The organism is Pantoea sp. RIT-PI-b, from assembly GCF_001187905.1.
Classification (GTDB): Bacteria; Pseudomonadota; Gammaproteobacteria; order Enterobacterales; family Enterobacteriaceae; genus Pantoea; species Pantoea nemavictus.
In genome coordinates this window covers 56,730-140,282 of sequence record NZ_LGIS01000028.1, presented here as the reverse complement: position 1 = coordinate 140,282, position 83,553 = coordinate 56,730, and the positions used below count along the sequence as shown (strand labels likewise).

At 49.6% G+C, this 83,553-nt stretch carries 86 protein-coding genes and 1 pseudogene; 22 read left to right on the top strand and 65 right to left on the bottom strand.

Annotated elements, in window-relative coordinates; translation table 11 throughout:
• Window positions 1–272: 272 nt before the first annotated feature.
• Window positions 273–1,793: a recombinase family protein gene (locus AC790_RS19040; protein WP_049852803.1), complete on the bottom strand. Its 1,521-nt coding sequence runs from the start codon at window positions 1,791–1,793 to the stop codon at window positions 273–275.
• A 749-nt stretch (window positions 1,794–2,542) separates the two neighbouring features.
• Between AC790_RS19040 and AC790_RS19035 the strand changes: the two genes are divergently transcribed.
• On the top strand, window positions 2,543–2,914 hold the full coding sequence (locus AC790_RS19035; protein WP_049852802.1) for a helix-turn-helix domain-containing protein: 372 nt from the start codon (window positions 2,543–2,545) through the stop codon (window positions 2,912–2,914).
• A gap of 271 nt (window positions 2,915–3,185) precedes the next feature.
• On the opposite strand, the gene AC790_RS19030 is transcribed toward AC790_RS19035, so the two are convergent.
• A complete protein-coding gene (locus tag AC790_RS19030) occupies window positions 3,186–5,708 on the bottom strand; it encodes a type I restriction enzyme HsdR N-terminal domain-containing protein (protein ID WP_049852801.1) in 2,523 nt (840 codons plus the stop codon).
• A gap of 713 nt (window positions 5,709–6,421) precedes the next feature.
• On the opposite strand from AC790_RS19030, the gene AC790_RS19025 reads away from it, so the two are divergent.
• Window positions 6,422–7,453, top strand: a complete 1,032-nt coding sequence (locus tag AC790_RS19025) for a tyrosine-type recombinase/integrase (RefSeq protein ID WP_049852800.1) — start codon at window positions 6,422–6,424, stop codon at window positions 7,451–7,453.
• Window positions 7,454–7,482: 29 nt separating this feature from the next.
• Here AC790_RS19025 and AC790_RS19020 read toward each other — a convergent pair whose 3' ends face one another.
• Window positions 7,483–8,175: a DUF2913 family protein gene (locus AC790_RS19020; RefSeq protein WP_235440753.1), complete on the bottom strand. Its 693-nt coding sequence runs from the start codon at window positions 8,173–8,175 to the stop codon at window positions 7,483–7,485.
• 141 nt (window positions 8,176–8,316) lie between these two features.
• Window positions 8,317–8,961: an Abi family protein gene (locus AC790_RS19015; RefSeq protein ID WP_049852799.1), complete on the bottom strand. Its 645-nt coding sequence runs from the start codon at window positions 8,959–8,961 to the stop codon at window positions 8,317–8,319.
• Window positions 8,962–9,390: 429 nt separating this feature from the next.
• On the opposite strand from AC790_RS19015, the gene AC790_RS19010 reads away from it, so the two are divergent.
• A complete protein-coding gene (locus tag AC790_RS19010; RefSeq protein WP_200902276.1) occupies window positions 9,391–9,960 on the top strand; it encodes a hypothetical protein in 570 nt (189 codons plus the stop codon).
• Between the two features lie 424 nt (window positions 9,961–10,384).
• Window positions 10,385–10,792: a hypothetical protein gene (locus AC790_RS24810; protein ID WP_152929147.1), complete on the top strand. Its 408-nt coding sequence runs from the start codon at window positions 10,385–10,387 to the stop codon at window positions 10,790–10,792.
• A gap of 27 nt (window positions 10,793–10,819) precedes the next feature.
• Here the strand turns inward: AC790_RS24810 and AC790_RS19005 are convergent, their stop codons facing one another.
• From AC790_RS19005 to AC790_RS18985, 5 genes are read right to left on the bottom strand one after another with little or no spacing between them, the layout of a single operon-like run.
• Window positions 10,820–12,328 carry a conjugal transfer protein TraG N-terminal domain-containing protein gene (locus tag AC790_RS19005; protein WP_049852798.1) on the bottom strand — a complete coding sequence of 503 codons (1,509 nt, stop codon included), beginning with the start codon at window positions 12,326–12,328 and terminating at the stop codon, window positions 10,820–10,822.
• On the bottom strand, window positions 12,328–12,708 hold the full coding sequence (locus tag AC790_RS19000) for a hypothetical protein (RefSeq protein ID WP_049852797.1): 381 nt from the start codon (window positions 12,706–12,708) through the stop codon (window positions 12,328–12,330). Before AC790_RS19000 ends, AC790_RS19005 begins: the two co-directional genes overlap by 1 nt.
• Window positions 12,708–14,162, bottom strand: a complete 1,455-nt coding sequence (locus tag AC790_RS18995; RefSeq protein ID WP_049852796.1) for an integrating conjugative element protein — start codon at window positions 14,160–14,162, stop codon at window positions 12,708–12,710. The genes AC790_RS19000 and AC790_RS18995 overlap by 1 nt, the downstream gene beginning before the upstream one ends.
• Window positions 14,163–14,170: 8 nt before the next feature.
• Window positions 14,171–15,148: a TIGR03756 family integrating conjugative element protein gene (locus AC790_RS18990; RefSeq protein WP_072093452.1), complete on the bottom strand. Its 978-nt coding sequence runs from the start codon at window positions 15,146–15,148 to the stop codon at window positions 14,171–14,173.
• Window positions 15,145–15,540, bottom strand: a complete 396-nt coding sequence (locus tag AC790_RS18985; protein WP_049852795.1) for a TIGR03757 family integrating conjugative element protein — start codon at window positions 15,538–15,540, stop codon at window positions 15,145–15,147. Before AC790_RS18985 ends, AC790_RS18990 begins: the two co-directional genes overlap by 4 nt.
• A gap of 192 nt (window positions 15,541–15,732) precedes the next feature.
• On the opposite strand from AC790_RS18985, the gene AC790_RS18980 reads away from it, so the two are divergent.
• Complete coding sequence (locus AC790_RS18980) at window positions 15,733–16,767, top strand: hypothetical protein (protein WP_049852794.1); 1,035 nt, start codon at window positions 15,733–15,735, stop codon at window positions 16,765–16,767.
• 52 nt (window positions 16,768–16,819) lie between these two features.
• Here AC790_RS18980 and AC790_RS18975 read toward each other — a convergent pair whose 3' ends face one another.
• The 11 genes from AC790_RS18975 to AC790_RS18925 are packed head-to-tail and all read right to left on the bottom strand — an operon-like array spanning window position 16,820 to window position 25,446.
• Window positions 16,820–17,221, bottom strand: coding sequence for a hypothetical protein (locus AC790_RS18975; protein WP_049852793.1), 402 nt, complete (start codon window positions 17,219–17,221; stop codon window positions 16,820–16,822).
• A gap of 53 nt (window positions 17,222–17,274) precedes the next feature.
• Window positions 17,275–17,670, bottom strand: a complete 396-nt coding sequence (locus tag AC790_RS18970; protein ID WP_049852792.1) for a hypothetical protein — start codon at window positions 17,668–17,670, stop codon at window positions 17,275–17,277.
• Complete coding sequence (locus tag AC790_RS18965) at window positions 17,667–20,531, bottom strand: conjugative transfer ATPase (protein ID WP_049852791.1); 2,865 nt, start codon at window positions 20,529–20,531, stop codon at window positions 17,667–17,669. Before AC790_RS18965 ends, AC790_RS18970 begins: the two co-directional genes overlap by 4 nt.
• Window positions 20,531–20,947 carry a TIGR03751 family conjugal transfer lipoprotein gene (locus tag AC790_RS18960; RefSeq protein ID WP_049852790.1) on the bottom strand — a complete coding sequence of 139 codons (417 nt, stop codon included), beginning with the start codon at window positions 20,945–20,947 and terminating at the stop codon, window positions 20,531–20,533. Before AC790_RS18960 ends, AC790_RS18965 begins: the two co-directional genes overlap by 1 nt.
• A gap of 11 nt (window positions 20,948–20,958) precedes the next feature.
• A complete protein-coding gene (locus tag AC790_RS18955) occupies window positions 20,959–22,494 on the bottom strand; it encodes a TIGR03752 family integrating conjugative element protein (RefSeq protein WP_049852789.1) in 1,536 nt (511 codons plus the stop codon).
• Window positions 22,484–23,404, bottom strand: coding sequence for a TIGR03749 family integrating conjugative element protein (locus AC790_RS18950; RefSeq protein ID WP_049852788.1), 921 nt, complete (start codon window positions 23,402–23,404; stop codon window positions 22,484–22,486). The genes AC790_RS18955 and AC790_RS18950 overlap by 11 nt, the downstream gene beginning before the upstream one ends.
• Entirely contained in the window at window positions 23,404–24,060 is a 657-nt protein-coding gene (locus AC790_RS18945) for a PFL_4703 family integrating conjugative element protein (RefSeq protein WP_049852787.1), read from the bottom strand. The genes AC790_RS18950 and AC790_RS18945 overlap by 1 nt, the downstream gene beginning before the upstream one ends.
• Window positions 24,057–24,422, bottom strand: coding sequence for a TIGR03750 family conjugal transfer protein (locus AC790_RS18940; protein WP_049852786.1), 366 nt, complete (start codon window positions 24,420–24,422; stop codon window positions 24,057–24,059). Before AC790_RS18940 ends, AC790_RS18945 begins: the two co-directional genes overlap by 4 nt.
• Window positions 24,423–24,435: 13 nt before the next feature.
• The gene (locus AC790_RS18935; RefSeq protein ID WP_007885645.1) at window positions 24,436–24,837 is read right to left on the bottom strand and encodes a TIGR03745 family integrating conjugative element membrane protein; all 402 of its coding nucleotides are present in this window, start codon (window positions 24,835–24,837) and stop codon (window positions 24,436–24,438) included.
• Window positions 24,838–24,868: 31 nt separating this feature from the next.
• Window positions 24,869–25,111, bottom strand: coding sequence for a TIGR03758 family integrating conjugative element protein (locus AC790_RS18930; RefSeq protein ID WP_007885647.1), 243 nt, complete (start codon window positions 25,109–25,111; stop codon window positions 24,869–24,871).
• Window positions 25,111–25,446, bottom strand: coding sequence for an RAQPRD family integrative conjugative element protein (locus AC790_RS18925; protein ID WP_007885649.1), 336 nt, complete (start codon window positions 25,444–25,446; stop codon window positions 25,111–25,113). The genes AC790_RS18930 and AC790_RS18925 overlap by 1 nt, the downstream gene beginning before the upstream one ends.
• Before the next feature lie 380 nt (window positions 25,447–25,826).
• Here AC790_RS18925 and AC790_RS18920 point away from each other — a divergent pair, with 380 nt between their 5' ends.
• The gene (locus AC790_RS18920) at window positions 25,827–26,492 is read left to right on the top strand and encodes an SOS response-associated peptidase family protein (RefSeq protein ID WP_049852785.1); all 666 of its coding nucleotides are present in this window, start codon (window positions 25,827–25,829) and stop codon (window positions 26,490–26,492) included.
• Window positions 26,493–26,838: 346 nt separating this feature from the next.
• Here the strand turns inward: AC790_RS18920 and AC790_RS18915 are convergent, their stop codons facing one another.
• Complete coding sequence (locus AC790_RS18915; protein ID WP_049852784.1) at window positions 26,839–27,387, bottom strand: GNAT family N-acetyltransferase; 549 nt, start codon at window positions 27,385–27,387, stop codon at window positions 26,839–26,841.
• A gap of 299 nt (window positions 27,388–27,686) precedes the next feature.
• Between AC790_RS18915 and AC790_RS18910 the strand changes: the two genes are divergently transcribed.
• Both AC790_RS18910 and AC790_RS18905 read left to right on the top strand, forming a co-directional pair.
• On the top strand, window positions 27,687–28,427 hold the full coding sequence (locus AC790_RS18910; RefSeq protein ID WP_049852783.1) for an SDR family oxidoreductase: 741 nt from the start codon (window positions 27,687–27,689) through the stop codon (window positions 28,425–28,427).
• Window positions 28,428–28,754: 327 nt separating this feature from the next.
• Window positions 28,755–29,996, top strand: coding sequence for an IS110 family transposase (locus tag AC790_RS18905; RefSeq protein WP_049852782.1), 1,242 nt, complete (start codon window positions 28,755–28,757; stop codon window positions 29,994–29,996).
• 79 nt (window positions 29,997–30,075) lie between these two features.
• Here the strand turns inward: AC790_RS18905 and AC790_RS18900 are convergent, their stop codons facing one another.
• The 23 genes from AC790_RS18900 to dnaB-PI form a co-directional block, all read right to left on the bottom strand.
• On the bottom strand, window positions 30,076–30,690 hold the full coding sequence (locus tag AC790_RS18900) for a LysE family translocator (protein ID WP_049852781.1): 615 nt from the start codon (window positions 30,688–30,690) through the stop codon (window positions 30,076–30,078).
• Window positions 30,691–30,784: 94 nt separating this feature from the next.
• Complete coding sequence (locus tag AC790_RS18895; protein ID WP_049852780.1) at window positions 30,785–31,594, bottom strand: AraC family transcriptional regulator; 810 nt, start codon at window positions 31,592–31,594, stop codon at window positions 30,785–30,787.
• Between the two features lie 4 nt (window positions 31,595–31,598).
• Complete coding sequence (locus AC790_RS18890) at window positions 31,599–31,895, bottom strand: chorismate mutase (RefSeq protein WP_049852779.1); 297 nt, start codon at window positions 31,893–31,895, stop codon at window positions 31,599–31,601.
• Window positions 31,896–32,160: 265 nt separating this feature from the next.
• Window positions 32,161–32,934 carry a TIGR03747 family integrating conjugative element membrane protein gene (locus AC790_RS18885; protein ID WP_049852778.1) on the bottom strand — a complete coding sequence of 258 codons (774 nt, stop codon included), beginning with the start codon at window positions 32,932–32,934 and terminating at the stop codon, window positions 32,161–32,163.
• Window positions 32,927–35,026, bottom strand: a complete 2,100-nt coding sequence (traD, locus tag AC790_RS18880) for a type IV conjugative transfer system coupling protein TraD (RefSeq protein WP_049852777.1) — start codon at window positions 35,024–35,026, stop codon at window positions 32,927–32,929. Before traD ends, AC790_RS18885 begins: the two co-directional genes overlap by 8 nt.
• Window positions 35,023–35,592, bottom strand: coding sequence for a restriction endonuclease (locus AC790_RS18875; RefSeq protein WP_049852776.1), 570 nt, complete (start codon window positions 35,590–35,592; stop codon window positions 35,023–35,025). The genes traD and AC790_RS18875 overlap by 4 nt, the downstream gene beginning before the upstream one ends.
• Window positions 35,589–36,095 carry an integrating conjugative element protein gene (locus tag AC790_RS18870; protein ID WP_049852775.1) on the bottom strand — a complete coding sequence of 169 codons (507 nt, stop codon included), beginning with the start codon at window positions 36,093–36,095 and terminating at the stop codon, window positions 35,589–35,591. Before AC790_RS18870 ends, AC790_RS18875 begins: the two co-directional genes overlap by 4 nt.
• A gap of 2 nt (window positions 36,096–36,097) precedes the next feature.
• A complete protein-coding gene (locus AC790_RS18865) occupies window positions 36,098–36,727 on the bottom strand; it encodes a lytic transglycosylase domain-containing protein (protein WP_049852774.1) in 630 nt (209 codons plus the stop codon).
• Window positions 36,706–37,431, bottom strand: a complete 726-nt coding sequence (locus AC790_RS18860; RefSeq protein ID WP_049852773.1) for a TIGR03759 family integrating conjugative element protein — start codon at window positions 37,429–37,431, stop codon at window positions 36,706–36,708. The genes AC790_RS18865 and AC790_RS18860 overlap by 22 nt, the downstream gene beginning before the upstream one ends.
• Window positions 37,432–37,441: 10 nt before the next feature.
• The gene (locus tag AC790_RS18855; RefSeq protein ID WP_049852772.1) at window positions 37,442–38,209 is read right to left on the bottom strand and encodes a hypothetical protein; all 768 of its coding nucleotides are present in this window, start codon (window positions 38,207–38,209) and stop codon (window positions 37,442–37,444) included.
• Complete coding sequence (locus AC790_RS18850) at window positions 38,206–38,853, bottom strand: PilL N-terminal domain-containing protein (RefSeq protein WP_049852771.1); 648 nt, start codon at window positions 38,851–38,853, stop codon at window positions 38,206–38,208. Before AC790_RS18850 ends, AC790_RS18855 begins: the two co-directional genes overlap by 4 nt.
• A 129-nt stretch (window positions 38,854–38,982) precedes the next feature.
• Window positions 38,983–39,231, bottom strand: coding sequence for a DUF2442 domain-containing protein (locus AC790_RS18845; protein WP_007885438.1), 249 nt, complete (start codon window positions 39,229–39,231; stop codon window positions 38,983–38,985).
• Window positions 39,215–39,457, bottom strand: coding sequence for a DUF4160 domain-containing protein (locus AC790_RS18840; protein WP_049852770.1), 243 nt, complete (start codon window positions 39,455–39,457; stop codon window positions 39,215–39,217). Before AC790_RS18840 ends, AC790_RS18845 begins: the two co-directional genes overlap by 17 nt.
• A 62-nt stretch (window positions 39,458–39,519) precedes the next feature.
• Window positions 39,520–40,128, bottom strand: a complete 609-nt coding sequence (locus tag AC790_RS18835; RefSeq protein WP_049852769.1) for a single-stranded DNA-binding protein — start codon at window positions 40,126–40,128, stop codon at window positions 39,520–39,522.
• Between the two features lie 57 nt (window positions 40,129–40,185).
• On the bottom strand, window positions 40,186–40,668 hold the full coding sequence (locus tag AC790_RS18830; protein WP_049852768.1) for an STY4534 family ICE replication protein: 483 nt from the start codon (window positions 40,666–40,668) through the stop codon (window positions 40,186–40,188).
• Window positions 40,669–40,997: 329 nt separating this feature from the next.
• On the bottom strand, window positions 40,998–43,064 hold the full coding sequence (locus tag AC790_RS18825) for a DNA topoisomerase III (protein WP_049852767.1): 2,067 nt from the start codon (window positions 43,062–43,064) through the stop codon (window positions 40,998–41,000).
• 14 nt (window positions 43,065–43,078) lie between these two features.
• Window positions 43,079–43,633 (bottom strand): hypothetical protein, encoded by a 555-nt coding sequence (locus AC790_RS18820; protein WP_049852766.1) that lies wholly within the window; start codon window positions 43,631–43,633, stop codon window positions 43,079–43,081.
• A gap of 10 nt (window positions 43,634–43,643) precedes the next feature.
• The gene (locus tag AC790_RS18815; RefSeq protein WP_049852765.1) at window positions 43,644–44,357 is read right to left on the bottom strand and encodes a PFL_4669 family integrating conjugative element protein; all 714 of its coding nucleotides are present in this window, start codon (window positions 44,355–44,357) and stop codon (window positions 43,644–43,646) included.
• A 218-nt stretch (window positions 44,358–44,575) separates the two neighbouring features.
• Entirely contained in the window at window positions 44,576–45,766 is a 1,191-nt protein-coding gene (locus AC790_RS18810; RefSeq protein WP_049852764.1) for an STY4528 family pathogenicity island replication protein, read from the bottom strand.
• 77 nt (window positions 45,767–45,843) lie between these two features.
• Window positions 45,844–46,092 carry a hypothetical protein gene (locus tag AC790_RS18805; RefSeq protein ID WP_049852763.1) on the bottom strand — a complete coding sequence of 83 codons (249 nt, stop codon included), beginning with the start codon at window positions 46,090–46,092 and terminating at the stop codon, window positions 45,844–45,846.
• A 45-nt stretch (window positions 46,093–46,137) separates the two neighbouring features.
• Window positions 46,138–46,722, bottom strand: a complete 585-nt coding sequence (locus AC790_RS18800) for a DUF2857 domain-containing protein (RefSeq protein WP_049852762.1) — start codon at window positions 46,720–46,722, stop codon at window positions 46,138–46,140.
• A 3-nt stretch (window positions 46,723–46,725) separates the two neighbouring features.
• Window positions 46,726–48,282, bottom strand: coding sequence for a ParB family protein (locus AC790_RS18795; protein WP_049852761.1), 1,557 nt, complete (start codon window positions 48,280–48,282; stop codon window positions 46,726–46,728).
• Window positions 48,282–49,667 (bottom strand): SPI-7-type island replicative DNA helicase, encoded by a 1,386-nt coding sequence (dnaB-PI, locus tag AC790_RS18790; protein WP_049852760.1) that lies wholly within the window; start codon window positions 49,665–49,667, stop codon window positions 48,282–48,284. The genes AC790_RS18795 and dnaB-PI overlap by 1 nt, the downstream gene beginning before the upstream one ends.
• A gap of 589 nt (window positions 49,668–50,256) precedes the next feature.
• Here dnaB-PI and AC790_RS18785 point away from each other — a divergent pair.
• From AC790_RS18785 to AC790_RS18775, 3 genes are read left to right on the top strand one after another with little or no spacing between them, the layout of a single operon-like run.
• Complete coding sequence (locus AC790_RS18785) at window positions 50,257–50,832, top strand: hypothetical protein (protein WP_007885455.1); 576 nt, start codon at window positions 50,257–50,259, stop codon at window positions 50,830–50,832.
• The gene (locus tag AC790_RS18780) at window positions 50,814–51,284 is read left to right on the top strand and encodes a hypothetical protein (RefSeq protein WP_049852759.1); all 471 of its coding nucleotides are present in this window, start codon (window positions 50,814–50,816) and stop codon (window positions 51,282–51,284) included. The genes AC790_RS18785 and AC790_RS18780 overlap by 19 nt, the downstream gene beginning before the upstream one ends.
• Entirely contained in the window at window positions 51,284–51,670 is a 387-nt protein-coding gene (locus tag AC790_RS18775; RefSeq protein WP_049852758.1) for a thioesterase family protein, read from the top strand. Before AC790_RS18780 ends, AC790_RS18775 begins: the two co-directional genes overlap by 1 nt.
• A 32-nt stretch (window positions 51,671–51,702) precedes the next feature.
• Here the strand turns inward: AC790_RS18775 and AC790_RS18770 are convergent, their stop codons facing one another.
• The 13 genes from AC790_RS18770 to AC790_RS18715 all read right to left on the bottom strand — a co-directional run bounded on the left by AC790_RS18770 (window position 51,703) and on the right by AC790_RS18715 (window position 62,704).
• Entirely contained in the window at window positions 51,703–53,343 is a 1,641-nt protein-coding gene (locus AC790_RS18770; RefSeq protein ID WP_049852757.1) for a TraI domain-containing protein, read from the bottom strand.
• Window positions 53,333–54,850: a UvrD-helicase domain-containing protein gene (locus tag AC790_RS18765; RefSeq protein WP_049852756.1), complete on the bottom strand. Its 1,518-nt coding sequence runs from the start codon at window positions 54,848–54,850 to the stop codon at window positions 53,333–53,335. The genes AC790_RS18770 and AC790_RS18765 overlap by 11 nt, the downstream gene beginning before the upstream one ends.
• Before the next feature lie 115 nt (window positions 54,851–54,965).
• The gene (locus tag AC790_RS18760; protein WP_049852755.1) at window positions 54,966–55,646 is read right to left on the bottom strand and encodes an N-6 DNA methylase; all 681 of its coding nucleotides are present in this window, start codon (window positions 55,644–55,646) and stop codon (window positions 54,966–54,968) included.
• Between the two features lie 89 nt (window positions 55,647–55,735).
• The gene (locus tag AC790_RS18755) at window positions 55,736–56,047 is read right to left on the bottom strand and encodes a DUF5983 family protein (RefSeq protein WP_049852754.1); all 312 of its coding nucleotides are present in this window, start codon (window positions 56,045–56,047) and stop codon (window positions 55,736–55,738) included.
• Window positions 56,044–56,982 carry a DUF1281 domain-containing protein gene (locus AC790_RS18750; RefSeq protein WP_049852753.1) on the bottom strand — a complete coding sequence of 313 codons (939 nt, stop codon included), beginning with the start codon at window positions 56,980–56,982 and terminating at the stop codon, window positions 56,044–56,046. Before AC790_RS18750 ends, AC790_RS18755 begins: the two co-directional genes overlap by 4 nt.
• 102 nt (window positions 56,983–57,084) lie before the next feature.
• On the bottom strand, window positions 57,085–58,071 hold the full coding sequence (locus AC790_RS18745; protein WP_049852752.1) for an ArdC family protein: 987 nt from the start codon (window positions 58,069–58,071) through the stop codon (window positions 57,085–57,087).
• A gap of 74 nt (window positions 58,072–58,145) precedes the next feature.
• Window positions 58,146–58,742: a hypothetical protein gene (locus AC790_RS18740; protein WP_049852751.1), complete on the bottom strand. Its 597-nt coding sequence runs from the start codon at window positions 58,740–58,742 to the stop codon at window positions 58,146–58,148.
• 71 nt (window positions 58,743–58,813) lie between these two features.
• Window positions 58,814–59,425, bottom strand: a complete 612-nt coding sequence (locus tag AC790_RS18735) for a hypothetical protein (protein WP_049852750.1) — start codon at window positions 59,423–59,425, stop codon at window positions 58,814–58,816.
• Window positions 59,426–59,537: 112 nt separating this feature from the next.
• Window positions 59,538–59,903, bottom strand: coding sequence for a hypothetical protein (locus AC790_RS18730; RefSeq protein ID WP_049852749.1), 366 nt, complete (start codon window positions 59,901–59,903; stop codon window positions 59,538–59,540).
• A gap of 70 nt (window positions 59,904–59,973) precedes the next feature.
• Window positions 59,974–60,582 carry a hypothetical protein gene (locus tag AC790_RS18725; RefSeq protein WP_049852748.1) on the bottom strand — a complete coding sequence of 203 codons (609 nt, stop codon included), beginning with the start codon at window positions 60,580–60,582 and terminating at the stop codon, window positions 59,974–59,976.
• A 130-nt stretch (window positions 60,583–60,712) separates the two neighbouring features.
• Entirely contained in the window at window positions 60,713–61,054 is a 342-nt protein-coding gene (locus AC790_RS18720) for a hypothetical protein (protein ID WP_049852747.1), read from the bottom strand.
• 160 nt (window positions 61,055–61,214) lie between these two features.
• Window positions 61,215–61,502: a hypothetical protein gene (locus AC790_RS24410; protein ID WP_235440752.1), complete on the bottom strand. Its 288-nt coding sequence runs from the start codon at window positions 61,500–61,502 to the stop codon at window positions 61,215–61,217.
• Window positions 61,503–61,807: 305 nt separating this feature from the next.
• Entirely contained in the window at window positions 61,808–62,704 is an 897-nt protein-coding gene (locus AC790_RS18715) for an integrase domain-containing protein (RefSeq protein WP_049852746.1), read from the bottom strand.
• A 944-nt stretch (window positions 62,705–63,648) separates the two neighbouring features.
• Here AC790_RS18715 and AC790_RS18710 point away from each other — a divergent pair.
• Window positions 63,649–64,284: a hypothetical protein gene (locus AC790_RS18710; protein WP_049852745.1), complete on the top strand. Its 636-nt coding sequence runs from the start codon at window positions 63,649–63,651 to the stop codon at window positions 64,282–64,284.
• A 339-nt stretch (window positions 64,285–64,623) separates the two neighbouring features.
• Here AC790_RS18710 and AC790_RS18705 read toward each other — a convergent pair whose 3' ends face one another.
• Complete coding sequence (locus tag AC790_RS18705; protein ID WP_049852744.1) at window positions 64,624–64,839, bottom strand: DUF1471 domain-containing protein; 216 nt, start codon at window positions 64,837–64,839, stop codon at window positions 64,624–64,626.
• A 138-nt stretch (window positions 64,840–64,977) separates the two neighbouring features.
• On the opposite strand from AC790_RS18705, the gene AC790_RS25195 reads away from it, so the two are divergent.
• Together AC790_RS25195 and AC790_RS25190 are read left to right on the top strand one after the other, a co-directional pair.
• On the top strand, window positions 64,978–65,361 hold the full coding sequence (locus AC790_RS25195; RefSeq protein WP_235440751.1) for an ASCH domain-containing protein: 384 nt from the start codon (window positions 64,978–64,980) through the stop codon (window positions 65,359–65,361).
• Window positions 65,362–65,411: 50 nt separating this feature from the next.
• Window positions 65,412–65,768 (top strand): DUF4440 domain-containing protein, encoded by a 357-nt coding sequence (locus AC790_RS25190; protein WP_049852742.1) that lies wholly within the window; start codon window positions 65,412–65,414, stop codon window positions 65,766–65,768.
• 44 nt (window positions 65,769–65,812) lie between these two features.
• Here AC790_RS25190 and AC790_RS18690 read toward each other — a convergent pair whose 3' ends face one another.
• Window positions 65,813–66,079: a hypothetical protein gene (locus tag AC790_RS18690; RefSeq protein ID WP_049852741.1), complete on the bottom strand. Its 267-nt coding sequence runs from the start codon at window positions 66,077–66,079 to the stop codon at window positions 65,813–65,815.
• Between the two features lie 138 nt (window positions 66,080–66,217).
• Entirely contained in the window at window positions 66,218–66,955 is a 738-nt protein-coding gene (locus tag AC790_RS18685; RefSeq protein WP_049852740.1) for a metallophosphoesterase, read from the bottom strand.
• Between the two features lie 284 nt (window positions 66,956–67,239).
• Between AC790_RS18685 and umuD the strand changes: the two genes are divergently transcribed.
• Together umuD and umuC are read left to right on the top strand one after the other, a co-directional pair.
• Window positions 67,240–67,689 carry a translesion error-prone DNA polymerase V autoproteolytic subunit gene (gene umuD, locus AC790_RS18680; RefSeq protein WP_082204293.1) on the top strand — a complete coding sequence of 150 codons (450 nt, stop codon included), beginning with the start codon at window positions 67,240–67,242 and terminating at the stop codon, window positions 67,687–67,689.
• Between the two features lie 8 nt (window positions 67,690–67,697).
• Window positions 67,698–68,969 (top strand): translesion error-prone DNA polymerase V subunit UmuC, encoded by a 1,272-nt coding sequence (umuC, locus tag AC790_RS18675; protein ID WP_049852810.1) that lies wholly within the window; start codon window positions 67,698–67,700, stop codon window positions 68,967–68,969.
• A gap of 510 nt (window positions 68,970–69,479) precedes the next feature.
• Here umuC and AC790_RS24805 read toward each other — a convergent pair.
• Together AC790_RS24805 and AC790_RS18670 are read right to left on the bottom strand one after the other, a co-directional pair.
• Window positions 69,480–69,881 carry a hypothetical protein gene (locus tag AC790_RS24805; protein ID WP_152929146.1) on the bottom strand — a complete coding sequence of 134 codons (402 nt, stop codon included), beginning with the start codon at window positions 69,879–69,881 and terminating at the stop codon, window positions 69,480–69,482.
• A 218-nt stretch (window positions 69,882–70,099) separates the two neighbouring features.
• The gene (locus AC790_RS18670) at window positions 70,100–70,354 is read right to left on the bottom strand and encodes a hypothetical protein (protein ID WP_049852739.1); all 255 of its coding nucleotides are present in this window, start codon (window positions 70,352–70,354) and stop codon (window positions 70,100–70,102) included.
• A 572-nt stretch (window positions 70,355–70,926) separates the two neighbouring features.
• Here AC790_RS18670 and AC790_RS18665 point away from each other — a divergent pair.
• Both AC790_RS18665 and AC790_RS18660 read left to right on the top strand, forming a co-directional pair.
• Window positions 70,927–72,135, top strand: a complete 1,209-nt coding sequence (locus AC790_RS18665; RefSeq protein WP_049852738.1) for an AAA family ATPase — start codon at window positions 70,927–70,929, stop codon at window positions 72,133–72,135.
• Window positions 72,132–73,115 (top strand): ParB family protein, encoded by a 984-nt coding sequence (locus AC790_RS18660; protein ID WP_049852737.1) that lies wholly within the window; start codon window positions 72,132–72,134, stop codon window positions 73,113–73,115. Before AC790_RS18665 ends, AC790_RS18660 begins: the two co-directional genes overlap by 4 nt.
• A gap of 283 nt (window positions 73,116–73,398) precedes the next feature.
• On the opposite strand, the pseudogene AC790_RS25035 reads toward AC790_RS18660, so the two are convergent.
• Window positions 73,399–74,414: pseudogene (locus AC790_RS25035) on the bottom strand (transposase).
• Between the two features lie 2,506 nt (window positions 74,415–76,920).
• On the opposite strand from AC790_RS25035, the gene AC790_RS18650 reads away from it, so the two are divergent.
• The 3 genes from AC790_RS18650 to AC790_RS18640 all read left to right on the top strand — a co-directional run bounded on the left by AC790_RS18650 (window position 76,921) and on the right by AC790_RS18640 (window position 81,113).
• Complete coding sequence (locus AC790_RS18650; protein ID WP_049852735.1) at window positions 76,921–77,994, top strand: RepB family plasmid replication initiator protein; 1,074 nt, start codon at window positions 76,921–76,923, stop codon at window positions 77,992–77,994.
• A gap of 2,031 nt (window positions 77,995–80,025) precedes the next feature.
• On the top strand, window positions 80,026–80,472 hold the full coding sequence (locus AC790_RS18645) for a DUF3290 domain-containing protein (protein WP_049852734.1): 447 nt from the start codon (window positions 80,026–80,028) through the stop codon (window positions 80,470–80,472).
• An 8-nt stretch (window positions 80,473–80,480) separates the two neighbouring features.
• Window positions 80,481–81,113 (top strand): DUF421 domain-containing protein, encoded by a 633-nt coding sequence (locus AC790_RS18640; RefSeq protein WP_049852733.1) that lies wholly within the window; start codon window positions 80,481–80,483, stop codon window positions 81,111–81,113.
• Window positions 81,114–81,293: 180 nt separating this feature from the next.
• On the opposite strand, the gene AC790_RS18635 is transcribed toward AC790_RS18640, so the two are convergent.
• A complete protein-coding gene (locus AC790_RS18635; RefSeq protein ID WP_049852732.1) occupies window positions 81,294–81,491 on the bottom strand; it encodes a DUF2767 family protein in 198 nt (65 codons plus the stop codon).
• 111 nt (window positions 81,492–81,602) lie between these two features.
• Window positions 81,603–81,914 carry a hypothetical protein gene (locus AC790_RS18630; RefSeq protein ID WP_049852731.1) on the bottom strand — a complete coding sequence of 104 codons (312 nt, stop codon included), beginning with the start codon at window positions 81,912–81,914 and terminating at the stop codon, window positions 81,603–81,605.
• Window positions 81,915–82,627: 713 nt separating this feature from the next.
• Here AC790_RS18630 and AC790_RS18625 point away from each other — a divergent pair.
• Window positions 82,628–83,530 carry a GGDEF domain-containing protein gene (locus AC790_RS18625; RefSeq protein ID WP_049852730.1) on the top strand — a complete coding sequence of 301 codons (903 nt, stop codon included), beginning with the start codon at window positions 82,628–82,630 and terminating at the stop codon, window positions 83,528–83,530.
• The last annotated feature ends 23 nt before the right edge of the window (window positions 83,531–83,553 follow it).

Here is an 83,553-nt window from a genome sequence, read left to right as displayed (position 1 = left end):
GGCGGTTAACTTCGTTCATCGTGAAAAACTCCGCACCAGAAGCCGTCATATCAGGATCCTCAGCAGGTAGCCCGAAGCGGCCAGGTAAGCTTAGCTCAGAACGGCCAGGTCAGCTTTGCTTCCATAATCAAAGGGCGTACAATCATAATTATGTTAAATGAAGTATCTAAACGCGCACTCAAATCACTATCAGCTCACCACCTTCACCAATAATCTGTAACCCGCGATAATCCTAGCGACGGACTGTTGAACTAACATTATTTTACCGGATGTCACAGGATAATTTCTTTTTCGTCTGACCAGGCCATGGCATCCACAATACCAGACCACGCTACCGGCCTCGCCAGCGGATAATTAATTATGTTCATACCATTAATGAGGTATACATCACAGGTTTTTGCAGACGCGTCCACTTTAATAATGCGCACCGTTTTCCGGGCAAGCCGCTGCCATTCTCTGCGATCTCCGATATTTATCCAGTTTTCAGGGATTGCTGCTCTGATATTTTTCTCACCGTCTGACAATGTCATCTCTCTTTCAAGCTGCCTGATTTCAGCCGACAGCGCTTTTGCCCGCATGCTCAGCTCGGCCACATCCTGTGCGTGTTCAATGGCCGTAATGATGTTCTGTAGCCTGCCGGACAGCTCATCTCTTCGTGATGCCATAACCGACAGCCGGTCCGCCTCAGACTGTTGGGTAAACATACCGGATGCTCCTTTTAACAGGCCTGATATGAGAAAATGATCGGTTAGATCCCGGCGGAGATAGGCCGACTGACAACGGTTTTCCCGGCGCATGGCGCAGACATAGTGGCCGTAACCTTTCGCCGAGATGCCGGACAGAATAATGGAGTGGCCGCACTGTTTACAGCGCATCAGGCTTCTGAATATGTTTATAAGGTAAGGATTGAAATTACTGTCTTTCCTGCTTTCAGGCTCAAAATTTATCAGCTGGGCGCGCTCAAAATCTTCTTTCTCAATTATTACAGGGTAATAGCCGGGAATTTCGTTAACGCCGGAGACGATGAGGTGCCGGGAAGACTGCAAGACCCCGATCACGGATTTCTTCTTAATCAGGCGCTCGACAGAAGCAGAATGCCACTGGGAGGCTTTGCCTTTGAGGTTCTCAATGCCTCTTTCATTAAGCTCGCGACTGATTCTTCCGTAAGACAGCCCATCCAGGCGTAAGCGAAAAATCTGCCGTATAACCTCTGCCCGGTCTTCCAGTACGTCAAAACCGTCGCGCGCGTCATTAACCCTGAGCCAGTAAGGGCATTTGGTCGTCATCACGCGGCCGCTCTGCGCCGCTTCCCTGCGTTTCTCAGCCCACGCCGCGCGCATACGCTTTGACTTAATCTCGCTTTCTTCATTCGCACGTTGAGCGATCAGGATAGCCCTGATGATGGCGAAGGGATCGTCTAGCGAATCACGAGTATAATGCGTGCTGTCGCTGAGGGTCACGACATCGATCCCAGCCTTGAGAATTGCGTGTAGCCGACCGGTTGCATCGCCGATTTTTTCGCGCGACAACCTGTCCAGACTTTCGATAAGCAGCACGCTGCCGCTTTCTATGAGGTTACGCTGCACTGCCTCCATGAACGCGGAAAAGGCGCCCCGGGCAGCATGCTCACCGCGCCAGGCACTGAGGCCGAGGTCCTCAAACGTCACCGGATCGAGGTAGTAGTCAGTGTGTTGTTTCAGCCATTCATCAATTAGTCTTTTCTGCCTGCGGACGGAGTCGCCCTGAAGCTGTGTCAGTGAGGAAAAACGCAGATAGGCAATCGCCCTTTTCATAACGATCTCCACAGCGAGCATTAATATGTGAGGGCATCTGCATGCAAGATTGCCGTTCTGTTGTGTTGAGATACGCATAAGGTCATCAGAAGCAATATAGCAAAACTTTAGGCCGGAAATGCTTGGTGAGTTCAATTTCTGGATTTTTTCAGTCCTATAGCGGCCTTAGTTACCCATTAGACTTAGGTCATAGCTGAGCTACGAGTAGATTTCAAAACGTCAATCGGCTCCCGGCAGGTAAGAGCATACTTAACAGAAATATCCTGAATTTTGCTTAAGGAGAGTATCAGCCTCATGAAGTTGTTGCTGGTGCCTTATGTTCGGCGGACAGCATTATCAGCGATAAAGTGGCAAAGGAAAACGGAAAATAATTGTACTATTTTCTTATTTGAGACATTTTAATAGTTGATGAGGTATTGTTTCGTCTGTTTACCTGCGTCGAAATACTTAAGTAACTTTTTCCGCATGCCATACTGGCCATCCTAAAGACCGATAATTCACTGTTAGCGGCAGAGGTACATTAGCGGACTTATTGAGATGATGAGCCCGGCCAGCTAGTGCGAAGATGGATTGGAGTGGTTGATATCTTAGACTGCATAGTAATACCACCTTGGATGAGGTTTTTGAGGCATTATAGTCGATAAGGCTGAATAATTCCGTGAAACTGATAACTTATTGCTGAGCCAGCGCGTTTTGTGGATAAATATACATATCTTGAATTCGCCTGATGAATTAATTGGAATTTATACATGAAAATTGAATTTATTACTGATAGTTCCGGTAAACGTAAAGCGGCAATCGTACCCATTGAATTATTCGAAAAACTCATCAGCGACAACTGGCTTCCTGAACTATGGGATTCAGTCCCTCACCCGGCAGGTCTTAATGAGGAATCGAAGGTTCCTGGCATAGTAATGAACATCTCAATTGAAAAAGGCGTCACACTTCGAGCTGCGTGGCGTCTTTACCGCAATCTAACTCAGTTACAGGTTGCTGAGGCGATGGGTATTACACAGGCTACTGTTTCGGCGATCGAAAGAGGGTCAAAACCTCACTTTTCTACTATTGTAAAGCTGGCCGCGTTGTACGGTTGTGTGCCAGCGCAGTTAACAGATGAATGAGGTAATATGGTACCCGCGCCATCTGCAGGCGTTAAAAGCGAGCTGAAATAACGACTTTGCTACAATGGCTAAGTACACATAATATTAATTATGGAATAAGATCAATAGCTTATAAGGAGTGCTAAATTATAATTATGCAAAGCACTTACAACATCTTATTTTATTCTTAACTTTTACTGTTTTCTTTAGAGACCAAGAGGCTATTAATTATTATAATAGATTAAAATTACTTAAAGGTTTAAGCCACACGATATTGTGGCTTAAATGAGGGCTATCTATATGGTTGACGCTTACTTGAGGACTTAAAGTTCTGTCTTTTTGCACTTCTCATCACACGTTGCTTTTCACTATCAAAATTATCAAGTGCCTTATGAGAAAACATTTCGTCTTGAGGCATGCCTAAAGAATAAATATCTCTTTCACGTAATTCCTCTAAGTGAATGTATTGGATGAACTTTTCAACCCTCTCTAAACGAACTTCAACTCTTTTAATTCTGTCCCTGCTAGTGAAATAATGATACTCTTTTCTAGCTGCTTCAGTTAAATAATTACTCGTTTCCTCATCGAATATTCCACAGTCTGTGCATATAAGATCAAGGTATGTAAAGTAATATGCTAGTTCCTTGAGCATATACATACCATAGTTTGTTATTTTTATCCTATCAACAGATTCAGAGAAAGTATCTAACCTATTATTTGACTCTACAAAACCATGACGTAGAAGGACATCCAAGTTTTTAATAAAGTCATCTTGCATACTGAAAGTTTCAGTGAAGTAAGCTACTAACTCAGCCACTGAAAAATAGGATGGAGAAGTAGGATCTTCTCCTTTTGCTAATTTTCTCAGGATGCGCAATCCCGTAAAATGTGAGCTATTTCTTGATGATCTTAATTGAAAAATGTTTGGAATATCGCTTAAAGATTCATCGTAAAAATAACGGTCCGGAGTCATTACAGGTTTTATAACTTGATGAATCATGAAATTCCATGATTTGTTAGCAATCATTTCATCAACATTTGTGTAGCCGGATAATGAAAAACTTCTAAATAAATCGAGTGAGAGTCTAATATCACCATGTGCACATGCAGTTAAAAAGTTATTGAGTGGGGAGCGATCATTTGAGAATTCCCTACTTAATATTTTGAGATACATGGCGCTGTCTTGAATAAATTGATTATCATTATCACTAAAATACGCGTCATCTTCATCTAAGTCCTGAGTGACATGTATATTGCTTTCAAGTAAATGTACAGTATAATCTAACCTTCGTTTGAAAACCTCGGAGGGCTTAGGGGAGCTTATATGAAATCCTGAATTTTGATAAGCATCTAATACCCCATGAATTTTTGAATCATAGAATCTTTCTTCTCGCATGGAGATAAGAACTATGCATTTAAGTTTCTCGGAAATCTCTTGGGCACATGAAAAGCAAAAATCTTGTATCTCTGTTGAGTATTGATCAGTATTATCAATTACGATAATAGTGCCTCTTTCTAACTTTGAAAGATGCTCCACTAATCTTGAAGCGCAATATGTTGAATCATTTTTCCAATCCGAGATAAAAGAATTTAATTTTATATTGTAATTTTCAGACGTTTCGCTAAGCCCAGCAAGATTCTGTTTTTTAGCAGTGATAAATTTATCATGAAATAAACTATTTATTAATATTTCTCTGTCTGAGTTCAGTAAGTCATCTTTATCAAGTTTCTTAATTATTTCATTCCAAATATATGTCCTAATGAGAGACGTGTCTTCTGGTATTTTCAGTAAGTCGATAATGGCTATCGCAGCATGGTCTTTTAGCCATCGAGGAGCATTATGATGAAGCAGCCTTTTGATGAAGGTAGATTTCCCTGCACCCTTCCCTCCAAACAGAACCAGAACCTCACCTTTACGATTTTTTTTAATATTTTTTGTGAGGCGCCCTCCTAAACGACCACCTTTACCCGTATCATCAAGTTGCTGAACACCATAACTTTCAAAATAAGGAGACAGAGAATCTTGGATCAACACCCTCATGCCATCTGAAGTGCCTTGGTATTCACGTTGAGATACATAACATCTTTCCATAAAATCAGTGTCATCATCCTTAATTACACCGAAATATCTATTTATAATTGGTCGTAGTTTAATGGCCAACCTGTTAACATTTATTGTGTGAGAATATGATGATATTTTTTCTTTTGGAAAGAAGATACTTCTATCCTTGGGAAGGGCACTGCTTAAAAAGGATGGAAGTGAGGCGCGCTCAGTAATTGCTACGAATGATAAATTATTGATTGCTTTTGTATATTCCTTCGAAAAGAAATCAAGGTTTCTCACTACAAATGCTTTAAGGGTCTCCCATCTTTTTCCCTTTTCAAAAGTTTTGAAAAATATCCATTCTAATCCATTGGTAATACATGCATATTCACAGCCTGTATCAAAACAATATCTTCTTACCTGATTCATAGCAGAGCGAATGTTCTCATTGCTTAACAATTTCGCTATGCTGATATAACATGATGTCTCTTCATCAGAATGCGCTAGCGGCAATTCAAAAAAAACGCCAGTTTTCTTTGCTTCTATAAATAATAGATCTTCGTCATTTGTTTTCTTCAAAACATAATCAGCAAACCCCGGTGCAATATATTCTTCGACAGAAACTCTATTTCTTGGCCACGAAAGATAATCATGTAATATAAAATCAATGATTTTATGTCGTGTTTCAGCCTCATTTTCATCTCTCATTAGGCTATGTTTTTTTATATCTTTCAGCGATTCAAGGATGTCATCTAATTTAGTATTTTTCAATTCACTACACTCCCAGTTGAGAATTGTCTTTTTAACTCAATGCATTAGCAAGGTTTAAGAATAATCTTATGTTGGTGTATTATCAAGTTTTAGTAGCATTGTTACACTTCGTGTTTTTTAATAAATTTATGAAATATAGATTCATTTCTCATGAAAATGATTAAAATTCAATTGCATAGTCTAGTAAGCCATTTAGTAACCTAAATTTCACCTTGATAATTTAAGAATTTATAAGGTGAAAAAAATCCCTAAGCCAATTCATTTAAGTTGTAACAACCAGCAGTTTATAGCCCTGTATAATTATGTTTATAGCGCATCATCCTGTCATGGTCTAATGCTTCATCCAAAAATATTGATTGTTAATCACAAATCTTCCTAACTTCATATAATGGGAGTTATACGAACCCTCACGGCTCGATACCTGTCCTCCGAATCGAACACTCGCTCATACCTCTAACCTTGTATAATTATCTTTATATAAGTCCAGACAAACTCGGCAATCCCCTGTATCATGCGGATCCGGGCCGGATCGTGAGCTTTGCAGTCATTTATACAATACGGCTAGAACCGAACGCTGCGCTGTTGATTGAGGCCGGTCGTAAGCGGTTAAAACTCCGGCATCGCTACGTAAAATCTGGCGGGCATCTGCCCTGCTTTTTCTTCAGAATTCACGTAGCGCTGCCGTCAGCAAAACGGGTAAATACTGAGCAGACATGAACGACATCTCCGGTTTTACCGGCGTGGCCCTTAGCGGCAGCGCCGGTGACGATCTCACCGCGAAGCTGGCCGCCTTTGTCCGGCACAGGGAGGCCTTCTCGCCTAACACGTGGCGCCAGCTGCTCAGCGTGATGCGGATCTGCTGGCGCTGGTCGCAGGAAAACCGGCGAACGTTTCTGCCGATGTCGCCGGAGGACATGCAGGACTACCTGTTTCACCTGCAGGGCATCGGCCGCTCAACATCTACCATCTCGGTACACGCTGCGCTTATCTCGATGTTACACCGTAACGCCGGGCTGGTACCCCCGACTGTTTCACCTGACGTTATTCGTGCAAAAAAGAAAATCAATCGTACGGCCATCGTCTCCGGCGAGCGCACCGGGCAGGCGGTGCCCTTTTGCCGGCCGGATCTGAATCGTCTCGATGCGGCTTGGAAGCATTCGCCCCGGCTTCAGCACCTGCGGGACCTCGCCTTCATGCACGTGGCATACGGTACGTTGCTGCGTATGAGTGAATTATCCCGCCTGCGGGTGCGGGACATTTCACGGGCGGCCGACGGTCGCATCATCCTCGATGTGGGCTGGACAAAGACCATCCTGCAGTCGGGTGGGATTGTTAAGGCGCTCAGCACGCGCTCTTCTGAACGGCTGATGGAATGGATTAACGCAGCCGGTCTAGCTGGCGAACCCGACGCGGTACTGTTCTGCCCAGTCCACCGGTCAAACAAAGTAACCACCTTCTCAACCGTGCCCATGAGTGCCCCGTGTCTGGAGGATGTCTGGCGCCGTGCAAGACATCAGGCGGGTGCTAGGACTCCACTGAAAACAAACAAGGGACGCTATTCCAGCTGGAGTGGTCACAGCGCTCGCGTCGGTGCTGCGCAGGATATGGCCAGGAATGGGATTTCGATTGCGCAGATCATGCAGGAAGGAACTTGGACGCAGACCCAGACGGTTATGCGATATATCCGTATGGTAGAAGCTCACCGGGGCGCAATGGTCGGACTCATGGAAAGTGATGACGATTAGCTTAATTTCTGCGGTAGGCAGCCTAAGCGTTATCCTTGACACCCTGAATGAAGGCCTTCGACTGGGCAGTTTATAGCCTCCCCCGCAATTGGGTTTTCATTATTCTGATTTGACACCTGGTAATGTAGCAAAGGCGTTGTTTTGTCAGGTTCCCGCTTCCACCCTGCGCGCGTTAAAAGCGTATCTAATGCCATCAGATCAGAGGTAACACGTGCTGATAGCTTCTGTATCTGGCATCCGCTTTCATCGAAACCAGTGTCGAGATTGAGGCGTTTGAGATAGAGTCTAGGCTCTCTGGGGCTTATCCGGACAGCGTGCCGCCCTTCCCATACATTTTCGCTGAGCACGGCATAATTAATGCCGGTCATCTTAATAGCATGCATGACATGCTGCAGACGAAAGAGGTCATTCTGTTCCAGCAGATCGCCCTTACTGGCTCGCCAGAGATACTCCATCTTTCCGGGAAGATCGGCCCGCATTCCTTTTTCACGCCCTTCTTTCTGTAGCCAGCGTATGTCATCGGCCAGTTCACGTTTGAACAGGCGTTTCTTTTCAGCTGTAGCCAGCCATCGGCAAAGAAAGAGATTCTCCTGAGCGGGAGAATTAACCGTTCCCGCTTTTCGTGCCATATTGAGTGCTATGAGACCGCACCATGCAAGATGTTCAGCGTTAGGATTTGAAGTATCCATATGATATTTAGATTTGAGTTTAATCGTGTGCAACCTGTTCAGGGATGGTTGCCCGGGCTATAACCGCTTCGGTTATAAACTGACTGACTATATTTTGTTTCATTTCTGCACATTATCGCTCCCGTATTTAAACAGATACCCTTAGGCGACAATGCAATTTTAATACATGACAACTCAGGTTTTCTGGCTGTTTGCCCAGACCGCGTTCATGCGATCGAGTCCAGCAAGCCATTGTGCCAGCTCGGGAGCAATCCAGCTTATGACCTTAACCCCTGCTGCATGATGTTCCGGTAATGGTGGCCTGAGCCAAAGCAGGGGCTCATGGTGAAAAATGCGGTTACGCAAATCGCGTATCTGATTGAGAGCAGCAGATATGTTGTGGCGCTGTCGCAATGCCTTCGGGCAACGGGTAAACACCAGGCGAAGATCCTTCCATAACACATCCTGAAACTGAGTGTTGAAAAGAGAACTCCAGAACCCGAATGTCAGTTCTGCTATGACTTTATCTGCCGTACGAGCCTCATGGCGACGATCCAGTTTGTTTATTGCGTTAGCAATTTCTTTATTTTGCCAGCGGAATAGCGGGTCTTCTTTCCACTCTGCCCACCAGTCTGTGCGCTTATAGCGCGCGGTCAGGCGGGAATGAACACCATTTCTCAGTGCGATTTCCAGAGTATTAAGAAGAGGCATCATGGCTTCGGCCAGCCGGAGATTAAACGCATAGTCCTGCGCAGCCCTCGCCTCGTCTCCACCGCGCGCAGCCAGGTAACGTCCCAGGCGGGCAGCAGAAAAATGCTTCTCCAGTTCGTTCCACTCCATAGGCGCCCTTTTACATTTTTATTAGGTATTGTTATAATCACTACGCAGCCCTGGGCTCGCGTCCTCTCCCGGCCACCATACCGGTGATGACACCAGGTTCGTTCTGGTCCTGTTCAGCAGGACCACCCCTTTCAGACAAAACCGCCTTTGGCGGTTTTGTCGTTTTAAAGGCGTTGCAACCGGCGGTAAGCCATAGCAATCCGCCCATTTATCTGGCTGTAACCGGATTATTCTACCTTATAATTCATAGCAGTACAGGTTTCAGGATTAACACTTTTTATTACTGCCAGCAGAGTACAGGGCTGCTGCTGGACTCCTTCTGACTTCCTCATTCCGTTTTTAGTTGCCTTCCGATAAAGCTTATCTGTGTGCGTCCGATAAAGGTTATCGCACATGGCTTAAGCCGAATTGACTTTGAACGGAGACCAAATGAGAAGGATCGAGCGTGACTTCATCTGCTTATTTAACTGCCTGTGGTATCAGGACTTTCCTGTAACTGAAAGCGACCCCGCCATTAATCGGGCAAACTGGACAATACATATAGGCCTGGTGGTCAGGCAATGTGCAAAGCTGCTTGGGGGACGCGCCTTTTTTGAGCAAGGAAATCGCACCGATGCGGTTATCCGATACCCTGATGAGCTGCAGCCGGTGTTAACAAATATTGAGTGGGAATGGACGCCTGCGCACAAGCCCCGGGTGAACGAGCTTGAAAAGCTTAAAGAGAAAAGCAGCGAGCCATTTTTTTCCACGTTCGTTTCCTACAGTCGCAAAGAACATCTTGTCGACGTGCTTCATAAAGCGAGCACTATCTGGAATGGGGCTGAAAAGCCGCTGATCTTCTTCATTATCATTTATCGGATGGAAGGCAGAAACCGGGTTTTTGAAGATCTGCAAACTCACTTTTTTGCCCGCAACAGTGCCAAAAAGATTCGCTCACAGCCGGCATTACCGTGGCTGGTAAAGCGTACGAAATATAACAATATGGTTGATACCGAATGACGTCCATTCACATCGGTAACCTGTGGTGGTGCTTTCAGTGCGAGCACCTTTCAGCAGGGAACAAAACAGCTTCCTGTCTGACAGCTGTTTATGCAGCGGCCTTTCAGGCGCACTGAAGTCAGACGGTCGCAGACGAAAAAAAGAACCCGCGGCAACACTCACAGCGAAGAAGAAACAGTAGTTACAGCATCCATCCATCAGCCTCTACTGATCCGGCCCTTCGGGCCGGGCGGCGGCGGCTGGTCAGCGGGGGCAACCGGGGTGCAGGTACTGAGAGAGGCGCGGGGTTTCAGGTTCGGCTCGGTGTAGATGTTAATAGATCTATTTATGTGTGTTGTAACTACAGGCTACTGCTTTAACTCAATGTGCAATTCTGATTAACTTTCGGTATTGTCAGCTTAAGGCAAATTCAATTGAGGTACGTATGAGTTCAGCCGCATATACTCGCGGAACAAAAGCTGCATCTGTCTGGAAGCGCCTATCTCGTGTCTACTATGATTCAGATAACCGCTTTGCTACCTGGGCAGACAGGAAAAATATACCGGCATCGATAGGAAAATCTGCCGTGCCCTTTTCCGTTCTTATACTCCTGACTTTGGCCATAGTTGCGGGATTTGCAATCGGCACCGTAATCATCATTGTTGCTGCTTTCGTTTATATGGTTCGCCACATTCAGTTAAGTGCATTAGATGCTTTGGATACTACGTCATCTAACAGTTCCTGTGCTGCAGGTGGGCAATTCAGAAGCGGGAATGACGGAGATGGTTTTTACAGCGGTCCTGACGATATTACGGTAACTGCTTCGAGGTTAGACAGAGAAGACGACGATTAGCCGATGCTAAACTAACCGTCGGTTTAATTAGATTTTCACTGCTCCTTTTGCCTTCTCTACCGCTTCTCCCCCACTCTTTTGAACCTGAGAGGTTCCACTTTTAAATGCACCGTCTAAAGTGCTGCCTATTCTGATACCCGCCCATGACAGAGCCCCCATCCACACTGCAGGTAGTACAAGAAACATCGTGGCCATAACAAAGTTCATGATCAAGTCATCCGAACTGTTCTGAAAACCTGCCATGTTAAAGCTGCTGTGCGTGTCAGAACTGTATAACGCTGTTAGCAGCCAGCTGTCGAGCCATCGAGCCAGCTCCCACCAGAACGTCAGGAAGTTAAGGGCAAAAAGCACAAACGTAAGCGTAATGACGGTCTTAATTTCATAGGCTGAGAACGCCAGAATAAGCGGCAGAATCACCACCACCGCCATAAGCAATACAGCCTGCACCATTGGCAGCGCCTGGCGCATGGCATCGAATGCCGGGAACGCAGCCAGACTGCCTAACGCGGTGCCGCTGATCGCAGCCACACGGGAAACGGAGTTATCAAGCGTAAAATCGGCGTTGCCTCCGTAGCCGGCATAGACGTGTCCTCCCTGCGATACGGTCAGACTCTCAGGGCTGACCAGGCGGCGGATAATAGCCTCCTTATAGTCTGCCGAGTTTCCCACAATCATCGTCATGGCTGCCGACAGACGGGTCCACAATCCCGGGTCAGCCTGATCGACGACGCGGGCCTGCAGTCCGGTATCGGCTTTATTCCACCACTCGCTGCAGGTTGGGTAGCCACCCCGGCCGGTATCCGGCCTTCCGCTATCGCGGCCTTCGTTCCAGGCAAATTCCGCCCGGGGCGTTTTCGATTGCAGGCTGCCGTAATAATTACTGAGGAAGGTTTTGCTGCCTATCCACTCAATATCACGCAGCGTCGCTTTGTCTTTCGTCTGCCCCTGATCCTGACGTTTCCACATATACAGCGCGAGTGAATAGCAGTCGTTGGTAAAGTCCTGCAGCTCCTCCGCGAGAGATTTGTTGTTAATCCGCGTGTGCTGAACCTCAAAGCGGAGCTGACGCATGTCCGGACGGCACGGGATTGTGGCAATAGACGCCTGCGTAATGCCCTTTGCCAGCTTGTGAATCAGATACCACCATACCGGCGCGGCAGCCGTCTGATCGTTAATGCTCGATATGACCGGTGAATATCCCGTGTCATCAGGCGCTTTTGGCGTCCACGTACCGCAGCTCTGCGCACGCGACGTGTCATATTTTATCGTGCTCATATCGACGTTCATCAGCGGCATACAGCAGGCAATCATCACCAGAAAAGAGCTGTAAATCGCATTTTCCATGCGGGGTATGGACAGTGCACCTTTATTACCCTCATCTTCACCTTCTTCACGTACTTTCAGCCAGATGCCGATAAGCCGGAAAGCGACAGGCGCGGCAAACAGGCCGGTTGTGATGAGAATATTCCAGAGTCCGTTGTTAACCACCCAGCCGAGAAGGGTAAGGAAATATTCCAGGTAGCTGTTAGTCAGCATCAGGACGCTCCCGTGCCGCCGAGCAGCACCAGTTCACAGACCACGGCAAAAATAAGGCTGACAGCCGCAATGCGGATCAGCGGTTGGCGGTGTTGCGGACCGAAGCCCGGCGCACGGAATACTTTCACAAATCCCCACGCCAGCGCACCATAAACCGCCAGGCGCCATACCAGCCAGCCATAGCGGGCATGCACCATCCAGTCATGAAATGCAGCGGCCTGAGCAGGATCTTTGATAGCCTGGTCCGCGACAATGAGCCCGGCCAGCAGGAATGCCAGCAGAGCGCCGGCAGTAGACAGCACGCGAAACAGCGCGGGGTGCCGGCGGAAAAATGAGGCGCGTTGCGCCCCGTTTTCGGTTTTCACAGGATGCGCTCTCATCAGTTGTTTTCCGTCTCAGGAACAGCCAGACGGTTAATGCGGTTGTCGGTGCTGTCATCGCTCTGTGTCTGCGGGTTACTGTTAACGCGCCCGTTTTCCCGAACGATAATGGTGAGTACAGAATTGCGTGACAGCTCGCGCTTGAGCTCCATTTCGTTGCGTAATGCGGTGATCTCGCGATCGATGGCCGCCACGCGACGATCTCCTTCCTCAATGGCCGCATTCTGCGCGGCAGCGTTAGGCTCAGACATGCCGGTAACAATCATGCGGCGCATAATCAGCGCGGTTTCAACCGTATCCGCCATCGCCAGCTCGCCGGCGAGGCGGGCGGTCAGGGCGGCGTTGTCAGGATCCCTCTGCAGTGCTCTGATGACACCTGCAGTGATGGGTAAACTGCCGGTTTTGAGTTTTGCCAGGTTCGTCGCGTTGGGCTGCTCGGTGCCGTTAACAAGTTTTACCAGCTGTTCAGTATTCTCTTTGGTAGTCTCTTCCAGGATCGGCGCAAAGCCGGTGCCGGCCTGAGTAGCCCCCGGCTGCTGTTCGTCATCGCCGCTGGTACACTGAGATGCGTCGCTGCAGGTGCGCAGGGAGCTGTCTCCCACAACCTGCACCACGGCTTTGGCCGCTTCTTCAGCGCTGGCATATTTTCCGCAGGCCCCCCCGTTGCAGCTGTTGCTGCTGACCGTGTCAGAGCTCAGTACCGGCAGGCTGTTCATCATATTGAACCCTGCGGCCGTTAAATCATGCGTTGGCCGGATGGCCTGCTGCCCCTGACCGCCCCGTTTCTGTCCGCCAATCCAGTTCTGGCCTGAGTTGCCCTGCAGCTTGTCCGCTGAGTTATTCACGCGGACAGCATCAGCGTCTCCACTGTTAACAAGTGAGCGGTATTCATCCATGACCGCGCCCTGCGTCCATTTGTTGTTGCCGGCAAAATCCATCATGCGCTTCGACATGTTCTGGCAGTTGAGCTGGGCTTTATCAAAAGAGACGTTTGCCTGCAGCACGCCGTTTGTGAGCATGTCGTACAGGCCGGGATTGGCACGCTGGATAATCATCGCCGGCAGGCTGGCGACGGCACCGGTGGCGTTCTGCACCACGTCGCCCATGAGGTTTTTGAAGCCGTTTGTTACGCCGTTGAGCTGATTACCGACCGTCGTTTTCAGGTCAAAGTTGCCGCACATCAGGTCGCTGCTCCAGCCTGCGCTCATACCGATTTTACGCATGTTGCTGCGCGTTGCCGGCTGTGAAATCACTGAGCCGCCACCGAGCGTATAGTAGAGCTTGTCAGAAACCGCGCCGCTGACGTCCTTGCCGTAGCCTATGGCGCTGTTGTTCACAGAGGGCAGTGAAATACCGAATGCGCCGGACTGATCATCGTCTGCCGCCTGTGCGGATGCCGCTGCGGACGCGATGCACAGCGCAAGCGCGGCCGATTTAAATTGAACTGGTGACATTGTGCCTCTCAGAAGTCAGTTGAATAGAGGAAAGTCTGGCCGCGTCGCTTGCAGCAGCTGTAGGGCTGCCAGAGCGCATATGCTTCGTTACCGTCCTGAGCAATGGGATACGCGCCGTCAGGAAAGATGGCGCAGGAAGCGGAAAGCGTGGGCGACAGGCGCTGCCATTTATGATTCGCCGTGCCCGTGTTTTCTTTCACCTCTCCTGGCGGCCAGTAGCCGGCCTTGTGCGTGCCCTTCAGTACCTGATAAACGTGAGGCTGCCCGGAGCGGGTGATAATGTCGGCGACCCGCTGCGCGACCACGGCGGAGGCTTTGTCATCGTCTGTCTGGCTGACGAAGCCGGAGCGGGGATAAATGTTGCCCCACATGTTGGCGCTGACCTGGCTGCCCAGTTCGCGCTGGCCGGGAACCAGCGCCTCGGGATACAGCGATTCAGGCAGTCCCGATCGCCAGACAAGTGAATCCAGCGTGCTCAGAAAGTAGGGATTGAATGGCGTGGCGGCGGTATCGCACGAGTAACCGGCAATGCTGCCGCCAATGACGGAGGTGGCAGGGTGGCCTATCGCATCGGCGTACTTGAATTTGATGTTCGACTTGCGCTGCCCGGGCGTCTTGATATCGGCAGCGTTACCGCCGCCGGCTGGCGCACCGCTGGTCAGCGCGTTATCGATCGTACCGGACGCGCCGATCATAAACGCCATTTCTGTCCAGGGATTACCGCCCGGGTCGGTGTAGGTGGACACCACCACTTCAGGAATGAAGTGCGTCACCTTGACGGAGGTTTTCACCGAACAGCCAAAGGGCGTACACATCAGCCAGTAACAGATGCCGCTGACGCGCCAGCTGATGCAGTCCTGGGTAATGGCGCTGGCAATGATGCCGGCAGTATTAATAGCGGAAACCGTGGCGGGAGTCGCGGCTGCTACCAGCACGGTGGCAACACCGGCGGCGTTGAAGTGTGTTCCGGGGGAGAAGCGCATCATTTACCCCCCTGACTACGAAGCGTGGCAGCCCTGGAAACGTCGGCCGTGCCATAAACCACATCCCGATCATCGAAAACGACGGCGGGGAACTTATGTATCCCGATCTCCCAGGCATGTACAACCTGTCGGTATGCCTGAGCAATCTGCTCCTGCTGTCCGGGCCATTGCGGCGACTGAATGATTTCGCGGGCCTGCTGAGCGGCCAGCTGCGGATCGGCTGCCAGCTGGCCGAAAATGGAGTCCTGCAGGCGGTCGGGGCCATCAAGCCAGACAACCGAGCTGTCATCAGTCAGATTCTGAGGGGGGTGTTCAGCATCGGTATACACAACGGTGCCCGCCATCAGCTGAAACGGTATAAACAGGAAAAGTGAGTGGAATAGCCTGAGTCGCATAGCGGATCTCCGTTACGGTAACAGGCCGTCAGAGTGGCAGCGCGTGGTCTGGCTTTCAGCAGTAAACTCTTTTTCGAAAGTAAAAAATTTAGCCCTTTCAAGTAAAAAGCTATTAGGAAAAGACTAAAAAGAGTAATTTATTAATATGTAATTACTCAATATACAAATTGTCATCACGTTAAGGGAGGTCGCATGGAAATGGATTTTTTTAATCCGGTAATTGACCCAAAAGAATATCACCCTAACTTTGAGAGGCTTCTGCCAGAGAAGTATATAAATGCAAGGAAATTATTCAATGAATGGGCTTCTGGTTTCAGTGACAGAGATGGTAAATTGGTTAAAGAGTTTCAAAGCACTTTTAACTCAACATTTTGGGAGGTTTATCTTTATTCAGCATTTAAAGAAATGGATTTTAAAGTTGACCTTTCCAACGGCTCTCCTGATTTTTTAATAAATAAAAGTTGTGCTGATATTATTGTTGAGGCGACGATTTGCAATTCAGCGCTCGGAAAAGTTCCAGAGTGGGACCGAATGGATGATTACCAACGTTCAATTCCAAAAAGGTTCTGGGAGCTAAACAAGGAGGCAATGATAAGGATTAATAATTCAATCATATCAAAAGTTAAAAAGTATGAAAAAAGTTACAGCAAATTGTCACATGTTAAAGGAAAACCATTTATAATTGCTCTAGCCCCTTTTGAACAGAGGTTTTTCAACCTTCAAAATGATCGCCCTATCAGGGCCGTGTTATATGATGAATATGTTAACGAAGACATAGCATTAGACCATCCGGAGCTATACCCTGATGGCCCACCAGTTGAAAACCTTGGTTTTGTAGAGAAGGGAAATGGGGCTGAAATACCCCTTGGAATATTCAATGACAATCAATATGAATGTTTAAGTGCTGTAATATTTAATAATGCAGCCACTTTCAGTAAGTTGCAGGCTTTAGCAAACAAAAAAGGGGAAAAAATAATGATCAGTTCGACATGGTCAACCCCACCCGATGGGAAAGTAAAGCATATAGAAAAATGGCCCTCAGATTATGAAGAAAAAATAACTGATGGGCTTATGGTTTTTCACAACCCATTTGCAAAAAATAAAATCGAACCAGAGTTGTTTCGAGCTGAACGAGTTTGCCAAGTGTATCCTGGAGATGAGGATTGGACACTGATATTTGAAAACTATGAAGATAGACTTTTAACGAGAACAGCATACACCTTTTAATTTAGCACTGAGTTGCGGAGGGTAATAAGCGGGAATGCCCCGCTCAGTTAAATTAGGCACTACCAGCGCTACTGTGCTTAAGATACTGCTGGAAAAAAACACCTTTAAGCTCGTCTTCTGTTGGAATTTCGCCTTGAACAGATAGCCGCGCTGGCAAAAGCGACATATTTGATTTTTCGCTGATAGGCTTGAGAACGGGGCTGGTACGGATTAAACCCATGACAGCGTCCTGAAATTCTTTGTCGTGGTGAGTATGGCTCGTTAAAACCGCGATCCCGGCTTTAACATCACGAAGTTCACCTTTTTTCTTCGCCATACAGACCAGGTAAAGATTTGCATCCGGTAAACTCCAGAAAGACTCAGCCATTCCAGGTGGATTCAGCGTTTCAAAACTGGTGATGCTTTCCCCGCCGGCGTTAACTTTAAATGCAGCAAGCGATATAGAAAGTGCCATTTGATCTCCTTTTTAAAACCGGCTTAAAGAGCCGGGAACAGATAGTATTTTGCTTAATCTTTGAATAACTCGTTAATCCACAGAGTCAGAAAAATCATGTCGGCGGCATCTGGCACGTTTACATGCCAGCGCGGTGAATCAAATTCGTGATCCAGCGGGAGTCCGGCGCGACCTTCCTGCGTCAGCAAAATGTCCGCGCGCTTGCCCCTGCTGTCCTCAAGATGAACCGACACGCAGCTGCTCTTACCGATACGATGCGGGTTACAGGTGATCGTTACCGGCGGTTGCAGCCTTGACCTCAGCGCGTTCTCCATGGCGGTCAGTCGCTCTGCCGTTGTTGCCGTCATCGCGGGCTCCCCCTGCGGATGCAGGCTGAACATAGCAGGGGTTGGCGTTTCGTCCGGCGCAGGGCGCTGGGTCAGAGGTTGCGCATACTTGAGCTTAATCATGCGGTCAGCATCTCTCTCTTATCATTGTGTTCGGGCATCCCGGCCGCATCTTCCGTCATCAATCCACGCAGACGATCCAGTTTTTTCGCTACGAGAATAGCAGCATCCAGCTCAGAACAGTTATGTTTACGCATCAGCGCTTTACGTTCGGCTTTCTCTTCTTTCTCCGTCATCCCGAGCGCGAGGTAAAGGCTGGGCGGAACAGCGCGGAACAGCGCTTCAATTTTCTTCGAGAGTACCACGCCTTCGGTATAGCACCGTGAGAGCTTACTGGCGGAAAGCAGCACGGCTTTTTGCTCTTCTGAAAGCGTCCGGAAGCGGGCAATATCCTCCACCTCTTTTTTCGGCATCGTCAGGCAGATCCACCACTCTGCCATATTCAGCATCTTGCCGGCTGCGTTCGGGTAATCCTCAAGGTTCTGTGTGGCAAGCCACAGCCATGCGCCAAGCTTACGCCACATCTTGACCACTTTGGTCATATAGGGGGCGAGAAGTGGGTTAACCGTCACAACGTGCGCCTCATCCACGGTAAAAACAATGTCGCGCTCAAGGTACTGGTCACGTTCGGCAATGTTGTTGATGGTGTTGGTCAGCGACACCATCGTCAGCGCCATCTGCGCCTCGTACCCTTCACGGGCGAGGTGCGCCAGGTCAATCAGCGTAACGTCAGCCTCCGGCCAGAGTGAACCCTCCTGGTTAAAGAGTTCGGCCTCAAAGCTTCCCTGCTGCGTAAACATGCCCAGGGATTCGGCCATTTCAGCCGCTTTTGCCCGGCGGGTTTCGTTACGTACCTGCCCGCTGCCGCTTTCAGTCTCCAGTGAAATGGCGTTAAGCGCATTCTGCAGATCGCCCGGCAGCATCTGGCGGCCTTCCTCCAGGGTTTTACGCGCGGCCATAATCAGCGCTTCTCGGATCATGGCGCGGTCGGCACGCTTCAGCGCGGCGTCTTCTTTCGGGTCGCCGCCGGTGATCATCATTCGGGCAGAAATTTCCATCTCGCCCAGAATGTCGCGCTTACCGTTCTCTTCATCATCATCCGGATCGTCTTCAATATCCGGCAGGTCACTCTCATCAATTGCCGGAGCGGGCGCGTCGCCGTCAAACAGCTTATGCGCATCAGCGAAGGGGGGCAGCGATACGCCGCTGCCGGGTTTGACGCTGACCTTGTTAACCGTAAGGCCCAGGCTTTCAAAGTAGTCAGCGGTCAGCCCGAAACTGTTACCGGCTTCCGCAATGAACAGGCGCGGGCGGTGCACGGCCATCAGCTGACAGAGCATCGAGCAGAGCGTGGCGGATTTACCTGCGCCGGTCGGTCCGAACAGCAGCATGTGCGCGTTCTGAGAGCGGTCATCCTTGTTCAGGGGATCAAAATCAAGCACGTCGCCGCCACGGTTAAAAAAGCTGAATCCGGCGTTGCCGGTCCCGGTTTCGCGGCCGGTGACGGGCAGCAGCCCGGCAAGGTGCTGAACCCACGTCAGGCGGGTATACCAGTTTTTTTTGTCGTGCTGCGGGTTAAAACACATAGGCAGCGCTCGCAGCCAGGTGTTAAGCGGGCCGGTTTCATCTTCAGCGCGCACCGGCTGCAGCCCTTCGTTCAGGAGTACGGTGCTGAGCTCGATGCGCTTACGGTTCATTTCGGGCATGTCTTTTGCCCGGAGCACAAAGGTGATGGCGGCGCGATAAAGTTTGTGGCGGTTCCCCACCACCTCCTGGCCCGCCGCGACGTCCTGACGGACGCGACCCGACTCGGTATTCTCGCCGATGGCGTTTTTCGCCAGGCGGTTAAACTTCTCTTCCAGCGTGTCCTGCGGCTCTGCGACAACCGTCATGCACAGCATGGTGCCTTCGGGGAACGTGTCCATCAGCGCGTTAATTTTCTTTTCACCCCGGCTCTTTTCGCCGGTGAGCGTGCCGGGCTCAGGGGGTTTACGCAGGCGCTCCACGGAAATGGCTGAATGGGCAACGTTATCCAGCCACCACACGCCGTTTTCAACGTCAGAACGTGGCGGCGTGAACAGCAGGGTTTCGGCGAAATCATTCTCTACGGGTATCATGCCTGCAGGCGTGTCCCGGCTGTCTTCATAGGCCGCTGCGCGGTAAAACGCTTCTTTATTCATGCCCTCGGGCGCAGGATTGAACATCCGCAGCAGCCAGGCGTGAACCTGCAGGCCATTCTGGCGCGTGCAGTAGATGTTGACGCTGGAAAAGGCGCTGCAGAGGCGCTCACACGCCTGATTCAGCATGCCGATGGGTGACATCAAATCAACGCTGTTTTTTGTCGCCCAGCGGTAGATAACCATGCGCGTGCGTCGCTGCTGCCCGCGCCATGGCTGGCCGGTGATCAGCTTGTCTTCAAACAGACCTTCAGGACGCGCAATCCCGCGCATATGCTGTTCGGTTTCCTTAAGCCACGCCTCGGTAAACTCGCTGCCCTGCGCGTGCGGCCTGACGTAGCCGCGCAGGCGGTCAAGGTAGGCATCGACGTTATTTTCATCCTGACAGTAGAACTGAACGATCCACGGATTGCTCGCCAGGTCGTCAAAGCTGTCCTGCAGCGCATCTTCCACTACGTCGCGGATCTGCTCCAGTCGCTCGTCAGGTCGGCCTTCGGTCGCCGCCGGCGTCACTTCGTAGACGGCACCCACTGAGATACCATCATCAAGCAGCAGGCACTGCTCCTCATCCAGAAACTCTGCCCACGGCAGATAATCAACGATGGACGGATTATGCGAGTAAACGCGTTTTTCATCGGCCTGTGACATTTTACCGGGACGGACAATGGGCTCCGGGCCGGCCTGCTCAGAAACGTCAGATAAGTGGCGGTTTTTTTCAGGGGATTTCCCTTTAAAGAGTCCGAACATTACAGCGCCTCCGTACGTTCGCCAGGCATGGCGTACTGCGTCTGGTCATAGAAGGGGAAAACGGTGCTGTAACCGGGTACGGGGGTGTTGCCCTGTGCGAGATGAGGGAACACGTACATGACCATGTCAGGATTAGGCAGTCGCGGGAACTGCTGGCTGATTTCGGATTCCTGCGTGCGGCTGTAGCTGCGATCGTCGCTCAGTGCGGCCTGTTGCTCACTGTCAGAAAGGCCACGGCGCAGCGTGCTGCGGGCTTCACTGCCGCGCGAAACGCCTGATTCACCGTCGGTGCCTTTCCACAGCTCCAGCATGTTGCTGTTGCCCGGCGGCAGCATTTCATCTTTGTTTGTTGAGCAGCCGGCAAGCGTGCTGGCTGCAATAATCATGAAAACCCCGAATTTTGCAGTAATACTCATGGTCATTCTCCTCAGTCCAGTCCGCCAGTGCTGCCGTCTTCGCCCGGCAGAGTGAAGTCGTAACGCACACGGCGGCCCTTATCTTCGTAGTCGATCGCCAGCTCGCGGGTGATGTGTACGGCAAGTTTTGCACCCGGCTGTACGTAGATAGCGTCAAAAGTCTGTCCGTAACGCTGTTTGACCCACTCGGTAATTTCGTCAGAACTGCCTGAAATCGCCTTGCCCAGAACGGCCTGTCCGGCGTCGCCGGTAAGCGTGGAGGTCACGCCGCCGTAGGCGTTGGTCTGGCTTGTAGTCTGGTTCTGGCCGATAGCGTCGCCCGCCGCGCCGGCTGCACCCAGCAGTCCGATCGTTGGCAGATAGCTTGAGGCATTAGACTTGCGCGTGCCGGAGATGCAGGGGATCCCGTTTTCATCAGAAATCCAGCCGATGCCGCCACTGGTGCCGGTCTCTTTACCGCCGCTCTGGTTGCTGTTATTGCCGCCTTTGCCGCTGCGGTCCGGCTTCGGCAGAGTCCGTACGGTGCCGTCAGTGAACACAAAGGTGACGCTATTGACCTGACCACGCACGCAGGACAGGGTCCAGTCGCCTGAGGCGGTGCCGGAGACGATCGCACCCTCGACGTCCGGCAGCTCGATGCCGTTGGCCGTCAGGTTGTCCTTACCAATGAGTACCTTAAAGGGATAGGGGTCGGTTACGGTGCCGTTGATCGGCACGCGGCCGAGCAGTGCCGTCATGGCGCGGCTGCCAATCAGCGTGGAGTTCTCCGGCAGCGTATACACCGGTTCGGCCTCCTCTTCCGCGCCTTTTTCAGCGGTTGAGCCCTTTACCTGCTGTTCATAGCTGCCTTTTTGCTTCGTCAGCGCGTCTTCACTGAGAAACGACGTCGGGAACTGTGAACCGCCGGCGCTGCTGTCCGACGCGCCATTTTTCTGCGCCGGGGACGTCGAGGGGCTGTCCTGCGGCATGACCCAAATCAGGCCATCGCTGCCGGAGGCCGGGGCATTACCACCGGCGGCACCCATGCTGTCGAGACCCAGACCCAGCGGGATATCGCTGTCAGTGCCTTTTGCCTTGTCTGCAATACCCTTACCGGCATTCTGCAGTTTATTCGTCAGCTCGTTGATTTTTGACGTCAGGACGTTCTGCTGCTGGCGCATCTGGCTTTCACGCTCGTGATAGCTTTTCTCCACGCCCTGAACCGCTTCATTAACCTGGCCGGAAACGTTGGTATTGCGCTCACGTAACTTTTCATTTTCATCCAGCAGTCTGGCATTCTGCTTGTTAAGAGAATCCTGCTGCTGACGAACGGCGTTTAGCGAGCCCACGATGGTTTTCAGCGTATCCTGCGGCGTGTCGCCCTCGATACCGAGCGCCTTGAGCTCCTGCGGAGACAGGTTTTTCAGCGCGTCGTCTGTCTGTGCATGAGCAGCCTGCGTGGCGGGCTCCTGCGGCTTGCTGTTATAACTTTTCACCGCAATGAATCCGCCGCCGACCAGAATGGCCGGAACCAGCACTTTAACCAGTCCGTTTGACTTAATTTTCATAGCGGATCACCTTCTGGGCAGGGCGGGTAGCAGCCTTGTGCGCGACGGAGGGCTCACGCACAAAAGCGTCATCAGGGCGGCCGGCGGTAACCAGGTACAGCGTGGTGGTATCTTCGGGTGTGCCGGCGGCACCCACCCAGCGGTGCTGGAAGGTGGCCGTGACAAACTGGCCCTGCAGTTCACGCGGATCGAGCACGACCTTCTGTGACGAGCTGTTGCGGATCCTCAGTGCAATGACGGTGCGACCGGCCACGCCCCAGCCCGCTACCGGTGACACGGTCACAGGAGCCGAGGGATATAACGTCGTAATGCGTGATGGCAGGTGTGGATTAACGGGATGAATGCCCGGCACGGCTTCAACGGTGCGCACCGGTGCATACAGATTCTGAGCTGCATAGCGCGTCAGCAATACCGGAACAGGAGCCTTATAGCTCACTTTTTTACGCTTCGCCTGCGTACTGTTGCTGTCGCTGGCGGCTTTCTCTCCGGTGCCGGCGGCTGCACTGCTGAGGGTGCTGACGTCACCGCTGTAAACGATTTTAACCGGTTCGGCTGACGCGGTGGCCGTCGTACGGACGTCCAGCAGAATAACCTCACCGCTTTCCATGTCCTGCAGCTGCAGGCGAGTCTGAGGAAAATCACTGTCGGCTTTGAGATAGACCGCGCCGCCGGTGCTCTGTACGCGCAATTTTCCATTTAGTGCCGGCGGAAAACCCACGCGCACGTTTTTATCAACGAAAATCACGCGTTCCTGACCCGTTTTGAGGGGGATCTGCAGCGGCACGCGCTCCCATTTCATCAGCTCGTCCGCATGCGCCGGCGCGGAAAGCATCGCTGCCACCGGCAGCAGTGACAGCGACAGCGCCACAAGGCATGCACGCGATCCTGAGGTAAAAGATGGATTCAACATCAGAACATCCCCTTTCTTTCTGGTTTCGGCTGTTCAGGCGCGGCGGAGAGACGCTGCGGGATGCCTTCATAGCAGTCCAGCGCCATGCCAAATGGATTAGATTCAGAGTCGCCGTCCCAGCGCACGACTTTCAGCGGGTAGCGCACCATCGCGCGTTTAACCGGCTCGGTAAGGTAGTATTCGTCGGCAACAAGATCGAGTTTCACCACCCAGTTGTCGCGATCGATGACTTTCACGCTGTCACCTGAATAACCACGTCCGGGAATTTCGTAAACGACGCGCACACGGTCGGTTAACTCGTTTTTTTCACCGCGAACCTTTGAATCCTCCTCAAGAAACGCCTTGCACTGTGGCGTCAGGTAAGCTGAAAGCGACTGAATGCGTGCGGGATAGTCCACTTTGCCGTTTTTGGGCCAGGCGTTCAGTTGCTGGAAAATGTAATATGTAAAGCCGTACACGGTCGGAGGCGGGATTTCCCACCACGGGCGCGTGCTGCCCTTACGCAAATCAGGGGGGTTGTGGATGGTCAGCTTTTCAGGTGCCCGCATCCAGCCCCCCATAGCGGTTACCAGTAACAGCAGCAATACGACACAGGCCGCCCGCAGGGTGAAAATATGCTGATCGCGGCCCTTAACCGCGTGGCGAAAACGACTCATCTGGTACTCCTGAGGGTTTTGCTGCGTCGCAGGGACCAGTCCTGCGAGTCAATGATTAATCTGGGATCGCCCAGCCCCATGCGGCGCTTTTTTAAATCAAACTGCTGCCAGAGGAATGTCTCCGGTTTTCCGCGTTTTTTGCTGGCAAGCCATTTGCCGCCGAACGCAATCAATACAAGAGGGAAAAGCAGAGTCCCGGTAGGGATGGCAAGCCAGCCAAAAAGTAACGCGAAGGGCAGCGAAAGCACGAAACCGGATACAGCGCCAATCAGCGCCGCCAGCCCTAACTCGGGGGTGTTAAACCCCCGGAATACAACGGGCTCAGCGTTCAGGCGATCCGGTAAAAATCTGATGGTCGCCATCGGAATGTTTTCCTTATGCGATGATTTCTGCTGATTTACCCAGAAGCCAGATAACCGCTACCAGCATGACCACACCAACAACAACGATGGAGCCGAACTTTGTCCAGGTGGCGCGATCGTTGCGGACTTCACCAAACGTTACCAGGCTGGCTTCTGCGACTTTGAAGAATGCAAACCCACACACGACCAGGCCGCCGAGAACCAGACCATCCTGTAAATGCCCGCTGAGTGTTCCCATCAGGCCGGTCCCCGTTCCGCTGGACGAAGGACCTTCAACCGTAGGCAGATCGGCTAGAGCTGGCTTAGCAGCCAGAGCACTCAGCAGGCCAGCCGTCAGGATACGGGCCCAGGCTGATTTAGCTTTAGTCTGAGCTTGAGCGGCCACGCGTGTTACTGCAGATACGAATTTAGACATGATTTCACCTTCAATAAGAGTTGGTTTAGGGTTAACTGCAAAACATCCAGATACTTACGACTAACAATAAGACTGAGCGGACTACGGCTCTGCCCATCGCGGCCTCCTTCAGACGCTGATTTGTCCAGCCTGAGTAGACATCCACGATTGCCCATGCTGCCCAGAAGAAGAGGAAGCCGATCAGCAGCCCGAGACAGAGCAGGTGCAGCAGATTGGGTTCCACATTTCCGGAACCCGCCTTAAAGGCAGCTTCCTGTGCAGCGGTCATCGCCATCAGGGACGCTCCCGGCGATAATTTCCTGCCACGCCAGACAAATCGCGGGGCTGGGCACGCGTGGGTTCCAGATAGCGGTCAATACCGGCGCTGATGGTCTTCAAATCGCCGTTTGCCCGCTGGTAGTCGAAGAAGTAGCGGCCACGCTCCGACGGATCAGCCTGTGCTGCGGCAACCCGCGCCCTTTCCAGCGAAGCCTGAACCTGGACGATCATTCGCTGAGCGGATGCCAGCTCGTCTTTCTCAGATGCAGACGCCGGAAAGGACGCGAGAAAGGTCAGGCCCAGCACACCGCCGCATAACAGAAGTTGTGTTGCCGGACGAAGAGATTTCATATGCACCTCCAGTGGTTGTTGAGTGTGGTAAGCATGCGAAATCTGGCTGCCGGGTTCAGCCGTTAACTCTTTTTGGGAAAATAAAAATTTAGAAAGCAGCGCGAATGCCGGAGGAAGTTGATTCAGATCTTAGTGTTTGTTGTAACTAAATAGGTACTCTGACGCGGCGCTATGCGCCTTGCCTGCTGACGGCCGTCATCTGAAAACAAGTTTCAGGTGCCTCCGTCCAGCTCTGATATGGGGAAACAAGCGTAAGACATTAAATTAATTCCCCGAACGCAGAATTTAATCTGCGGTTTCGCCGACTAATATTGAATGATGAGTAAAATCAGGCACAGCGCGCCTTAACAGATATCGTGCAGAAAGGGAGGGGAAAAATTATGTGCGGAAGGTTTGCGCAGTATCAGAGCCGGGACGTTTACCTTGACGCCCTTGGCGTAGCCGACAGCAATTACGTGCACGATCCAGAACCCATCGGCCGTTATAACGTAGCGCCCGGAACCAACGTGCTATTGCTGAGCGAGCGCGACGAGGAACTGAAAATAGATCCGGTGTACTGGGGTTACGGACCCGAATGGTGGGACAAGCAGCCGCTCATCAATGCGCGGGGAGAAACCGCCGCATCGAGCCGTATGTTTAAACCGCTATGGAACCACGGCCGCGCCGTGGTGTTTGCCGATGGATGGTTTGAGTGGTTGAAGAAAGAAGAAAGGAAACAGCCCTATTTCATCTATCACAAAACGCATGAGCCGCTGTTTTTTGCCGCCATCGGCAAAGCGCCCTATAACGATCCGCACGGGCATGAAGGTTTTCTGATCGTCACCTCAGCCAGTAACAAGGGCATGGTGGACATTCATGACCGCAGGCCGCTGGTGCTGAAGGCGTCAGCAGTGAGGGAGTGGCTAAGTGGTGATACCACACCCGAACGCGCAGAAGAAATCGCGCATGATGCAGCCTTACCGGAAAGCACATTCAAATGGCACCCCGTATCGACGAAGGTGAATATGCCACGTCATCAGGGCGAAGAGCTGATTGAAAAGATATAGCTCAGCAGTTTTCACTCATAGCGAACCTTTCAACCGCGTCCGCTTCGTGCCAGAAGCGGACGTCTGCGCTCTGGGTCAACACAAACGGGTGAGCGAAAGGGATGTTATGTCTAATTTGGTATAACATCCCTAATGCCAAAATTTTGACGTCCGCTTTTCGCTCATAGCGGACATTGGACTGGTACCGTCCTCTTTGTTCCACTACCGGACGTCTTACGATGACGGCAACTGCCTAATATGGCGTTCATCGTATTGGCTGTGTCCGGAGGGAGGCCCGTGAACTCTGGTTTTTCATCAGGGGACGCCAGCTGCAGATGGTGTCTGGATTCGTGGCCATAGTCATATGTTAAAAGGAATTCGGCAGACCCCTTTTGTCCCAATCGGTTTGGGTCAGAGTAAACAGCATGCTGGCAGGCGCATTTTTAACATCGTGAATGTCCCTTACATACCGGAGTCCGGCATTCGTCAGGACTTTCTGCGATGCCAGGTGATTTGCTCTTACTGCGGCAGATATCTCAGGCATTTTGAGCTCAAAAAACCCGTAGCTTACCGCATAGTTAGCAAACTCTGTCGCCAGACCCTTCCCCCATGACTCAGTGGAGAAACGGTATCCCAGGTTATTGATAGCGTTATCGGCATAACTGCGGATACTTAGTCCGCCAAAGCCGATGATCCTTTCGGGATTATCCTTCAAAGTGATAGCCCAGTTTCCGAAACCGTAATCATCCCAGTGTTTAAGCCAGCGAGCCAAAACATCGCGAGCGTAATCAATATCAGGATACGGACCTGCAGGATTAAACGTATTTGTGGCAGGGTCGCCATAAATTCTGAAAAGGTCATCTGCATCGGAGGTGATTACTGGACGAAGATGCAGTCGGGAGGTAGTTAGCTGCAAAATGTCTCCTGAGCTTTTGATGGATTCTATGAGTTATCTTTCTTTTTTATAGCCAGAATTCTTCAGGTTCACAATGGGGGTTGTTTTTAAGGTGGAAGACTACCCATGCCATCATTATTTTAACGTCCGCATCTTGCTCAAGCGGACTTCCTCACGTTCAGCTGTCCGCTACATGCCAAAAGCGGACGTCTAGGCAGCAATCCAGTCGTTCCCATGGTTACGTGATGAAACAGATGACGAATAGTGTGTTTTTTACGTAAGGTAAATGCTGATTCCGCAGCTAAATAAAGGAAGTAAGCATGGGAAGATTTCAGGGTAAACGTATACTGATCACGGGCGGCACCAGTGGCATCGGGCTGGCAGGGGCTCAGCGTATTGTTACTGAAGGTGGCAACGTAGCCATTACAGGGCTTAATGAGGAAAGGCTTGAACGTGCACGTAACTTGCTTCCTACGACATCACTTATTTTAAAAAGCGATGCTGCAAGCGAAGCTGACATAAACGGACTGGGGGAAGCTATCAGAGGCTGGGGTTCACTTGATGGATTATGGCTTAATGCCGGCTTTGCAGAGGTCGGCTCTCCGGAATCTGTAACGGCAGATTCTTTCAATCATATGATGAATGCTAATGTGCGCGGTCCAATGCTACAGCTGGCAGCTCTCTCCAAATCACTTAATTCAGGGGCGTCCGTTCTGGTGACATCATCCTCATCTGTATATGAAGGAGCGGCGATGACAAGCCTGTATGCAGCGACGAAAGGCGCCGTTATCGCTATGGTCAAAAGCTGGGCATCTGCGTTTGCTGAACGCGGTATCCGCGCCAACACTTTGGTACCAGGCCCCATTGAAACTAACTTCAGGCACTTTATGCCAGAAGAGTCTCGTCAGCAGTTTGAAGATTTTGTGGTAAGCCAGGTTCCTTTGGGTCGTGCCGGAACAGCAGAAGAGGCCGCTGCAGTTGCACTTTTCCTCCTGTCCGATGATGCATCCTATGTTACCGGCAGCCAGTATGCTGTAGACGGCGGGCTGGCACATTACTGACCGCTTAAAAAAGCCACGAAAGTAAGTGAAATTAATCCAGTAACATCCGCCTTTCGGTCATAGGGGACGTTCATCTGATTCCGTCCGCTTTGTGCCAGATATAGTCATTCGAGCCCTGAGAGTTGCACTTCTAAGTGATTCAGGGTATGCGCTTATTGGTTACGAATATTGTGCCAGAATCATGTGATTTGATGATTGCCGCTTTGCTTTCGAACCAGTAAGTGCTCCACGTTCGCTAACGAATACTCAGGGCATGCAGAACAACTGCTGACTATATTTCTTTCGAAGAATGTGGAATGCATACCAATCCCCGGTTAAAAGGAGTTGGTGAAGACTGCTGTAGATCAGTTTGCTGCTCATGTTGGTCTGGACTGGGCGGATAAAAAGCACGATGTCTGCGTTCAGCTTAAAAACGGTGAGCGCACGTTCCATGTGATTAACCATTCGCCGGAAGCTCTTGATACCTGGCTTAATGAGTTGCATCAGAAGTTCAAAGGCAGGATCGCTATCGCCCTTGAACTGAAGAAAGGCCCAATCGTGTATGCTCTCCAGAAGTATCCCTTTATTACTGTCTTTCCTGTACATGCGTTATCATTGGCACGCTATCGGCAGACATTCTGGCCAAGTGGTGCCAAGGATGATCCTCAGGATGCTGAGTTGGCGTTAGATCTGATGCTTCGCTATCCCCAAAAGATAAAAGCCATCGAACCCGATAATGCTGATATCCGTTTACTTCTACAACTAGTCGAGCAGCGTAGACTGCTGGTAGAAGACAAACGCCGCTTTGTTAATCGGCTCATTAACACGCTTAAGCAGTATTATCCTCAACCCCTGGAATGGTTCTCGCATCGGGACAGTTCATTGTTCTGTGAGCTCATAATCCGCTGGCCAAGCCTGCAACAGCTCAAACGTGCCCGGAGTGATACCGTCCGCCATTTTATGAACGCAAGAGGTGGTCCCGCTGTTGCGTATACAGAACAGCGGGTTACAAGCATTGCCAACGCGATTCCCCTGACCACTGATAAAAGTGTCATCGAGGCGAACGCGCTAATGGCTACAGCTCTTGCATCACAAATCAAACTTGTAGGTGAACTTATCAGAACCTACGACGAACGAATTGAATCGTTGTTCGATACGCTTCCGGATGCAGAGCTGTTCAAATCACTACCGAGCAGGGGGCCGTGTATGGGACCACGTATGCTTGCCGCACTGGGTGATAACCGCGACCGCTTCAACAGCGCTGAGGAAATTCAAAACTACGCAGGTATTGCTCCTGTGACTGAACGGAGTGGACAGAAATCCTGGGTTCACTGGCGATGGCAGTGTGCCAAGTTCGTCAGGCAAAGCTTTGTCGAATGGGCTGCCAAGACGGTTAACTCATCATACTGGGCCAAGCTGTATTATCAGGGGATGCGAGAAAAAGGAAAATCTCATCAATCAGCGATCCGAGCTCTGGCATTCAAATGGATAAGGATTATTTGCCGCTGCTGGAAGACCAGAACCCGTTATGACGAAGCGAAATATTTGCTGGCACTGGAAGCGCGAAAATCGCCCTTACTAATGCCGTAGAAAGCTTGTCGAATGTCTCAGGGCGTGAAGCGGACGTTCATTAACCCTTCTTTCTGGGGCTGTTTAACACGACTTTTTACTATTGCACAGCCATTGCCAGGCGAATCCCAACTGCAAAAAAGGCCAGTGCTACGCCCCAACGTATCCCGGTCATTACCCTGTGATTTCTTAATACATAATGACTAACAGACGAAGCAAAAGCGCCATACAGAGAAAATACAGCAAAAGTCATGGCCGCAAAAATAGCTGAAAGAATCAACATGCTCTGTGTGGGGTGTGCATCTCTGGTGGGGATAAACTGCGGAAGGAATGCCAGGAAAAATAGCGAAAGTTTGGGGTTAAGAATATTGGCAACTACTGCCTGTATTATTAATGCGCTATGAGATAACTCCGGCCCGGGACCGTCTGCGGTTAAAAGTGTCTTATCCCGTAGCGTTTGCCACGCCATAAACAGCAGGTAAGCCACACCGGTATACTTCACAATGGAAAATAGTAACGGACTGGCATGTGACAGAGTGGCAAGGCCTGTAATTGCAGCCAGCATATGAGGCAACACCCCGAGAGTGCATCCGGCAGCAGCAATTATTGCGCTACGTTTTCCCTGCCTGAGGCCGGCAGAAAGCGTAATGATGGCACCAGTACCGGGTGATATGACAATTAGCAGAGATGTCACCAGAAAATCATTATAAAGCATCAAAATTTACCCCTCATCAGCAGCTGAAATAATTGCTTCAGTATTTGATTGAAAGGCTTTTTCTGTCTTGAATAAAATTGCAGCGTTTGGACAGCTAGATTTTTGGATTTTGTTGCGCGTAGACGCCTGGCGTATAGCCATAGCTGCGAACAAACAAACGATTCATGTGGCTTTGATCCGAAAATCCTCCCGCAATGGCTGCATCAACAAGATCCATTCCGCCCCTGATGAGCTTTCGAACCAGTGACAGGCGTCTCTGCAAAAGGTAGGCATGCGGGGTCATTCCACTGTAATGCGCAAAAGCGCGCAAAAACGTAAACTGCCCGAGTCCGGCAATCGCCGCCAGCTCAGTAAGAGATATAGCACTCCCCGGCGCGTCATCCATTTTTTCTTTCGCGTACAACACGCCTTTTAAAGGCGTTTTTATCTGAATTCGGGGCATTTGGGCCAATGCGTTAGTCAGAATTAACAATGCTTCATCCGCAGCCAGATTTTTTACATCGCCATTACCACTGATAATGGCCTGATATAACTGGTTAAAAATTTTTGCTATACCGACATTCTTTAATACAGGCATAGCAAATTCGCCGCTGGCAAATTTACCTTCAGAAATATCGATAAAGCACTGATTAATAAGCTCAGTATCAAAATAAAGCATCCGCCAGGCTCGCGAGCCACCGAGAGGCGTCCCATCGTGAACTTCACCAGGGTTAACAGTGATGACATCACCCGCGTTCGACTCGACATATCCGCGCCCACTCAGAGATTTTTGCCCGCCTCTGTCCATCAAACCAATGCCGAATTGGTCGTGAGTATGCCACCCGAATGAGATATCGCTGCTGGCGTTTACCGCCTCAACACCCGCTACAGTTATGGGGAGAAGTTCAATGGAATGTTGACACACGATGTCAGCCTTTATCCTGTCGCAATTGGTCGTGTTGGTCGAGTTCGTAATCAATGAACGCACCGATCATAGTCCGGTAAACCTTTTCGATAATCACTGTGGGAAGTCCTAATTCAGTCGCCTGTTTACTTACCTTATCGATTACCTGCTGGACACGATCAGGAGCACGCACGTCTGAGTGATCACTTTTGAAAGCTGCTGCAGCTTTAACACATTGGCTACGTTGCGCGATCATTTTAACCAGTTCAGTGTCAATCTGATCTATACGGTTTCTAACATCTTCAATTGACGAAAAAATCATCTTTAACCCACCTGGCTAGTACATGAGTGCATCAGATTACACAAATTTTCGATTCAAAACAGTCTTCAGTTTGTATAGCCTGACTTTAAGAACGATATCCAAAAACATTCAATCAAGAATATCCGGCTATTGATATTGCGATAAAAGAGAGAGGGCAAATGTCCGCTCCTCGCTCACAGCGGACGTCCAATCCGATCAAGATTTAATCGATTGTAGCGGAGTGAAAAACTAAAGCCTGCATTACACAGGCATTAGTTTTAGGCGACTAAAGATATTTTTTGAACGAAGCAGTTGTAACCGTAATGGTAATTCCCAGCATTAACGCAGCGGGTAGCAGTAACAGGTTTGGATAGACCGCAGAAGGCCATGAAAGGTAGCCCATCACTGGCAGATACACAGCCGGTTTAATCAACCTTTTCGCGCGGTGGTACAAAAAAGATGACTCGTAACCGGCACCAAACCGACGCAGATCACGACGGCCAAGCCCTTCTACCACGGCGACGCATATAACCAGTACGAACAGTGGAACAGAAAGGGCAATGATAGTGACACGGATCAGCGTCACAATAGAGACATATACCGTTGCCAGCATGTACTGCTGCAGATAATTTCCCAGCCAGCTGCTGACACCCTTAAGATTGCGCGATACCTCATTGCCGCTGTTTATCTCTGCCTGATATTTTTCCTGTATCCAGCCGATGATCCCACTGTCCACAAACGCCCACTGATAGGCATCCGTTATCCAGCCCGTCACCGTCGCAGCCGGCTCGGAAAGCAGCAGGCTGCGGGTAAAATCAGAAGACAGATAGCCAAACTCGGTATTCATCACCGCCTGGCTGTGCGCTGCCCCCATCTCAGGCCAGAAGAACGCAATCCCGACATATTCAATGACAAGGCTCACCATCAGTGAAGCCAGGATCACGCCAACGAGCTTCCACGGCCAGCCCCAGACCAGGTTGTAGAGCAGGCCGTGCTCACGCGGTTGCGCGGGCTGCTGCTGCGGATATTGCTGCGGTGCGGTACGACGTGCCTCAGCCATTGTTATCTCCCTTCACTGGCGCAATTGCTGAACTGCGGCTGTCCCACCACCCTTCACTGCTGTGATAATTCCGGCGCATCTCTTCTGCAAGACGCGCGATGTTCTCAGGCATATGCACGTCACCTGCATCGCCCGCCGGCAGCGGCATACGAATTTTCCAGAGCTGACCGCCCTCAAGCAGCGCAAACGCCTGACCTTTAGGCAGCGTGACAATGTCGGCAGGTTCAAGCAGTGGAACTTTAATGGTGCCGACGCGATCTTGGGTGCTGGAGGTAAAATCGTGATTGACGGTGACGTCAGCTGAATCCTGATGACCTGAGACCAGCGTTTTACTGTAGATTTCAACCTGCGGCAGCTGTGAGGTCAGCAGCTCTGCCGTTCGGTTTTCTCTCACGCGCAGCATGATCAGGTTGTTGAAGTTACCCTGAACCTGAGAGGTTTTGGCCGCGCTCCCGATCCGGGCTTCAATATCAGATGAGGTCTGCGTATAGGCCGTCACCTGCATGCCTGCCCCGCCGCCTTTATTGATGAGCGGGATAAACTCATTGCCCATCAGTTCGTTGAATTCATCGCAGTGCAGGTTAATGGGGTCCTTGCCCTCTTTTGAACCCGGCAGACCGCCGTTGATACCGTGTTTGTAGATGTGACCGGCCACGCTAACCAGATCGGCAAACATGCTGTTACCTACGGCGCTGGCAACCTCGTTGTCGCTGAGAGCATCAAGCCCCACGTAAACGATGCCTTTTTTACGGATAACCTGCTCCCAGTCAAAAATAGGGCGCGGATCCTCCATGTTCAGATAATCGGGAGACAGCAGCTCCGCCGTTTTACCGGTGGTCAGTTTTTCCAGCAGCGGCAGCAGTGACGCCACAATTTTGTCAAAGTAGGTACGGTCATAGCGTACTGCAGAGCGCAACCCGTCAAGTATCGGGTCATACAGCGCGTTTCCTGCGTCCGAACTCAGCGCCACTTCAACTGCCCAAATCCGGATAGCTTCAGGCTGTCCCTGCATGTTGCGCGGCACGTCGTCCTCACTGAACGCGTTGGCATTGTTCTCGATCTGGCTGTTCAGTTCGGGCAGTTTCTCGGTAATGATTTTTTCGGCGTAACGCAGATACAGGTCGGCGATGTTGTTCACGTAGCGGGTAATAAGGGTGTAATCCGGGCGTTCCCCGAGAGCAACCAGCGCCCGGGCAACGATATTCACGAATCGCCAGGCAAACTCGCGAAACGCTGCGCTGTTACCTTCGCCGCTGAGCTGGCCGGCAATGCGGGTAGCGACTTCTGATACGCGGCCGAAGCGCCCTACGGCGTTATACCGCGCGGAAATCTCAGGCCAGCCCAGGTGGAAAACGGTCAGCTCATCGCCCCGGCCTGCCCGGTGCGCTTCCGCCCAGACCCTTTTCAGCAGGTCCGCATCACCTTTCGGATCAAACACGATGGTGACGTCACCACGACGTATATCCTGAGTGATTAACAGTTCAGCGAGGCGCGTTTTGCCCACGCGGGTTGTACCGTAAACAACCGTGTGACCGACCCGCTCACGTAGATCGAGTGTGACGTCAGTTTCATCCGGTTCAATGCCGTGTACGGCCGGATTACCGCCAACCGGGGGAAGCGGGCGAACCGGATTGACTGGCGAATCTGCACTGAGCAGTCTGCCGATTGCCGGTAAACTGCTTTCTGTCGCTTCCTCTAACTGACGGGCAAGCTGATACAGCTTAGACGGCTTAAGGTAGGGGGCCACTTCCGGGCGTAGCGTATCGCGCAGGCGCTGGGTGTGTTTCTGGGTCCAGCGAAACCCACGGCCCAGAAAAAGCCGGCGTTTACTGACGGGGATCTGTTTTGACGTCATCACGTAGCGCGGAAGACGGCGCAGATTACGACGGTAGCGAATAACCTGCATTCCCTGACGCGCGCGTATGGCAGACAGCACGGCGAATCCGCCGGCGGTGACGTAGCTGACGGAGGGTGCCAGGGCGACTGCCCAGGGCGCTGTTACGCAGACGATGGCGGCAGTGCCCGCTGCGACCGCTGTATTCAGTTCAACAGCCGGGCGCAGAAGGGCTTCAATTACGTATTTATCACTCACAAAGAAAACTCCTTAAAGGGTTTACCTGCCAGCAGAGCCAGAAGGCGTTGTCCGCTGATAATCATCAGTTGCTGTGAACCGCTCCCGACAGCCCTGCTTTTCTGGCCGGTCCTGCCGGTATGAATAAACAGACCGCGTTGCCCCATGCGCGTCAGCAGCGCGTCAAAATCCTGGACGTGCGACGGTGTTATCACCCGACTGTAGCGTTTGGCCTGAATCAGCCAGCACTCGCCGTTTATGTGTACCCTTCCATCCAGGCCGCCGTCGCCGCTGTATGACGCATTGCGCTGTACGGCATAGCCCTGACGCTCAAATGCCAGCAGCAGTAACTCCTCAAAGACGTAGGGATTAATCTTGCGCAGATAGCTCATGCGCTGCCCGTCTCCGCTGAGCTGGCGAAGGCGGGTGTAGACGCGCTCTGCCGTTGCGCGATACCGGCGGTGCCGCCGCTCGCTGGCCGACTGCCGGCGAAAGCGCCAGAGCAGAAAGATAATCGCGGCCAGCAGAACTGTCAGGAGGACCGGATTTGCCATCAGCAGTACAGCGATGTAAGGAGCTGATATCACTGCCCTACCTCCTGAGACAGGCCGCTGTCCGTGATAAGTACGGGGTAGTGGGTCAGCTGCAGGCGGCGGGCAAGTTCAGATCCCGATGAGGGCGCCAGCTGAAGACCGGGCGCGAGAACGCGCAGAGATTTCAGCGATTCCAGGCTTTCAACGTTCACAACGAGGCCGGCTTCATTTCTGGCTGAAAGCTGCTGTGCGTTCTGCTGCAGCCACTGCCGTGAATAGCTGTCATCACCTATGATAAACAGCGCTCCGATGCCCGGCAGTTGCAGCGCCCGGGGGGGCACGTTTCCGGGGGAAAGTTCTGGCGTAATAACGGGCAGCATGGCCGCTTCCCCCTGTTCAGGAGCTGTAGCAGGCGCAGGCGGCGTATCCTGGCGGTTTACGGCCTCGAAAATAGCCTGCGTGCTCTGTCCGCCCAGGTCTGCAATGACGTTGAGCTCAGCCAGTGCGGCAGGCGAAAAGGCGATAAATGCGGTAACGATGAGGTTTTTCAGATTCATGATCACTGACTCCGTGGATCTATCCAGATGAGGCCGTTATCCGGCACCGATGCGGACGCTGTCTGTTCAACTGCGGTAGCCGCCGGCAGATGCGGCGAGGACTGGAGCATGGCGAGCTTGCTTTTAACGAAGGCGCGATAGCGGGCAGCGGGTGCGCCGCCTGCGGGATGGTGATAGCAGCCGGCGGCATCTAGCCAGCTTCCGGGTTTCCGGTCCCAGCACTCGCGCAGGATGGCGCCAGCGGCATTGAGATTCACGTATGGATCCAGCGCCTCCCAGGTTGACGTAAAACGCTGGCCGTTCCAGCCGAGATTAACCTGGGCGATACCGACATCGATGCGCTTCAGTGAGTTCGTTTTCATGAACACCTGCAGCGCCTGCCAGGCTTCTAGACGGGTTTTATAGCGATAGCCCTTACCCGCGACGTTGAGGGTCCACGGCCACGGGCGTTCGCCCTGCGGCAGCCTGCGCGATGATTCCTGCAGGCTGACGGAGTAGAGCGATTCAGGCGGCACGCTGTGAGCCTGCGCCACGCGCACGTACCCCTCCGGAACGGCTTGTTTGCCACTGGCGAACGTGGAACATGAAAGCAGCAGCAGCGCCGCTCCGGTCAGAATGCGCCGAGTTGCCATCCGTCTTCCCCCTGCTGCAGAACGACCGGCATGATGCCGTTACCGAACCGCATCCAACGACCGCCGTCGTGATTCAGTGTGATCTGACGGCTGCGCACCCTGTCCAGCGGAATGTGATGGTCTTTTGCCCAGCCGCGAAGTTTCCCGTCATCGCCCTGACTGTCTACAAGGTAGATATCAACCGGCCTGTTATCGGCTAATACCGCTGCCAGCCGGGCGTCACACTGCCCGCAGCCCGCTGACTTAACGAACAGCGCCAGTCGCCCGCCGGTGTCGTGCGCAATGCCGGCTGCGTTGCCCATATTTACCGCAAGCGTTTCCGGATAGAGCCGCTTCCATGCGGCGGTGACTTCGCGCTGGAAATCCAGCTCTTTTTGCGTACGCGCAAACTCTTCCTTAACCCACTTCTCAGCATACTGACGACGTTCGGCCTGGCTCCGCGCCTCGATACCCAGCGTTGACAGAGGATCCAGACCCGGTGACTGAATGCCGCGCGGACCGTTCATCAGTGACTGAAAGCGCTTATAATCGTCCTGACTCAGCCCCCACTGACCGGCTTGCTGTTTCAGATCCTGCACGCTGCTTTGCTGCACGCTCTGCGCCGGCGCATCCACCGGTTCGCCCCTGGAATTCTGAACCTGAACGCTGGCCTGCGCAGAGCAGCAGAGCATAATTGCTGCAAGACTGGCTATTTTTAGCTTCATATCGCCTCCGTTAGCGAACGTTGATAGTCGTTAAGCGTCCGTTTACGCGAAATTGCGCCTGCCCGTAGCCGGCGTGAACAAGTGTCCAGCCATTAACGGTCTGGCCTTCGCCGATCAGGCGGATTTCAGCCAGCGAGCTGAATCCCGACGGCGCGATGGCCGCAAACGACTCCGTACCCCGCTTTTCAACGCCGGTCAGTACAAATGGCGCTTTGCGGGCCACGGTTTTGACTGCACGGTGCGGCTTAGCGGGTGCCGGCTTTTTTACAGGCGTTGCCGCTTTGGGTTCAGCTGTGGCCTGTTGGGCTTTCTGAGGCGGGGGTTGCAGTGCGGTAACTGACTGTTCCAGTGCAGCCTGACGGCTCTGCAGTGCAGTCTGCGAATCATTCAGCTCATCGATCGAATGGCGAACCTGACCGACTGCTTCAGATAAGCCTCTGGCAGACCAGGCTTCGAGAGATTTACGGACCGCATCGAGCTGAACCTGCTGCCTTTTTATCGCTTCGGCCTGCGTGTTGATGTTTGCCTGGAGAGGTTCCAGATCGGTTTTAGCCAGTGCCTGGGTGTAAACCACGTTTTGCTGCTTCTCGACGTAGCTGAGACGGTTTTCCTGCGACACACCGGCGCGAAGCGATATGAATGCGAGACCAAGCGCGGCAACGGAAAGCGTGATCAGTCCTATAGCCGGCAGCCGGCGTTTGACGGCGCTAAACCTGCCGCCTGATGACGGAACAACGTCATCAGCGTTTTCGTGAGGGAAGGAAGTTTCTGTGGTCATTTTGTCAGCCACCCTCCGTGAGCAGGCTGGGCCTGAATGGGACGAGGGGCGATCACCTGAGAGGAACTGGCAGAAGATGGAGCGCCTGCAGCCGGTGCGTAGGCGCTGGAAGGACGCGGCGGCAGCTGTGTCACGGGCAACTGATAACCGGCGCGCAGGCTGTGACAGACCACACGCTGTACGTCATCCACTTCAAGCTCCCATGCCGGGCCCGCCAGTACCTGCAGCGCGGTGCGAAGGCGCATCGGGCCGAGCTGGAACTGGACTGCCGGCAGCGGCTGACGGTATAACACGCCGTTAGCCGGACCGGTCTGACAAAGCGAATAGCCGGACTGCTTCAGGGCATAGCGCATGGCGTCAGCCACGGTTGGCTGCACTGATGAGGGGATGCGGACGTCAATAATCTGGGAGAGAGGGTCGCGCTGCACCGCCTGCGGATCCGTGCTGACCAGCAGGTAGCGATCGTAGCGAACCACTTCCGGCGTCCGCGCATATACATCATCAGCGGATGCCTGGATATTGCGGGATACGCTGACCGGGGCAACCGGTTCAGCAGGTGCCCGCTCCGGCAGCTTCGGGGGCTGCTGAACGCACCCCGCCAGCAGCGCAAGCGGTAAAGCGGCAAAGACGGCGTTAAATTTCATCTGAAAAGTTCCTGTACAGTGAGAACAGGCTTCACTGTGCGCAACTCTTCGGCATGCTTCTATCAACAACTCTTTTTGCGATTTCAAAAAAAAACGCCGACCGGAGTCAGCGTTTTTTAATCAGCACCTTCAGGCGACCTGATGAGGCGGGTGCGTTACATCACCGCGCCCCTGTAACAGGCCATCGATTGAGATATCTTCGTCCAGTGCGTCCCAGTGGATACCACGGGGAGACAGTTCGTAATCTTTCAGCTGTTCGGCAGACGCGTTGCGAAGCCGGGGAAACCATGAAAGCGGTACGCCGATTATCCGCTCGTCTGAGAGTTCGACCCACATAATGTGATGATCGAACCGAACGTTCTTAGCTGAAATAATCATTCCAGGCCTCCAGAAGCATGATTTGGTGTTGCCTTATCACTGTCATCAGCTCTTTTACCGTCCGGGAGTCGAATCCATCGTTACTTGCCAGTTTTACAACCGGCTCCAGCCAGAATTTTGCTTCTGTACCGGCCTTTATCACATGAATGTGAGCGGGTTCGCGTGGATTGCCTTCGTTGGAGTAGAAAAAGAACCGAAAACCGTTCAGCCGTAGTATGGCAGGCATCGTCAGTAACCTTTAAAGGATTATGGTGAAATTTAGTGCAGCGGTCAAAACGCAGCGAAGAGTCAGAGAGAAGATGAAGCGTGTTTTGCCATGCCGTAACCGTGTCCGAGGAACGGTATATCATCATCCCAGTCTCCTGCAGGCTGCGACTGTGGCACGGGCTGCTGAGGCGTGGGCTGGCCGGCATTGTTACGTTGCGAACCACGATTACCTTTTCCGTTATTTCCACTGTTTTTCTGTTGTGGAGCGGAATCTGGCTGTGACGGCGGCTGCTGAGGCTGGCCCCAGTTGCCACTGTACTGCTGCTGGTCACTGTTTTGTGTACGGCCACCTAACATCTGCATGGTGCCGCCAACATTTACGACAACTTCCGTCGAGTATTTGTCCTGCCCGCTCTGATCCTGCCACTTGCGGGTGCGCAGCTGACCCTCAATATAGACCTGAGAACCTTTGCGAAGGTATTCGCCGGCGACTTCTGCAAGCTTGCCAAACAGCACAACGCGATGCCATTCGGTGATTTCACGATTTTCGCCGGTCTGCTTATCACGCCATGACTCCGACGTTGCCAGTGAAATGTTAGCGACAGCGCCGCCGTTAGGCATGTAGCGGATTTCCGGATCCTGACCGAGATTGCCAACGAGAATGACTTTGTTTACGCCACGTGAGTACATAAGTATGCTCCTTATATGGGGAAGCCTGCTCAGAAAAGAGCAGGCTATGGTGAACAATCAGAATGAGTTTTCTGCGTAGGATTGCTGCTGGGAAGCGGCGCTCTGCGCATGCTGCGGTTCGGCGCGTTCAGTCTTGAAGACCATGTCCTGGCCTATCTTGACCCAGTCCACCTTGATCAGGCGGGCTTTCAGACTGACGCGACTTTCACCTGCGTGCTCACCATTTTTCAGCTGAAAAATGTCCGTTGATGGGTTGCTCAGAACAAAGCCAATCAACACTTTCTTATCCTCATCCACCGCTTTCTGGCAGCGGTTTATGAGACTGCTGGCTTCTTTGCCGGCAACGGTGACGTCAAAACGCACATAAGATGGGCTGTCGCTCGGACCTGACAGTGCGTTAATAACGCAGCTGATAAAGGTGCCGGACTGAGCATTGACCTGGCGAACGTTGCTGAGATAGCCCAGTCCGTTGATGGTCAGGTTGAAGTAGTCTTTAGATTTACCGGTGTTACTGGCATTAGAGGTGTTGTTTACAGACATGATGTTTTCTCCATGGAGGTCAAATTTGGTTCGACGGAGAAAACTTCTGCCCGGACGGGAGAAGTATTCCCGTCGGGGAGTCAGAATCAGCTAAATTCTGACTGTCTTGATAGTTGAATGTACCTTCATCGCCAGGCAGTAGGAGCCGTGATTGACGATATCTGCTTCCAAAGGCGGGCAGATTTACCACACTGATGTGTTCTCCCTTGCAGGCTACAGGAGTGTTATGTTCAGCCACCCGAAGGCGATTCTCTCAGGCCGGTTAATCATTGGTGGTCGTCAGAGACGACGGACAAGCACGTTTATTTTTAAGCCAAATTTCACGACTGTCAACCTTTCTGGCTCTGCAGATTTAGGGTAGCCGGCGCAGAAGCCGGACTTTTCCGGCCTTTACCAGTGCCCCGGCTTTTCCCCGCAGCCTGGCGTCGGGTTTTACGGTTTGTCTCACCAACAATTCCCTTACAGTCCGGGTACTTCACACAGCCCCAGAATTTACCTTCCTTACTCTTACGCTGATGGGTCTTTCCGCCACACAGCGGGCAGACAGGGCCGACTGGAACCGTGACCTTAAAGGCAGTGTCCCGCCCTTTTTCGACCAGATGCCGGGTCCACTGGCTTTGCTTTTGCATAAAATCACTGAGCCCGCTTTTTCCCTGGGCAATGTCATCCAGCGCCTGCTCCCACAGGGCCGTCATGCCCGGACTGGTCAGCGTCTCTGGCAAAGCAGCGATCAGCTCCCGCGCCATCTGCGTGGCAATGATGAATTTCCCTTTTTTCTCCAGGAAGCCCCGTTTAAACAGCGTTTCCAGCACGCCGCTGCGCGTTGCTTCCGTACCGAGTCCCGCGTTATCGCGGAGCACCTTCCTGAGCTGGGGATCCGTGACCAGGCTGGCGGCGTTTTTCATGGCGGCAATAAGCGTTCCTTCCGTGTGGTGCGGCGGCGCTTTTGTCACATTATCTTTGACGTCTGCACCGGTGACGCTGCAGACATTGCCCTGTTCCAGCACGGGCAGCTGCGCGGCAGATTCCTTATCACCCTCTTCCTCTTCAGCCAGCTCCCCTCTGAACAGGGATTTCCACCCGGCATGAACCATCACGCGACCGCGCGTGCGGAAAAGCTGATTACCGATATTGAAGGTGGCATCCGTCACATCGGATTCCTGCAGCGGCATAAACTGAGCCAGATAGTGCAGGCGGATAAGAGAGTAGACTTTGAGCTCTTTTGCGTTCAGCTTTGCTATGTCGAATGGCTGTCGCGTCGGAATAATGGCGTGGTGCGCAGTAATTTTCTTGTCGTTCCAGACGCGCGAGGTAAATGCGGTATCAAGTCGGGAAAGCTCGCTGCCGATAGCCGGATCAGAATGCTGTACAGCCTGGAGAACGTCACTGACCTCTTCCCGCATCGATACTGGCAGATAACCGCAGTCTGTTCGCGGATAGGTCGTCGCTTTGTGCGTTTCATACAGCGACTGGGCTATAGACAGCACCTCATTAGCGCCGAAACCCCATTTCCTGTTGCAGGCTTCCTGAAGATCGCCGAGGGAAAAACAGAGTGGTGCCGGCGTTTTAGCCCGCTTTTTCTCAACGGAAATCACGCTGCCGTTCCCGGTTTTAAGGCAGAGCTGCTGAACGGCCTGTGCAATCTGCTGATTTACGCACCGCTTTTCATCATCACAGTATTGCTCCGCAGCAACCCATTCAGCCTCAAAACGGATACTGTCTTTTTCAAGCTGCGCTCTGACTTTCCACCAGGGCTTTGGTGTGAAGCCGGCAATTTCAAGATCCCGGTTAACCACTATAGCGAGCGTGGGCGTCTGCACCCTGCCCACGGAAAACACCTCCGAAAACCCGGCTTCACCGGCCTTAAGGGTATAAAGCCGCGTCAGGTTCATCCCGATAAGCCAGTCCGCCCGCGAGCGGCCAATACCTGCCTGATACAGTTTTTCGGTCTTGTCGCCTGAGAGCATTTCACTGAGAGCTTTTTTGATGCTGGCCTCATCCAGCGCGGAAAGCCACAGCCGGCGCACGGCACCGGTGTAATTGCAGTAATCCATCAGCTCACGCGCGATCACCTCACCTTCGCGATCGGCATCGGTTGCGATGACTACCTCACTGGCCTGTTTCAGCAGTTTTTTGATAACGCCAAACTGATCTGAAGTGTCTTTCTTGACGGTCATCTGCCAGCGGTCCGGGATGATCGGCAGCACCTCAGTGCGCCACGGGCGACCAAACTGCTCGCCATAGGTTTCGGGCGTGGCCGTTTCCAGCAGATGGCCTATTGCCCACGTGACTGTAATATTACCGCCGGTAATACACCCCTGGCCGCGCTGGCTGACGCCCAGCACGCGGGCAATATCTTTGGCCTGAGAGGGTTTTTCACATAGATAAAGCTGCATGCCGGCCTCCAGTTTTAGCGTGCCTGACCAGAAGCAACCTGACGGACCTGAGACATAACGTTGTTGAAAGCGCTGCCGGTAAGGTGCGATGCCACGGGTGATTTGTATGTCACATATACCCGCGTTCCGGAACCGTTCTTTTCAAGCTCGATATCCATATGGTCGTTGTCACCCACGTCGCTGCCCATGCGATAGGAGCTCCCCGGAACGGCTTCCCAAACTGGATGAGCGTCCTCGATGGCAGCGGCACTCCAGCGGCTATTACGATCTCTGGAACGAATACGTTCAATTTCATCAGCACTCACATAGCCGTAGTGGCGCTTTAATCGCGCGGCTGCCGTATCGATATCTACCGGCACGCTGAACTGTTTACTGGCACTTTCCCCGCCAGATCCAGATGCTTTTGTCAGTACCGGCATACCGTTGCCGGAATCCATGGAATCAGAATCACTGTCGCGCAGGGTTTTACTGATACTGAAAGCGGTATCGCTGATATTTTTATTGATGCTGGCAAAGTCAGTGCCGGCACAGCCGCTGAGAAGGGCGCAGATAACGCCCGAAGTCATCATCCGGTTCAAATTAATTGTCCTCTGAGGTAACGGCAGAAAGTGGAGAGAATGAAGAACGTTTTTTGCCTGACATAACGGCAGGATCGGGTTCACCCAGACGCTCTATGGCAGCCAGACCCCGCGCCGTTTTATGGCGGATATCCTCGTATGTCACCGGCACGGTCCGGTAGTTCTGAATCAACCCATAGACGACACGTATCGCTTTACTCCCTTTTTCGAGGAAATCATCGCGCTGTGAACGGGAGATCAGACCGTAATGGAATGCCCGGAAGGCTTTCAGCGCCAGCTGGTCGTAATGTACTAACAGCCAGACACAGCGATAGCCCAGAGGTGATCGACTAAACACATCGAGGTTCAGCGGCTCGGAAGATGTCACTTCAGATATAGTGATACCTGCCGGAATGGCGGCTGTAATGATTTCTATCTTTTTGACTTGCTCTTCCACCTTCTCAGTCGCCAGCTTAATGGCCTCTTCAAGATTGACCAGCAACGCATCACCATAGGGGTTGCCGGCCGCTGCATCACGCCCGGCGAACCCTGCCCGCGAAATCGCCTCCGGCATCCCCAGAATTTTGGGGCGTTTTTCAGCCTTTGATTTCTCATCTGATCGATTGCGCCCTTCCCAGAGCCTGATTGCATAATGCGAATGCAGCTCGACAGTCAGCGTGGATACTAATCCGCCAGATCGCCGGGGCGCTGTTTGAGGGGTTGTCTGTTCGGCCATAGCTGTCTCCTGATTGGCAAAGGCTTTCTTAAGTTAAGTGGCGATCCTCATTCCTGAGAGGACCGTAAACAATTCGAAACCAGATATTCGAAAAGTAAAATTTGTTCGCTGCCTGCGACGCTTTATTAATGACCTCTGTTGCACGGTGCAGCACTACTCACTTTTTAACCTCTGTTGCACCGTGCAACACTGCTCGCTTTTGTGACTCCGCTGGCTGCCTAATCATTTCTCTGAGCTCCAACAGACATTCGAAGACTCTGAACGATTACTCTTACGCGCTCTTCACTGCACGTCTGTCGGCTATCAGGGCGGGAAGGCTTAAAAGGGCGCAGTTCAGGGCGCGGTGACGGGCTCATGTGATCAGGTACTTTTCGTACGTTTTCTGCAGGATAAAGCTCCCCCTGTCGGGCCCTTTTAAGCACCGTCAGCAACCAGCCAAGCGGGTTTTGCAGGCTGCCTTCACGCTGTGCACGAATAACATTCGACAACACCAGGGCAGATCGCTCAGGCGACAGCGCCTGCAGCTGGCGATTAACCATGTCCCGGTCTGCTGGTTTCAGCAGTGAAGCGAAGTCATCTGGCAGGCAAACCGAACCGGTTACGTATGTTTTATCTGTATTATTAGTAAAACTACGTACGTAACTGTTCGGATTCCGAACCCGGCTGTCATTTTCGGTACTCTCACTGTGTTCGGAATCCGAACCGGGCTGCGGATCATGCTTTTTTAAGCTGAGTTCGGAATCCGAACCCGGCGAGCGGACTTTCTGCCCGGGTGCGACACGGCGGATCAATTCTTCAGGACTTTGGGCTGAGCCCAGACGGGCCTCAATCATCTGGAGATGACTGCGATGATGGAGCATTGTGGGATCAAGCCGGATTTCACTGATGATTGTTTTTGCCGTGGCGCTGACGGTCCGGTTACTGCTCAGGCAGGCTTCAGCCACCGTTTTAAGCCAGTGCGGGTCGAACATTTCTGCATCAGCAAATGACAAAGGCTCATCATGCTGCGCATAAATATTCCCTCTTACCCTTCCCTTTTCATCTCTGACGCGTTTGCAGAGGCTGATCCAGCCCGTGATGCGTAACATCAGAAGTATCCGGCTAATGGTCTCTTTTGATGCCCTGCCTTTACCCGGCGTTGCCAGCTGCAGCTGCAATTCTTCATAAGAGGGAAAAACGGCACCGTCGTTGCCCAAAGCGTGTAAGCGGATAATTATCCAGCCCATTTTATCAAGCGGGGATAGACGCTGATCAAGAAGCAGCCGGCGCGGCATGGAATCGTGTATGTTACCCGTGAACAACAGACCGCCACGAACAAAGCTGTTCTGTTCTTCCGGTAAACGTGCCGTCAGCCGATCAGTTAATTTTGTGACTGCCTGATGGATAAGGCTGTCATCCGGTAATGTCATACTTCACCTTCTGAATACAAAAAAAATGCTGAGCAATGTGCCGCTAAAGGCTCATCGCTCAGCATTCTGACTACGCTTCAGTTACGCATAGCCGTGTTATAGCGCTCATGGTTCATCATCTCCCAGGTGCGCCCTTCATCACGGCTGAGCAGTCGCCAGAACGGACCGAGATCAATCTTGTAATAGCCCGTCCGGTTTTCATTCAGGCGCTTATAGTTACGCTCTCCGTGCCAGAATCGTTGAACCGCGCTGACCGCTTTTTTAGACAGTGACGCCGGAACAGTCGTCGGGGCTTTCAGGCCCGGTATGATCTCTTTAAATCGCATCCTGCCCCCATCTGATTACAGTGAACGCACTCCGTCGGTTAAAACTCATGCTCTTCTCCGCGTGGCCGCTGTCAGATTTTCACTCTCCCACTTGAGAACAGTGTTCCAGACTGCAGTGAGAGAAATATCCATTTGTTCAGCGGCAAGCAGCATCAAATCCAGCCCCTCATCCGTTTCGCTTCGAAGTGCTTTATTGTCATTGGCCGCCCAGATTTCCCACAACTCCGTACTCTGTTCATCGCTAAGAACGCTTCCACGACCTGCACGAACTTTTATGCCGGCTATCCTGCGACGCGCTGCAACGTCATTACTCATCAGCCCGAAAAAATGCTCCATGAGTTTGATTGAGCCGCCCAAAGCAAGCGCCCGGTCAATACGCTGTTTTCGCGTTTGCTCAAGTCTTGCCTGCATGACCAGCCGGGCAAGGTTGTCCTGGTTTATGGCAAACGTCAGCACGGATACTTCGCTGTTGATAATGTAATGAATGTCTTCCACGGTCATGTCCCTGAGCATGGCAATGTCGTCAGAATTCAGGCCCATTTTGTCGCAGCGGCGTATAAAGCCGTTTTTCAGCTCCATGACCAGATCGAGCAGGAAACCGTTAGCGGCGCGAGAGAGGTTGGTGTTCATCGTTTACCCTTCATTGACAGTAACAACAGGCGCAGCATTTAAACGCTGCAGTTCGCGGAGGCGACGAAGGATCCTGATAAGTCGGAAGAGGGTCAGGGTCTGCTCGTCATTAAATAGCGGTGAAACTGATTCGAATGACCCGATCAGCAAAACAGTCAAAAGATTCCCGTCTCCGGCATAATGAGATGCGCCGGTAAGCGAGGCCAGAAAGATGGCCACATCAGATGCTTCACTGGCAGAAACCATCCGAAAACCTGGTGAAGTTTCACTGTCACAGGCTGGTTCAAGATCATCGCCACAACCATGGGCGCTGGCAATTTCCCAACACAGGCGCCACGAGAGGTTCTGAAGATGGTCGATGTCGTCCTGGAGAGCATTAACGTGCCACAGTGAGTCTGTTATGGCGTGTTCATGTGGATTAGCAACTTCAGCCGTGTCTTTTACGAGGGGTGGCTGAATATCTGGTTGAGCACAGGAAGAAGCTGGGATGACGCGGGGTTGTTCACCAGGATCCAGACAACCGTTTCGCTTCTCGGCGCGTACCTCCTGGTTAACTGGATTTTGAGAATCGGGTGCAGTGTCTTCAAAGTTCTGGTCAGGCTCAGACTGCTGCAGTTCAGTCCCGATTGGAATTTCATGGCCAACTTTCAGTAATTCGGCTTCCTGCACATTTTCGTCCTCAGTAGCGACCGAGAAGTCTTTGTCTGGATCACTAACTTCAGGTTTAGAGCTGCCTTTTAATTCAAGCAGCCAGCCATCGTAGTTGAGATCTTCGCAGGGAAACGCTTGCGTGAGATCGCCGATTAACTCATCCCTGAACATCTCAAGAGACCACAGCTCTGGATCGTCAAATTTGCTGCAGCACATGCCAAATACCGGGGTAAAATCTGTATCAGTTTCAATAAAATTTTCTGCCTGATACTTTTCCCAGACTGATTCAGCGCTTTTACGAAGCTTGAGCAGATGCCGAAGTTCCTGCCCGCCAAAACCCGAGCGCAGAAGTTCAGGCATCCACGGATAAAGATGTCTGACGACATCTTCCATACGACAGACGCTGGAATAATGGACGGGAAGCCCGTTATCAGTCAGAGCAGTCGCCAGCTCCCGCAGCGATACTTTTTTTCCTCTCTCTTGTTCAAGCAACTGCCTGGCATCCTGTACCGAGAGGGCTTTATCAATGAACGTCAGCTGTCCGTGCGTTTCATTTTCTGCCAGGTGCCCCGTCAGGCACTGAAAGCGGCCAGCCCAGGGTTTCACCATGCAGGTCATCCGGTAAAAACGCGGATCTCCGGTTTCGTTCCACAGTTCACGCATAATGGCATAACGGGTGTTCCCGCCATCGCTGAAGGTCCATATTCCTTCTGGAAGACGCGGATCGCGGGTGACAAGTGGTACGGATTCGAGACCACGTGCGCGAATAGACGACTTGATGTCATCAAAACGTGGGTTTCGCGTTTTTCGTGGATTATCGGGATTCGTACACAACTGATCCAATGTGAACACATGGGCGATGTTTTCTCGGTCTGGCAATGAGCTTAAAACCTGCTGATCCTTCTTCACTATGCTGGCCTCCGGAAGTCATAACCTAGGTCATATCCTCCTTCAGGATATTCACTGAAGAGAGTAAATTTGCCGTCAAACTGCGTTTTGATAGTGCCGGTCGGCCCCTGCCGCTGTTTACTGATAATGATTTCGGCCTGACCGGGATGTGCCGTATCAGCTTGATAAACCTCATCGCGATAAATAAACGCAATCAGATCGGCATCCTGTTCGAGTGCACCTGAATCACGAAGATCGCCATTATTGGGCCGCTTATCCGCGCGTTGCTCAACCTGGCGGTTGAGCTGTGACAGGGCAAGGACGGGGCACCCCAGTTCTTTACCCAGCGCTTTAAGAGAGCGGGATATCTCAGCGATTTCCTGAGTGCGGTTTTCCATGTCCGGACAGCGCATCAGCTGAAGATAATCCACCATGATGAGAGAGGGTTTGCCGTATTTGCGGACGTATCTGCGGGCGCGGGTACGAAGGGTAGCAGGTGTCTGATTGCTGTTATCATCAATTATTAGCCGTTGCCGCCAGTCCGCTATTTCCTGTGCACCCATGCTTATCCTGCCCCAGTCTTCGTCACTGAGATTGCCGCTGCGCAGGCTGTTAAGCTCTACCCTGCTGCGCATCGACAGCATCCGCATGGTCAACTGGTCGGTGGGCATTTCAATGCTGAAGATGATTACGTTCTCGTCCGGTCGGTTCAGCAAAGCACCGATGCCCCAACTGAGTGCCAGGGAGGTTTTACCCATGGAGGGACGCGCGGCGAGTATGATTAAATCACCGGGCTGCAGTCCACATGTCATAAAATCAAACTCAGCCATCCCGGTCGGCGTGCCCGTAATTCCGTTGTCTGCGGCAGTGGCCACTTCCAGCTTGCTCAGCAGCTGATCCAGCGCCTGCATGATTTCCGTTTCGCACTCGTTTGCATGCTGTCCCTGCTCACTCAACCGGAAAAGCGCATCTTCTGCGTGGGCGGCAACACTAAGGGAATCCAGTCTGCTACTGCCAATATCTGCCAGAAGAGAGTTACCAATGATTTGTAGTTGTCTGAGCCGGCTCTTTTCGAGAACAATTCCGGCATAGGAGAGAATATTTGCCGCCGAAGGGGTGTTTTTGCTGAGTTCGGCCAGATAAGCAAAGCCGCCAGCCGTTTCGAGCCGGCCTTCGCTTTCCAGCGTTTCACTGAGGGTGATAAGGTCAAAAGGCTGTAATCGGGACGACAGCCCACTCATGGCACGAAAAATCGCCCGATGGGCGCCAACGAAGAAATCGTCTCCGGTAAGCAGGATATTGATATCGTCCCATCGTTCATTATCGAGCATCAACGCACCCAACACGCACTGCTCTGCATCGGTATGGTAAGGAATACTTTCTGTTACTAATGGTTTTTCAGGCATGAGATGATCCCTCCACAAATAAACGTGGATTAGCATTCGTTTGAAGAATGAGGTGCTAGATGTTAACTGATTGAGCCGCTAACTCTTCTGTATAGATGTCCAAATAGCGATCAATAAGACCCTGTACAATTTTTGATGCGCTCACCACCCGGCCTGAAGACTGAGTGAGCCTGACGGCACAGCTTTCAGTTTTCATACGTCTGACTGGACCTATGTAAACGATTGGTGCAGGGTTCTGGGCATCAGTTACTGAGGGCATAGTCTCTCCGGCTTAAGTCAAAGTGTGGATTTCTTATTAACTCAAATTATTACTTTCAGGCCCCACTGTTCTGGCGCCCTCATTTATCCCGAATGCTCAGCAGCAACACTCATCATGCAAGTAGCGGAAACTTGACCTGACTTGTGAAAACCATGCCAGCGCTGATGAAAGAGTATGAAATTCTTTAACGTTTTATTTATAAAGTCTTTAAATATTACCATTACTTAAGACTTTCGTGCAAATATTTCCCATTTATTGGTATTTATTCCCACAACAAACACTAAGTTTTCCTTTAGAATCATGTGTATTGATTTCGCTTAAGGCGTACGCATGCTTGACACAATTGAGAAGAGGCTGAAATGTTGCCGCGCGGCAACCGGAACGTCGCCTCAGGAAGTGGTGAACTACGTTCAGCAGAAGAATACTGACCTCTCCTACACGACTTATACCCGCTGGGAGTCTGGCGGTACCGTACCGCCGCGACGCATTGATGTGATCAATCTGATTGCAGGCTTTTTCAGCGAGAGCGGTCTGAAGGTTGAAGGTGACTGGATCATGACGGGTGCGGGATTTCCGCCTCAGTTCACTGAATACACCCAACTCGATGAAGATACCCTTTTCATACTGGCCAGCCGCCAGATACCCGACGTTGAACTCATACAGGTCGGCGGTACCTACGGCGAGCCTTATATAAGTTTCGGAGAGTTCTGTATTGTATCCAATGAGCGAACTCTGGACCCTAATAACAACAAGCTATGCCATGTAAGGCACAAAAACGGCTTGGTAATTGGGGTGGTCAAAATAGTTGACGAGGATAATGTCACTATTGAAGGTGTAAAAAGCACGGCCATTAAGAAAGAAGATATTCTCGAGTGCCGGAGAGTGAAGTGGATTCAAAAGAGGTAAAGCTAAATTTTCATCGCTGCAGCACAGAGGTTATAAACTTCCTGAACAAGCTGGAAAAAACGACCTATATATCCACGTTGCTAATTGAAAAAAACACTATCTCAGCCCATCAGAGCAATGGTTATGCGGACTGGGATAACAAGTTTTATTACGATGGGAAATACAAAGACAGCCTTCTCATTAAAATTGGTATTGAGCTGACAAAAATCAAAAAAGGGGACGTCAGTACAGTGGTCTGGGATGACGCTCTCCGCAATGACAAAAATAATGTTATTGATGAACAACGTCGGCAACACAACATTTATCACGGCATCAGCTTTATCTATGGAATTGAAAATGAGTTGAGTATGGCACTCAACATCTGTACCGGGGCTGACACCTCGCAAAAGGAATTTGAAAATCTGATACTGCCAATGCGGTTTGCACTGCTGAACTATTTTAAGGACTTATGATGTTTACCAAAACCTATTCCGTAGACGAAAAGCACGTTGATTTTCAGGGTGTTGTGGATGGACTGTACTATCCCTTCTACATGGAGTGGACGCGCCACGCGTTTATGAAAGAAGAACTGGGGCTGGATCTCGAACAGGAGTTCGCTGAAGGACGCCTTCACATGATCCTGGAATACACGATGCGCTTTAAAAAGAGCCTGCAGAAAGGGGATGAAATGCAGGTAACATGCGCCCTCCAGGCAAACGAGAAGCGCAGTCGCGTCAATTTTGTTCAGCAAATACTGGTTAACGATGTAGTGTACTCAGAAGCGGTATTTACCGCTACGTGCATCACTAACGGCAGGCCTAGTGTTCCTGATGCAGTGAAGAATGCTATTCCAGCCTGAATTGCCTGAGGGAACCCTGTCGGGTTCCCTCATTAGTTTTCAATCAGAATGTATCGGCTGTCTTTAACCTTATCCTTTCCTGCCTCATAAAATAAAGCGAGACGGACTAAATATCCACTCCGCTTCTGATATTTACCTTCCAGACCTTCAGCTTCATATATGCGCACCCTGAAAAAACGTTTATCGTTGCGCATATGCAATACGCCGTTCTTTTCAAATGACGCCTGCACAGCCCTGCGATCATTATCAATGCCTGTTGCTTCAATGAATTTGAAGGGCAAACCCGGTAGAGAAATAAACATAAACCCGCTCACTGCATGAAGAAGGCTGTTTTTCTCATTTACGCTAAGCGTATTATTATTAACTGAATCCTTAAGCCATAATAAGAATTGCTCTCCGAGATTATTTACATCACTGCTTTCAGGTGCAGAGAGAATAACGGGGTTTTCCAACGAAACTTTTACGTTATTAGCTTGCTCCAGCATTGAATCAATGACAGGCAATGTCTCCTGCGGCTTTGCATCGGGCATAAGTTCCAGGCTTTCATCCGGGACTGCGATTATCTGTTCATTAATTTCCTCAACAGGCAAACAGTCATCTGAAGTAGCCGTATCTGATTTTTCCAGCTGTTCGTCCACACCGGTGTCCGCCGGTTCAGCTGCAGCAAACATGCTGAGAAGGACGGCCGTATCATCATCAGCCGCTTTTGTAGCCTCTGGCTGCCCAGTTACTTCGCCGCTGTTTTCTGAAAGTGCCAAGAGCAAAGACCCTGTTTCGTCATCCGCAGTTAACGGGTGTTCTGCGTTCACTGGAGCGAGACCGGAGGCCAGCTCCGCCGAACTTTCAGATTTGATACCGGCGAGTGCAGAGGCAGAACTGATGATATCGCCAGGGCAAGCCGTCGCCGGCAGCTGCGGCTCAGGTATCGGCATCGCAGCGGCCAATGCAGGCGAAGAACTGGCGGGCGAACCGCTGATGCTTCGCGCTTTGTCGAGAATCTCTTTGATAAGCGGCATGGCCGCCCCATCCCCGCCAGCCAGCGAAGCCATTACCCGCAAGGCCAGGCGATCGCCGCAGAGCCAGGTGAGCCCGTCATTAGGTAACAGCCTGGCGGCCATCATTGCTGCCGTACTGGAGTCGGCTACATTACTTATGCGAAATCGATAGGGCGCGCGCGGCGCTAACATACCGGGGATCCAGAATTGTCCGTCCAGCACCTCCCCCTCAATCCGGGTTAGCTGCGTCAGATGTGCGGTAAGTGCTGACCAGAAAACAACCGCATTCCAGAGCGTGTTTTTAGCGGCCTGCTCTTCGGGTACCGCGCCCGGAGGAAACATATGCCCTTTTGCCAGCCTGACGCTGCAGGCAGTAAATTTCAGGGTGAGATCTATGTATCCGCCCTCTTTACTCCATTCGCCTTCAGCGCTGGCCGGCACGTTTTGTACGTACTCAGCGAGTCTTTGCAGTGGTGCGAGGTAAAGCCGGTTATAAACTTCTTCCGGCAAAGACGTGTTATCCCAGATTTGCCTGAGAAGAAGCTTACGGTGCGGGAAGGAGAACAGATCTGCGGCTGACTGTGGCGCGAAATATCCCGACGGAATCTTACCGCCAGCTTGTGCTGGTTTATCTGCGGTTTTCCCCCCGGATATTATGGTCATGAGCTTACTGAACATTCTGACTTCCTGATAATTCGGTTTCATCACTGATATGAATCGCAGCGTCTGCGCTCACAGATTCCGTTTCACCCGGTGCTTCAGATTCATCGCTTAGCACATCGAGGCTGCCGGTAACGATACATACCAGCTCATTTGGCACCAGAATTTTGCGCGCACGCGTCACCGATACGTATAGAAGATTCAGCTCATCTTCTTTTTCGCGCGGGTTAAGAAGGGGATCGGTAATATCAACAAAATCGTCGTTAATTTTGACCGTGATCCACTCAAGCCCTTTACTGCGGTGCGCCGTCACGACCGTCACATCAGCATCGCTTTCGCGCGTCACCGCCTGCTTTTTTAACACGGCCAGCAGCATTGGCAGTGGAAAGTACATGTCCAGCAATCGTACACCCTGCCCCATTTCCGGATCTTTTGTGGCTTTGGCAATGGTTCGGTATTCTTCAAAGTCACGATAATCACGCGTCAGCTGCGGCGACTGAATGCGATCGGGCATATCGACCGAAAGCCAGTACAAATCTTCCAGTTCACCAATGCGGTAGCCCTCCATGCCGCCGACCCAGTACACCTTTTTACCCGTCAGGCTCTCCACCAGGGCAGAGCCAATTACGCCCGCTACCGTCCGGCTGATAACGCAGCAGTGTGCGGTTCCGGCGGGCAGTTCGGGTACTACCTGGTCCTCACCGCCAAGGCCGCAAATCCGGCGGGTTTCCCCCGCCTCGGCAAGCAGGGTATTAGCAACGTCTGCGACCGCCGGACCAAACCGGAAGCTGTTCGTCAGCCACAGCCTGTCTGCAGTCTCAAGCTGCGGGGAAACGAGAGCGTTTTCCGCCCCCCTGAAGCGATATATCTGCTGATAACGATCGCCGACAAGGATGATGCGACAGGGCTGACTGAGAACAAACTGACTGGTCACCGGATTCGCATCCTGCGCTTCATCGAAAAGGATCACGTTCCATTTCTTATTCAGCTCCGGCACTGACAGCTGATAAAGTTTAAGATAGGTGTCATGCGTCACCGGAAAATGTGAATCTATCCGGGTCATTTCTTGCCATATGACCTGTGCAGCTCCGAGTATTTTGCCCGCGTCCAGTCCGCCCCGATCGTTCTCATCGGGCAGATGCAGAAATGAGATTTCTCCGTCGGCGCTGTACAGAAAGGTGTTAAGCGTGTTCAGCGCAGTCCGTGCCAGCAGCCAGTGACGGGTGTTGAGCAGCCGCGCAATATCCGTTACGCGAAGAGACGTGGTTAGCCGCGCCTGGAAGTGCCGCCCGAACGTCGGCCATGCCAGTTGATGAAACGTTCTGCACTCGACGTTAAAAGGAAAACGACGCTCAGACTCCTCCCTGATCGCGCGATTGTAGGCGAGATAAAGCATCCGCTCCGTGGGGTTTGCCAGTGCGTAGGCTTCAAGCGTGGACGTTTTGCCCGTACCGGCAAATGCCGTAACGACAAGTTTCCTGCCTTTCCAGGCGATGATCTGTGCCTGCTCCTGCGTGGGTTGCATGTAATCAGTACCTCCGTCAGCGTCAAGCCATGAACCATGCCCTGTCGGGGAGGCGGTATCCACCGCAAACTCTATACTGACCCGCAAAAAAAACGCCTCCGGATAGGCGTTATGGTCAGGCTGCGCGTTGCTCTGCGCTGCCGAGTTTTGCTGCCCACCTGGCGGTGTAGTGCAGCGGGGTGTAAAGCGTGCGACGCCGCTCAAGCGTCAGCGCGTTTCCGGTCACAACCTCTGCCGCAATGCCGCAGAGCGAGAGCTGTATATAGGACATACTGGCGGCCAGCGGATCTACGTCCGTCACCGACACCCACAGCTGTTCTGAGACCGTGTAACCGCGCTGAGCAAACTCTTCAGCGAAGGCGATGACCATGCAACCTGCACCGCTCGCCGGCTCCTGCAGGGTAATGAAGTCTTTTCCCTGCATCAGCGCATCGATGCCGGAAAGCTGCACTGATGCCATCATTCGCGATACGTCCCACGGCGTGAAAAACTGGCCGCGATACTTATCTCCCAGCTCAAGCTCCATAAAAACGCTGCCGAGAAAATCACAACGTTCCTGATCGAGCGCCATCACGACGTGACCCAGTAACTCAGCCATCCGGGTGACGTCTTCCTTCTCGTAGCCGGCAATTATGCTCAGATACTGCTTTTCCAGCTCTGCATCGTGCGCAACGCCGTTGTGCAGCGCAATGGCCGCGCAGCTGACGAAGTCCTCAAACACCTTGTGCCGGTGATGATAACGGGCCGTGGTGTTGAAAATCTTCAGGAATGCGCTGCGATGGTTGATAAAAGTCATGCGTGTTCTCCATAAAAAAAGGGGAACACGCCCCTGGGGAGGTGTTCCCCTCAGGGTGTGAGGCAAGCCTTACGGCCCGCCTTTTTTGGTTACCAGCTGTACGTGGTGAATCCTTTCGCCTCCGGAGCCCCTGATTCAAAAATCAGGATTTCCACGGCATCCGAACGCATCAGTGAAGCGATCACGCGGCGGGCTTCTTTCGATAGCCCGGCTTCCTTCAGCCGCAGAACCGACGCGGTACACGCGGTTAACCGCAGAAGATAGCCCCCGCCGATATAGTGGACCCACTCACCGTTACCGACTTCACGAGTCGTGATTTCATCCAGCAGCGCATTGTCTTCTGCGCTGAGGTGAGCCGTCGAAATAACGCGGCAGCGAAGGTACTCACTGTTGCCGCTCATACCTGTGCCGCCTGATGAACGGATATTGCACTTTCTGGTTCATGAGGTTCAACGACCGGCACCAGATGAAGTCCGGGCCTGCCGTCGTCCAGCTCGTCAATAATCGCCTCAGCACTGCAGACGTGCTCGCCCCGATCGTAACAGTCATAACCATCAAGATCGTGAACCGGCTCGCTGTACCAGTGACGAATTTCACAGTCAAAGGTAGATGACAGTGCCGCGATGACCTCTGCTGCTGGCGGGAACCAGGCGGAATCAAACGCAAGTTTTATGCTGCTGACGCCATCACGTTCCCAGCTGACATTGTGACCTGCCGGCCACTCCATACCGTACTGTCGGCAATAGAGGCTGCAGGACGTAGACGCCCCGGACAGGAGTCCGCCACTTCCGTTCAGTTCGGCAGCCAGCCGGGTCGGGATTATCTGCAGCATATCGCAGGGTTGAGCCCTTTCAGGCAGCTGACTCAGTCGCTCCCAGCACTGACCCGGATCGATTTCCCGGGAAAGTGTGGCAATACCAAACCAGTCTGCATAGCGTTCCTCAATGAGTCGCGCGATATGTCTGCGTGAAACGTCCGGAATACTGTCCCAGCGGATCGCGTCGATACCCGACTGATGGTAAAGCCGCTCAATTTTGCGCAGATGCTCTCCGTCAAGCTGTACGTCATTGCGCAGTAAACCGAGCCACTGATCAAACGCCAGGTTGGCTGGCGTGCCCTGTCCCGTTCCGCTCTGCATTAATCCGGGAAACGGCGGAAAAGACTCCGTTTTAACCGGGCGTAGCAGGCCGCCACACCCCGCCAGAAACAGCTTTATGCTGCGCATGACGGCGTGACGGTAAAGCGGTACGGCTTCACCGCTGATCCACTCCTCCATGATGCTGATGAGCGCGGATTTGCCGGTGATTTCTAAACGGTTATGGCACCAGTCTGACATGGTTAATTCCTCTTCTTTCAAAAAAAAGAGGGCACTGTCCCGTGAGGAACAATGCCCTCACGGGACGGCAACGTGTTTACTTAACGATGCCGGGTTGGTGTGTTATGCAGCTTCAGCCGCACGTTGATCTAACTGCAGTAAAAACTCTGACGCTTCTCTCGCGTGCCGGCAGGCACGAAAGAGTGCTTTTTTGTCCGACTTCAGTACCTCAAGCCACGATTTTATGTAGCTGTCGTGCTGAACATCGCCAAACACGCCGAGCTGGGCGCAGAGAAACGCGCTGCCCATCTCCGCTATCAGCTCCTCAAACGCATAAACCGAATCGCCGAACTTTTTCGACGGTTTGGTTATGCCCTCGCGGTTCAGTCGTGACTCATGGCCGGTGGCGTGCACAACTTCATGCAGCAACGTGCTGAAGTAGTCGGCATGGGTAAAAAACTGTTCCGCCTTCGGCATCAGTATGGAATCAGTGTATCTGGCGTAACAGGCCCGGTTCTGTAATCTGAACTCAACCTTAACGCCCGCCATATGCACAATCTCACATATCCGTTTTTCCGTCGGCCAGTCGATCGTACCGGGGTATTCAGCTACGGGAGACTCATGCGGTACAGCCGCAACACTGTCCGGTAAACCGTCACACTGCTCGACGTTAAACAGGAAGTTAGGCTTTATCATGGCCCGCGATTCCATCAGCGGCTTACCGTCGGAATCAATCAGCTTGTTTCCGCTGGCATCCTCAGCCTGTTTTTCAAACGGTCTGAAGATAATGGCCTCTGATGACGTTTCACCTTTGCGAACCTGACCGCCCAGCTCCTGCGCCTGACGATACGTTACCCACCTATCGGTGCTGTATCCTTTTTCCTCTGCGGCCAGCCATAACAGCAGCACGTTCACACCGCGGTAAGGCTTACCGGTTAAGGCATTAACCGGTAACGGACCCGCTGCGGCGTAGCGTCCAGCAGTGCGCCATGGTTTTTTCCATGGCGCCACGCCGTTCTCCAGTGCCTCAACGATACGGTCAGTGACCTTCTGGTATAGATCGACGCTCTCAGTTTTCTTCGTGCGACGGGTTTTGGTTGGTCTAGTCATGGGATGCTCCTTAAATGAAAAAAGGGCGCATCCCTCCCCTGACGGGCGAGAAATACGCCCGTCAGGGAAAGTGGTTAACGCACCGGAGAAATAATCTTTCCGTCGGCGGTTAAGCTGTTCAGGCGCAACCGAAGTTGCCGCCTGGAATGATAGAAAGCGTGGCGGTCATGCCGCTTACTGTCAGTAAACATTGCTTCTTCAAGCATTGAAGCTGCCGAACCGAACCACCGGGCCCGCTCTTCGTCGCAGCTGCAGTCGCGAAAATCCGAAGTCCTAATGAGGTCGATCCGTTCACGGAACAGCGCGAATTTACGCTGACTGAGCCAGCTAATGGTTTTGCGCTTCAGCTGGTAGGGTGAAGGGACAGACAGAACAACCACCCTGTCTGCCGGCGTTATGGGACTGAAAAAGGCCGGGTCATCTACAGTGAGATCGAACGTCTCAGAGATCTGACCAAAATTCAGTTCTACCTGCACGCCCGGGTCGGTACTCCCACCGCTGTATTCAAGCGCATAAATGCGCTCTTTGCGGTAGAAAAGCTGACCGGGTAATCCGTTCCTGAACTCCAGGAACAAACCTTCCTGCGAACAGATAACAAGCCTGACTGACATAGCCTGATGGTAAGTTTCATGAAACAGCTGCGCGAGCGCGTCACTGTTAAAAGTAAACATAGGATCACCTGCTGTAATAGCGGGATCTGTCTCCTTCCGGAGAGCAAATCCCGGAAGGATGGGTATACAGGTCAGCTGTTGTGCTGCTGAGCAAGCCAGAACTCAATGCCTGATATTGCTTCCCACTCTTCAGTGGTGACCTGCTTGCCGCGACCGGAGGTTTTTACCAGCAGCAGATGTTCAATTGCGCCGGGTATAACAAACGATGCCGGTATTTTTTCAGGTGCTTTGGTAAACATATCCATATTCCATGCCAGCCATCGCTGCGCGAAATGCCAGCTTTGCGGACAGGAACTGGTTATGTGATAGCTGTCGGGGCATAGGTTATGCAGAAGAACCAGAACGATACGCACGAAGAAATCCTGTTTGCATCGCTGGCTCTCCACTTTACGGTATGGCCGAAAATTATCCGAAAGCGTCTGCCTGAGATAGAACGGATTCAGGCAGTAGCCTTCGCCGTCCTTATGGTTGAACGTGACCGAACCCTCTTCGTCAAAAAGTTCTGACGCGCGGTTCATGTCAAAGCCCAACTGCTTATAAGGCCGGAGCTGAGCGGGAAGAAGCCAGAAGGCTTCTTTAACTGCGTCAGTAAATCTGAGCCACTGTTCATCATTTATGGACGCTGCCTGCACAAACTGGTAAACGCCCGGAAGGACCAGAGGCTCGGTTGGTGTATGTGTCATGGTAAATCTCCATTCAAAAGGGGATCTACCGCCCACAGGGAGGTAGATCCCCGTTGGGTTAAGTTGGTCTGTCCGGAGAGTAAATCCCGGAAGGAGGGTTAAGGTTTTTACCCTAAATGGTCATTAAAAAATCTGTGTCATCGCATGCAGCCACAGCTTTGTTATAACGATATTCCCAGCGGCCCTCTTCAATTGAGCGGTTCCAGTGGTATTCGTAGACATCCGCCGCTATCAGGTGAAGATTTTCCTGCACCTCCAGCGCGAGCGCTGAGCAGGTTGCTGTTTCTCCCTGGATACTGGCCTCTTCAAATTCACCGAGTTGCTTACCTGCGTACTCAAGAGCGTTGTGTATAAGGCTCATACACTCTGGATCTGCATAGTAATCACACTCGATATTCTCAAGCGCACGGATCCCGACGAGTTCGCTTTCAAGCTGAAGCATGAAGCTGAGTACGTCATTTGGTGTAGAAAATCGCATCGGTATATCTCCTCAAAAAAGAGATACCGCCTGGAGGCGGGTATCTCCTCCAGGTGCATAAAGTTAAATATCAGCGGTTGCCGGTTTTCAGTTCTTCGAGTGCGAACTCAAGTTCTGAAACCAGTCCCCAGTCAGCCGTCGTAAACGGACGTTCAGCCCCGGAAACGCTTCTGATAAGCAGTTCATCAGCTGCACCGGTAATGAAACCGTGCGTGCTGAAAGGCTGGGGAGCATTACTGTCAGCAATCAGTTGGTGCCGTATTGCCCAGCGAACAGGAAGCGCCCAGCTGACACCGCCAGCTGATGACGTTATCTCAAAGCATCCTGAGCAATGGTGATACAGCATCAGCAGCGCAATCCGCGTGAAGAAGTCGATAGGCTGACCTTCAGTTTCAATACGCAAATCAGGGCTCATATCCAGGGTAAACATCACGCTTTTGGATATGTAATTCCCTTCGTCTTTTCCACCGAATTCAAAAGCCCCGGGGTGAGTAAACATCATGGACGCGCGTTCCAGACGTGTACCGTCAGTTGGCGAGCACGGACGGAGATGTACCGGTAACAGCCAGAATGCTTCAGTGACTGCCAGGGTAAAACTTTGCCACTGGCTCGAGGATATCCATCCGCTCTGCTTCACGGTATAGGTAACGTGTTGGGGCGGTACGGAGATTGGTGTCATGATAAATCCTCAAAAAAAGGGATTTATCCCCTGATGGGGAATAAATCCCCACAGGGTTAAGTCAGATTAGAAAGATTCTAATCGGCCAATTGCCAGAAGGTTTGTTGAAATAGTCATATTCCATTTTCCCTTACTGATATGCATAACGCAGGTTTGCAATCTGATTCGCCAGCTTTAGTGCAAAACGGCGAGCCTGACGGTAAGAGCGGAATACCTCATCCGGCTTTTTCAGAGAACCAAACCGGTGATTACCGTAAAACGTGCCGGAACGGGTAAGTATGCCGGCCGTCCATTTTCCTGACGATAACTGATGAACCTGAACCTTAAAGCTGAGTGAGCCAGCCCGGTTCGTTATCCACTCTTCTTTTCTTTTACCGGCAGCGGCGCGATCCCACAGGGATAACGCTGCAGCAGAGGCGGCTGAAAAGATGCCTTTTATGGAAAAGGAGGTTGGTAATAAAAGGGTATGCATGGTGTTTCTCCTGTTTAGCGGGAAACACCTGCCCTGTCGGGAAGATGTTTCCCGAGGGGGCATTCGCATAGCGAATGTATGCTTCAGACGACTGCGCTGTTATTTCTGAGCGGTGAACACTCTGAAAGTCGCAGCATCAGACGCGGCATGCTGTGCGGCTTTAGCTGCAGCTTTGTGGGTAAAATGCTCCCCGTGCCGGCTGAAAAATGAATTCATCGCCTGGCTGGCCTGCAATCAACGTTCTTGCCATAACAATGGCGTGATAACGTTGATCGTCAAACCAGACGCGGGAACGAAATTCATAATGACCGGTAGGTGAAGCAAGCCACGATGTTCCCCTGAGTGCAGCCTTAAGGTCAGGACATTCAGATGCAACGCGGGTTGCAACGGAAAGGACCAGATCGAATGGTGTACGCAACTCATTCAGAAACGAGCGGGTTATGGACATAGTTTCTTCAGAAAACAGAGAAACATTTGCCCTGTCGGGAATGTTTCCCCGAAGGACGAAGGCCGGAGCCAGATGGTTGAATGTACCTTCATCGCCAGGCAGTAGGAGCCGTGATTGACGATATCTGCTTCCAAAGGCGGGCAGATGTACCACACTGATGTGTTCTCCCTTTCAGGCTTCAGGAGTGTTGTTTGCAGCTACCCGAAGGCGGTCATCTCAAGCTAAAGACCATTGGTGGTTGTCCGAAGACAACGTAAGAAGCGTTTTAATAATAGCGTTTGTTTAAAGCAAATGACAAGAACCTTTTATTCATCTGACTCATCTATCCGGTTATAAACCCGGGCAACGTAAGCACCACGTCCATCACCGTGTCCAAGATCCATTGAAACTAAAGCCTCAGCCTCTTTGCGACTCATACCATTTTCTAAATGATGATTTACAGCATCCTTTGAATAAGCATACCTGAGACTGTGAGGCGCATGGATTCCGGTCATTCCACTTTCACGTAACACGTTATGATAACGATCAAGCGCCTGATGAAGCGTTGGTTTATCGATTAATTTACCGTTATTTTGTTCTATATAGCGAATAGCTTCATTTAACAGGTTAACAACCTTCTCTTTATCAAAAACGGTGGCATCACGTGGACGCCCTCCTTTAGAGCCAAACACAACGCGAACATTATTATTTCCGGCTTCTAAATTTTTTCGCCAGGTCTTAAGTGACTTTGCCGACTGAACCGTTTCCTCTGCACGCAGCCCAATATATCTGGCGAGCTGAACACCTAACGCAACCCCACTGTCTTTTTCTGAAACCGTTAAAACAATTTCTCTGAGACGTTCGTCAGAAATGGCAACTTTAGTGCCTTCCCGACTGGCTCCTGAAATATTCAGTGCCTTATTACTCAATTTCTCATGTGCAGGATTAGCCAGAACGTTACGTCCGCCTTGTGAAAGGATTGAACGTAAAGCGGCCATTTCATTTTGCAGGGTGCGTGACGAGATATTTTCATCCTGACGACTACGAATGTAATTTTCGAGATGCCTGGTTTTAATATGGCTAACGTCCCGAATCTGAATATTAAGGGTTGCCAGTCGCTCCGAAAAGCGACTGGCAATCTTTGAACGATCAGAAACCGTTTTAAAACTTCCTCCACCCTGACGTGCGAGCGTGACGAGCTGCTTACTTAATTTACCAGACAATTTTTATCTCCTTCAGAACCTACAGCTGTAAGCCCATCAACCCACAGCTGTATGACTCAGAATCTGTACATCTCTTCCCCGATGACACGGTTGCTTTTGCGCTTCCTGCGTCTCGACTGGTATCTGTGCATCGGGGCGGCGAAATGTTGAGTTCTTGCGAGGCTCCCCAGGTCTCAGACCTGTTTGCGGCTTGCGCCGTGCTGACGTTAGTCAGTCTGCCTCCGTACACCAGTTTCCTGATGTCGCCATCGATACCGAGTCGATCATTCTCCTTCTAATAAAACGCCCTTAACGGGTTGTTCGTTAACGTCGCGTCATGGTTGATAAATAGCCAGTTGAGCATCTGAAAACACGTAATACGTGCACGTCAGAATGTACCGGCATGCCGAAAACCGCACTGTACGTGGGTTTGATCGTTATGCGCTGCGCGCGTCACTTTGTTCTCGTTTCACTCGAACCAAAGTGACGCCGCGCAGCTTCATGCTTCTAATGCGTCTTCCGCAAGCGCCCAAATGTTCCAAATGGGCTTATGCGTCATAGCAAAAGTCGTATGCAGCTCAGGGCGTATCCCTGACAAATCTCATAACGTAAGTGAAGAAAAGCATCATTGAGGATGCATTGTCTGAGGGCGTAGGCGTATGTAAAAGCCTGGCTTTGGTGTGATTAATGTACTCCCATCGTCGCGTCGTAGGTGCGCATGTTTTGACGATATCTGCTTCCAGGAGCGAGCAGATGTACCACACTGATGTGTTCTCCCTTTCAGGCTACAGGAGTGTTTTCGTAGCTACCCGAAGGCGATCCTCTCAAGCTACAGGACCATTGGTGGTTGCCCTTAGGCAACGTATAGCATCGAAAATATATCAACTTATAAATTTTATTGTCAAACTAAAATAACATATACTTTTAGCCTACATCTATTTTAAGTGAATTAAAGGAGTACCCCATTGGATAACATTAGCAATGCCACGGTTTTAACGCTGACAGTAACAATTTTCCTTGCTGCTCTTAATTTTTTCTTTGGCATTCATGGAAGATTAAAAAAATTCACCAACGAAAGAATATCGGTTTATAAAGAAATATCGTCACTTGACAATAGTAAAAATGAACTCTCAGATGCCAAAATTGTGGCAAGCCAAAAATTAAAATCACAGGTTTTGTTTGAGCTCACAAAAATAAAAGATAACGAGCTTGCTTCGCTAATGTTAGAGCTTATGAAGAAAAATCCTGAACTTGATACCAAAAAGGAAGCATCTATACGAACAGTAATTGACTGTTTAGATAAAGAGTTAATTTCATTGAGCCCATTTGTAAGCAACACCGCAATAACTCTTAATAAAGAAAAATTCCTTAAGAAAAGATTCAAAGGGATCTATCGCATCGTAATATACATCGCGCTTGCCATTATCTTTTCTCAAGCGACATTTTCTTTAGTTGAAATGAAAAATCAAATCCCTTTAGCCTTAGTAACAGGCTCTATGTCTATTTTCATGTTAATACAATACACATTGTGTTTAATTACATATCCAGCACTAGGTAGCTTCATTCATTATAAAAAACTAATTGATAAACTAAAGAAATAGGAGCGCAGGCCAAAGCACATGGCCTAACGTTACTCTGAACAAGATAAATAGGCTCGCCACCACTTTTGAATGAATAATGAATGTTATACATTATCGTCCATGTCAAAAAAGCCGTCAGAGCCAACATAAACCCATTGCTGATAATTGACATATTACCACTTTTATATTTTTTTGGTTTTCATGATAAGCATAAGACAGAGGCATAACTCTAGATTTATCTTCCCAGTACTAATCCAGAACCTTTAAATTTGGGATAACGATGACACATTCGCAGATTTTAACGCGAAAAAGGCCGCCATTATGGCGACCTCTTCCGGCACTTCCCTTTGCGACCATCCGTTATTTGTAAAATTCTGCGGTCATGTGCACGATATTGTTGGTGTTTGCCTCAGTAATTTTGTACTGAGCACCCTGTTCCTGAGCCTTCGCTGCAATTTTTGCTTCTGCACCATCCAGCGTACCGGAGGTGACTGAAACACTCTGCGCAAAGCTTGCTGCAGACATCAGAGAAAGAGCGGCTACGGCGGCGATAGACATTGCTTTGATAGTTTTCATGGTCATATTCCTTAGTGTGTATGGTTGAAAGCTCGTTCGCTTTCGATGGAATAATAATACCTATAGTTATCATTTCATAATTAACAATAAATGCTGGTATTGTGATCGTGCTAACTATTGCGTCTATAGGCACTCCCTATGAAAATCACCTTATCGCAAAGCAGAGTTGAGCAAGTACGCTACTGCTTTGCAGGAGATAACATGGTTCAAAGCCTTAAAATTGTCCCGCGGCTGCTTTCCGAAGTTCGGACAGGCATAAAAACGCATACCATCCGTTGGCGTGAACAGGAGATAGTTCCGGGTGCGATGATCTATGTGAATGCATCAGATGCATCTGACACAGCACGAGTGATGGTGACCAAAGTCAAAAAGATGCCGTTGTCTGCTGTTGCCGGTTATCTGGATAAGCGAGATGCGTGGCCTGATAAGGTACTGCTGGCAGGGATGCGTGAACACTATCCTGATATTGAGCTAGATTCTGAGGTAGATGTAATACATCACCTTGAGTCGGCTAACGAATGACACCGAAACGCGGGCAATATCTAATGCTCATAAGGTCGAGGATATAACCCGTGCTGCTTGAAAAGCTAAAAATTCTGGAGTGCAGCCTTCATGGCGAAAAGCGGAGCGATCGCAACTGGCTTGAGCAAATATTGCATCCACAATTTCACGAAATCACCCGTTCAGGCTTGATGGTTAACCGCATCGAGACCATAGCATCACTCGAGCACGAGAGAGATGCCCCGGATATTCTGAGCGCTGATTTTCAGCTGATCTGCCTGGGTGATGCCTGCGTAATATTGCATTACAGAACTTCCCAATCCGATGGTAGTCGAGCGTCTCTACGCACATCTTATTGGATACTCTGCGAGAAGAACGGCTGGCAGCTCGCTTTTCACCAGGGCACACCAGAAGCAGGTTCAATTTAATAATGCTTATTGAGGCATTAGCAATAAGCTATGGTTTAGGGCCTTTATTTCAGGAACAACGAATTTACCGCGGCCTTCAATCCAACCGTTAGTGCTACAAACGCTCCACCCGTTGCGAATGCAGACTCCGTAGTCTTTTCTTCCTGGCAAATATCCCTAAAACGTAGCAGTGCAGTTTCAGCATCGGATGCGGTTACTTCTTCAAACTGTTTGTCATACCCCTGACTGATCAGCAACGTTGCTCTGCTTTCATCTGCTCTGTTCACCACCAGGATATGCTTATCCTTCTTATAAAAGCAGTAGTGAGGCATAAGTCCCTCCATTAGCTAAATGCTGTAAACATAAAGTACTGCAACTGATCAAAATCCGCACTAACCACACCGATTAAAGATGAAAGCGATAACTGTCAAATAAGTATCATCCCCCTCCCCTCTTCTGTTCCCACGCATTTATACGGACACATGATGACTGGTTAGGACATTGCCGGCATAACGATGAATCATCAATGCCGGGGGATCATCAGCTGAGGGAATGCTCTCTGCTCCAAACCAGACTGGATTCGCCGGACAAATAGAACCACAAACATATGCCGGCTTACCTGCCAGCATACTCGAAATGGGTCGGTGAACGTGCCCTGTTGAAACAGCCATTACCTTTCCAGGTGCTCGTAAGATGACATCAGTTAGCTTGTCCACGCCTCTGCACATTGTCTTATCCAGACCCGGTATATCCGAGGCAAAAACGTGGTGATGCATTAACAGCAGAGATGGGGAATGTCTGCCGTTAATAAGCTGCTTTTCCAGCCACTCAAGTTGACCATGCACAGAGCCATAATCTTCATTTTCAATCGTCGAATCGACACCCAGTAGATGTAGACCGGCTAAGTCAAAATTGAAGTTGAGTGTACCGTCAGGCGAGTCAGGCGCCCATTGTTGAGTGCCCCAGACTGATTGCATTTGGCCACGATGGTCAGAATTACCTGGAAGAAGCAATGCAGGGTAGGTTTGCTGACGTAGACGCGAAGCTATCCGCTCATAACCCTCAAGCCACTGATCATCGATCAAATCACCAGTAATGACCAACACGTCCGGTCCCAGTTGGGCTAACCATACCAATACACGGTCAAGCCGATGAAGAGAGTCATTGCCAGACGTGGCATGAATATCTGAAATCTGCGCGATCAGCATATTTGCTTCCCAAGTTGGTTTATCTACATAGAGAACGGATTCCTAAAGGTAAGCCACAGACACTAGCTTGCATTCCATTTTTAGATGAGATTTTTAAGAAAAAAATTCTCTACGTTCAGCAATTTGCAAGTCACATCCTCCCTCTGTCACATCCCCCCTCTTGCCAGATAATTCCCACTCCATAATACTGTATACATAAACAGTATAAATTAGGAGGGACTTTTTATGAACTACACACAACGATTAGCACATCAATCAAGGGATTTAGTCTGGAGAGTCGGGTTATGAAACCGGCCATGTACCATAATGGTTTGACGCTTCTATGGGCGCCACTGTATTGCCCGCCGTTAAAAATTCCCTTCTATGGAGATGCCTGCTCCGCGGGATTCCCCTCCCCCGCTCAAGATTATGTCGAGTCAGAACTGGACCTCAACGAACTTTGCATACGTCGGCGGGCCTCAACCTTTTTTGTTCGCGCTAGTGGCCGCAGTATGGAAGAGTTGGGGCTGTTTGATGGAGACGTCATGGTTGTTGATCGCGCTGAAGAAGCGAACCATGGAGATATTGTCATTGCTGAAGTCGGCGGCGAATTTACTGTTAAACGCTTGCAATTACACCCTCGCCTCGCTCTGTTGCCTATGAACCCAGCCTACTCCGTTATTTATCCCGATGAATTACAACTTCTCGGCGTCGTGACCTGGTTTTTCAACAGCACTCGTGCGCGCAGGAGGTAATCATGGCCATGTTTGGACTGGCAGACGTAAACTCTTTCTACGCTAGCTGCGAGGCCCTATTCCGCCCAGACCTACGCGGTAAACCCGTGGTGGTATTAAGTAATAATGATGGGTGTGTTATTGCGCGCAGTGCTGCCGCTAAAAAATATGTAAAAATGGGAGCCCCTTGGTTCCAGATAAAAGCGCAGGATTATCCTGAGAAAATTCATGTGTTCAGCAGCAATTACGCTCTTTACCACTCGATGTCTCAGCGTGTAATGACCGCTCTTGAAGAGATCACACCAAGGGTTGAGCAATACAGCATTGATGAAATGTTTCTGGATCTAACCGGCATAGACGGGTGCGAAAACTTTGAAGATTTCGGCCGACGTCTGCGTACCCACGTACTTGATACTACGGGACTAACCGTTGGCGTGGGTATGGGACCCACAAAAACACTGGCTAAATCGGCTCAATGGGCAAGCAAAGAGTGGAAACAATTCCGCGGGGTACTGGCGCTAACGCTTAGCAATCCGCAGCGCACCACTACTCTTTTGGAAAATCAGCCTGTCGAGGAGATTTGGGGGGTTGGCCGGCGAATTGCTAAAAGACTTAACCTGCTGGGAATTGAAACCGCGCTCCATCTCTCACGCGCTCATCCTAAATTCATCCGTGACAACTTCAGCGTTGTTCTGGAGCGTACTGTGCGAGAGCTTAACGGCGAATCCTGCATACCCTTGGAAGAGCTTCCTCCAGCCAAGCAGCAAATCGTTTGTAGTCGCAGCTTCGGTGAGCGCATCACAACGAAGTTTGCCATGCAGCAAGCACTTTGCCAGTACGCAACACGTGCAGCAGAAAAATTACGTGGTGAACGTCAATACTGTCGCCATGTCAGCATGTTCATTCAAACGTCACCTCATGCGCACAATGAGATCTACTATGGCAACACTGCTGGTATGAAGCTTTCGCTTCCTACGCAAGATACCAGAGAGATCATTAATGTTGTGATGAAGTCCCTTGATCAAATCTGGCTTGAAAGAAAAAGGTATATGAAGGCTGGAGTCATGCTCGATGATTTTACGCCAAATGGAGTGAGCCAGTTAAATCTGTTCGATGAAAATCAACCTTGGCCCAACAGCGAAAAGCTCATGAAGGTTCTAGATGGTATCAACCAGTCCGGACTTGGCAATGTGTGGTTTGCTGGGCAGGGGATTAATACAGAGTGGAAAATGAAACGTGAATTGTTGAGTAACGCCTGGACTACCAACTGGAACGAGATCCCTGTAGCCAGAGTGTATTAGAGCCTGACAGCACGCTTTAGGATGAGATGCCCGTTAAGCGTAAATATCTGTTCGTCAGTTTTGGGGGACCTCCGCACTAGCAGATAATTTTAAAAATCATTCACACTCCTGAAGAACCCTATGACGCGGAGGGATGTTCAATGCATCAAGGTTATGATGATAATCATATTCACTGAGCGTTAAACATTACACCCAGCCTCTTCCTTGTTACCAAGGATTAAGGGAAATCGAAATGTCGTTAAAATGGGTTAACGACATACCTGCAGTGCTTCCCATATAAGAATCAATTCATCACGAATTATTGGCCTGGAATGATACTGATCTTCCAAACCTATTCAATCTGATTAAAATTGTAAGAACGCTGAATGCCGGAGGGGCATTTTTGTATACAGCTCCCTGAACTACCTAATGCTTTTGATTGGTTTCGACACCAGTTAGTACTTTTAACTCCCATCGTAGCGCCATCGCTCACAGAATCCCATCTGAGATAGTTCTGTTCTACGTCTACGCTCATTCCCAATAGCTGATAGATGTTTTGAGGATAGCATCATGTTTCTGAATGGAATTAACACCAGACTTAGCATTGGGAGTTGTTATCGTTATACGCTGGTGTGCCAATATGCATTTACCAAATTCATTCCATTCCTGGCACGTGGTCACTGTCTTCTCTATGGTAAAATAGGTCGCTGTAGAAGTTAAACTGAGCTCTCTGCCTGTTTGATCATAGGAATAGAAGTCCAATACTGATGCTGAGCGTTTCTGAAGAAGTCTCCCTCTGGCATCATATTCATAGACTGTTTTAGCATTATCTGAACGAAGATTACTTCTTCTATCCGTGATAAGTAACTGTCCAGTCGCATCGAAACGGTAAGATGTATTCGCTACTCCAATTTGATTTAGATTTCCTGTCATTGCCTCAAATCTTTAGCCTGACTTACTTATTACTCCATTTTTCCCTAATAAGATCACACCTTCAACTTGCTGGCTAAAGAGTTCGGTTCTTTTTTGAGTCTTAATCAGTCATGGCATTATCAAACTTCAAATTTGTTTTCCATCCATACTCTTTTTTGTTGATTTCTGCAGAGTAGGTCGCAGTTAAAACTCGACTTCCCGTTTGGTAGTTCTTTTCCTTAGAGAAACTTCGCTTTTATCAATTCTCCGCAACGGCTGAAAATAGCTGAAACTGAACTGTGGATGAAGCCATTACGGCTTTCGATGGTTATTTCTATTGCTTTAGGAGTGTCAGCTGAAGGCTGCTCATCAAACAGAATGAAATTATTCATCTTGTTATTTTGAACTTGTTGAGGTGAACACTCAGCGCTGCTCGCATCGAAAGCGAAGAGTGATAGAAGAGAAAGTAGAACCGAAGACTTTATAATTGCCATGAATCCATCCTGAACATTCCATTTGATAGAGCATTGTATCTATAAATTCACTATTGCCAAGATTGGTTATAGCCCGTAGAGCAGGATAAAAATATGAAAACCACGTTCTATTTATCGCCATGCGATTTTACAAGTGAGTACAGCGATAACTCTGAATGTGCATCATTCAGCTGATAGACATTTAAGAAATCATATCCAACGGTTTGAAAAGATAACAAGGTACATCTTCGCCTCAACGGGCGGGGTAAACACAAGAGCTCAAGGGAATTTCAATCTGAAATAAAAAATGAAAAATCTTATTTTTCATAAGTTTAACGCTGAAATTAGCACGGGTAATTTTTCGATTTTTCATCACGCATTTTGAGTTAAAAGAAGAGGGGAGGGTGCAGCAAATCGCATCCCCATTGACTTAATGACGTTAGCTTATAGAAGAAAGAAGGCTACTGATTGAGTAAAGATGAGCGGGATCAATATTTCATGTTCAGTACAACTTTTTAAAGAATATCGTTAAAAGTTGCACGCAGCATCATAAGCTGTACACTGGCTGCAAAAGTTACCAACGGAGCGGAGTAATGAAAAGTAATTACGGTGGGGTAGACGTAACAGCACGTAGGGCAAATGCCATGCTTCGCAGCATGAGTGATGACATCACTGATAGACGTAATGAATACGGCCTCGATCAGTATTACCAGACATTCACGCGAAATTCGGTAGCTAATCTACCTAAGCTTAGCCGACGCGCTGTTGAGCAAGCAGTAGAAGAAATGGAATCTAAAGGGCATGTGTTTGGCAAAAAGGAAGCCGGTAATGCCAAGCACTATGCATTAACCATCCAGGATGTGGTTGATATTTACGCTCATCGCAAAGTGCCAAAGTATCGCGATATTCATGCAGGTGAAGGTCCGTTTGTGGTGTTCGTGGTAAACCTTAAAGGTGGCGTATCAAAAACAGTCACCACGGTCACCCTTGCTCATGGCCTGCGTGTTCACCCAGACCTATTACAATATGACCTGCGTACGCTGGTGATTGACCTCGATCCTCAGGCATCCAGCACCATGTTCCTCAATCACACTAACAGTATTGGCTCAATCGTCGAGACAGCAGCTCAGGCTATGTTGAACGACCTGGATGCTGAGCAAATCAAAGAAGACATCATCAAGCCGACCATCATTCCCGGCGTGGATATCATCCCAGCGTCGATTGATGATGGCTTTATTGCCAGCCAATGGAATGACCTCGTTAATCAGCATTTACCGGGGGTTCTTCCCTCTGATGTGTTGCGCCGGAATATTATTGATCGTGTTGGCCAGGACTATGACTTCATCTTTATTGATACGGGTCCGCATCTGGATGCCTTCATGCTTAACGCCATTGCCGCCAGCGATTTACTGTTGACTCCTACGCCGCCGGCACAGGTAGATTTTCACTCCACGCTGAAGTATCTGACGCGCCTGCCCGAGATGCTTGAGCAGCTGGAGGAAGAGGGCATCACTCCCCGCATCAAAGGTAATATCGGTTTTATGTCAAAAATGACGTCTAAGCGGGATCATGAAATGACGCATGGTCTGGCTCGTGATGTGTTTACTTCCTACATCCTCGATGCCTCACTACCGCGACTTGATGGCTTTGAACGATGCGGAGAAAGTTTCGACACCATTGTCAGCGCAGATCCTCACTCTTATCCGGGTAGTGCTGAAGCCCTTAAGAATGCAAAACGCGAAGCTGAGCGTTTTACGCAAGCAGTATTTAAGCGAATTGAGTTTGTAAGAGGTATTAAGTGAAAAAAGAAATGGTAAAACTTGGCCGACAATTCGGTAAAACAGGCTTCTCTAAAACGCTGAATGAAATCGATGGCGAGCGCGTTTTCACTTTAAAATCAGGTGCAGAAGCAAGCTTTACCCTTACAAGGGTGCTTCATGATGATATAGAGTCAAACACCTATGTCGATGCAGCGATAAACGGTCGTGACCAAGCGTTTCTGACCCCGGAATCAGTTAGTGATATCGCGCGAACGATCAAGTTACAGCAGTTCTTCCCGGCAATTGGCCGCGAAATGGATGGGCGAATTGAGGTTCTGGATGGTTCACGCCGACGTGCAGCCTGCATCTTTAATGGCACATCGTTTGAAGTGTTGGTTACACGCGACGAAATTAGCCTTGCAGATGCGCGTCAACTTGCCATCGACATCCAGACAGCCAAGGAGCATACACTTCGTGAGCTTGGAAAGCGTCTTCAGTTGATGTACCCGGATGATATGAATAAGTCTGACATTGCTGAAGCTGAAGGGTTGTCAGCAGCCAAAGTCACTAGAGCATATCAAGCTGCAGCTGTACCAGACGAAATGATCGCCGTCTTTCCTTCAGTTAGTGAATTGTCCATCAACGATTATCAGACATTACTGGATATTGCTGACAAAGCTGAGGCCCAGCATATAACCATCCAACAACTCACTGCAGCTGTGCAAGAACGCATAGATAATGATGTCTCTTATGCTCCTGAAGATCCGAGTGTAAAAGCGAAAATCATCGCATATTTCCGTGCAGAAAATGCTGGGGTTAAAAACAAGCGTGGTCCCAAGCAAGTCGTCACTGAAAAAATAGCTGACTTTAAGGACAAGAAACAGTTCGCCCGCAAGAAAACCGACAGCGAAAAAAGATTGGTCACATATGAGTTTTCACGCCTTCCGGCGACCTATCAAGCAGAGCTAGATGCTGCAGTTAAAGCTGTAATAGCACGCATGCAATCTGAAGGTGATAGCTAACATGCATCCAAAGAGGCAAAGCTTTAAGACTGAAGCTGTGCCTCTTTCAAACTTAATCAATAAAATTCCCTCTCCCAAAAACATCCTAACCTATTGTCATACCTACAAAAAACAAAAATATTTCACATTGAAATTCCCACTTTTTTCATCCAAAAACAATCTAATAAACAAGACCAGATCTATATGAAAATTATAGCGGGAAAGAGGAGGGAGTGACCTTACGTGTACCTTAAAATCGGCGCTTAACGACTAACTCCCAAACTTTGATTCCGTATTCATTTAGCTATGTCGATTGGCCTTTCATGATTCCCATTGTGCATGCCGCTGCACATTCAGTTTGAATCTGGTAATTCAGCGCTGCATACGGACGGTTCTCGTTATAATCCTGCCGTCACTCATGAATCGTATTCCTACCGTAAGCATTCTCGCTGATAACTTTGCTCATTAGGCCTTCATCTCAAAATCTTCCATTTGAACTCACATTAGAAACTTTCTGTTTCTGCTAAACCTGCTTGATGAGCCTTAGTTACATATCATTTTTAAAAACCAGGCAGGTGAATATCGGCCCCTAAGCTGTTCTTATCGTTACCAGAAAGTCACGTAACAGCACGATGCTGTCCAGAATATATGTGACCTGAACACCTGAAATCCGTATAGCAACGGTGATAGTCAGGCTCGCCTCCGTGTAATGATCTACACAGAGCACGCAATTAATACGGCGACAGCTGACGAGTGCGTCCATGATGATATTCATCAATCTGGCGAGGTTAGGTGCATCCGTACAATAAAGTGGAAGCCATTCAGTCACCAGCCCACTACAGTGCAACCTACTCTTCTTGTTAAGGGCGCTAAAATAATAATTGCGTTAACTCGCTGGTGAGTGACCCATAGCTCTTAATGCATCAAAAGCCACCAGTTACAGCGAAAACAAAGCGCCGGCATTGAAAATTCAGTTCATTGTTGCGCCTTTCAACTCAGGCACAAGGAATTGGACACTGAGCCTTATAGAGATAGTTGTACATGGAAAAACCTATGAGCCTGAAGGCAACTCACTGCGACAGACCGGTCATACATATAAACTTTACGGCTTCCCGCTATTTATCTGTCGTCAGTGCTTTTGGACCAGAGCCATCTGAAATGCCTCAATAGCCAGTATGGCTTCGGAAAGCAGATTCATGAGCCGGGCGTTCGTTTCTTCAAGTGACTTAACCTGCTTCACTTGAGAGATTTCGATGCCGCCAAACTTCCTACGTAAGATAAAGAAGGTGGTTCTGAAATGCCGTGCTTACGGGCAGTAATCCCGGCTTAAGCTGTGTAGAAAATAGTGATGATCTGTTCGCGGGAAAAAGGTCAACTCATGTAGATGCCCTCACGCTGCTGATGTCGGCATGACTAACTCAGGGAGGTATCCATCAAAGTGCTGTAGGTCATGCATAACAAAGCCGATACGAATGACAAAAGTTATTTGATGCGGTGAAATAAAATCGTTCGATTCAGGACTAAGAGTGGATAGCCTTGTTGGGGTGGGTGAAGATATCGAGAAAAAAGCTAAATGTTGATTCAAACACAATTTTGCCACATTTCTTGTGCTGGAGTTGTATTTCCCTGTAAGAATCCCTTAAAAACAATCGTTTAATAGCACTGACGTTGCTACGTGAATTTTAGTGGCTTCGCTGCAGCAGTCCTCAGCAGAATTCACCAGAACGCGTCACAAATTAGTGCCTGAAATTTCCCCTAAGCATCAATTTGTCATTTCAAGGCGTAACCATATTTCAGGTTATGCACAGTGCTACGGTCAACTTGAATTAACCGGCTCCCAGGCATAGCGTTCATTTAACCATTTGAGGTTGCAAGGTTACATCGCATCAAGAACATATGATGTGGAATGGCTTCGAATCAGGGGGTTAGTAAAATCCCTGAGTTTTAAACAATGAGGATGGTAGGTAAGGCCATTAAGGTTTCGTTAGAATTTTAAATCACGGTTCTGGTGAGCATGGCCATTATGCGCCAGCTAGCACTATATCGTGATGATTAGACCATAGCCTCGGGAAATGGCCTTAAGATTATATAGCATTCACGAGGTTTAGCGCCTGAGTCTGATTCAAACTAAAGGCCCTCAGCTCGCTGATTATCCATCAAACATTTTAGTTGTCTGCTCTCTGATGGCATCATTTAACTAACTCAGATATGGAACTTTTTGGGGGAAATTTGTTTGCTTTAATGATTTTGGAAAATAGTTTCAAGTTGCCTATTACTGTTGTTGGGCGAAACAGCTGATGCTCAAAGCCAGCAAAAAGTGGTGTTGCTGAGCAAAAGAATTTTCGGGAGGTGTAAATGAGTGTTCCATACTATAATTTAAAAGCATTCCAACCTACTAATAAAGAATCGTATTAAACTTTTTTATGCATTTGCATCAGTGAGTTAGTCATTACTTCCTCTTGTTCTAACAGGTCTTAGTCATTACACAGTTTCTGTTTCAACAGCCCTCTCACTACGCCATTCTCTCAACAAATCCTGCTTCAACTATTTTGAAGATTTCACTAGATGCTTATTGGATTCCCCCATTAATGGCCGCTGCTCTCGATGTGTAGCTTATTATCTATAAAAGCGATCAATTAATAATGAAATTAAACATGAAATTGAGGAGGAATGAGAGGGCACCCAACACTATGAATGTCGCCACTTTTTACTGCTAACAGGGAATGTGAATGACTTGATGAGGTAGATTCCGTTGAAAACGGAAAGTGTATGTCATGGGTAATCTCAATCCAAATGACTACTATAGCGAGTAAGTTACTCACTACAGCGGTCTTTAGCGTTGCATGAGCTACTTACACCTAAGCAAATCCACATCAACTCATTGAAACGAAGACGAATGTGAATATCCATTACAATAGTCATCTTCTCTCTATAGCAGTCATTATGTGCGGCTGTTGATAGTTAACATAGCGTTTATGATCCTGAAGACAGGCATCAGTAGGTTTTGCGAGTTCTGTTTGAAGTAGTGTTTAGTACAAGTTCAGTAGAAAATCCTCAATCATTACAGGCACAAGCCACAATTTTCCTCGTATGTTCTCACTGTATTAATGCGATGACCAGTCATCTGTGAAGCCTTCTTACCCTTTGAGACGTATGACTGGATATAGCTTACAGGCTTATAGAGTTCCTATATTTATCCCCATTATCCACAGGTCAGATCCAATAACTTGATCCTAATATGATCCCATTGAGATCCTAAACAGATCCCGACAACGCCACAGGCCTTGCTATCAGTGGGCTAAACGCTTGTCGATGACTGCTGTAGCGAGTGTAATGACCAATATAAAGAGCATCTTGACTGCTATAGAGAGAACAGATGACCAATATAGAGAGAACATCATGACTGCTATAGTGAGTAAGGAGATGGTTTGCTTGTTAATAAGCCAGTTAGTTGAAATTATGGTCAAACACCTACTGCTCATAGTTTCGGTCAAGCCACTACGTTTTATGGACACTTAGTTTTAAATAGTTATGCACCGAAAACAGCACGCAAAATGGGCAGTTTATTGGTTTTAAAGTTATCAACTGACTAGATCCAATAACAGATCTTAATAAGACCCTATATGTTCCTAATAGATCCCAGATCACGCTCAAGCCTTGATATACGTGGGTTTACAAAGGATCGTTGACTGCTGTAGCGAGTAGTAAGACCGCTGTAGAGAGTAATTAAACCGCTATAGTGAGTAGAATAACCGCTGTAGTGAGTGCTAGTATCCACTGTAACGAGTAACGGCGATTATCGCTTGTTCATATCACGGATTTTCAAATGCCGAAAAAAGAACAAGAAATCAACCTGATAGCTGAAGCATTCAGTGAAACGGATAAACGAACGGGTGAAGTTATTCACCTAACGCCCAACAGTAACAATACTGTTCAGCCAGTAGCGTTGATGAGGCTTGGTCTATTTGTCCCAACACTGAAATCCACTGCTAATGGTCGTAAGAATCAGATGTCCTCAATGGACGTAACTGATGAGCTTAAACAACTCTCGATCGTTAAGGCTGAAGGTTATGAAAATATCAAGATCACTGGTGCACGCCTTGATATGGATAACGACTTTAAAGCATGGGTCGGGATAATTCATGCCTTTGCAAAATACAAAGTGCTGGGAGACAGCGTAACGCTCCCCTTTGTTGATTTCGCCAAACTCTGTGGCATTCCCTCATTGCGCTCGTCTGCGAAGCTTAGAACGCGTCTGGAGGCCTCTCTGACGCGTATTGCGACTAATACCATCCATTTTGCTAACAAAGAGGGTGAGTATTACGTCACGCATCTGGTTCAGTCAGCTAAATACAGTGTAAAAAATGACACCGTGACATTACAGGCTGATCCTAAAATCTTCGAACTCTATCAGTTTGATCGTAAAGTCTTGCTTCAGTTACGCGCCATCAACGAATTAGCGCGTAAAGAGTCCGCTCAGGCGCTTTACACCTTCATTGAGAGTTTACCTCCGGATCCTGCTCCGGTGTCCATGCAGCGCCTTCAGGCGCGCTTAAATTTGACCTCACGACCCAATACCCAATATGCCACCGTTAGAAGGGCGATGGAGCAGTTGAAAGAGATTGGGTATCTCGATTACACAGAGTTCAAACGAGGTTCGACGATCTACTTCTCGATCCACTATCGGCAACCGAAGCTAAGGCCTGCAAACATCCCAATCAGTCTTCCGGAACTTGAAGACGATGAACTAGAGAGTGACGTTGAAATTGCTCCGGCTAAGAAGCCAGTGAAGCAGAGAGCCACTCCTAAAGCTAAGAAGGAAGCTGCCGGTAAGATGGTCATGTTGTCAGAAGAAGAGCTGGCTATGCTGGAAACCATCAGGAAGAGTAAGAAGAACTGACGTCGAAAACTGACAGAAGAGGGCACTCAACTACGGGTGCCTTTTTTATATTCTAAATAACTGTGACTGCTGTAGTGAGAAGCCTACTCGCTATAGTGGTCATAACCTGCGGCATAGTTGTGTCTGTCATCACTCTCACCACAGCGGTCATTTAATCTAATAATCGTGAATTGGAACTAAATTCATCTCTCTATAGCGGTCTTTTATCTCCCATACACACTAACCTCTGTAGAGAGAAAGCACCGATAAATGTCTGGTTAAGCATGACTGCTGTAGCGAGTAGACATAACGGCATAAGGTTAACGTTTTACTGAGCGCCCTGGTGATCACTAACCTTACAGCCCTTGCTACAATTTATGTTAGTAATCACTAACCGTTTGTGTTCCCGTTAGGCTCTAACCGTTAACGTACAGCCAAATATTTAGGGTCGAGTCTTTATACTCTACTGATACTCTTTACAGCGGTCACCACCTCTACTCGCTACAGCAGTCATCATAGATTTAAGATCCAGCTACTCACTACAGCGGTTAAGGCTCATTAGTCCTCACAGAAGGAACATGTTCACATGACCATTAAAAACGCGGTCCATTCAACATTAACTATCAACAGCGATTTTGATGAGCAGCTAGTGAATTTGTATAGAGGGTAACAGTGTCACTTTGCTTGAACCTCGTTCAGGCTTTCTCTCACAAAGATCCTTATCAAACACTGTCAAGAACAATGAGAACAGATTGAACAAAAAATGAGAATTGGCTCAATAAGTCATTTGAGCGTCGTCCTCAACGGTTATTTTTATTCAGCACCATCGTGCTCATTAAGCGTAACAATGCTCAGCAGCAGGAAACGTTTTGGTTTTAACCGCAGCAACATAGCTCTGAATAGCATGCTGAATGCTGTCATGGCCGGCGGCGCAAATCGTGGGCCATATTTCCTGCGCTGACCACGAAGAGAACGTCATACTTTTCACTGAGCCAGTCCAGCATCCGGGTCCTGGGGTGATACGGTGGTTAGTTCGGTGGGGACAAGTCAAGAAGATTAAATCTTTCCTCTGCGGATCCTCTTTGGATCGGTTTTCCGGCTTTTTTCCCGTATACGGAGAATAACCTGGGCGGCGCGAATTAAACAGCGGGGCGCCCGCGCGCCTCCCGGGCCCCGATCGCCGCGTAAGCCACTGACGCAGAGGGAAAGCGCGCAGAAAGGGCGGGGCAGGGGGCGTACCAGGCACTCCAGGCTGAATGCCTGGTAAGAAATGTATAAAGGTCGAAACTGAACTTTGTGGTCATACAGGTTAGCAAAACGGGAAAGTTTGATGGACAGTAGAATGTCCGGATGACGTACCAGGTAAGTTCTCAAAGTCACTTAGCCGCCGCCGTGAGGGAGGATCGCATAGCCTTGATTAAATGAGGCGAGACGAACGGAAAATTTTTTCCGGACAGCCCATGCAAGTAAGCTGCTGGGTAAAAGAAAGTATTCCTCATCAGATCCAAGGACTTTTAGTCAGTTTCATTCAGCGCAGAATATTTCTTAGAAACGTTTTAATCTCTGCCTGCAATGCCGTTAACGGCACGAAAAAAATTGTGGTGGTGATTACTACCCAAAGAACACAATATATAGTTTGCACGGGAAGGTGAATTTTTCACCAGTCTGACATGCGAAAATGGTGAACTTGACATGAGCAAGTCAACGGAAAATACTGTTAAGGAAGGAAAATTACTGGAAACAATTAGCCGTCATGTTTTCCATACGCCGGACCGTACAGGACTAACTGAAATCAGGTCATTATTCAGAATAAACCATCATCATTTAACATATTTTTTACATACGAAAAAACATATCAAATGGAGTATGGTAACTAATCACCTTCATGTAAAGTCATTATGTATGTTGAGAAGCTGTAATGTACTCACAGCAATTACCACAACCATGAAGAAACTAAGACGATATCATTAAATTATTATCACGGCCCATTTTTCAAAAAAAAACACCATGTTATGATGAACGGGATATTAAATAATAAGGAATGCAGTCAGAATGAAGTTTTATGGCATTGAATATCTGCAGGCGCAGTCAAACCTGAACGATTTTTTTAAATATATTGTGATTTTCAGTGCATTGACTGTATTGATTGTTGTTTTTAGTCTGTATATGCGACATCGGCTACAGACAAAGTATCGGGACTTAACCATTATTACTTTCCTGTTTCTTCTGTTCATTTCAGGATTGCAGTACTCCGATTACACAAACAGCCAGAACAAACATTCGCAATCATCGCAAATGGTGAACTTTGTAAAAACTTTATCGAAAGACAAGAACGTAAGCATAAACTCTGTTTTTTCAAACTCAGTGCAGCTGTCAGATGGTATAATTATTAAAGTTCACAATAATTATTTTCGCGTAAGTTTAAGCGCCGATCAAAGTAGTTACTATTTAGTACAGGTCTGGTTAACCACTGCAAACGTAAACATTTTAGAGAGATAAGTAAGACAATGATATTATATATGCCTATTATTATAAAACTTGGACTTGGTATTTTGTGCTTGATTGTCCAGATAAATCTTATGGGAAAAGGCAATCTTGCTCCATCGTCAGCCATGGACCAGGTTCAGAATTACGTGTTAGGCGGCATTATCGGTGGTGTAATTTATAATGAAACGATATCAGTCCTTCAGTTTGTACTGGTATTAATAATATGGACATTACTTGTATTTGTTCTCAAGTTTTCAAAAGAGAACAATAGGTTAGTAAAAAAAATAATTGATGGCAAGCCTATTACTCTGGTGCATAACGGGACGGTAAATGTCAGAGAATGTTTACGAAATGGAGTTTCTGCTAATGAGTTAATGTTTAAGTTAAGATCTAACGGGGTTTATGAAGTTGAACAACTCAAACGTGTAGTTCTCGAACAGAATGGGCAGTTGACTATTATCCAGAGCGGAGATGAAAACATCCGTTATCCTATTATAGTGGACGGTTTAGCAAACGACGACTTGCTTGAAATTATCAATAAGGACAGAGCATGGCTGGAAGAAAAAATCGCCGAGCAGGGTTTTAACAAAATCAGTGAGGTCTATTTAGGTGAATATCTTTCCGGAAGGATTAACTTATATGGCTATGCATGAATGCATCGGTATTAATTATACGTTGATATACTAAATGCAAAAGCTAAGAGCGCAGATGAAATAAAGTTTACGGATCTACAGCGGGTCGTTACCATCCCGGTTAACAAATGTATAACTTACTCATCTGCATAAACAGCCTGCGATAAATGTGCCAAAAAGCCCCCAGAATCAGCTATCTTACTATCTATCTAGCGTTCTTACCGAGCATTCAATTGCCCTGACCATTAGCTCCGTGCGGTCAACATTTTTGTAAGCCAGGACTGTTCTCAGGGCGTCCGCAATAACCATTTGTTTTGACTCAATGCCTGAATCATGAAGCGTAAAAACCATATCACCTACCACACGGCACATTTCATTGTAGAGTTCATTCGCGTTCATAACATCCACCTTTATATCATTCATAAAATGCCGCTAAAATAGTATTCTTATAAGCCATAACAAAAACGATTTAGCAACTGCAAAGAAATCATCCAGGCCATTTCAGCACCGCTATTTTTCTATTCGGAACCGCTTCCGGGAGAAAGTGGCTGTCCTTTTGCGCGTTTTAATTCTGTTTCTGGCGTGAGAAATTATAGTTTCCCATCTGGGGTCGGCTCTGCTGTTGTTATACAGCTCAAGTTCGTCAAGTAGTTGTGACCACTTTTTTGCCTGGTAAGCTTTATCAGGCCCCATGATGTCACGCATGGACTGAATGAGCTGGTCAACCTCCTTTTTCGCTACAGCACAGGTTTTGCCAGCCTGATGCTCAGCTGCTAGCTTCCTGATGCCGACTGCAAAAAAATGTATGCTGATTTCATTCACATATATCTCCTGTGTTAGGGTGTTTTTTCAGGTTATGCCACTCAACAATATAACCGCATATGATAATTCCTAAGTAGCTATAGTTTCCTTACAGTTTCATTATATCGGCCCAGCTATATTAGTGCCAATTTTTAGTGAAAAAATGTTTAAAGCATAAGGTTTTTTGAATTAGATTTTCGTTTGCGAAAGAAAACTGCATCGTTTACATATCTATTCATGGCGAGTCAGGGCAAACAGAGCTAAGCGGGCTTGGTATTAACAGTCCGGCACTTAAAATTTATTTAACGCGCAAATGAATCTCTCGGGAATAATATATTCAAATGGTGGAATTATTCTGCGTAGAGATTTTTTATTTCTTTGACCTAATGCGTTAGTGTTAATATGATAATATCATTCCTGGTCAGAACTAATATTCTGTTATCTGACTTTTTCAGACTAAAAATATGGCCGCTGGGCCCACTATGTGAATGGCATGACCGATCACTACCAGTTTTAAAACCATTCCCGGGCGAAAACCTGGCGGTTACCTGCTGAAATTATATGATTGCTCGGCATGGATTGTAACAACCCATTAACTCTCGATAAACATGATTTTTTCATTTACTAAAAGAATGTTATCAGTGCCATTTTTATATACAGAAAAGGCACAAATGATAACCAAAAGAAATAATCACATGTTACCCTTAATGCCTGAATCACATCAGGATAATGTAATGAACTTTAAGATTTCAAGCAAACTGATACATGAAGCCGAAACCCCTAAAGGTTTACTTTACAGGTCAATTATTGTTTATGTTTTCATTATGGTCGGCCTGCTTTTTTCCCTTTATCTGGTCTATGGGAATACCGGGCGTTTAAACTTTTATTTTTTTATTAATACCTGCACCGTCTCAATAATGACATGGGTTATCAGGAAATCATTTAATATTAAATCTGAGGAAGAACATCTGGCCGTTTTCAGAATCGGACTATTCCTGTTACTTAACTCATCACTTGCATCTATGGCCGGTGGGTTAGCGTTACTGGAAAGAGATGTGGCTTCATTGATTGCAGCCGTTCTGTATATGCCAGCCATCCTTCTGATCGTTTTTTCTTTCAACAAATTTATTAAATATGTTAACTATAGCTATGAGTCTGTTGTAAGTATGTCCTTTACTGATGAATTAACAGGACTTCCTAACCGACGACACCTTAATTCTAAGCTCAGAGAGATGGAAGGCAGGGAAGGGATTATCTGCATTGCGGATATTGACCATTTTAAAAAAATAAACGACACGTATGGTCATGAAATGGGAGATAACGTTTTGAGAAAAACCGGCATAATTCTAGGTGGTTTCACGAGTGAGGAGGTCTTTATTTCTCGTTCCGGAGGTGAAGAGTTTGTCATTGTGGTATTCGATACGTTGTCTGCTGAAGATACGATAAAAAAAATAAAAACCTCTCTTACGGATGTTTGTAACGGCAGTATACAGGTTACACTCAGTATTGGTGTTGCCTCCAAACGGTCAGCTGAGCCTCCTACTTCTGCCATCAAAGCTGCTGATGAAGCCCTTTACAGGGCTAAGAGAGCAGGCAGGAACTGCATAATTTATGCGCCAGAAAACAGAAACCTCTGATCGTTTTTTCACCGGTCATTATA

What these genes read in the sequence shown, in the direction of transcription:
- AC790_RS19040 (WP_049852803.1), bottom strand. Translation starts at nt 1,793, where the DNA reads ATGAAAAGGGCGATTGCCTATCTGCGTTTTTCCTCACTGACACAGCTT.
- AC790_RS19035 (WP_049852802.1), top strand. Translation starts at nt 2,543, where the DNA reads ATGAAAATTGAATTTATTACTGATAGTTCCGGTAAACGTAAAGCGGCA.
- AC790_RS19025 (WP_049852800.1), top strand. Translation starts at nt 6,422, where the DNA reads ATGAACGACATCTCCGGTTTTACCGGCGTGGCCCTTAGCGGCAGCGCC.
- AC790_RS19015 (WP_049852799.1), bottom strand. Translation starts at nt 8,961, where the DNA reads ATGGAGTGGAACGAACTGGAGAAGCATTTTTCTGCTGCCCGCCTGGGA.
- AC790_RS19010 (WP_200902276.1), top strand. Translation starts at nt 9,391, where the DNA reads ATGAGAAGGATCGAGCGTGACTTCATCTGCTTATTTAACTGCCTGTGG.
- AC790_RS24810 (WP_152929147.1), top strand. Translation starts at nt 10,385, where the DNA reads ATGAGTTCAGCCGCATATACTCGCGGAACAAAAGCTGCATCTGTCTGG.
- AC790_RS19005 (WP_049852798.1), bottom strand. Translation starts at nt 12,328, where the DNA reads ATGCTGACTAACAGCTACCTGGAATATTTCCTTACCCTTCTCGGCTGG.
- AC790_RS19000 (WP_049852797.1), bottom strand. Translation starts at nt 12,708, where the DNA reads ATGAGAGCGCATCCTGTGAAAACCGAAAACGGGGCGCAACGCGCCTCA.
- AC790_RS18995 (WP_049852796.1), bottom strand. Translation starts at nt 14,162, where the DNA reads ATGTCACCAGTTCAATTTAAATCGGCCGCGCTTGCGCTGTGCATCGCG.
- AC790_RS18990 (WP_072093452.1), bottom strand. Translation starts at nt 15,148, where the DNA reads ATGATGCGCTTCTCCCCCGGAACACACTTCAACGCCGCCGGTGTTGCC.
- AC790_RS18985 (WP_049852795.1), bottom strand. Translation starts at nt 15,540, where the DNA reads ATGCGACTCAGGCTATTCCACTCACTTTTCCTGTTTATACCGTTTCAG.
- AC790_RS18980 (WP_049852794.1), top strand. Translation starts at nt 15,733, where the DNA reads ATGGAAATGGATTTTTTTAATCCGGTAATTGACCCAAAAGAATATCAC.
- AC790_RS18975 (WP_049852793.1), bottom strand. Translation starts at nt 17,221, where the DNA reads ATGGCACTTTCTATATCGCTTGCTGCATTTAAAGTTAACGCCGGCGGG.
- AC790_RS18970 (WP_049852792.1), bottom strand. Translation starts at nt 17,670, where the DNA reads ATGATTAAGCTCAAGTATGCGCAACCTCTGACCCAGCGCCCTGCGCCG.
- AC790_RS18965 (WP_049852791.1), bottom strand. Translation starts at nt 20,531, where the DNA reads ATGTTCGGACTCTTTAAAGGGAAATCCCCTGAAAAAAACCGCCACTTA.
- AC790_RS18960 (WP_049852790.1), bottom strand. Translation starts at nt 20,947, where the DNA reads ATGAGTATTACTGCAAAATTCGGGGTTTTCATGATTATTGCAGCCAGC.
- AC790_RS18955 (WP_049852789.1), bottom strand. Translation starts at nt 22,494, where the DNA reads ATGAAAATTAAGTCAAACGGACTGGTTAAAGTGCTGGTTCCGGCCATT.
- AC790_RS18950 (WP_049852788.1), bottom strand. Translation starts at nt 23,404, where the DNA reads ATGTTGAATCCATCTTTTACCTCAGGATCGCGTGCATGCCTTGTGGCG.
- AC790_RS18945 (WP_049852787.1), bottom strand. Translation starts at nt 24,060, where the DNA reads ATGAGTCGTTTTCGCCACGCGGTTAAGGGCCGCGATCAGCATATTTTC.
- AC790_RS18940 (WP_049852786.1), bottom strand. Translation starts at nt 24,422, where the DNA reads ATGGCGACCATCAGATTTTTACCGGATCGCCTGAACGCTGAGCCCGTT.
- AC790_RS18935 (WP_007885645.1), bottom strand. Translation starts at nt 24,837, where the DNA reads ATGTCTAAATTCGTATCTGCAGTAACACGCGTGGCCGCTCAAGCTCAG.
- AC790_RS18930 (WP_007885647.1), bottom strand. Translation starts at nt 25,111, where the DNA reads ATGGCGATGACCGCTGCACAGGAAGCTGCCTTTAAGGCGGGTTCCGGA.
- AC790_RS18925 (WP_007885649.1), bottom strand. Translation starts at nt 25,446, where the DNA reads ATGAAATCTCTTCGTCCGGCAACACAACTTCTGTTATGCGGCGGTGTG.
- AC790_RS18920 (WP_049852785.1), top strand. Translation starts at nt 25,827, where the DNA reads ATGTGCGGAAGGTTTGCGCAGTATCAGAGCCGGGACGTTTACCTTGAC.
- AC790_RS18910 (WP_049852783.1), top strand. Translation starts at nt 27,687, where the DNA reads ATGGGAAGATTTCAGGGTAAACGTATACTGATCACGGGCGGCACCAGT.
- AC790_RS18900 (WP_049852781.1), bottom strand. Translation starts at nt 30,690, where the DNA reads ATGCTTTATAATGATTTTCTGGTGACATCTCTGCTAATTGTCATATCA.
- AC790_RS18890 (WP_049852779.1), bottom strand. Translation starts at nt 31,895, where the DNA reads ATGATTTTTTCGTCAATTGAAGATGTTAGAAACCGTATAGATCAGATT.
- AC790_RS18885 (WP_049852778.1), bottom strand. Translation starts at nt 32,934, where the DNA reads ATGGCTGAGGCACGTCGTACCGCACCGCAGCAATATCCGCAGCAGCAG.
- AC790_RS18870 (WP_049852775.1), bottom strand. Translation starts at nt 36,095, where the DNA reads ATGAATCTGAAAAACCTCATCGTTACCGCATTTATCGCCTTTTCGCCT.
- AC790_RS18865 (WP_049852774.1), bottom strand. Translation starts at nt 36,727, where the DNA reads ATGGCAACTCGGCGCATTCTGACCGGAGCGGCGCTGCTGCTGCTTTCA.
- AC790_RS18860 (WP_049852773.1), bottom strand. Translation starts at nt 37,431, where the DNA reads ATGAAGCTAAAAATAGCCAGTCTTGCAGCAATTATGCTCTGCTGCTCT.
- AC790_RS18855 (WP_049852772.1), bottom strand. Translation starts at nt 38,209, where the DNA reads ATGACCACAGAAACTTCCTTCCCTCACGAAAACGCTGATGACGTTGTT.
- AC790_RS18850 (WP_049852771.1), bottom strand. Translation starts at nt 38,853, where the DNA reads ATGAAATTTAACGCCGTCTTTGCCGCTTTACCGCTTGCGCTGCTGGCG.
- AC790_RS18845 (WP_007885438.1), bottom strand. Translation starts at nt 39,231, where the DNA reads ATGATTATTTCAGCTAAGAACGTTCGGTTCGATCATCACATTATGTGG.
- AC790_RS18840 (WP_049852770.1), bottom strand. Translation starts at nt 39,457, where the DNA reads ATGCCTGCCATACTACGGCTGAACGGTTTTCGGTTCTTTTTCTACTCC.
- AC790_RS18835 (WP_049852769.1), bottom strand. Translation starts at nt 40,128, where the DNA reads ATGTACTCACGTGGCGTAAACAAAGTCATTCTCGTTGGCAATCTCGGT.
- AC790_RS18830 (WP_049852768.1), bottom strand. Translation starts at nt 40,668, where the DNA reads ATGTCTGTAAACAACACCTCTAATGCCAGTAACACCGGTAAATCTAAA.
- AC790_RS18825 (WP_049852767.1), bottom strand. Translation starts at nt 43,064, where the DNA reads ATGCAGCTTTATCTATGTGAAAAACCCTCTCAGGCCAAAGATATTGCC.
- AC790_RS18820 (WP_049852766.1), bottom strand. Translation starts at nt 43,633, where the DNA reads ATGATGACTTCGGGCGTTATCTGCGCCCTTCTCAGCGGCTGTGCCGGC.
- AC790_RS18815 (WP_049852765.1), bottom strand. Translation starts at nt 44,357, where the DNA reads ATGGCCGAACAGACAACCCCTCAAACAGCGCCCCGGCGATCTGGCGGA.
- AC790_RS18810 (WP_049852764.1), bottom strand. Translation starts at nt 45,766, where the DNA reads ATGACATTACCGGATGACAGCCTTATCCATCAGGCAGTCACAAAATTA.
- AC790_RS18805 (WP_049852763.1), bottom strand. Translation starts at nt 46,092, where the DNA reads ATGCGATTTAAAGAGATCATACCGGGCCTGAAAGCCCCGACGACTGTT.
- AC790_RS18800 (WP_049852762.1), bottom strand. Translation starts at nt 46,722, where the DNA reads ATGAACACCAACCTCTCTCGCGCCGCTAACGGTTTCCTGCTCGATCTG.
- dnaB-PI (WP_049852760.1), bottom strand. Translation starts at nt 49,667, where the DNA reads ATGCCTGAAAAACCATTAGTAACAGAAAGTATTCCTTACCATACCGAT.
- AC790_RS18785 (WP_007885455.1), top strand. Translation starts at nt 50,257, where the DNA reads ATGCTTGACACAATTGAGAAGAGGCTGAAATGTTGCCGCGCGGCAACC.
- AC790_RS18775 (WP_049852758.1), top strand. Translation starts at nt 51,284, where the DNA reads ATGTTTACCAAAACCTATTCCGTAGACGAAAAGCACGTTGATTTTCAG.
- AC790_RS18770 (WP_049852757.1), bottom strand. Translation starts at nt 53,343, where the DNA reads ATGTTCAGTAAGCTCATGACCATAATATCCGGGGGGAAAACCGCAGAT.
- AC790_RS18765 (WP_049852756.1), bottom strand. Translation starts at nt 54,850, where the DNA reads ATGCAACCCACGCAGGAGCAGGCACAGATCATCGCCTGGAAAGGCAGG.
- AC790_RS18760 (WP_049852755.1), bottom strand. Translation starts at nt 55,646, where the DNA reads ATGACTTTTATCAACCATCGCAGCGCATTCCTGAAGATTTTCAACACC.
- AC790_RS18755 (WP_049852754.1), bottom strand. Translation starts at nt 56,047, where the DNA reads ATGAGCGGCAACAGTGAGTACCTTCGCTGCCGCGTTATTTCGACGGCT.
- AC790_RS18750 (WP_049852753.1), bottom strand. Translation starts at nt 56,982, where the DNA reads ATGTCAGACTGGTGCCATAACCGTTTAGAAATCACCGGCAAATCCGCG.
- AC790_RS18745 (WP_049852752.1), bottom strand. Translation starts at nt 58,071, where the DNA reads ATGACTAGACCAACCAAAACCCGTCGCACGAAGAAAACTGAGAGCGTC.
- AC790_RS18740 (WP_049852751.1), bottom strand. Translation starts at nt 58,742, where the DNA reads ATGTTTACTTTTAACAGTGACGCGCTCGCGCAGCTGTTTCATGAAACT.
- AC790_RS18735 (WP_049852750.1), bottom strand. Translation starts at nt 59,425, where the DNA reads ATGACACATACACCAACCGAGCCTCTGGTCCTTCCGGGCGTTTACCAG.
- AC790_RS18730 (WP_049852749.1), bottom strand. Translation starts at nt 59,903, where the DNA reads ATGCGATTTTCTACACCAAATGACGTACTCAGCTTCATGCTTCAGCTT.
- AC790_RS18725 (WP_049852748.1), bottom strand. Translation starts at nt 60,582, where the DNA reads ATGACACCAATCTCCGTACCGCCCCAACACGTTACCTATACCGTGAAG.
- AC790_RS18720 (WP_049852747.1), bottom strand. Translation starts at nt 61,054, where the DNA reads ATGCATACCCTTTTATTACCAACCTCCTTTTCCATAAAAGGCATCTTT.
- AC790_RS24410 (WP_235440752.1), bottom strand. Translation starts at nt 61,502, where the DNA reads ATGTCCATAACCCGCTCGTTTCTGAATGAGTTGCGTACACCATTCGAT.
- AC790_RS18705 (WP_049852744.1), bottom strand. Translation starts at nt 64,839, where the DNA reads ATGAAAACTATCAAAGCAATGTCTATCGCCGCCGTAGCCGCTCTTTCT.
- AC790_RS25195 (WP_235440751.1), top strand. Translation starts at nt 64,978, where the DNA reads ATGAAAATCACCTTATCGCAAAGCAGAGTTGAGCAAGTACGCTACTGC.
- AC790_RS18690 (WP_049852741.1), bottom strand. Translation starts at nt 66,079, where the DNA reads ATGCCTCACTACTGCTTTTATAAGAAGGATAAGCATATCCTGGTGGTG.
- AC790_RS18685 (WP_049852740.1), bottom strand. Translation starts at nt 66,955, where the DNA reads ATGCTGATCGCGCAGATTTCAGATATTCATGCCACGTCTGGCAATGAC.
- umuD (WP_082204293.1), top strand. Translation starts at nt 67,240, where the DNA reads ATGAAACCGGCCATGTACCATAATGGTTTGACGCTTCTATGGGCGCCA.
- umuC (WP_049852810.1), top strand. Translation starts at nt 67,698, where the DNA reads ATGTTTGGACTGGCAGACGTAAACTCTTTCTACGCTAGCTGCGAGGCC.
- AC790_RS24805 (WP_152929146.1), bottom strand. Translation starts at nt 69,881, where the DNA reads ATGACAGGAAATCTAAATCAAATTGGAGTAGCGAATACATCTTACCGT.
- AC790_RS18670 (WP_049852739.1), bottom strand. Translation starts at nt 70,354, where the DNA reads ATGGCAATTATAAAGTCTTCGGTTCTACTTTCTCTTCTATCACTCTTC.
- AC790_RS18665 (WP_049852738.1), top strand. Translation starts at nt 70,927, where the DNA reads ATGAAAAGTAATTACGGTGGGGTAGACGTAACAGCACGTAGGGCAAAT.
- AC790_RS18650 (WP_049852735.1), top strand. Translation starts at nt 76,921, where the DNA reads ATGCCGAAAAAAGAACAAGAAATCAACCTGATAGCTGAAGCATTCAGT.
- AC790_RS18645 (WP_049852734.1), top strand. Translation starts at nt 80,026, where the DNA reads ATGAAGTTTTATGGCATTGAATATCTGCAGGCGCAGTCAAACCTGAAC.
- AC790_RS18640 (WP_049852733.1), top strand. Translation starts at nt 80,481, where the DNA reads ATGATATTATATATGCCTATTATTATAAAACTTGGACTTGGTATTTTG.
- AC790_RS18635 (WP_049852732.1), bottom strand. Translation starts at nt 81,491, where the DNA reads ATGAACGCGAATGAACTCTACAATGAAATGTGCCGTGTGGTAGGTGAT.
- AC790_RS18625 (WP_049852730.1), top strand. Translation starts at nt 82,628, where the DNA reads ATGAACTTTAAGATTTCAAGCAAACTGATACATGAAGCCGAAACCCCT.